Source organism: Paenibacillus phytohabitans (assembly GCF_013141775.1).
In the GTDB taxonomy this organism is placed as follows: domain Bacteria; phylum Bacillota; class Bacilli; order Paenibacillales; family Paenibacillaceae; genus Paenibacillus_AQ; species Paenibacillus_AQ phytohabitans.
In genome coordinates this window covers 461372-576714 of record NZ_WHOB01000016.1, presented here as the reverse complement: position 1 = coordinate 576714, position 115343 = coordinate 461372, and the positions used below count along the sequence as shown (strand labels likewise).

120 protein-coding genes and 2 pseudogenes (2 of these 122 running past the window's edge) are annotated in these 115343 nt (G+C 48.9%); 100 read left to right on the top strand and 22 right to left on the bottom strand.

The annotated features are described in order from the left end of the window. Positions 1-607 carry the final stretch of a DUF5050 domain-containing protein gene (locus tag GC101_RS04410; protein ID WP_171716231.1) on the top strand. The gene continues 659 nt to the left of window position 1, outside the view, so only the last 607 of its 1266 coding nucleotides appear in the window; its start codon lies beyond the left edge, outside the window; its stop codon occupies positions 605-607. 15 nt (positions 608-622) lie between these two features. Next, positions 623-1072, top strand: a complete 450-nt coding sequence (locus GC101_RS04405) for an SRPBCC family protein (RefSeq protein WP_246354147.1) — start codon at positions 623-625, stop codon at positions 1070-1072. Positions 1073-1140: 68 nt separating this feature from the next. Here GC101_RS04405 and GC101_RS04400 read toward each other — a convergent pair whose 3' ends face one another. From GC101_RS04400 to GC101_RS04390, 3 genes are all read right to left on the bottom strand, one after another. Continuing rightward, positions 1141-1914 carry an AraC family ligand binding domain-containing protein gene (locus GC101_RS04400; RefSeq protein WP_171716230.1) on the bottom strand — a complete coding sequence of 258 codons (774 nt, stop codon included), beginning with the start codon at positions 1912-1914 and terminating at the stop codon, positions 1141-1143. A gap of 15 nt (positions 1915-1929) precedes the next feature. Then, positions 1930-2511: a LysE family translocator gene (locus GC101_RS04395; RefSeq protein WP_171716229.1), complete on the bottom strand. Its 582-nt coding sequence runs from the start codon at positions 2509-2511 to the stop codon at positions 1930-1932. Positions 2512-2701: 190 nt separating this feature from the next. Beyond that, a complete protein-coding gene (locus tag GC101_RS04390) occupies positions 2702-3580 on the bottom strand; it encodes a stalk domain-containing protein (RefSeq protein ID WP_171716228.1) in 879 nt (292 codons plus the stop codon). Positions 3581-3884: 304 nt separating this feature from the next. Between GC101_RS04390 and GC101_RS04385 the strand changes: the two genes are divergently transcribed. Next, positions 3885-4334: an HIT family protein gene (locus GC101_RS04385; protein WP_171716227.1), complete on the top strand. Its 450-nt coding sequence runs from the start codon at positions 3885-3887 to the stop codon at positions 4332-4334. An 82-nt stretch (positions 4335-4416) separates the two neighbouring features. On the opposite strand, the gene GC101_RS04380 is transcribed toward GC101_RS04385, so the two are convergent. Further along, complete coding sequence (locus GC101_RS04380; RefSeq protein WP_171716226.1) at positions 4417-5001, bottom strand: TetR/AcrR family transcriptional regulator; 585 nt, start codon at positions 4999-5001, stop codon at positions 4417-4419. 160 nt (positions 5002-5161) lie between these two features. Here GC101_RS04380 and GC101_RS04375 point away from each other — a divergent pair, with 160 nt between their 5' ends. The 4 genes from GC101_RS04375 to GC101_RS04360 all read left to right on the top strand — a co-directional run bounded on the left by GC101_RS04375 (position 5162) and on the right by GC101_RS04360 (position 8870). Further along, positions 5162-5902 (top strand): SDR family NAD(P)-dependent oxidoreductase, encoded by a 741-nt coding sequence (locus tag GC101_RS04375; protein WP_171716225.1) that lies wholly within the window; start codon positions 5162-5164, stop codon positions 5900-5902. A 198-nt stretch (positions 5903-6100) separates the two neighbouring features. Then, on the top strand, positions 6101-6934 hold the full coding sequence (locus tag GC101_RS04370; protein ID WP_171716224.1) for an AraC family transcriptional regulator: 834 nt from the start codon (positions 6101-6103) through the stop codon (positions 6932-6934). A 103-nt stretch (positions 6935-7037) separates the two neighbouring features. Further along, positions 7038-8246 (top strand): multidrug efflux MFS transporter, encoded by a 1209-nt coding sequence (locus tag GC101_RS04365; RefSeq protein ID WP_171716223.1) that lies wholly within the window; start codon positions 7038-7040, stop codon positions 8244-8246. A 27-nt stretch (positions 8247-8273) separates the two neighbouring features. Further along, positions 8274-8870, top strand: coding sequence for a hydrolase (locus GC101_RS04360; RefSeq protein WP_171716222.1), 597 nt, complete (start codon positions 8274-8276; stop codon positions 8868-8870). Positions 8871-8944: 74 nt separating this feature from the next. Here the strand turns inward: GC101_RS04360 and GC101_RS04355 are convergent, their stop codons facing one another. Beyond that, on the bottom strand, positions 8945-9442 hold the full coding sequence (locus GC101_RS04355) for a hypothetical protein (RefSeq protein ID WP_171716221.1): 498 nt from the start codon (positions 9440-9442) through the stop codon (positions 8945-8947). A gap of 186 nt (positions 9443-9628) precedes the next feature. Here GC101_RS04355 and GC101_RS04350 point away from each other — a divergent pair, with 186 nt between their 5' ends. Beyond that, entirely contained in the window at positions 9629-10588 is a 960-nt protein-coding gene (locus GC101_RS04350) for a LacI family DNA-binding transcriptional regulator (RefSeq protein ID WP_171716220.1), read from the top strand. Positions 10589-10605: 17 nt separating this feature from the next. Here GC101_RS04350 and GC101_RS04345 read toward each other — a convergent pair whose 3' ends face one another. Then, positions 10606-11037: a flavodoxin domain-containing protein gene (locus GC101_RS04345; RefSeq protein ID WP_171716219.1), complete on the bottom strand. Its 432-nt coding sequence runs from the start codon at positions 11035-11037 to the stop codon at positions 10606-10608. A 150-nt stretch (positions 11038-11187) separates the two neighbouring features. On the opposite strand from GC101_RS04345, the gene GC101_RS04340 reads away from it, so the two are divergent. From GC101_RS04340 to GC101_RS04265, 16 genes are all read left to right on the top strand, one after another. After that, positions 11188-11886, top strand: a complete 699-nt coding sequence (locus GC101_RS04340) for a hypothetical protein (RefSeq protein WP_171716218.1) — start codon at positions 11188-11190, stop codon at positions 11884-11886. A 32-nt stretch (positions 11887-11918) separates the two neighbouring features. Continuing rightward, positions 11919-12608 (top strand): response regulator transcription factor, encoded by a 690-nt coding sequence (locus GC101_RS04335; protein ID WP_171716217.1) that lies wholly within the window; start codon positions 11919-11921, stop codon positions 12606-12608. Then, the gene (locus tag GC101_RS04330) at positions 12605-13609 is read left to right on the top strand and encodes a sensor histidine kinase (protein WP_171716216.1); all 1005 of its coding nucleotides are present in this window, start codon (positions 12605-12607) and stop codon (positions 13607-13609) included. Before GC101_RS04335 ends, GC101_RS04330 begins: the two co-directional genes overlap by 4 nt. A 100-nt stretch (positions 13610-13709) precedes the next feature. Next, positions 13710-14465 (top strand): ABC transporter ATP-binding protein, encoded by a 756-nt coding sequence (locus GC101_RS04325; RefSeq protein WP_171716215.1) that lies wholly within the window; start codon positions 13710-13712, stop codon positions 14463-14465. After that, on the top strand, positions 14462-16399 hold the full coding sequence (locus GC101_RS04320) for an FtsX-like permease family protein (RefSeq protein ID WP_171716214.1): 1938 nt from the start codon (positions 14462-14464) through the stop codon (positions 16397-16399). The genes GC101_RS04325 and GC101_RS04320 overlap by 4 nt, the downstream gene beginning before the upstream one ends. A 133-nt stretch (positions 16400-16532) precedes the next feature. Beyond that, positions 16533-17168, top strand: coding sequence for a hypothetical protein (locus tag GC101_RS04315; RefSeq protein ID WP_171716213.1), 636 nt, complete (start codon positions 16533-16535; stop codon positions 17166-17168). A gap of 20 nt (positions 17169-17188) precedes the next feature. Then, positions 17189-17929: an MOSC domain-containing protein gene (locus GC101_RS04310; RefSeq protein ID WP_171716212.1), complete on the top strand. Its 741-nt coding sequence runs from the start codon at positions 17189-17191 to the stop codon at positions 17927-17929. A gap of 261 nt (positions 17930-18190) precedes the next feature. After that, positions 18191-19108: an ArsR/SmtB family transcription factor gene (locus GC101_RS04305; protein WP_216626438.1), complete on the top strand. Its 918-nt coding sequence runs from the start codon at positions 18191-18193 to the stop codon at positions 19106-19108. Positions 19109-19321: 213 nt separating this feature from the next. Next, on the top strand, positions 19322-21091 hold the full coding sequence (locus tag GC101_RS04300) for a glycoside hydrolase family 2 protein (RefSeq protein WP_171716211.1): 1770 nt from the start codon (positions 19322-19324) through the stop codon (positions 21089-21091). 138 nt (positions 21092-21229) lie between these two features. Next, complete coding sequence (locus GC101_RS04295) at positions 21230-22873, top strand: 3-keto-alpha-glucoside-1,2-lyase-like domain-containing protein (protein WP_171716210.1); 1644 nt, start codon at positions 21230-21232, stop codon at positions 22871-22873. Between the two features lie 685 nt (positions 22874-23558). Continuing rightward, positions 23559-24872: an ABC transporter substrate-binding protein gene (locus tag GC101_RS04290; protein WP_171716209.1), complete on the top strand. Its 1314-nt coding sequence runs from the start codon at positions 23559-23561 to the stop codon at positions 24870-24872. Positions 24873-24976: 104 nt separating this feature from the next. Further along, the gene (locus tag GC101_RS04285) at positions 24977-25900 is read left to right on the top strand and encodes a carbohydrate ABC transporter permease (RefSeq protein WP_171716208.1); all 924 of its coding nucleotides are present in this window, start codon (positions 24977-24979) and stop codon (positions 25898-25900) included. 13 nt (positions 25901-25913) lie between these two features. Continuing rightward, positions 25914-26726, top strand: coding sequence for a carbohydrate ABC transporter permease (locus GC101_RS04280; protein ID WP_042138366.1), 813 nt, complete (start codon positions 25914-25916; stop codon positions 26724-26726). Between the two features lie 92 nt (positions 26727-26818). Beyond that, on the top strand, positions 26819-28618 hold the full coding sequence (locus tag GC101_RS04275) for a sensor histidine kinase (RefSeq protein ID WP_171716207.1): 1800 nt from the start codon (positions 26819-26821) through the stop codon (positions 28616-28618). A 1-nt stretch (position 28619) separates the two neighbouring features. Then, the gene (locus GC101_RS04270) at positions 28620-30221 is read left to right on the top strand and encodes a response regulator (RefSeq protein WP_171716206.1); all 1602 of its coding nucleotides are present in this window, start codon (positions 28620-28622) and stop codon (positions 30219-30221) included. A 78-nt stretch (positions 30222-30299) separates the two neighbouring features. Continuing rightward, a complete protein-coding gene (locus GC101_RS04265) occupies positions 30300-31571 on the top strand; it encodes an ABC transporter substrate-binding protein (protein WP_171716205.1) in 1272 nt (423 codons plus the stop codon). A gap of 29 nt (positions 31572-31600) precedes the next feature. Here GC101_RS04265 and GC101_RS04260 read toward each other — a convergent pair whose 3' ends face one another. Continuing rightward, on the bottom strand, positions 31601-32398 hold the full coding sequence (locus GC101_RS04260; RefSeq protein ID WP_171716204.1) for a lipase family protein: 798 nt from the start codon (positions 32396-32398) through the stop codon (positions 31601-31603). A gap of 65 nt (positions 32399-32463) precedes the next feature. After that, positions 32464-33405, bottom strand: a complete 942-nt coding sequence (locus tag GC101_RS04255; protein ID WP_171716203.1) for an SDR family oxidoreductase — start codon at positions 33403-33405, stop codon at positions 32464-32466. A 171-nt stretch (positions 33406-33576) separates the two neighbouring features. Here GC101_RS04255 and GC101_RS04250 point away from each other — a divergent pair, with 171 nt between their 5' ends. Together GC101_RS04250 and GC101_RS04245 are read left to right on the top strand one after the other, a co-directional pair. Then, on the top strand, positions 33577-33951 hold the full coding sequence (locus GC101_RS04250; RefSeq protein ID WP_039293820.1) for a MerR family transcriptional regulator: 375 nt from the start codon (positions 33577-33579) through the stop codon (positions 33949-33951). Positions 33952-34069: 118 nt separating this feature from the next. Next, positions 34070-34945, top strand: a complete 876-nt coding sequence (locus GC101_RS04245) for an alpha/beta fold hydrolase (protein ID WP_171716202.1) — start codon at positions 34070-34072, stop codon at positions 34943-34945. A gap of 64 nt (positions 34946-35009) precedes the next feature. Here the strand turns inward: GC101_RS04245 and GC101_RS04240 are convergent, their stop codons facing one another. Continuing rightward, complete coding sequence (locus tag GC101_RS04240) at positions 35010-36890, bottom strand: LTA synthase family protein (RefSeq protein WP_171716201.1); 1881 nt, start codon at positions 36888-36890, stop codon at positions 35010-35012. A gap of 181 nt (positions 36891-37071) precedes the next feature. Here GC101_RS04240 and GC101_RS04235 point away from each other — a divergent pair, with 181 nt between their 5' ends. The 7 genes from GC101_RS04235 (at position 37072) to GC101_RS04205 (ending at position 41954) form a co-directional block, all read left to right on the top strand. Continuing rightward, the gene (locus tag GC101_RS04235) at positions 37072-37326 is read left to right on the top strand and encodes a hypothetical protein (protein WP_171716200.1); all 255 of its coding nucleotides are present in this window, start codon (positions 37072-37074) and stop codon (positions 37324-37326) included. Continuing rightward, positions 37323-38453, top strand: coding sequence for an SGNH/GDSL hydrolase family protein (locus GC101_RS04230; RefSeq protein WP_171716199.1), 1131 nt, complete (start codon positions 37323-37325; stop codon positions 38451-38453). The genes GC101_RS04235 and GC101_RS04230 overlap by 4 nt, the downstream gene beginning before the upstream one ends. 787 nt (positions 38454-39240) lie before the next feature. Beyond that, positions 39241-39774 carry a TetR/AcrR family transcriptional regulator gene (locus GC101_RS04225; RefSeq protein WP_171716198.1) on the top strand — a complete coding sequence of 178 codons (534 nt, stop codon included), beginning with the start codon at positions 39241-39243 and terminating at the stop codon, positions 39772-39774. A gap of 12 nt (positions 39775-39786) precedes the next feature. After that, on the top strand, positions 39787-40110 hold the full coding sequence (locus GC101_RS04220; RefSeq protein WP_042138348.1) for a DMT family transporter: 324 nt from the start codon (positions 39787-39789) through the stop codon (positions 40108-40110). A gap of 3 nt (positions 40111-40113) precedes the next feature. After that, positions 40114-40467, top strand: coding sequence for an SMR family transporter (locus GC101_RS04215; protein ID WP_171716196.1), 354 nt, complete (start codon positions 40114-40116; stop codon positions 40465-40467). A 180-nt stretch (positions 40468-40647) separates the two neighbouring features. Next, positions 40648-41391: an N-acetylmuramoyl-L-alanine amidase family protein gene (locus tag GC101_RS04210; protein WP_246354145.1), complete on the top strand. Its 744-nt coding sequence runs from the start codon at positions 40648-40650 to the stop codon at positions 41389-41391. 38 nt (positions 41392-41429) lie between these two features. Continuing rightward, a complete protein-coding gene (locus tag GC101_RS04205) occupies positions 41430-41954 on the top strand; it encodes a DNA topology modulation protein (protein ID WP_171716194.1) in 525 nt (174 codons plus the stop codon). Between the two features lie 95 nt (positions 41955-42049). On the opposite strand, the gene GC101_RS04200 is transcribed toward GC101_RS04205, so the two are convergent. Next, entirely contained in the window at positions 42050-42583 is a 534-nt protein-coding gene (locus GC101_RS04200) for a CDP-alcohol phosphatidyltransferase family protein (protein WP_171716192.1), read from the bottom strand. A 217-nt stretch (positions 42584-42800) separates the two neighbouring features. Here GC101_RS04200 and GC101_RS04195 point away from each other — a divergent pair, with 217 nt between their 5' ends. Together GC101_RS04195 and GC101_RS04190 are read left to right on the top strand one after the other, a co-directional pair. Then, entirely contained in the window at positions 42801-43682 is an 882-nt protein-coding gene (locus tag GC101_RS04195; RefSeq protein WP_171716191.1) for an AraC family transcriptional regulator, read from the top strand. A 109-nt stretch (positions 43683-43791) separates the two neighbouring features. Next, the gene (locus GC101_RS04190; RefSeq protein ID WP_171716190.1) at positions 43792-44412 is read left to right on the top strand and encodes a DUF2185 domain-containing protein; all 621 of its coding nucleotides are present in this window, start codon (positions 43792-43794) and stop codon (positions 44410-44412) included. 192 nt (positions 44413-44604) lie between these two features. Here the strand turns inward: GC101_RS04190 and GC101_RS04185 are convergent, their stop codons facing one another. Further along, positions 44605-45009 (bottom strand): putative periplasmic lipoprotein, encoded by a 405-nt coding sequence (locus GC101_RS04185; RefSeq protein ID WP_171716189.1) that lies wholly within the window; start codon positions 45007-45009, stop codon positions 44605-44607. A gap of 106 nt (positions 45010-45115) precedes the next feature. On the opposite strand from GC101_RS04185, the gene GC101_RS04180 reads away from it, so the two are divergent. The 4 genes from GC101_RS04180 to GC101_RS04165 all read left to right on the top strand — a co-directional run bounded on the left by GC101_RS04180 (position 45116) and on the right by GC101_RS04165 (position 48871). Continuing rightward, a complete protein-coding gene (locus GC101_RS04180; RefSeq protein ID WP_246354144.1) occupies positions 45116-45640 on the top strand; it encodes a hypothetical protein in 525 nt (174 codons plus the stop codon). A gap of 181 nt (positions 45641-45821) precedes the next feature. Then, entirely contained in the window at positions 45822-46853 is a 1032-nt protein-coding gene (locus tag GC101_RS04175) for an ATP-binding cassette domain-containing protein (protein WP_171716187.1), read from the top strand. Continuing rightward, complete coding sequence (locus GC101_RS04170; RefSeq protein ID WP_171716186.1) at positions 46850-47662, top strand: ABC transporter permease; 813 nt, start codon at positions 46850-46852, stop codon at positions 47660-47662. The genes GC101_RS04175 and GC101_RS04170 overlap by 4 nt, the downstream gene beginning before the upstream one ends. 684 nt (positions 47663-48346) lie before the next feature. Further along, positions 48347-48871 carry a hypothetical protein gene (locus GC101_RS04165; RefSeq protein WP_171716185.1) on the top strand — a complete coding sequence of 175 codons (525 nt, stop codon included), beginning with the start codon at positions 48347-48349 and terminating at the stop codon, positions 48869-48871. A 12-nt stretch (positions 48872-48883) separates the two neighbouring features. Here GC101_RS04165 and GC101_RS04160 read toward each other — a convergent pair whose 3' ends face one another. Next, the gene (locus GC101_RS04160; protein WP_171716184.1) at positions 48884-49861 is read right to left on the bottom strand and encodes a biotin--[acetyl-CoA-carboxylase] ligase; all 978 of its coding nucleotides are present in this window, start codon (positions 49859-49861) and stop codon (positions 48884-48886) included. A 221-nt stretch (positions 49862-50082) separates the two neighbouring features. Here GC101_RS04160 and GC101_RS04155 point away from each other — a divergent pair, with 221 nt between their 5' ends. From GC101_RS04155 to GC101_RS04090, 15 genes are all read left to right on the top strand, one after another. Beyond that, positions 50083-50634 (top strand): biotin transporter BioY, encoded by a 552-nt coding sequence (locus GC101_RS04155; RefSeq protein ID WP_171716183.1) that lies wholly within the window; start codon positions 50083-50085, stop codon positions 50632-50634. Between the two features lie 8 nt (positions 50635-50642). Further along, the gene (locus GC101_RS04150) at positions 50643-52133 is read left to right on the top strand and encodes a class I adenylate-forming enzyme family protein (RefSeq protein ID WP_171716182.1); all 1491 of its coding nucleotides are present in this window, start codon (positions 50643-50645) and stop codon (positions 52131-52133) included. A 5-nt stretch (positions 52134-52138) separates the two neighbouring features. After that, on the top strand, positions 52139-53290 hold the full coding sequence (locus GC101_RS04145; RefSeq protein WP_343049585.1) for a thiolase family protein: 1152 nt from the start codon (positions 52139-52141) through the stop codon (positions 53288-53290). Continuing rightward, the gene (locus GC101_RS04140) at positions 53287-53661 is read left to right on the top strand and encodes an FAS1-like dehydratase domain-containing protein (RefSeq protein ID WP_171716180.1); all 375 of its coding nucleotides are present in this window, start codon (positions 53287-53289) and stop codon (positions 53659-53661) included. The genes GC101_RS04145 and GC101_RS04140 overlap by 4 nt, the downstream gene beginning before the upstream one ends. 1 nt (position 53662) lies before the next feature. Next, positions 53663-54016, top strand: a complete 354-nt coding sequence (locus tag GC101_RS04135; RefSeq protein ID WP_171716179.1) for a MaoC/PaaZ C-terminal domain-containing protein — start codon at positions 53663-53665, stop codon at positions 54014-54016. Next, positions 54013-54849, top strand: a complete 837-nt coding sequence (locus GC101_RS04130; RefSeq protein ID WP_171716178.1) for an SDR family NAD(P)-dependent oxidoreductase — start codon at positions 54013-54015, stop codon at positions 54847-54849. The genes GC101_RS04135 and GC101_RS04130 overlap by 4 nt, the downstream gene beginning before the upstream one ends. Continuing rightward, the gene (locus GC101_RS04125; RefSeq protein ID WP_171716177.1) at positions 54836-55636 is read left to right on the top strand and encodes an energy-coupling factor transporter ATPase; all 801 of its coding nucleotides are present in this window, start codon (positions 54836-54838) and stop codon (positions 55634-55636) included. Before GC101_RS04130 ends, GC101_RS04125 begins: the two co-directional genes overlap by 14 nt. Continuing rightward, positions 55621-56481 carry an ATP-binding cassette domain-containing protein gene (locus GC101_RS04120; RefSeq protein WP_171716176.1) on the top strand — a complete coding sequence of 287 codons (861 nt, stop codon included), beginning with the start codon at positions 55621-55623 and terminating at the stop codon, positions 56479-56481. Before GC101_RS04125 ends, GC101_RS04120 begins: the two co-directional genes overlap by 16 nt. Next, positions 56471-57286: an energy-coupling factor transporter transmembrane component T family protein gene (locus GC101_RS04115; protein ID WP_171716175.1), complete on the top strand. Its 816-nt coding sequence runs from the start codon at positions 56471-56473 to the stop codon at positions 57284-57286. Before GC101_RS04120 ends, GC101_RS04115 begins: the two co-directional genes overlap by 11 nt. 121 nt (positions 57287-57407) lie before the next feature. Continuing rightward, on the top strand, positions 57408-57650 hold the full coding sequence (locus tag GC101_RS35695; RefSeq protein WP_216626437.1) for a hypothetical protein: 243 nt from the start codon (positions 57408-57410) through the stop codon (positions 57648-57650). Further along, a complete protein-coding gene (locus GC101_RS36890; RefSeq protein ID WP_425497134.1) occupies positions 57628-57804 on the top strand; it encodes a GNAT family N-acetyltransferase in 177 nt (58 codons plus the stop codon). The genes GC101_RS35695 and GC101_RS36890 overlap by 23 nt, the downstream gene beginning before the upstream one ends. 16 nt (positions 57805-57820) lie before the next feature. Then, positions 57821-58732, top strand: coding sequence for an aminoglycoside phosphotransferase family protein (locus GC101_RS04105; protein WP_171716174.1), 912 nt, complete (start codon positions 57821-57823; stop codon positions 58730-58732). A gap of 161 nt (positions 58733-58893) precedes the next feature. After that, complete coding sequence (locus GC101_RS04100) at positions 58894-60450, top strand: ABC-F family ATP-binding cassette domain-containing protein (protein WP_042138297.1); 1557 nt, start codon at positions 58894-58896, stop codon at positions 60448-60450. Positions 60451-60565: 115 nt separating this feature from the next. Continuing rightward, entirely contained in the window at positions 60566-61687 is a 1122-nt protein-coding gene (locus tag GC101_RS04095; RefSeq protein WP_171716173.1) for a PTS transporter subunit EIIC, read from the top strand. 98 nt (positions 61688-61785) lie between these two features. Continuing rightward, a complete protein-coding gene (locus tag GC101_RS04090; RefSeq protein WP_171716172.1) occupies positions 61786-62283 on the top strand; it encodes a YcxB family protein in 498 nt (165 codons plus the stop codon). Between the two features lie 79 nt (positions 62284-62362). Here the strand turns inward: GC101_RS04090 and GC101_RS04085 are convergent, their stop codons facing one another. Then, positions 62363-62734, bottom strand: coding sequence for an iron chaperone (locus tag GC101_RS04085; protein WP_171716171.1), 372 nt, complete (start codon positions 62732-62734; stop codon positions 62363-62365). Between the two features lie 204 nt (positions 62735-62938). Between GC101_RS04085 and GC101_RS04080 the strand changes: the two genes are divergently transcribed. The 6 genes from GC101_RS04080 (at position 62939) to GC101_RS04055 (ending at position 66275) form a co-directional block, all read left to right on the top strand. Then, positions 62939-63403 (top strand): hypothetical protein, encoded by a 465-nt coding sequence (locus GC101_RS04080; RefSeq protein ID WP_171716170.1) that lies wholly within the window; start codon positions 62939-62941, stop codon positions 63401-63403. Next, positions 63394-63858, top strand: a complete 465-nt coding sequence (locus GC101_RS04075; protein WP_171716169.1) for a GNAT family N-acetyltransferase — start codon at positions 63394-63396, stop codon at positions 63856-63858. Before GC101_RS04080 ends, GC101_RS04075 begins: the two co-directional genes overlap by 10 nt. Before the next feature lie 46 nt (positions 63859-63904). Further along, a complete protein-coding gene (locus GC101_RS04070) occupies positions 63905-64297 on the top strand; it encodes a VOC family protein (protein ID WP_171716168.1) in 393 nt (130 codons plus the stop codon). 66 nt (positions 64298-64363) lie between these two features. Continuing rightward, the gene (locus tag GC101_RS04065) at positions 64364-64996 is read left to right on the top strand and encodes a pyridoxamine 5'-phosphate oxidase family protein (protein ID WP_171716167.1); all 633 of its coding nucleotides are present in this window, start codon (positions 64364-64366) and stop codon (positions 64994-64996) included. A 21-nt stretch (positions 64997-65017) separates the two neighbouring features. Continuing rightward, positions 65018-65641, top strand: coding sequence for a class I SAM-dependent methyltransferase (locus tag GC101_RS04060; protein WP_171716166.1), 624 nt, complete (start codon positions 65018-65020; stop codon positions 65639-65641). A gap of 10 nt (positions 65642-65651) precedes the next feature. Beyond that, positions 65652-66275, top strand: coding sequence for an HAD family hydrolase (locus GC101_RS04055; RefSeq protein WP_171716165.1), 624 nt, complete (start codon positions 65652-65654; stop codon positions 66273-66275). 318 nt (positions 66276-66593) lie between these two features. Here the strand turns inward: GC101_RS04055 and GC101_RS04050 are convergent, their stop codons facing one another. After that, positions 66594-68051, bottom strand: coding sequence for a transposase (locus GC101_RS04050; RefSeq protein WP_171716164.1), 1458 nt, complete (start codon positions 68049-68051; stop codon positions 66594-66596). Positions 68052-68400: 349 nt separating this feature from the next. Here GC101_RS04050 and GC101_RS04045 point away from each other — a divergent pair, with 349 nt between their 5' ends. After that, positions 68401-69036, top strand: a complete 636-nt coding sequence (locus tag GC101_RS04045; protein WP_246354143.1) for a hypothetical protein — start codon at positions 68401-68403, stop codon at positions 69034-69036. Between the two features lie 422 nt (positions 69037-69458). Further along, on the top strand, positions 69459-69827 hold the full coding sequence (locus GC101_RS04040) for a MerR family transcriptional regulator (RefSeq protein WP_171716163.1): 369 nt from the start codon (positions 69459-69461) through the stop codon (positions 69825-69827). 64 nt (positions 69828-69891) lie between these two features. On the opposite strand, the gene GC101_RS04035 is transcribed toward GC101_RS04040, so the two are convergent. Beyond that, positions 69892-70416 (bottom strand): GNAT family N-acetyltransferase, encoded by a 525-nt coding sequence (locus GC101_RS04035; RefSeq protein ID WP_171716162.1) that lies wholly within the window; start codon positions 70414-70416, stop codon positions 69892-69894. 93 nt (positions 70417-70509) lie between these two features. On the opposite strand from GC101_RS04035, the gene GC101_RS04030 reads away from it, so the two are divergent. From GC101_RS04030 to GC101_RS04015, 4 genes are all read left to right on the top strand, one after another. After that, complete coding sequence (locus tag GC101_RS04030; RefSeq protein WP_246354142.1) at positions 70510-70917, top strand: hypothetical protein; 408 nt, start codon at positions 70510-70512, stop codon at positions 70915-70917. Positions 70918-70941: 24 nt separating this feature from the next. Then, positions 70942-71955: a phosphotransferase enzyme family protein gene (locus tag GC101_RS04025; RefSeq protein ID WP_171716161.1), complete on the top strand. Its 1014-nt coding sequence runs from the start codon at positions 70942-70944 to the stop codon at positions 71953-71955. A 41-nt stretch (positions 71956-71996) separates the two neighbouring features. Next, complete coding sequence (locus GC101_RS04020) at positions 71997-72914, top strand: hypothetical protein (protein ID WP_171716160.1); 918 nt, start codon at positions 71997-71999, stop codon at positions 72912-72914. A gap of 229 nt (positions 72915-73143) precedes the next feature. Next, on the top strand, positions 73144-73503 hold the full coding sequence (locus GC101_RS04015; protein WP_042138272.1) for a hypothetical protein: 360 nt from the start codon (positions 73144-73146) through the stop codon (positions 73501-73503). Between the two features lie 88 nt (positions 73504-73591). Here GC101_RS04015 and GC101_RS04010 read toward each other — a convergent pair whose 3' ends face one another. Continuing rightward, complete coding sequence (locus GC101_RS04010) at positions 73592-73978, bottom strand: winged helix-turn-helix transcriptional regulator (RefSeq protein ID WP_171716159.1); 387 nt, start codon at positions 73976-73978, stop codon at positions 73592-73594. 128 nt (positions 73979-74106) lie between these two features. Between GC101_RS04010 and GC101_RS04005 the strand changes: the two genes are divergently transcribed. The 8 genes from GC101_RS04005 to GC101_RS03970 all read left to right on the top strand — a co-directional run bounded on the left by GC101_RS04005 (position 74107) and on the right by GC101_RS03970 (position 84357). Then, the gene (locus GC101_RS04005; RefSeq protein WP_171716158.1) at positions 74107-75216 is read left to right on the top strand and encodes a Gfo/Idh/MocA family protein; all 1110 of its coding nucleotides are present in this window, start codon (positions 74107-74109) and stop codon (positions 75214-75216) included. Positions 75217-75343: 127 nt separating this feature from the next. Continuing rightward, positions 75344-76501, top strand: coding sequence for a copper amine oxidase N-terminal domain-containing protein (locus GC101_RS04000; protein WP_171716157.1), 1158 nt, complete (start codon positions 75344-75346; stop codon positions 76499-76501). A gap of 375 nt (positions 76502-76876) precedes the next feature. After that, complete coding sequence (gene murQ, locus GC101_RS03995; RefSeq protein ID WP_171716156.1) at positions 76877-77764, top strand: N-acetylmuramic acid 6-phosphate etherase; 888 nt, start codon at positions 76877-76879, stop codon at positions 77762-77764. Between the two features lie 26 nt (positions 77765-77790). Then, on the top strand, positions 77791-79209 hold the full coding sequence (locus tag GC101_RS03990; protein ID WP_171716155.1) for a PTS transporter subunit EIIC: 1419 nt from the start codon (positions 77791-77793) through the stop codon (positions 79207-79209). Positions 79210-79236: 27 nt separating this feature from the next. Continuing rightward, a complete protein-coding gene (locus GC101_RS03985) occupies positions 79237-80289 on the top strand; it encodes a DUF871 domain-containing protein (RefSeq protein ID WP_171716154.1) in 1053 nt (350 codons plus the stop codon). Positions 80290-80350: 61 nt separating this feature from the next. Continuing rightward, a complete protein-coding gene (locus tag GC101_RS03980) occupies positions 80351-81202 on the top strand; it encodes a MurR/RpiR family transcriptional regulator (protein WP_083705411.1) in 852 nt (283 codons plus the stop codon). A gap of 198 nt (positions 81203-81400) precedes the next feature. Further along, positions 81401-83977, top strand: a complete 2577-nt coding sequence (locus GC101_RS03975; RefSeq protein WP_171716153.1) for a glycosyl hydrolase — start codon at positions 81401-81403, stop codon at positions 83975-83977. 176 nt (positions 83978-84153) lie between these two features. After that, the gene (locus GC101_RS03970) at positions 84154-84357 is read left to right on the top strand and encodes a hypothetical protein (RefSeq protein ID WP_171716152.1); all 204 of its coding nucleotides are present in this window, start codon (positions 84154-84156) and stop codon (positions 84355-84357) included. A 159-nt stretch (positions 84358-84516) separates the two neighbouring features. Here the strand turns inward: GC101_RS03970 and GC101_RS03965 are convergent, their stop codons facing one another. Next, positions 84517-84735 carry a helix-turn-helix domain-containing protein gene (locus tag GC101_RS03965; protein ID WP_171716151.1) on the bottom strand — a complete coding sequence of 73 codons (219 nt, stop codon included), beginning with the start codon at positions 84733-84735 and terminating at the stop codon, positions 84517-84519. Between the two features lie 75 nt (positions 84736-84810). On the opposite strand from GC101_RS03965, the gene GC101_RS36885 reads away from it, so the two are divergent. The 7 genes from GC101_RS36885 to GC101_RS03935 all read left to right on the top strand — a co-directional run bounded on the left by GC101_RS36885 (position 84811) and on the right by GC101_RS03935 (position 92234). Beyond that, positions 84811-84987, top strand: coding sequence for a DUF6809 family protein (locus GC101_RS36885; RefSeq protein ID WP_425497133.1), 177 nt, complete (start codon positions 84811-84813; stop codon positions 84985-84987). Positions 84988-85065: 78 nt separating this feature from the next. After that, positions 85066-85872: a hypothetical protein gene (locus tag GC101_RS03960; RefSeq protein ID WP_171716150.1), complete on the top strand. Its 807-nt coding sequence runs from the start codon at positions 85066-85068 to the stop codon at positions 85870-85872. A 127-nt stretch (positions 85873-85999) separates the two neighbouring features. Further along, on the top strand, positions 86000-86980 hold the full coding sequence (locus tag GC101_RS03955; RefSeq protein WP_343049580.1) for a MerR family transcriptional regulator: 981 nt from the start codon (positions 86000-86002) through the stop codon (positions 86978-86980). Positions 86981-86995: 15 nt separating this feature from the next. Then, complete coding sequence (locus tag GC101_RS03950; RefSeq protein ID WP_171716149.1) at positions 86996-87460, top strand: GNAT family N-acetyltransferase; 465 nt, start codon at positions 86996-86998, stop codon at positions 87458-87460. Positions 87461-87737: 277 nt separating this feature from the next. Then, a complete protein-coding gene (locus tag GC101_RS03945; protein ID WP_171716148.1) occupies positions 87738-88265 on the top strand; it encodes a hypothetical protein in 528 nt (175 codons plus the stop codon). Between the two features lie 257 nt (positions 88266-88522). After that, on the top strand, positions 88523-89740 hold the full coding sequence (locus tag GC101_RS03940) for a glycoside hydrolase family 5 protein (RefSeq protein ID WP_171716147.1): 1218 nt from the start codon (positions 88523-88525) through the stop codon (positions 89738-89740). Positions 89741-89990: 250 nt separating this feature from the next. Next, the gene (locus tag GC101_RS03935; protein ID WP_171716146.1) at positions 89991-92234 is read left to right on the top strand and encodes an AraC family transcriptional regulator; all 2244 of its coding nucleotides are present in this window, start codon (positions 89991-89993) and stop codon (positions 92232-92234) included. 182 nt (positions 92235-92416) lie between these two features. Here the strand turns inward: GC101_RS03935 and GC101_RS03930 are convergent. After that, a pseudogene (locus tag GC101_RS03930) lies at positions 92417-92593 on the bottom strand (transposase); the annotation flags it as partial. Between the two features lie 29 nt (positions 92594-92622). On the opposite strand from GC101_RS03930, the gene GC101_RS03925 reads away from it, so the two are divergent. After that, positions 92623-92967 carry a hypothetical protein gene (locus tag GC101_RS03925; protein WP_171716145.1) on the top strand — a complete coding sequence of 115 codons (345 nt, stop codon included), beginning with the start codon at positions 92623-92625 and terminating at the stop codon, positions 92965-92967. A 50-nt stretch (positions 92968-93017) separates the two neighbouring features. On the opposite strand, the gene GC101_RS03920 is transcribed toward GC101_RS03925, so the two are convergent. Then, positions 93018-93902, bottom strand: a complete 885-nt coding sequence (locus GC101_RS03920; RefSeq protein ID WP_171716144.1) for a carbohydrate ABC transporter permease — start codon at positions 93900-93902, stop codon at positions 93018-93020. Between the two features lie 280 nt (positions 93903-94182). Here GC101_RS03920 and GC101_RS03915 point away from each other — a divergent pair, with 280 nt between their 5' ends. The 8 genes from GC101_RS03915 (at position 94183) to GC101_RS03885 (ending at position 101564) form a co-directional block, all read left to right on the top strand. After that, positions 94183-95142: an ABC transporter permease gene (locus GC101_RS03915; RefSeq protein WP_343049579.1), complete on the top strand. Its 960-nt coding sequence runs from the start codon at positions 94183-94185 to the stop codon at positions 95140-95142. 35 nt (positions 95143-95177) lie between these two features. Beyond that, the gene (locus GC101_RS03910) at positions 95178-96680 is read left to right on the top strand and encodes an extracellular solute-binding protein (protein WP_171716143.1); all 1503 of its coding nucleotides are present in this window, start codon (positions 95178-95180) and stop codon (positions 96678-96680) included. 85 nt (positions 96681-96765) lie between these two features. Beyond that, positions 96766-97692 carry a pectinesterase family protein gene (locus GC101_RS03905; RefSeq protein WP_171716142.1) on the top strand — a complete coding sequence of 309 codons (927 nt, stop codon included), beginning with the start codon at positions 96766-96768 and terminating at the stop codon, positions 97690-97692. A gap of 54 nt (positions 97693-97746) precedes the next feature. Next, positions 97747-98880 carry a glycoside hydrolase family 88 protein gene (locus GC101_RS03900; RefSeq protein WP_171716291.1) on the top strand — a complete coding sequence of 378 codons (1134 nt, stop codon included), beginning with the start codon at positions 97747-97749 and terminating at the stop codon, positions 98878-98880. Beyond that, the gene (locus tag GC101_RS03895) at positions 98867-100204 is read left to right on the top strand and encodes a glycoside hydrolase family 28 protein (protein WP_171716290.1); all 1338 of its coding nucleotides are present in this window, start codon (positions 98867-98869) and stop codon (positions 100202-100204) included. Before GC101_RS03900 ends, GC101_RS03895 begins: the two co-directional genes overlap by 14 nt. A 142-nt stretch (positions 100205-100346) precedes the next feature. Next, positions 100347-100832: a hypothetical protein gene (locus tag GC101_RS35685; RefSeq protein ID WP_216626436.1), complete on the top strand. Its 486-nt coding sequence runs from the start codon at positions 100347-100349 to the stop codon at positions 100830-100832. Further along, the gene (locus GC101_RS35680; RefSeq protein WP_216626435.1) at positions 100801-101121 is read left to right on the top strand and encodes a DUF4085 family protein; all 321 of its coding nucleotides are present in this window, start codon (positions 100801-100803) and stop codon (positions 101119-101121) included. Before GC101_RS35685 ends, GC101_RS35680 begins: the two co-directional genes overlap by 32 nt. Before the next feature lie 143 nt (positions 101122-101264). Further along, positions 101265-101564 carry a hypothetical protein gene (locus GC101_RS03885; protein WP_171716141.1) on the top strand — a complete coding sequence of 100 codons (300 nt, stop codon included), beginning with the start codon at positions 101265-101267 and terminating at the stop codon, positions 101562-101564. 188 nt (positions 101565-101752) lie between these two features. On the opposite strand, the gene GC101_RS03880 is transcribed toward GC101_RS03885, so the two are convergent. Then, positions 101753-101971: a helix-turn-helix domain-containing protein gene (locus tag GC101_RS03880; protein ID WP_171716140.1), complete on the bottom strand. Its 219-nt coding sequence runs from the start codon at positions 101969-101971 to the stop codon at positions 101753-101755. 656 nt (positions 101972-102627) lie between these two features. Here GC101_RS03880 and GC101_RS03875 point away from each other — a divergent pair. After that, positions 102628-103320: a hypothetical protein gene (locus GC101_RS03875; protein ID WP_171716139.1), complete on the top strand. Its 693-nt coding sequence runs from the start codon at positions 102628-102630 to the stop codon at positions 103318-103320. Between the two features lie 33 nt (positions 103321-103353). Then, positions 103354-104262 (top strand): GIY-YIG nuclease family protein, encoded by a 909-nt coding sequence (locus GC101_RS03870; protein WP_343049578.1) that lies wholly within the window; start codon positions 103354-103356, stop codon positions 104260-104262. Between the two features lie 334 nt (positions 104263-104596). Here the strand turns inward: GC101_RS03870 and GC101_RS35975 are convergent. Further along, a pseudogene (locus GC101_RS35975) lies at positions 104597-105103 on the bottom strand (SDR family NAD(P)-dependent oxidoreductase). A gap of 1093 nt (positions 105104-106196) precedes the next feature. Here GC101_RS35975 and GC101_RS03855 point away from each other — a divergent pair. From GC101_RS03855 to GC101_RS03840, 4 genes are read left to right on the top strand one after another with little or no spacing between them, the layout of a single operon-like run. Continuing rightward, a complete protein-coding gene (locus GC101_RS03855; protein ID WP_171716137.1) occupies positions 106197-107189 on the top strand; it encodes a hypothetical protein in 993 nt (330 codons plus the stop codon). Between the two features lie 13 nt (positions 107190-107202). Next, a complete protein-coding gene (locus GC101_RS03850) occupies positions 107203-107463 on the top strand; it encodes a helix-turn-helix domain-containing protein (RefSeq protein WP_171716136.1) in 261 nt (86 codons plus the stop codon). Between the two features lie 29 nt (positions 107464-107492). Continuing rightward, a complete protein-coding gene (locus GC101_RS03845; RefSeq protein WP_171716135.1) occupies positions 107493-108179 on the top strand; it encodes a hypothetical protein in 687 nt (228 codons plus the stop codon). Between the two features lie 26 nt (positions 108180-108205). Then, entirely contained in the window at positions 108206-109267 is a 1062-nt protein-coding gene (locus GC101_RS03840) for a DUF5808 domain-containing protein (RefSeq protein ID WP_171716134.1), read from the top strand. 132 nt (positions 109268-109399) lie between these two features. Here the strand turns inward: GC101_RS03840 and GC101_RS03835 are convergent, their stop codons facing one another. Then, positions 109400-109618 carry a helix-turn-helix domain-containing protein gene (locus GC101_RS03835; RefSeq protein WP_171716133.1) on the bottom strand — a complete coding sequence of 73 codons (219 nt, stop codon included), beginning with the start codon at positions 109616-109618 and terminating at the stop codon, positions 109400-109402. Positions 109619-109722: 104 nt separating this feature from the next. On the opposite strand from GC101_RS03835, the gene GC101_RS03830 reads away from it, so the two are divergent. From GC101_RS03830 to GC101_RS03815, 4 genes are all read left to right on the top strand, one after another. Next, entirely contained in the window at positions 109723-110055 is a 333-nt protein-coding gene (locus tag GC101_RS03830; RefSeq protein ID WP_171716132.1) for a DUF6809 family protein, read from the top strand. Positions 110056-110579: 524 nt separating this feature from the next. Further along, positions 110580-112388 carry a cache domain-containing sensor histidine kinase gene (locus GC101_RS03825; protein ID WP_171716131.1) on the top strand — a complete coding sequence of 603 codons (1809 nt, stop codon included), beginning with the start codon at positions 110580-110582 and terminating at the stop codon, positions 112386-112388. Continuing rightward, positions 112389-114023, top strand: a complete 1635-nt coding sequence (locus GC101_RS03820; protein WP_246354141.1) for a response regulator — start codon at positions 112389-112391, stop codon at positions 114021-114023. Positions 114024-114224: 201 nt separating this feature from the next. After that, on the top strand, positions 114225-115343 hold the 5' portion of the coding sequence (locus GC101_RS03815) for an ABC transporter substrate-binding protein (RefSeq protein WP_042138230.1). The gene runs 270 nt beyond the window's last position; the window shows 1119 of its 1389 coding nt (coding positions 1-1119); the start codon lies at positions 114225-114227; its stop codon lies off the right edge, out of view.

The following is a 115343-nucleotide window of genomic DNA, read 5'->3' as shown; positions in this document are numbered from 1 at the left end:
GTTCAGCATGAATACGGACGGCTCGGACCGGACGATGCTTAGAGATTTTGCCATCGGGAAGAACCTGGTGACGGTTGCTGATGATTGGATCTACTTCACGCAGGGAAACTCTTCGATGAACAAGCCGCTCTACCGGATGAAGACCGACGGCAGCTCCAGAACGGTGCTTGAACAGTACGGGGTATCCAGCCTGGCGGTGTATGGCGGAAAGATCTACTATACGATTGACTTCAGTAAGCTGTTTGTTATGGATCTGAACGGCAGCCACAAAAAGAAGCTGCTGGATGGCGGATACATCACTAATATAGTGATGAAAGACGATATTATGTACTTCAATTTCAAAGAGAATTTATATACTATGAACTTGGATGGAACCGGATTAACCCGAATATCCGGTCTGAATGGCAAAGAGATTAATCTGAGCGGAAACTATCTGTACTTCAGCAATTACTCAGAGTACAGCAAGAAGCTGTACCGGCTCAATCTAACCGATTATACCAGTGAGAAGCTGGGTGATGACAAGACTTTATATATCCACATCGTGGATAATAAGCTGTATTATTTGAATGCCTTAACAAACCGTTTTGTAGAACTAGACATCGAATAGGGAGGGATGATTACAATGACCATGGCTGCAAATGCACCTGATCTTTCATCCAGGCCGTATAACCTGAGTGTGGAACGCCTGATGTCAGCCTCACCAGAACACCTGTACAAGGCTTGGACGAAGCAGTTTGACCGCTGGTTTGCAGCGCCGGAAACGGTGTCTATGGAGGGAAGCGTGAATACTCCGTTCTTCTTCGAGACACGTCATGAGGGCCAGCGTTATCCGCATTACGGGCGATTCCTGAGTCTGGAGCAGGACCGCCTGGTGGAAATGACCTGGGTTACCGGTGCAGGTGGGACGAAGGGGGCGGAAACCGTGGTACGGGTTGAATTAGAGACTCGGGGTTCTGATACCCTGCTTCGCTTGACGCATGCCGGTTTCCCGGATGAGGAGTCCAAGGACCAGCATGAGCAGGCGTGGCCGATGGTGCTGGAGCAGCTTGAGAAGGTGCTGGCGGCAGAGTAACATAGCGGATTCCGTAACATAAGAAGTGGACAAGGGTACAGTGCTATGCGGGCGCAGAAGAATATGGATTAAGCCAGCTGGGACATGTATTCATAGGCTGTAAGGCCGAAGACACTTTTGAAATGGCGGTTTAGGTGAGTCAGGTCTGTGAAGCCGCATTCCGCTACTGCCGAATAGACATCTTTGGTCTTTTCGATCGATTGTCTCGCATGCTCAACCTTGCAGTTCAGGAAGAATTGATAAGGCGAGATGCCTGTATGTGATTTGAACTCGCGGATGAACTGGTATTTGGACAGGCCTAACTCCTGTGAGATGTGATCAAGCTTAAGCACTTGGCCGAGGCTGTAGTACATCATTTCCTTGGCCTGCTGAACAAAGGCACTATCGGTCCGCATGGCGGCTTCGATTTCGGTGTGGGCGGCCAGATGGGCCAGCTGAAGCAGCAGTTCACTGCAAAGTGCGCTGTCAGCGCCATTCTGGACCGCTTGATTCAAGGAATAGATGGATTGCGCCAGCTCCTTGTCATAGACGATAGGCAAGGTGAACCGCAGTTCCTGCTTGCCCAGAATCTCTGCAAACATGGCCGGCTTGATATAGAGCATGACATAATCAATACCTTCTCTATCATAGGAATTGCCGTCGTGATACTGTTCGGGGTTAAACAACATGACACCGCCCGGATGGGAGGAGTGCAGGCTGCCAGCCAGATGATATTGCTGGATACCGCGCAGTGTTACGCCCAGGGCATATTCTTCGTGACAATGCTTTTTGTAAGTGAAATCCGTCATGCTGGCCGATAAGGCGAGAATCTCTGCAGACTTTCTATAATTGAATTGTTCCACCTTAATCACCGTCCTCTATAAAATTCCGGATACCATTACAGCAGAGTATACTAGAAAAAGTGCCATGATACTATTCATCACCCGCTGATGCTGCTGCAGAAAGCTCTTGAATACGGAACCGAATACGACCCAGGTAGTGAATGCGAGAAAACCTATTACAGTAATTACCATAACGAAGATGAAGGCTGCTGCGGGTGAACTATAATAAGGCATAACGTAACCCGGGATAACGGTCAGCGTGAACAGCAGCACCTTCGGATTGGCGAATTGCGTCACCAGACCGGAGACGAATCCGGAGGATTGCCGGGGATTCTCCTCGGTACGGCCCATAGTGTAGACCTGGTAAGCCAAGTAGAGCATGTACAGGCTGCCGATGATCTGCATAACGCCGAGAATATGCGGAATGATGTCCGCAAGCATGCGGTTCAGCAGGGCAGAGGCGGCAAGCAGCAGTCCGAATGCCACGGTGGCTCCGCCAACGTATCCCATTGTTTTTCTGGCCCCGTGATGCTGCACGGAGGATAGAATCACAATATTGGTAGGGCCGGGTGTGAAGGTTACCACAATACAATAGATGATGAAAGAAACGATATTCATGATGACCTCCAGGTGAAGTAGTCACATGAATATACACCCGGCAGGGAAATGGCTATAGTACATTATTGCAGCTGCCCGCGCGAGAGGCATCGTCCTCCAAACTTTTGAGAAGCATCTATTTCTTTTGGGTATATCCAAAAAAGGTGTGCAAGCCATCATGGGCCCGCACACCTTCTATTCATTTGGAAGTTTAGATATTGACTGCTACAAGATAATAAGTGTTCGTTTCTTTATCCATATCAAATTCAAAAAAGACACTGAATGAAGATATGAAGAAGCCTGGTAATTCTACTTTGTAGCACAATGTAGTAGAGGTTGAATATTTTTCAGACCAGGTTGTGTCTAATTTCACATCACTAAGTGTGGCACTCTTTAAAATACCCGCATATTTCGTAATAACTCCACTATCATTCAATTTTACTACCCCGGAAATCGATTTAGCTGCATTGTCCTTCGATGTTTTTTTGTAGCCCATGTCGTAGTCATTTAAATCGTCAATCACATATTTATCGATTAAAGTATTATAGCTTGAGTTGGATCCGGAAGTTAAGGCATTTCCGTAAGCTTGGATAAAAGCTAATGCTACCGATTTGTTATTTTCGCCTACTGCAGTGAGATCATGATTATAAGGCAGAGTGAGCAGTCCACTTGGAAGGCTGCTTGACTGAGAGGCAGGGGCGGTAGCTGCTGGAGCAGTTGTTACTGGTACGTTAGTGACTGGTGTAGTCGTAGCTGATGATGAATCATTATAAGGTTCTCCGGCGCTGGCACTTCCTGTAGTTGTAATGGCAACGGTTTTAGTACCGGCATTCCAAAGGACGGATGCATTCATTGCTTCACCGACTGCCTTGGCGGGAAGGTAGGTTGAACCATTGTATACTAGAGGGGAGAGTTTATTTCCACTAGCATCTTTAGGAGTCCACGAAACGCCATTCACAGTAAACTTAATAGTACTATTAAGGTAAGCTTGTACTAACGAAACCCCGTCTGCAGCGTAAACCCCTACAGCCCCGCATAACAATCCGGTAGCCAAAATGGAAGAGATAAATACTTTCTTTGTAATATTCATACTAAATAATTCCTCCTACTCACTATATGATATTTGACCTATGTATTAAAATCTCAATAATATATTTATTTTCCTTTCTAAGGAATTTATATTGCTTTAATATTATCGACATCTGTAATGTTATTATTTAGGGGTATTCTATAAATAATTATTGCTATATAGGGTCCACTTAAGAATCTGACTGGTTGCATGGACGAAACCCGCTCCGGTAGAGGTGTGTCTATCGGCTGGCCATCATTTTTAAGTTCAGCTTATATAAGTGGTGATAATGGACTGTTACTTATCTTATGGGAGGTTTCACAATATGGAAGATTGTTTGATTTGTAACCGCATTAATATGATTAAAGAGGGCACGAATAAGTGCTTTGTAGCCGAGCTCGAAACAGGGTATGTAGTACTTGGAGACCATCAATATTTCGAAGGCTACACTTTATTTTTGGGCAAGGAACATAAACGGGAGCTGCATGAACTGGACAGCGGCTACAAACAGAAATTTCTGGTTGAAATGAGCCTCGTGGCAGAAGCGGTGCATCATGCATTCAAGCCGCACAAGCTGAATTACGAGCTGCTGGGCAACGGCGACTCGCATATGCACTGGCATATTTTCCCGAGACAGCTAAGCGAACCGAATCCGACCCATCCCGTCTGGTGGACGCCCAGAGAAACAATGTACTCAGACAGCTGCAGACCAAGCGGGGAAAGACTGGCAGAACTGAAACAGGCATTATTGACCGAACTGAATAAGTTAATCTAATTCGGCGTACATATTGATTAACCCGGAAGCCCTGGTTTCCGGCTGCGAATCCCGCATCTTTCCCAAGTGGAAGGAGGCGGGATTATTGGTGTCCCCTATACATTGTGTTACCCTCAAACAAGCTCCGCACCTGCTGCGCCATCTCTTCCGGAGTATGCGGCATCCGGTTCTGAATCCACCATTCGACAGTGCCCACGAAGGCCGAAGCCATGAAATGGGCAATAAGCTGCTTATCCATTCCTTCAGGAACAGACTTCTCCATCTCCAGCTTACGAATTACATTCGCCGAGACAATCTCCAGCAGGCGTTCACGGAAGATTGTGGTTCTCTGGTTGGCAAGCATAGCGGAGAAGAACAGGAAGTTCTGTTCGAAATAGAGAAATACCGGCTTCATTTCACTGATTAGTCCAACATCTCCGTCCGGAGTGCGGGTCATATTGCAGGATAGGAACATTTTGCCCAGGTGGTCCTCAATGCATCTGTTGAGCAGGTCATATTTGTCGGTGTAGTGCAGATAGACGGTTCCCCGGTTTACATTCGCCCGTTCCGCGATATCGTTGATTGTGATTTGTTCCAGCTCCTTCTCCCCAAAAAGCTCCAGAAAAGCTCTGTTAATCGCCTCTCTTGTTCTCAGAATCCGTCTGTCTGTCTTGATTCCGGTACCCATGATGATGAACCTCCTTCAGTTAATGAACATATGGCCTGCGCCTGTTGTATATAGGACATTTCCGCTTACATTAGCGATTGAATTGCCTGACCTTCTCTATATAATAATAATCAACACCAGTTAGATAATCAACAAATGTTGAATAAAGGAGAGGTCACAAGTGGAAAATAAGTCATCCAAGGTAATCATCATTACAGGAGCTTCAAGCGGAATAGGTGAAGCTGCTGCCCGGCTGCTGGCTCAGAAAGGTGCAAAGCTAGTCCTGGCAGCCAGAAGAACAGACCGCCTGCAGATACTCGCCAGTGAGATCGTCCAGGAAGGCGGCGATGCCGTGTATCTGCAGACCGATGTAACTTCTGCGGAGGAGATGGAGAAGCTGGCAAGATTCGCCCTGCAGCAATTCGGACGTATTGATGTACTGGTGAATAACGCCGGGGTAATGCCCGCATCCATGCTGCAGGAGCTGAAGGTACATGAATGGGATCAGATGATCGATGTCAATATCAAAGGCGTGCTGTATGGCATCGCTGCTGTTCTGCCGGTTATGAGGGAGCAGCAGTCGGGGCATATCATCAACCTGTCCTCGGTAGCAGGTTATAGCGTAAGTCCTTCATCTGCAGTCTACAGCGCGACCAAATATGCTATCCGGGCCATCTCTGAAGGGCTGCGCCAGGAAGAATCAGCCGCCTCCCATATCCGTTCGACCATTATCTCGCCGGGGATGACGGACACAGAGCTGACCCACACGATCAGCAGTCCGGAAATCCGGGCAATGGCGGGCCAGATGAACAGCATGGCTATATCTCCTTACAGTATTGCCAGAGCAATTGCTTACGCGATTGATGAACCTGAGGATACCAGTGTGAATGAGATTGTGATCAGACCAACGATCCTGCCTTAAGGCTGCGCTGAGACAATCAGTAGAAGCCGGACAGCGGGGGAATGATACAAGCAGCGCAGCTCCTGTTAGGGGGAGGCGCTGCTTTTTGCTATATAACATACAAGGGGAGTACTATAAAGGAACTATTGCGAGTGAAGCGAATGGTTTGAGGGTAGCCATTACTTTCAACACATCTTGTACGGACATACGGAGGGAAACGTGAACATCAACAATCTTTTTTTCCATATCCATTACTGTAACTTCAGAAGATTCAAGGATACCCGGAAATATTCAACCCGAATCGCCCGTACTCTCGAGCATCATGAGCTGATCCTGGTCATTGGGGGACAAGGCAGTGTGACGGTGGATCATAAGAAATATCAGTTCAAGGCAGGGATGCTGTTCTATATCCGGCCCGGTGTATTTCATTCGATGGAGTTTGATCTTGAGGACCCGCTCTGCTTCCTGGCTGTACATTTCAGTTATGCGCAGGTGAATCTGATGGAGGGAAGGTGGACTCTGGGAGAAGAGCCGGAGATGCTCCCGCTGCACACTGCACAAGACTTGAAGGATTATTATCAGATTGAAGAGATCTTCAGTAAACTGGTGGAAGGCTGGAATGCCAAGCTGCCGGGTTATGAATTTACCGCGAAGACAGCACTACAGCTGCTCCTGATAGCGATTTACCAGAACCACAAGCGTCATAATCAGAATTTCTCCACCTCCCTGAAGGTTGAGAAGGTCATCGGGTATATGCAGGAGCATATCAGTACCAGAGTCACCTTGCCGGAATTGGCCGGTCTGGTACAGCTGTCACCTGCGTATTTGTCCAGGGCGTTCAAGGAGATTACCGGCTATTCGCCTATAGAGTTCTTCAGCAGAATCAAAATGGACAAGGCCAAGGAGCTGATCCTCGAAGGCAGCGGCAAAAAAGTGAAAGAGATCGCCGGGGAGCTCGGGTACGCGGATGAATTCTACTTCAGCCGGATCTTCAAACGGATTGAAGGCATCAGCCCTTCCGAATTCTACAGCAAAAATGTCCATGTAGTTTAAAATAATGCATGGTGTGGAGCCGTTCCGGCTGATAATATGAGGATGTTATTGTGAAGTGCGCACACACAATAGTGGATTCATAACAGAAGGAAGGCTTGTTGTCATGCCGGTATGGAAAAGAAATCTGATCGTATGCTGGTTCGGCATGTTCGTGACAGGTGTGGGAATGAGCCAGCTTGCGCCGGTCCTTCCGCTCTATATTCAGCAGCTGGGAGTAGATAATGCAGACTCTGTTGCACAGCTGTCAGGGTTAGCCTTTGGCATCACCTATATCATATCTGCCATCTTCTCACCCATCTGGGGAATGGCTGCCGACAAGGTAGGGCGCAAGCCGATGCTGCTGCGGGCGAGTCTCGGGATGGCGCTGATTATCGGGTGTATGGGGTTTGCGCAACATGTATATGTCTTAATCGGCCTGCGTCTATTACAGGGGGCTGTCACTGGTTACGGCACCGCCTGTACGACACTCATTGCCACGCAGACGGATAAGGAACATGCAGGATATGCGCTGGGCACCTTGTCCACGGCGAATATCGCCGGTTCCCTGCTGGGACCGACCATCGGAGGCTTTATTGCCGAGAATCTGGGTGTGCAGAATACGTTTTTTGTGACCGGTATTCTGATGCTGATTGCCTTTGCCTTGACGCTGGGCTTCGTGAAAGAATCGTTCACCCGTGAGCATAAAAAGACGCTGCGCATGAAGGAAATATGGGGCAGTGTCCCGCAGAAAAGCCTAACGCTTACCTTGTTCGTAACCTTCTTCATCTTATCGGTGGCCCTATACTCGATAGAGCCGATCATGACGGTCTATGTAACCCAGCTATCCCGGACGGCCAGTCATGTGGCGCTGATCGCCGGACTTACCTTCTCGGCTTCCGGGCTGGCCAATATTATGGCTGCGCCAAGACTCGGCAGGCTGTCGGACCGGATCGGTGCGCATAAGGTAATCCTGTTCGCCCTGATTGCGGCCGGACTGATTTTTATCCCGCAGGCTTTTGTCCGGAGTCCCTGGGAGCTGATGGGTCTGCGTTTCCTGCTGGGCCTGGCGGCCGGCGGACTGGTGCCTTCGGTATCCATTATGGTCAAAAAGATCACCCCGGCGGCGCTGACCGGCAGAGTGTTCGGTCTCAATATGTCGGCAGGTTATCTGGGCGTGTTCGGCGGTTCCGTGCTGGGCGGACAAGTGGCTGCGGCATTCGGCATGCGGTATGTATTTATAGTTACAAGCGGCTTGCTGCTGATTAATGCTGCCCTGGTGTACTTCAAAGTCTACCGGAAGCTGAATGCAATCAGTCTGGCAGCAGCTGAATAAATTCACAGAATAAGAGGAGTGGAGAACATGGAAGAGTTGCAAGAAACAGCAGGTTTTACCCTTGAAGCAGCCAGGGCGGCATTAGTGGTGATTGATCTGCAGAACGGCATCGCGGGAGGAGGCCGTCAGGCTGCTCCTTATACGGCTGCTCAGGTAATAGGGAATGCGGCGAAGCTGGTGGATGCTTTTACGCAGAAAGGGGCATTTGTGGTGCTGGTCAAGGTATCTACGCTCGACGGCAAGGATATGGTCAGACCTGTGACCGATTCCGTTTCGGCAGCGGCGGATTATCCTGAAGGCTGGGACCATATTGTTCCCGCTATTGCAGAATTCAAGAATACGTACACGATTACGAAACGGCAATGGGGGGCCTTCTTCGGCACGGATCTTGATCTCCAGCTGCGCCGCCGCGGAATTCAGACCATAGTGCTCTGCGGCATCTCCACCAGCATTGGCGTGGATACTACAGCCAGAGAAGCCTATCAGCACGGCTATCAGCAAGTGTTCGCAGAGGACGCGATGACAGCAAGCACCAAGGAAGAACATGATTATGTCTGCAGCACGATCTTCCCGAGAATAGGCCGGGTACGGACCAGTGAAGAAATTGCAGCAGGTTTGAACTAAGCGCAGGTACCGCTTCAACATTGAGCCGGGCTAGGCAGTATTCAGGATGAACTCTTGGGCTGCCTGCCCGGCTCTTAGCTATTCCGGCCGGTTTCCAGCATAAGGGATGTCAGCTTACAGGATTTCGCCAGCAGATCACCGGCTTCAAGCGGGCTGGAGCAGCCGGGAAGAGGGTGTTCAATGATTCGTAGCCACTCCTGCATATGGGTTTCATCTGCCATCAGCGGAATGTCGAAATCAAACGGCCGGGAAGCTGCGGAGGTGTCATCCAAATAGCGCATGGCCCTTTCTTCAGGCAGGAGCAGAATGAATTTCAAGGTAATCGTGTATTCAAGCATCAGGCGCAGTATACAATAAGCCTCATGGCAGAAGCCTGAATTCAGCAGCAGGCGTTCTGCCAGCAATGATGTATGAAATTTGGTCATCAGCTCAAGCGAAACAAGAGACCCCATCGTCTGCGGAAAAGGGTGCTCGATCAGCTGCGCACCCATGAATCCGGCCAGAGCCTCATACGTATCCCATAAGTCCCGGTGGTGATTCTTAGGATCAGCCCCGGCATCCTCGTTGTACATCTTCTACTCACCTCTTTTATAATACTTAGCCCTGATTTCGCCCTATTACAGAACCACTGTAATCTATGAAACGCCTTCCATGTCAAATGCTTTATTTGTGGTCTGAATGTAACGCATTCCGGCGGTTTGAGGTAAAATTAAGAGGAAGTACAGGCTGTGCACAATACGCTGGGGGAAGGTAGGACTATGGCGAACATCAAAGATATTGCGAAGCTGGCGGGAGTCTCGGTCACAACGGTGTCCCGTGTTCTTAACGGTCACCCTTATGTAACCAAGGCGAAGCGGGAAGCCGTTCTGCAGGCCATGGAGACGGCCGATTATGAACGTAATATAAACGCAGTACATCTAAGCAGGGGCCGGACGAATCTGATTGGGGTGGTCGTTCCCTATATCACGCGGCCGTATTTCGGGATGGTCGTTGAAGGAATAGCGGATGAGGCTATCAAGGATAATTACAAGCTGGTGCTGATTCAGTCCAACTATGAAGCGGAGCGGGAGCTGGATGCACTGATGATGCTGAAGCTGAAGCAGATTGATGCGCTGATTATCTGTTCGCGGACGTGCAGCTGGGAGACGGTGGAGGAGTATACGCAGTACGGCCCTATTATTGTGTTGGAGGACGGCAGGGGACATCAGGTTTCTTCTATATTTATGGATCATTATCAGAGCTTCACTCGTGCGCTTACCTATCTGAGAAGCAAAGGCCATCACAAAATCGGCTATTGCCTGGCCAGGCAGTCCAGTCCCAACAGCAATTTAAGGGAGGCGGCCTACCGGGACTTCTATATGAACCGGCATGAAGCCTATAACCATGACTATATGTTCTACGATTGTGTGCAGCTGGAAGACGGGGAATGGATTATGCAGCGGATTCTGAAGATGGACGACCCTCCAACTGCACTGCTGGTTACCAGTGATCAGGTGGCGGCGGGAATTCTGGCCTTTTGCCGGGAGAATGGGATTGAGGTGCCGGGACAGCTTGCCATTGTAGGGTTCGACAATCAGCCGATCGCCCGGATGATGCATATCACGACCTTCGAGATTCCGCTGGTGGAGATCGGCCGGAGGGCTTTCCTGCAGGCGGTGGACGGAGGCCGGGCCCATGAAGAGATTCATTTGAACATGATTGAGCGGCAGACAGTATGAGTGAGGGACATAGCGGGTTATTTGAAATGTTCTGAAAAAGTGCGGATTCTCTCCACGAAAATTCCTTTGAGCTGATCCGCATCCTTTGCGGGAGCGGCATAGGCTTTATATCCGCCAAAAGACTCAATACAGAGAGAGGCCTGCCTTAGATCCTCAGGAATATTATCTGTGATAATCTCTTCGGTTTTCTTGGGCTTCTCATTGCAGATATAGTAGCCCATCTGCTTGTCCAGCAGGGCGGGTTTGTTTTTTTTGATGAAATCCCGGACTGGCTTGTAGAGCTTACCGTCGCGTACACCCGCGCCCAGAATGATGTGGTCATACTTCTCAATGTCCGGCTTCTCTGACTCCAGATTGCATAACGTGCTCCCGGGAATATATTCTGCCAGCAGGAACGCGCATTGCTCTGAAGCTCCAGATTTGGTAGCGTATAAGATTAGTGATGCCATTCATGAGCCCTCCCGGTTCGAAAAATATCTTCGAATTCAATTATCTTGATCATCAAGATATATTTCATATTCTAAGACTTGCCCAAGCCTTTGTCAATTCATCAATGTGAAGTATAATTATCCAATAATTACAATTTCCGGCGGGGAGTAATGGGGATGAAGAGGCTTAAAATGATGACAAGTGTACTGGTGGTCATATGTGCTGCGGGTGTGCTGGCAGGCTGCAAGAATGAGGGGAGTACCGTTAATAATGCTGCTGGTGTGACTGCTGATATTACTGCGATTACTGCAGCGGGGGATACAACGGGTAAAGCAACAGATGATTTTACAAATAATACCGCGGGAGAAGCTGACGGTCATACAGTTGCCCTGACGCTGGACATGAGAGGTTTCTATACAGGGTTCACCGGATTGCCCGGGGATTATACAATGATGGATGCCGCAGCCCATGGATATGTGGTTAAGCACAATTTAGAGGTGGTTGCAGGCAGGGCAGTATGGGACCAGTTTGTTGCAGCGTCTGCGCAAGGGTTGAATACGGGGGTTCGGCTAGCCACTTTTCATGATAATGAAGAGGGCATTTCTTCTTCTTATTCTGACTTATTCTTTCAGGATGGCAAATATTATATATTTGAGAGTGCTGATGAGACCGGTGAACCAACACCCTTTTCTTATTTATTAACCTTGAGGGGCAAATCCGGAAATCCTTCAAGAGATACAACAGTTACTCTACTAACCAATGACAACAAGTTAACCTTCGACAAGTATATGACAGCGCTGTACTCCAGTAACACTGAGGTTATCAAAAGTGTTTTGCCGAATCAGCTTATCAGTTTCCAATTGGATTAATGAATAGCACTACTGCAGAAGGAGAGTCTCTATTGTTCAAAATTATGCTTATTGAAGACGACATCACCCTGTTCGGGGAGATCAAGGAAAGACTGTCCCAGTGGTCGTATGAGGTATACGGGATCACGAATTTCGGCAAGGTTCTGCAGGAATTTACGGAGGTGAAGCCGGATCTGGTGGTGATTGATATTCAGCTGCCGCAGTTCGACGGATTCCACTGGTGCCGGATTCTGCGGGCTCACTCCAATGTGCCGATTATCTTCCTCTCCTCCCGCGATCATCCAAGTGATATGGTCATGTCCATGCAGCTGGGAGCAGATGACTTCATTCAGAAGCCGTTTCACTTCGAAGTGCTGATTGCCAAAATCCAGGCCACACTCCGCCGGGTCTACAATTATAGCACCGAACGCACAGAGCTGAAGACCTGGTGCGGGGCAGCGATTGAATTCGTGAAGAATACGGTCACTAACAATCAGGGAGCAGCTCTGCTGACAAAGAATGAGATGCTGATCCTCAAAATATTAGTGGAGCGCAAGGACAGCATCGTTGACCGTGAAGAGATGATTAAGAGCTTATGGGACAATGAGCATTTCGTGAGTGACAATACCCTTACCGTAAATGTAAACCGGCTGCGCAAAAAACTGGAACCGCTGGGGCTTGAAGCCTTCATTGAAACGAAAGTTGGGCAGGGGTATATGGCGACCGAAGAGGCGGCAGAATGATAAGGAAATACATAACCGAGAAGCGGAGCTGGCTGCTGCTCTTTGCCGTCCTGCAGCTCATCATTATATTCGTGGCTTATGTTGATGCGGCTATCCCGTTGCTGCCGGTACTGTACATTGTGCTGCTGAATGTGCTGCTATGTCTCGCGTTCGTATTCCTGAGATATGCCAAAGAAACCAGATTCTACAGGAGCCTGGAAGCCTGGGATCAGATCTATGACCTTCATGCTGTGATTGAGCCCGGCAGTCCGCTGGAGCGGATCGTCCATGAGGCGGTTACCGCCCAGACTGACAGGTACAAACGCGAATCCTCCATGAACTACCAGCTGCTGGAGTCTGAGAAGGACGAGCTGTTGTCCTGGATTCATGAGGTCAAAACACCGCTCACCGCCATGCAGCTGATGATTGAGCGGCTGCCGGATGAAACCCTGCAAAGACAGCTCATGTACGAATGGCTGCGGATTCATCATCTGCTCGACCAGCAGCTACATCAGAAACGGATTCCTTTTATGCGCAATGATCTGTTCATAGAGAATATCAGTCTGGAGCCGGTTCTTAATAAGGAAATCCGGGCGCTGAAGTCATGGTGTATCTCCAAGGGAATCGGTTTTGATGTGGAGCTTGAGGTGGAAGAGGTGCTGACTGACGGCAAATGGCTGGCCTTCATGCTCAGACAGCTGCTCACGAATGCTGTGAAATACAGCGAAGTCTCCGATATCCTCATCAGGAGCGGTGGAAAGGACGGTCATACCGTGCTTACCATCGAAGACAGCGGACAGGGCATTGATCCCAGGGATCTTCCGCGGATCTATGACAAAGGCTTCACGTCATCGCGCGGGCGCCAGGATGGTGCAGCCACCGGAATGGGACTCTATCTGACCCGGCAGGTGGCAGAGCCGCTGCTGATCAGCATTCATGCGGCATCCGTACCCGGAGAAGGGAGTATATTTACGCTTACTTTTCCCCGGGAGAACGACTTTCAGAGAATTACAGGCGTGTGACAATAATGTCACATGCTTCTTCACATTGTTCGGCGATGCGCAGGATAATAAACCGGAGCCCGCTTATGATTGAGTTATAGAAAAGGAGTGGGTGAACAAAATGATTATCATGCAGGCTAACAAAATCTATAAAACCTATGGCAATAAATTTAACAAGCAGGAGGTCTTGAAGGGGATCGATCTTCAGGTGAATAAAGGGGAGTTCGTGGGAATCATGGGTCCTTCCGGTTCCGGTAAAACGACTCTGCTGAATGTCCTGTCCTCCATCGACCGGGTGAGCCAGGGGACCATTGAAATAGAGGGCAAGGAATTCACGGGAATGAAGGAGAAACAGCTGGCGGAATTCCGCAAGCAGCATCTCGGATTTATTTTTCAGGATTATAATCTGCTGGATACGCTGACTGTTAAAGAAAATGTGCTGCTGCCGCTCTCAATCACCGGGATCCCGAAGAAGGAGGCTCACCAGAAGTTCGAGCAGGTGGCGGGCGAACTGGGAATAAATGAGCTGAAGGACAAATATCCGGCCGAAATCTCGGGCGGGCAGAAGCAGCGTACCTCGGCGGCACGGGCGTTTGTGCATGATCCGAGTATTATTTTTGCCGATGAGCCTACAGGGGCTCTGGATTCCAAGTCGGCTTCCGATCTGCTGAACAAGCTCGCCGATATGAACCAGAAACGCCAGGCCACTATTGTCATGGTCACCCATGATGCTGTTGCCGCGAGCTATTGCAGCCGGGTAGTATTCATCCGCGACGGGCAAATCTACACGCAGCTGAACAAAGGCGATGAATCACGGCAGTCCTTCTTCAACGATATTATCAATACCCAGGGCGTGCTTGGCGGTGCTGCGCAATGAGTCTGAACTATATTATCTTCCGTAATTTGAAAAAGAATATCAAAAACTATTATCTGTATGTCTTCGCTCTTGTATTCAGTGTTGCCCTCTATTTCTCATTCGTGACGCTGCAATTCGATCCGGCTATGGATGCCGTCAGCGGTTCAATCAAAGGCGGTGCAGCCATTGGCGCTTCCTCCATACTGCTGATTGCCATTGTCGCGATCTTCCTGCTGTATGCCAATACGATCTTCATCAAGCGGCGCAGCAAGGAGATCGGGCTGTTCCAGCTGATCGGGCTGACGAAGGGGAAGATCTTCCGGCTGCTGAGTGCGGAGAACCTGATTCTGTATTTCGGGTCTATGATTCTAGGCATGGGTGCGGGCTTTGTGATGTCACGGCTGATTCTGATGATCCTGTACAAAATTCTTGCCGTAGAAGCCCAGGCGAAGCTCCGCTTCTCTCCGGAGGCGCTTGTGCGGACGATTCTGGTCTTTGCTGCCGTGTACGTGCTGATTATGATCATGAACTACACCTTCATCAAAGCGCAAAGCATCCTGTCCCTCTTCAAGGCGACATCCACCACCCAGCAGCGTATCCGTAAAATGCCGGTGTGGGAGATTATTCTCGGACTGCTCGGCATCGGATTCATTACTGGCGGTTATTATGTATCCACACAGCTGTTCAGCGGCAAATTTGTCACTATGACTGGTCTGATGGCCGCTATGATTGTCATCCTCGCTCTGGTGATTGCCGGCACTTATCTGTTCTATAAGGGCTCAGTCAGCTTCATATTTAATACGATCCGCAATAGCAAAAAAGGCTACTTATCCATCAACGAGGTCTTGTCGCTCTCGTCCATTATGTTCCGGATGAAGTCGAATTCGCTGCTGCTGACAATCATCACAACGGTCTCTGCGCTTGCCATCGGTTTGCTGTCCCTCAGCTATATTTCGTACTATTCGGCGGAGGCCACAGCCAAGCAGAGCTCCCCGGATGATTTTGGCTTCGCCAGAGCGGCCGTGAAGGAGCGGTTTGTCCAGGCCCTGGATGAGCAGCACATTAAGTACACAGAGATTGAAATGCATCCGCTTCAGATCGAAGTGGACGCACAGCATATCATGAGCAAAAATAATTTCGACAATCCCGATGACCGCATCCTCAGCACCTCTGTTGTCAGCGACAGCAGTGTGGAAGGTATCGACGTATTACCCGGGGAAGTCCGGATTATGGGTTATGACAGCACGCTGGACAAATTCATGGGCCTTGATCCCGGAGAAGTTGGGCTAATAACTGCTAACGGCAACATTAAGCAGCAGTTAATCAGCTTATCTGCGGATGCGATCCTTCCCTTTTATTATAGCGGCGGCGCCGGTGTGTTTGTAGTCGATGAGTCCGTGTATCAGGAATTGGCTAAGTCGCTGGACCCGAAGCTGCAGATGAAGAAAGAAGCGGACAACTATTACGGCATTGAACTGCTTGACCGCTCGCAGAAAGAGAAAGCATATCAAATCTATGTGGACCAGCAGCCGGAAGCACCAAGCTTCGCCCAATATGAATATGAATTGAACCAGCGTACGAATATGGGCCTCATTATGTTCATCGTCGGTTTCCTGGGCTTGACCTTCCTCATCACCTCCGGCTGCATTCTCTACTTCAAGCAGATGGATGAAGGCGAGGAGGAGAAAGGCGGATACACGATTCTGCGGAAGCTGGGCTTCACTCAGGGAGACCTGCTGCGCGGTATCCAGTTCAAGCAGCTGTTCAATTTCGGCATTCCGCTGGTCATCGGCCTGTGCCACAGCTACTTCGCGGTGAAGTCCGGCTGGTTCTTCTTCGGCACCGAAATGCTTACTCCGATGTTCGTGGTAATGGCGGTTTACACTGTGCTGTATTCGATCTTCGGCCTGCTCTCCGTACTGTATTACAAGCGTGTGATCCGGGAATCACTATAAATCATCACCCGAAGCCAAGGCCCCACTTTGTGGGGCTATTTTGCGAAACTTTGTGTAGTGGAAGGAACTGGACAGGTGTTTGCCGAAACGGTAAAGTGTATGGTCTATACTGTTTATATTGCAGGAGGCATCTATGAGTTATAGTGAAGCATTAACAGCAGTATGTGAGCGTTACGCCAAATCAGGCGCAGACTGCAAATGGATCATCGTAGGCTCAGTCGCTTCGGTACTGCAAGGAGCGGAGATGACCCCGGGGGATCTCGATTTGTATGCACAGAACGCAGGGGATGCGGCGGTTATCGCTTCTGTCCTTGAACCCTTTAGCTTAAAGGTTAAACCTCTCTTGTCCTGGGAACAACCGGGCTGGTTATCGTCAATCGAGGAACCGTTGTTCACGCAGTCGTTTGCTTCAGGGTTCACCTGGACCAAAGGGAAATGGATCATTGAAGGTTTTGATGTGGAAGCAGTACATATTTCTGATTCAGCGGGCATTCCTGATTCCGAAGATGGGGCGGGAATCTGGGAAGGCGGGCAGTCGATTTGGAGCTATGCTAAGCAGATGCCTTTTGACGGATATACCGTTCCTGTAGTCCCGCTTGAGATTCAGCTGGAGTCGAATATCCGGAGAAACAGGATGGACCGGGCAGAAGCGATACTTCGTGTGTTCAAGGATCGGGGCTACAATGAAGCCTTACTGCAGAAGGCATTGTCGGATAAGAGCAGAAGGATGATTGAAGATTCAGGGAATGGATGGAACATTACATTATAGACAGAAGAGGTGCAGAAATAGTGTCCATTACAGTTGGTGAAATTACGGCGATTAACCGCTATCCGGTAAAATCCTTTGCGGGAGAAGAGCTGGAAGCGTGTCAGATAGAATCTTACGGGGTGCAGGGGGACCGGTACTGCTCTTTCTATGACATGACGAAGAAGGATTGGTGGCAGTATGTTACGGCCAGAAAGATCCCCAATATGCTTACTTATCAAGCGGAATATATCGGAGGGGATATCCGTGTGACGGCGGCAGACGGCAGAGTCTTCGGCTGGGACACGGAGCTGCTGAATGAAATCCAGAGTCTGACCTCCACGCAAATTACGATGTCAGAGTTCAAAGCGCCTCACCCGGAAGAGAAACATCCGCAGCTGTTATCTGTGGACGGGGCCAGTATTCTGCTTGTGACCGATAAGAGCCTGAAGAAGCTGGAGGCGTTATGGGGCAAGCCTGTTGATCAGCGCCGCTTCCGGGGGAACTTTGTCGTGGAAGTGAGTGAGGATTCCCTTGGGGAAGAGGAATGGCTCGGCCGGCGTTTGTCGATAGGCGGTGCGGAGCTGCAGGTGGACAGCTATTGTGACCGCTGCGTTATGATTACGATGAACCCGGAGACCCTGGAGCGCGACAGCTCGCTGCTCAAACAAGTGAATAAGGAGTTCAATCTGAACTTTGGCGTATATGCTTCCGTAATCCGGACCGGGGAGGTCCGGCTGGGGGACCAGGTGGTTCTGCTGCCGGAAGCGTCCACAGGAGAGTGAGTGCCTTAAGTTACTGCGGAATAGGCAGGAATGTTGTAGATAATACAACTCTGACTCCTGAATACCCGGGCATTCGGGAGGATTGTTGTACGAAATATAGGAATTTTCCCGCTAAGCTGCTTGAAGGCGGGGGAATGCTGCCTTTTATACAACAATTTTCAATTTGGGCTGATTTAATGAGGGAAATGTTGTATTTTGTGCAGGAATAGGAATAGATCTTAAATAGACAGCAAAGCGGTGATCGATATTCTGGAATTATCCATGGAACATCCTGATGAACTGGTGAAAGTGACGCATGCGCTGTCTACGGAGCTTAGACTAAGAATGCTGGAGCTGCTCAACAGCCGGAGAATGAATGTAGTGGAGCTGGCGGAGGCGCTGGAGATACCGGTATCCACCTCCGCCTCCAATGTGAAGGTACTGGAGCAGGCGGGGCTGATTGAGACCGAGCTGCTGCCGGCTTCGCGCGGCTCCATGAAGGTCTGCAGCCGCATCTATGATGATATCAAGATCATCATTAATGTGCCGGAACGCCGCGCGAATGCGGAGCAAGGGGACTATTGCTACGAGATTGCAATGCCGATCGGCAATTTCACGGCCTGTGAAGTGGCGCCCACCTGCGGCATGGTCAGTGAGGCTGGGCCGATTATTGTGGAGGACTCACCGGCGGGCTTTTTCCATCCGGACCGTGTTCATGCCCAGCTGCTCTGGCTGCGAAAGGGGTATCTCGAATACCGCTATCCGCTGGAAATTCCGCAGGGGGCAGCGGTCCGCCTGATCCAGTTCTCGATGGAGATCTGCTCCGAGGCGCCGAATTATGAGAACGACTGGCCTTCGGATATTACGCTGTGGATCAACAATGTGGAGGTTGGCACCTGGACCTCGCCCGGCGACTTCGGCGGCAGACGCGGGAAGCTGAATCCTTCCTGGTGGATCGATACGGGTACCCAGTTCGGCTCGCTCAAGACCTGGAGCGTAGACAATACCCGCAGCACGATCGACCACAAAGAGATATCCGCCGTCAATCTGAGCCAGCTGAAGCTTACAGAGCAGAACCATGTGGATCTGCGGCTGGGTGTGAAGGAGAATGCGGTCTTCAAGGGCGGAATGAATCTGTTCGGGCGGAAGTTCGGCGATTATGAGCAGGATCTGGTGATGAAGATCTTCTATACAGTATAAGAAACCGGAGTCACGGAATTTCAACGACAAGCGATGGACAGATGTAGCACTTACGATGAACATACGATATTTATGCAGAGAACCTGACGCCTTAGGCGCAGGTTCTTCATGCTGTACAATCGGTGATTGACATTTCAGCAGATTCTGCAATAATTAATACATATTTATTGTAATAAAACAAAAATATTGTTCTTAAGGAGCGTGTGCAATACTATGGCAACCGAGCATTATATTAAGGATTATCCGCGTCCGCAGTTCGTCCGCAAGGAATGGCAGAACTTAAACGGAGAATGGAGCTTCCGGTTTGATGATGGCAACGTTGGAGAACGGGAGCGTTGGAATGAGCAGCTGCACGGGGATCTGAAGATACAGGTTCCCTTTACTTATGAGACGGAGGCCAGCGGGATCGGCGAGACGACCTTCCATCCTTATGTATGGTATGAGCGGGAACTGCAGCTACCTGCGGACTTGAACGGTAAGCGGGTGATGCTGAATTTCCAGGCGGTGGATTATACAGCCAAGGTGTGGGTTAACGGCAGCTATGCAGGAGGGCATCAAGGCGGTTATGCGGCCTTTTCGCTGGATATTACGGATTATGTTAACACGGATGCGGGAGCGGCTAACCGGGTGGTGGTCAAAGCAGAAGACAGCCAGAGCTGTACTCAGCCGCGGGGCAAGCAGCGCTGGGTGGATGAGAATTTCGAGTGCTTCTATGTGCAGACAACGGGAATCTGGCAAAGTGTGTGGGTAGAGTATGTGTCGCCCTCCTATCTCAAAGCTGTCAAAATCACTCCGGATCTCGATAACCGCTCTGTCCGTTTCGAATATCAGACACAGGCAGCGGACGACAATCTCCGCCTGGAGACTAAGATCAGCACGGGGCAGAAGACGTTCAAGCAGGTCTCGCTCCATGTAGACCGGGCCTGGCTGCAGCTGGATGTGGAGCTGACTCACGAAGCAAACGGCCCGTGGAAGCTGCAGTCATGGTCACCTGCTGCGCCGACATTGTACGAAGTGGAATTTATTCTCTATAAAGATAATCTGGTCATTGACCGGGTATATTCCTATTTCGGACTGCGCAAAATTTCGGTCGAACAAGGCAAGGTGCTGCTTAACAATACACCTGTGTATCAGCGCCTTATTCTGGATCAGGGCTACTGGCCGGAGAGCCATCTGACCCCGCCGTCCGAAGAAGCACTGATTGCCGATATCGACGCAATTCTGGCGATGGGCTACAACGGCGTGCGCAAGCATATGAAGATTGAGGATGCCAGGTTCCTGTACTGGTGCGATGTAAAGGGCCTGCTGGTCTGGTCGGAGATGGCGGCGACCTTTGAGTTCAATGATGAAGCTGTGGAGAACTTCACGAACGAATGGACGGAGATTGTCCGGCAGCAGTATAATCATCCTTCGATTATCACCTGGGTGCCTTTTAACGAATCCTGGGGGATTCCGCAGGTCTACACGAGCAAGTTGCAGCAGAAATTCACCGAGGGGATCTATCATCTGACCAAATCCATCGATCCGAACCGTCCGGTCATTGTGAATGACGGCTGGGAGCATACCATCAGCGATATCATCACCCTGCATGATTATGAAGAGAGCGGAGATGTCTTGCTTGAGCGTTATGCAGACTCCGGCAGCATACTTGGCAGGGCAACCTCATTCAACAACTGGAAATATGCCATGGCTCAGGGCTATGAATACCGCGGCCAGCCGGTGATCGTTAGCGAATTCGGGGGCATTGCCTTTGATTCCGGCGACGGCTGGGGGTATGGAGAGCAGGTAAGCAGCACCGATGCCTTCATTGAACGGTTCAGCAGGATTACGCAGGCTATCAAGGACACCCCTTATATTTGCGGCTACTGCTATACGCAGATTACAGATGTCCAGCAGGAAGTGAACGGGCTGCTCACTGCGGACCGGACGCCGAAGATACCGCTGGAAGTGATCCGGAAGGCCAATTTGCAGATGAAGGAATAATCGTAACATTGGTACCCAAAAAACGGTGAATTATCGGTTCAATGACAAGAAGAAGCCCTTTAGAATCTTCAGTGAAAGCACTTACATGTAGGTGCGGTCAACAGGTTTCATAATTGAAGATGAAGAGGAGGGGCTTATTTGTTAAAAAAACTATTCACCTCGCTGTCGGCTTCCCTGTGTCTGCTTCTGGTCCTGACCGCCATTCCGGCATTTGCCGCGAATGGCCCGGTGGTGTGGGGTACCTCATCCACGATTACCGATATTAACACCTTCACAGATGCGGGGACTGATGCCCGCGGGCTCAGACCCGGAACGTTCGGGGCGGAATATGCCCGGATGATCAAGCTGGCGAACGGGGACTGGCTGGCCGTCACTGCTATTTACGACAACAACGGCTATACCAAGGTCTCCTGGGGTGGCACCCGGCTGCAGGTCTTCCGCAGCACCGACAACTGCCGCACCTGGTCACTGGTGTCCACCCTGTGGGAAGACGGGCGTGACCTGGACAACGGGCAGTTCGTGCAGCTGGCCAATGGCGATATTCTGCTGGCCATGCGCTCGGTCCGCTGGCAGGAGTCGTACCAGCTCAGAGTGTATAAGAGTGTGAATGGCGGCGCGAATTGGAGCTTCCTGAGCACAATCGATGAGAACAACGGCACCGCCGGTTCCCTGGGGAACCCGGATAAAGGGGTATATGAGCCGCATATGCAGCTGCTGAACGACGGCTCGGTGGCAGTCATGTATGCGAGTGAGAAGCATGTGACCGAGAACCCTTCCTACAGCCAGATCATCTCCGAGAAAATTTCTACCAACGGCGGAGCCAGCTGGGGAAATGAGATTTATGTGGCCTGGGACCCGTCTAACGCCGGGGCTCGTCCAGGCATGCCGGTCTGGAGCAAGATGGCGAACGGACAGTATATTGTCGCCTTTGAGGTGTGCGGAACGCAGAACTGCCGGATTTTAACCAAAAAAAGTACGGATGGCAAGACCTGGTCCAGCGGCATCGGCACCCAGGTATCGACCAATCAGCAGGGCGGACCTTATCTCCTCTCCTTAACCGACGGGCGTCTGCTGCTCAGCTCCAACTCCAATGTGCTCTCGTTAAGTAATGATTACGGGACCACATGGGTGGATAATGATGTTCCGGCGTTCGGGAATTCGTGGTGGACAGCGATGTACCAGACCGGGGCGAATGAGATTGCTTTTGTGGATTCGGTCGAGCGGAGTGTTGGCGGGCATAATGTCCAGGTCCGGTTCGGCAACCTCAGCGGTGCGTACACCAATGATTTTGCTGCGAATGACAACGGATGGGCACGTTATGGGGGAACCTGGGCCGTGAGCGGCGGTACCTATAACCTCAGTTCGGTCAATGCGGACAAATCCGTGCTTACCCCGTTCCCATCTAAAATGAACTATACGCTCGAAGGAGACATCAGGCTGAATAATGCCGGCCAGGGCAGTCTGGTCTTCAATCTGACGGGTCCGGGTACCGGTGCCGATTCTCAGAAGGGCTACGCCGCAGGCATTGACTCTGCCGGTCAGGTATGGCTCGGTCGTTTCAACAATAACTGGACCCCGCTCCAGACCGTGGCCACACCCATTGCGGTAAATACCTGGTATCATATGAAGATTGTCGTGAACAGCGGTAACATCAAGGTATATGCTGGTGATATGGCTGTGCCTAAGATTAACCTGAATGATGCGGTGTTTACCTCGGGCACCATCGGGGTACGCGGCGGCTTCAATAACAGCGTAAGCTTCGATAATATAACAGTGAACTAATCTGCAATTTCTTTCTGGAGCCCTTCGGGGCTTCTTTTTTATTGGTACAAGTACCAATCTATATAGCAGTTGGATTTTCTCCACTTGCTTATGAACGGAGGCGCCCTTGCTGGGCAACAGTTGGAAAAACAGCACTTAATATTCCGGGAATAATCCAAAGTAGGGTGTATTCATGTAATTAAATGACGTTTATCCATCTAATCACCTCAAAACCTCCAAAACCTCCAAATTAAGATACATTTATCCAACTAATATTTGCTGAGCTAGAACCAGAGCTAGAACCAGAGCTAGAACTAGAACCAGAGCCAGAGCTAGAACCAGAGCTAGAACTAGAACCAGAGCCAGAGCCAGAGCCAGAGCCAGAGCCAGAGCCAGAGCCAGAGCCAGAGCCAGAGCCAGAGAGATGCGGCAGATGCGAGAATGACCGCCATTTCCAGCAGTTGCTAATTTCAATGGGGAACTGGAAGCCCCGTTTCCGCACCTTTCGATTCTCCACCCTCCTTAAGATCGTCTACCTTCACGGCGGCTCCGTGCCATTAACACCTGTCATTTGTTCACCAAGGAGCGGCGGTTTGTCGGTTCAACCGTTGCCGCATCCCCTGTAGAGTAAGTGATAAGAAAGCCCTTACATGAATGGTTGAGAGGGCTCTCGCACACAAACTTTTTTGACGAGAGGGTTGTTCAAATGAGGATGAATAAGAAGTACACAGGTTTGGTATCGGCCGGGCTGGCGTTAGCCCTGATTCTGCCGGGGTGCTCATCCGGAAACCAAGAGAACGGAGAAGCCGTCAAGGCATCGGATGCACCGGCAAAGACAGAGAGTGCAGGCGGCAGTCCGGTAGAGATCTCGTTCTGGAACATGTTCGGCGGCGGGGAAGGGGAATTCGTAGACCAGATTATCAAGGACTTCAATGACTCGCAGAAAGAGGTAACTGTGAAGCAGCTCCGCCTCGAATCCAATGAATATTACGCGAAGCTCAGTACGGCGCTGTCTTCCTCCAAAGGACCGGATATTGCCATTGCCCATGTGGACCGGATCTCCCCGTTCGTGAAGGCGCAGCAGATTGTACCTGTAGATGAGCTGGCCTCCAAGGTCGGATTTGACCTTAAGGAAATCTCTGATTCCAACATGCACAGTGTGTCCTACGAGGGTAAGCCTTACGCTGTTCCGCTGGATACCCACTTCCATATGTTCTACTACAACAAGGACATCCTGCAGAAGGCTGGTCTGCTGAATGAAGACGGCACCCCTAAGCTTGGAGACCTGACACCGGCAGGCTTCGAGAAGACACTGGCGGATATTCAGGCCAAAGTGCCGGATGTGCAGGCGATGGCTGTGAACACCCCCTACTTCCAGGAGCCGTTCCTTAATCTCTATTATGAAGCCGGCGGGGATATCCTGAATTCCGATATGACCAAAGCCAGTATCAACAATCCGCAGGCGCTGGATGTCCTGAAATTCTATCTGGACGTCTTCAACAATAAGTATGCCGATCTCAATGATAAAACGCCTTGGGATACCTTCCATAACGGCAAAGCTGCCTTCTGGTTCGGCGGTGTATGGGAAGCGGGGCTGCTCCTCGGGGATGAATCCCTGCATATCGGTGCGATGCCGCTTCCTCCGATCTTTGGCAGCCAGACGCACTGGGCCAGCTCCCATACGCTTGTAATTCCGTCCTACGTCACTCCTGAGAAGCAGGAGGCGGCAGCCAAGTTCATGAAGTATTTCTCTGAAATCGGCGGAGAAACCTGGGGACAGGCGGGTCATGTGCCTGCGAACAGCAAAGTAACCACCAGCGATGCCTACAAGAGTCTGCCTTACCGCAGCGAATTCATCGAGGCTCAGAAGACCGTGAAATTTGCTCCGCCGACAGATAAGTATACAACCATCATTACAACGATCTCCGAAGAGCTGCAGAACATCATCTTCGGCAGTGAGAGTCCGGAAGACGGGCTGGCGAAGCTGGAGAAACAGATTAACGAAGTGCTGGAGAACTAGCTCCCTCTGCAGGAAAGGTACGGCCCCCCCGCCGACTTAAATAAAGGGCGGGTGGCCTGTCCTTCCAGCCCATGTGCAAACTTAATTGAAGGAGAGAATGACCGATGGAGCGGAGTGTAATAGAGAATAAAGCGGCAACGCCTCTTCGCAGGAGAGAGCCCATACACCTACTGAAGGAACTGAAAGCTATTTTTTATCTGGTCCCCTTTCTGGTACCGTTTACGGTGTTCTACCTGTGGCCGGTAATCAATGGAGCCTGGATGAGCCTGCATGTCTGGGGCATTCAGGGGATGCAGAAGTATGTTGCATTGGCTAACTATAAGAAAATTTTAGAGAATCCGGATTTTTATTCGTATTTGTGGAACTCCTTTTATTTCGTACTGCTGTGCGCGCCAACCGTATTGGTGCTTGGACTGGTACTGGCGCTGATCATCAATCAGAGAATTTGGGTACGGACCCTGATCCGTTCCGTGTTCTTCCTGCCCTATGTCCTGTCCGTCTCAGTGGTCAGCTTCATCTGGCTGAAGCTGTTCGACGCAAAGAACGGCCCGGTGAACGCTGTACTGCATGCGCTTGGCATGAACACGGATATCAACTGGCTCACCGATCACAGGTTCGTGTGGTGGGCGATTACGATAGCGACAGACTGGTGGAGCGTCGGGTTTGTGATGGTGCTGTTTCTGGCCGGACTGCAGGAAATCCCTACAGATCATTATGAAGCGGCGAAGATCGACGGCGCGAATGCCTGGCAGCGCTTCTGGAGCATCACCCTGCCGGGGCTGTCCAGTGTGATGAAGATCCAGATCTTTTATCAGATTATCAATTGCCTCAAGCTGTTCGGACAGGTGCAGATAATGACCGGCGGCGGGCCGGGAGATTCCACCAATACCATGATCCGCTATATCTATGTCACGGGGTTCAAAAAGGATATGTTCGGCCTGGCCGCAGCACAATCAATGATCTTCTGCTTCATCATGCTGCTGATCGCCGTGGTTCAATTCAAAATCACAGACCGCAAAGACGGATAGGAGGGAGACGTTCATGAAGAAGCTTGCTTTAAATATTGCTGCTGTACTGCTTGCACTGCTGTTTGTTTTTCCGCTGATCTGGATGTTCCTCACCTCCCTGAAGCCTGACGGTGTGAACGTATATACGCTGGCTGATTGGGTGAATTGGTCAGATCTGAATACCGACAACTATGTCAAAGTCATCCGGGATTCGCAAATTCTGCACTGGACCTGGAACAGTCTGGTCATTGGTGTCCTCACCACCGTCATATCCATTCTGCTCAGCTCGCTGGCGGCATTCTCCTTCTCGAAGCTGCCTTTCCGGACGCGGGGGATATTCTATGTGCTGATCGTTTCAGGTCTGCTGATTCCGACAGAAGCTATACTGATTCCGCTCTATGAAACTGCGCTGCATCTGCAGCTGATTGATAACATCTGGGCGATTATCCTGCCCGGGCTGACCAACCCGATCGGCATTCTGCTGCTGAAGCAATTCATGGACGGGGTACCCAGGGATTATATTGAAGCCGCGCAGATTGACGGCAGCCGCAGCTTCCGGTTATGGTGGAGCATCTGTCTGCCGCTTACGCGCTCAGCCATGGTCTCTGTAGGGATCTTCTTCTTTATCCTCTCCTGGAATAACTTCCTGTGGCCTTATCTGGCGATTACCTCAGAAGAGAATATGATTCTTTCGGCAGGGCTGCCCACCTTTTTGTCGAATAATAACATGTCGCTCAATCTGATTATGACGGCAAGTGCCATTGCGGCGATACCGACGATTCTGGTGTTCATTCTTCTTCAGCGGCATATTGTCCAGGGTGTGGCGATGTCCGGTGTCAAAGGTTAATTCTTAAACGCGAAAGGATAGTGGGCATGCTTACATCTCCTGAGAGTTCTGCCAGGCCCATGCGGCTCCGCCTGATATCCTGGATCAAAATTATGAAGAGCAGCATGCGCTATAAGTGGATGCTGCTTCTTGTTCTCTTCTCCTTGACACCGCTGGTGGTCATGGGGATTATTTCATTTTCGATCTCCAAATCAACGATTAACCACAAAGTAACCGAATATTCCGAGCATCTGCTGTACCAGACCGCTGATAATCTGGATACGCGGCTGGGTGTGTACAAGGACATGATGATGCAGGTGCTGAACAATAACGAGATCGTGGGCATGCTGCGGACCCTTGATCGGACAGACACGGCCAGCTATGATGTGGATAGTCTGTCGCTAACGACGAAGCTGTCCACGATTGTGGCGATCAATCAGGATGTGCAGTCGATTTCTTTTGTATCGGATAGGCATTATATCAAAGGAATCTACCGCTGGAACAAGCGCACGCCCGCCGAGGTAGAGCCGTTCCTGCAGACGCTTGAGGGCGGCAGCAACTTCCGCTGGTATCCGACCCGCTACGGGACCTATGTAGACAGTCTGAATTCGCAGAGCACCCACGTCTTCTCGGTAGCCAAGCAGTTGTACAAAATATCCGATGACAGTCCGCTGGGGATTGTGGCAGTTCTGGATATCCGGGAGGATGTCATTAAGGAGCTGGTCTCGAAGGCGGTGAGCAACAACCGGGATCTGCAAAGCTTCGTGATGGACGGACGTGGCATGCTGGTCTCCTACCCGGACAGTGGTCTGATTGGCAGAAGTGTGACTGAGGTGCTGGGTGAGGCGGGTTACGAGAAGCTCATAGACTCCGGACCGGAGGAGACGAGATTTCCGCTCACGTACAAGGGCGACAGCCTGATTGTGAATGCCAAGAAGCTGCACACCAATGACTGGGTGGTGGTGAATGTCATTTCCAAGGCGGCGCTGTACCAGGATTCGAACCGTCTGCTGCAGATTTTCATCTTCGTCGGGCTGCTCTGCATTGTCTTCTCGGTCATTGCTGCACTGGTGCTGGCGAATTCTATTACGAATCCGATTCTGAAGATGATCCGTCTGATGCGGCAGGTGATGTCCGGCGAGCTCAGCGTCCGCTACAAAGCCAAAAGCCGGCATGACGAAATCGATATTCTCGGAGATAATTTCAACTACATGGTTGTGCGGATCGACGAGCTTTTGAAAGCGGTATATCTGGAGCAGGATCAGAAACGGATGGCGGAGCTCAAGGCGCTGCAGGCGCAGATCAACCCGCATTTTCTCTACAACACCCTGGATATTATTAAATGGACGGCCTTGATTCAAAAAGCCAACAACGCGGCAGAGATGGTCAGCTTATTGTCGCGGCTGCTGCGGATCAGTCTGGGCAAAGGGGAAGAGACCGTTACGGTGGAGGAGGAAATCGAGCATGTGCAGTGTTATCTGGGCATTCAGAAGTTCCGTTTCAACTTCAATATTGAGACCGTTGTTGAGATGGACGATGATGTCCGTCACCTGCGGACGCCCAAGCTGATTCTGCAGCCGATTGTGGAGAACGCGATTATCCATGCTTTTGGAGATATGGAGTCCGGCGGCTGCATCCGCATATCGTGCAGCAAAGCGCCGGGCAATCTGGTATGGTTCGAAGTGGCGGACAACGGGAAGGGGATAGACCCGGCGCTTGCGCGCAGTCTGCTGGCCGGGCAAGCGGCGGAGGAGGAGAAGCCGGGAGGCATTGGACTGGCCAATGTGGATGAACGGATTAAGCTGATTTGCGGGAAAATGTACGGCATCGAGATTCACAGTGAGCCGGGTACAGGAACGTCCATACGAATCAAGCTGCCACTCATGACAGAGGATATAAGGGGGAACCGCTGAGATGCACCGGGTCATTATCGTAGAAGATGAATTTATCGTAAGATATGGAATCCGGTCGATGATTAATTGGGAGTCCATCGGGATGGAGGTCATAGGCGAAGCGTCGAACGGCAGGGAGGCATTGGAGGTGATGGAATCCGGGCTGCCTGATATCCTGATTACCGATATCAAAATGCCCGTGATGGACGGCATCGAGCTCATTGCCGAGGTACGGAAGCTCTCACCGGATATCAGGATTATTATCCTCAGCAACCTCGAAGATTTCCAGTATGCCAAGGAAGCGATCAGACATAGTGTATCCGAGTATATGATCAAATCGGATATGATGCCGCGTGACTTTGAGCTGGTGCTGCTTAAATTGAAGGAAAGCCTGGAGGCGGTGCAGAAGAATATGCCCGTCTCTTCCCAGGCTGCTCCCCCGGAGCCGGTGCATAAGGAGAATTTCCTGCTGGAGCTCATGGAGCGGGGGGCGGCTCAGGGGCAGATAGACAGAAGTAGACTCGCACAGGCGGGACTTGCGGATTCACGGCCGCTATATTTGCTGCATATTAGCCTGGGCAGCAGTGCTGAGCCGGGGTATGGGCAAGGACAGAGCGCGATCCGCAGGCTGCTGGAGCAGATGTGGGATGAGCGAACCCTCGGCTATGAGATGTTCCCGGACAGACAGGGGGAGCTTAATATTGTAGTGACCACAGCCGTAAACGCAGAGCCCGCAGGATTAGCCTGGTTAGACTTCGTGCACAGCTGTAGTGAAGAGCTTATCGGCCGCTTATCGGCCCAATACGGCTGGACTGCAACGATTGGTCTAAGCGGAGTGAACGGGCAGTGGGCAGAGCTGAAGAATGCTTATGTCCAGGCCGTGGAAGCTGCCAGGCAGAAGCTGTTTATGGGGAGCGGTCGTGTTCTGGTTCACGGCAGCGAAGAATTGAAGGCGCAAGTACCTCCGCTTGAGGCACTTCAGATCAGCAGCCGCCAGATCCAGTCTATGGTGTACGCCTTCCAGTCCAGAGAGCTGGAGGAGTATCTGAATCAGCTGTTCGGGCAGCTGGCTGTACGCCGGGATGCGGATCTCGTGCAGATTATCTCACTTGAGCTGCTGATGATCCTAACAACCTTGTGGCCTGATGTATCCAGGGATGCTGAACAGGTTCTGGAGCTCAAGAAGCAGTACTTTGACGAGCTGTCGATGCTGGAAACGCTTGAACAGAGCCGGCTATGGTTCATGCAGGCCTTCGAAGCGCTGGTAGAGCATATGATAGAGATGTATAACAGCGACCGGAACAGCATTATCAAGGCAACCCAGTATATTCAGCAGTACTATGATCAGGAAATCACACTGCAGTCGATTAGCCGGCTTGTACATTTAAGCAAGAATTATTTCGCCAACCTGTTCAGGAAGGAAGTAGGCGAGAGCTTCCTGGAGTATCTGACCCGGATCAGAATTGAGAAGGCCAAGACCCTGCTAACCGGAGAACTGAAGGCTGGAGATGTCGGTACCCTGGTCGGGATTCAGGACCCGAAATATTTCTCCAAGGTGTTCAAGAAAATCACTGGCGTGTCTCCTTCGGAATATCGCGGGCTGGTTCGTAAGAGCGGCCAATGAGGGCTGTGAGGGTGGGATTTTGTGCAAACGCTTACAGAATATGACTGGAGTGAACCTGTTCCGGAAAGGGGGAGTGAGATGAAAACCATGGGCCGTATGCTGCCCGTTCTGCTGCTGTATCTGTTCCTGCTGCCGGGCTGTGCAGAGCTCTCTTCCGGGAATCAGAGTCCCCAGGAGAGTACAGTGCCTGTCGAGGTATCCTTCTGGAATCCGTTCGGAGGCGGCGAAGGCGAATTCGTAGAGAGAATTATCAAAGATTATAATGCTTCCCAGAGTGAAGTGTTTGTGAAGCAGCTCAGACTTGAATCTAACGAATATTACGCCAGGCTGAGCACTGCTCTGTCCTTCGGCAAAGGGCCTGATGTAGCCGTTGTCCATGCGGACCGGTTGTCGCCGTTCATTAAAGCGGGGCAAATTGTTCCGCTGAATGCTCTGGCTGAGCAGGACGGATTCCAGTGGAGTCAAATCGGTGAACAGAACCTGCAGAGCGTCAGCTACAGCGGACAATATTATGCAGTCCCGCTCGATACCCATTTTCACATGCTCTATTACAACAAGGATATACTGGCCAGGGCCGGATTGCTTACTCCAGATGGAACGCCGAAGCTTGAAGAGAACACTCCCGCAGGGTTCATCCGTATGCTGCGGCAGATCGCTGAGCGGGTTCCGGGGGTAGAGCCGATGGCGGTCAACACCCCTTATTTTCAGGAATCGTTCCTGGATCTGTATTATGAGGCAGGCGGAGAGCTGTTCAGTCCCGATATGAAGCATGCAGCGGTCGATAATGAGAAGTCGGTGAAGGTCCTGACCTTCTACCAGCAGCTGTTCGAAGAGGGATTAAGTGATCTGAATGATAATACACCTTGGGACTCCTTCTATAACGGCCAGGCTGGACTGTGGTTCGGCGGAGTATGGGAAGCGGGGCATCATCTGGGCAATGAGGATACCGAAATCGGTATTATGCCTCTCCCGCCCATCTTCGGCAGCGCCGCCCACTGGGGAAGCTCACATACGCTGGTTATTCCGGCTTACGTAAGCTTGGAGGAGCAGGAGGGAGCGATGGACTTCATGAAGTATTTCTCAGAGGTGGGCGGACATATCTGGGGGGAGGCGGGTCATGTCCCGGCCAATCTTGATATCGCAGAGAGCCGGGCTTACCGGGAGCTGCCTTACCGCGAGCTGTTTATCCAGTCGAGGGATCAGGTGAAGTTCGCCCCGCAAACCGATAAATATGCGGCACTATTCACTGCAATGTCAGAGGAGCTGCAGAATATTATCCGTAACCGGATTCAGCCGGAAGCAGGATTGAAAGTGCTGGAGAAGAGCCTGAATCAAATTTTGGCGAATTAATTAACAATATGCAGGGGCTCCCCCGGTGATCAGGTAATCAATTCAAGCACCGGACAGAAGCCGGGATTCGTGGAACATAACATTGCTGTGTATTCTGGCCGTTGCTTCGACAGTACTGCGAAATAGCTTCTAAGCACATGATTGAGCTCAACCGTCCCGTTCTGGAAAGATAATGAGTACAGCGTCTGCACATGGGTGTAATAATATTTTTTCTCATGCCGGGGCAGCTTGTAGATGGTAGGCGGAACGTAGGTGGCGACGTCAAAAAGATTGGCATAACGGAAGCTGCTGCGGACATAGCTGCTGAAAGCTTTGGCAAATGCAGGATCACCTGCACGCGGAGATCCGTACGTATACAGGCGGGGAGACCTGTAGGCTGAATTAGCAGCGATATCTATAGCACATAAGGTTGCTAGTGCCCCGCCGAGGCTGTGGCCTGTAACGTATAGCGTTTTCTCCGGTGACAAGGTCCCGAGTATGGAGAGGATTTCCTCTCTTGCTGACGAATAAATATCTGTGAAGCCTCTGTGCGTCAGGCAATCTTCCTTGATATATTTGAACTTCTTTTGCGCAGCATTCATGTTGGAGAGCCAATTGGTGGTTGAGCTGCTTCCGCGCCAGGCAACAATGATCTCTTGCGGTGATTCCAGAATGAAACCAAACGGCTCGGAGATTCCGCCCATGGATTTCGCCCGGAAATTATGCACGACCGAGAAGTCCGCCGGAACCACGAACGAACCGTCCGCATGTTCAAATTGTACATAGGTCTGCCCGCAGACGGCAGCCAGAAAGATGGCCCAGTCCTGTTCATTCCGCATGTTACCCATCCCGCATCCCGCCCTTCTTTCTATCTGTGTATGATCAGCAGGCGGGATTGGTGCCTATGGAACCTTTATGAATTCGCTATTGCGTCGAAATCCACATGCGTCAATTGTATGGATACTTCCCACAGTCTGGCCGCCACAGCAGCATCCAGCCCCTGCGGAGCGATCTTGCCCGGCTTTGGCAAGCCCCTTGTTTCTGAGAGTCTGCCGGGACCATAATAAGTTCCGGACTTCGCGTCCGGCGATGTCGCGGCGAAGAGCGTCGGAAGCGCGCCTTGCGCGGCTGGCTGGAAGAAGACCGGACCCAATAGCCTGCGCAACATTCCCGCGGAGCTATTCGGTCCGGACCCGTTGAGAATCAGCTCCGTGCGTGAAACACCCGGATGAGCAGGAAGGCTCAATAGGCCCCAGCCCGACGCGTCACTGCGCCGCTGCAGCTCCAGTGCGAACATGATCATGGCAATTTTTGATTGCGCATAAGCTTTCATGGCATGATAACGGCGTTCAAATTGCAGGTCGTCAAAATGTATTGAGCCGCTCCGGTGGGCAACACTGCCCAGGCTTATCACACGCGGTTTGTTTCCTTTGCGCAGTAAAGGCATCAGATGCGCAGTCAACGCGAAATGTCCAAGGTAATTCGTACCGAATTGAAGCTCAAAGCCATCTTTCGTGATTTTGCGGGTAGGAGGTGTCATTACTCCTGCATTATTGATTAGCAGATCCAGACTGTGCCGCTCCTTATTCATCCTTGCGCCGAACGCCTGTACCGACTCTAGGCTGGCAAGATCCAGCTCTTCAAAACGGATGTTGGCTGAGGGAACACTACTGCGGATTTTTTTCACCGACTCTGCTCCCTTTGCGGCATTGCGGCCAGCGAGTATGACTTCTGCCCCATTTTTGGCCAGCTCCAGCGCCGTTTCGTAGCCGATGCCTCCTGTACCGGTAACGATGGCCGAGCGGCCCTGCTGTGAGGGAATATTTGAAGCTGTCCATTTTGGGAATTTCTCCATCTTTTCTTTCTCTCCTTTGCCCTGTTTGACTGTATCTATGGCTCATACCAGAATGTTTAACATCCGGCCTGAATTGTAAGTTGGCGAGCCGTTCGATATACTTAATGCTAATACTTAGAGGGTTATCGAAGTCAAGCAGTCATTACAATACCCATTTCGAGGTGAAAGAGGATGTACAGTATCAATGAAGTAGCTGCGATTTGTGAGGTGACGGCGCATACACTCCGCTTTTACGATAAGGAGGGATTGTTGCCCTTTGTGGGACGCAATGGAGCGGGAAACCGCATATTTTCTGATGGTGATTTATCACTTGTCAAAGTGATTTGCTGCCTGAAAAACACCGGAATGCCGATTAAAGATATCAAAAAATACATCGAATTGATTATGGAAGGCGATTCGACCAAGGAGACACGGCGAAGTATTATGATCGAGCACCGTAAGGAAGTACTGCGGCAGATGGATGAATTGAAGAAAAATCTGAACATTATTGATTTGAAGGTTGCTCTCTACGACACCAATAATTACGATTTGCTACGGGAGATATAACTGCTGGCAGTTAGAGTTATCTCTAAGTGTTGATAGCCAACAGAATACATACATAAGATGAACATAAGAAGATTCAGCCGCTAACAGTTCGATTATACATAACATGGAGGTTTGAATTTTGATCGAGGAACGTATTTCATTAGGGCAGCTAGCGATAAACGTGAGGCATTCATTAAACAGCAAGCCTGCTATTCTGTTTCTTCATTTCAGCGGCGGGAACCTCAACATGTGGGAGGGGATTCTCCCGCAGTTTGCACAGGACTACAGCATCATTGCTCCCGATATCCGGGGACATGGTCAATCGGACAAACCGGAAACCGGCTATCATATCGATCAGATGGCTGAGGATATGTATTTGCTGCTGCAGCATTTGCAGGTAGACAAGTGCCATATCGTCGGCAGCTCGATGGGAGCAGAGGTTGGCCTGAGTCTGGCGGCGGCGCATCCGGAGAGAGTGTTATCCCTGGTCTGCGAAGGCGCACTTAATAATGAATTCGGCGAATACGGAATATTCCAAGGTACAGCAGAAGAAATTGTGCAGAGAAAAGAACAGCTGCGTGCAGAATTGGGTGAGCGGGAAGAACGGATCTTCAACAGTATAGAGGAGTATGTTGCCGAACAACGGGCGGAGCTGACAGCGGAGGGGCTGTGGAATGAATATTTCTCGGCCTTTTATGAACATAGTCTGCAGCAGCTTCCGGACGGCAAGTACACCTACTGTTATCTGAACCGTGTGAGGACCGAATATATCGTGAAGTTCTGGGATCTGTCATTTGAGCAGTATTATCAGAAAATAGAGTGTCCGGTACTATTCCTCCCCAGCGAAGAAGAGTGGGCTGACGAGTCCATCCGCCGCAATCTGGACGCTTTCGCAGGGCTGCTGGACAGCTATGAAATCACACGCATTCCAGATTCCCTTCATGCTTATGTCTGGATGCAGCTGCCGCTTCCTGCAGGCCAGGCTGTGAAGAACTTCCTGAATAAGCAGCTATAATCACAGATAAAGAGCCCGGTCCTGGAGACGCTTCTCCGGGTCCGGGCTCTATTCGTGCTAGCTTTTAATCAGAGCTACTCTCATCCTTAACTTCACGGTCCGGCAGCTGTGTAACATAACTGTCCGACATCCGCAGAAGCTCAAGTGCGCGGGTGAACTCATCCTCTGTCGATTGCAGGAGCTCCGTCCCGTCACCGGATAATGTATAATGCTGTCCGTCTTCGAACCCGCTGCCGGATAAGAAGAGCTCTTCGTTATTAACGAAGGAGCCCGTAGGCAGATAATAGCGCTGCGGGAGCAGGTTATAATGGGTCTGATTCAATAAATCCTGTCCGAAATGAATATGATAGTCCAGCGGCACACCGAGCAGATTCGCTACAGTAGGGAGAATGTCAACCTGTCCGCCCAGCTGCTCCTTCACGCTTGGAGACGTAATGCCGGTAGCTGATATGATGAGCGGGATATTAATCAGATCGCGTTCATTATATTCATGCCCCAGAATTTCCTCCATTAAGACTTTATCATCATCCTTGAGCGAGAAAATAGGAAGTCCCCGGTGATCACCATAAAGCACAACCACACTGTTATCCCATACCCCGCTGCTTTTGAGTTCATCCATAAATTGACCCAGCGCATAATCGGCATAGTTCTCGGCACGGATATAGTCTCCCACAAGCGTACCTTCGTAACGTTCCGGCAGTGTCATCTTATATTTGCTCTCTGGAATGGTGAACGGGTTATGCGATGACATCGAGATTACGTGTGAATAGAAGGGCTGTTCGTTCTGGTCCATCCGGGCCAGCTCTGACGATGTTTTGTTATACAGGACCTCATCCGATGAACCATAGAAGACAGTATCGTCTTCACCGAAGTAGGCTTTGTCATAATAACGGTTAAACCCAAGCGCATCGTAGAGTTCTCCGCGGTTCCAGAAGTCGACTTCATTCGTATGGAAGGTTGCCGTGTCGTAGCCTTGGGCCTGCAGGAGCTTCGGCAGACTCGGCAGGTCTTTAGGTGCATACATTTCTGTAGCCGGACCATCCGGCGGAACATAGAAGGAAGTATTTACGATAAACTCGGCATCCGATGTGTTACCTTGACCCACCTGCTGAAAGAACCGGGGGAAGTAATAACTCTCGGCGGCAAGCTTATTCAGGTTAGGTGTAATTTCTGTTCCGTCAACCGACAGATTGATCAGGAAGTTCTGGAAAGACTCCATTTGCAGGATGATCAGATTCTTACCCTTGGCGGCCCCGTACATGACCGGATTGGCTAGGGTCTGAATGCCTTTGGTCTTATCAATGCCTGCCTGTGAGATTTCCGCTTGATTAATCGGCTCTTCCTCCGGCTCACCCAGCAGGGCATAAGCTTCATAATTGAGGATCCCCATTTGTTCGGCTTTGACATTCTCGTTCATACTGGCCTTATTCGGAAAAATATTCATCATACACATGACAAGTGAAACACAGAACAAGGCAGCGACCGCCTTGCGGTTACTGGGGCGTGACATTGAGTGCTTCCAAGCCAGCGCCTTCTTGCGTCTGAGCATAACCAGGCTGATAATGATAATGTCTACGAAAATAAGCATATATTGAGGGTGCACGACGGCGAATATACTTTTCTTGACGGCTCCCACCTGCTTGACCTGGCCGAAGACCTGAGAAGTAGCAATAATGCCAAAATGATTATGATAGACAATCAGAGAGAAGAATAAAACGGTAATAAGCAGATTGACGAGCATATAGATGGCAATTTTCCGCTTTGTGGCGAACCATTCGATGAGGCAGAACAGCAGCAGCACAAAAGGAATCTCTTTCAGCCATGTGGTCCAGGTCGGCCCGTCTTCGAACAGGTAATACCAGGCGAAATAGCTTTTAACTAGCATAATTAGGGAGAAGAATAGAATCGATCTTTTACTGAGCGAGCGTGATTCCTTAAACGGCATTGCGTATGCGCATCCTTTTCTATTTAATCTTTTCATTTTATTACATGGGAGAGTTCAAAATCAACTAGATTTAAGGCAGCGGGATTTAAAATAAAGATGTAAATCCGCAGCTTTTACGTTATCCTCATATAAGCGATCCGAAAAAACACTAAAGAACTTAATTAGCGCAGGAGGAACATAGATGTCAAAAGAATTCTCACGGCAATATACCGAAAGTGTGAAGCTGGAATTATTGAACAGACTCGGACTGAAGCAGGTGTACTTCAAAGGGCAGCAAGGTGATGATCTGCTGTATGAGGCAACGGGCTTTGACCGCGGGACGGCGCATAAATTCTGTGTCCGGACGAAGAAGGGAACCATCGACGAGTGGGTCGGCGGCAAATGGATGAAGGTCCGCAGCTTCACGATTGCCACAAGGCGGGAGGGATCAGAATGAGTGGGGACGCGTATTTACAGGTACATCGGCTGGCTGAAATCGAGCATTTGAAGATTCACGGCAGAACGACCGGCGGCTTGGACCCGGTTACGTTATTCTGGACGGGCAGTGCCATCGAGCTGAATGTCCAGGCTTCCGGGCTGTGGATTGAAGTGGAATCCGGTTATGACCAATACGAATCCTGGATCAGTATCTTGATCAACTCCGTTCCGGTCAGCAGACAGATGCTGAATGCCGGAAGGCACTGGATCTGTGTATTCCGCGGAATGAACCTTGACACCGTGAAGAATATCCGGATTGTAAAAGAGGTTCAGGCGATGAGCGGCGACCCGGGCTGCTATCTGCAGTTCCATGCGGTCCGGACAGACGGAGCGTTCCTGCCGGTTGAAGCGAAGCCCTACCGGCTGGAGTTCATCGGCGACAGCATCACTTCAGGTGAAGGCGTTATCGGAGCCCGGGAGGAGCTGGACTGGATACCGGCCTGGTTCAGCGGAGTACATAATTATACGGCTATGACTGCAGACGCAGTACAGGCAGAATACCGGGTGATCTCGCAGAGCGGATGGGGTGTGCTCACCAGCTGGGATAACAATCCGAAGGGTAATCTTCCAGATATCTACGAGCAAGTCTGCGGTCTGCTCACCGGAGAGCGTAATGAAGCGCTCGGAGCGCATAAGGAGAACGACTTCGAATCCTGGCAGCCGGATGTCGTGGTCGTTAATCTTGGTACTAATGATAACGGTGCATTTCATTCCCCGGAATGGGTGGATGAAGGTACCGGGCAGAGATATAAGCAGCGGCTGAAGGAAGACGGCAGTTATCATGAAGACGATCTGGCAGCGTTTGAGGCGGCCGTGGTGAAATTTCTGGGCAAGCTGAGACGTTATAACAACACTGCCCATATTCTCTGGGCGTATGGCATGCTGGGCATTCCGCTGATGCCGGCGATATATCGTGCTGTGGATGCTTATATCCAGTCAACTGGCGACAAGAAAGTGTCAGTGTTTCAATTGCCGGATATGACGGACGAAACGGCGGGAGCAAGAACCCATCCTGGGTTACTGGCCCATCAGCAGACGGCGCGAGAGTTAAGCGGCTATATTAAGGGATTGTTATCAGGATCATAAGCAGGCCGATAATCAAGTTCTTATTAATAGTGCGGGAATAATGGTTGCGTGACGCTCATCAGCGGATGAGCGTTTTTTGCTGTGTAAGGGGTGCCCGGAAATTATGATATTCGTCTGTTGGGGATAAGTTTCATTGGAATTTGGGGCAGATCCTTCTCCGTCTGAAGAAAGAAGGTGATTTTGTCGGAGTCCCTCTGATCCCGCCGAAAGCGGGCGGTATGAGAAAAACAAAGGGATAAATCCCTCTAATTTCGCCGAAAGTGGGCGGCATGGGAAAATTAAAGGGATAAATCCCTCTGATTTCGCCGAAATTGGGCGGCACGGGAAAATTAAAGGGATAAATCCCTCTGATTTCACCGAAAGTGGCTGGCATGGGAAAATCAAAGGGATAAATCCCTCTGATTAGCAGGATGAGGGGCCCTGAATTCGCCGAAAGTGGGCGGGAAGCTGGGATGAGGGGCAGAAGTGCCCCTGAATCCACCGAAAGTGGGCGGGAGGCGGAAATGAGGGGCAGAAGTGCCCCTGAATTCGCCGAAAGTGGGCGGGAAGCGGGGATGAGGAGTAGTATTGCGCTTAATTTCCCCGGGGGAACTGTACAGAGGGAGCTGTCCCAGAAGAAGTCTGAGGGGAGCATGTGGTGGCCTACAATCTCCAAAGTTGCTAAAGGCCGGATAAGCCGCATAATGCATAAACTCCAGTTGGATTCTTTTGCCGGGCGACGTTACTCCTGTCCTTCATTTGACAAACAAACCGTCCAGACGGTATAGTAAATACAGGGGTGATTCACATGAACAGTAATTCCAAACGCAATTCGATTCTGGCAGCCGCTTCAACCGTCGTGAAGCATCAAGGAATTGAGAAGCTGACACTTGAGGCGGTGGCCGCCGAAGCAGGGGTGAGCAAAGGCGGTCTGCTGCATCATTTTCCGAATAAGGACGCCTTAATTCATAGCATGGTGTCAGGAATAACGAATGAATTCATAACCGATGTTCAGAATAGGGCAGCCCGGGATACACGGGATCAAGGGAAATGGAGCCGGGCCTATTTGCAGTCCACCGTCGAAGCAGATAAGGAAGCGCAGGGCATGAACGTAGCGCTTAACGCAGCGCTTTTTAGCAACGGGGATCTGCTGGATGACCTTCGGAAACAGTACTCCGTCTGGCAGGAGAACATTGAGAACGATGGACTTGATCCGGTGATCTCCTCGATGGTCCGGCTGGCTGTAGACGGCTTGTGGTTATCGGAGGTTTTTGGAATCGGCGATCTCAGCAGCGAAATGCGTGACAAGGTCGTCCGCAAATTGCTGGAGATGATTAATTAGGAGGTAACCCAAGTGAATTCTTATGTATTATTGTCGTTGGCTATAGTGAGTGAAGTCTTCGGCAGCTCCATGCTCAAGGCATCGAACGGGTTCAAAAGACTGCTTCCATCCATTGCGGTGGTCGCCGGCATGGGGCTGGCGTTCTTCAATCTGTCGCTGGCGCTGAAAGAGATTCCCCTCGGGACGGCTTATGCCATCTGGTCAGGTGTAGGAACGGCGTTAACCGCATTGGTCGGCGTACTGGTCTATAAAGAAAGTCTGAATGTCAAAAAAGTAGCAGGACTGCTCCTCATCATTGGCGGTGTGGTGCTCCTGAAGCTTTCAACGGAGGGTTGAACTGTGAAAAGTTATCTTGCACTAAGTATTGCCATCATCTCGGAAATCTTCGGCACAACGATGCTCAAGCTCTCCGACGGATTCAGCACTGTGCTGCCGTCTATCGGAGTGGTGATTGGAATGGGTGTGGCTTTTTACAGCTTATCCATTAGTCTCAGAACCATACCGTTAAGCCTGGCTTATGCCATCTGGTCCGGGGCAGGGACGGCGCTGACTGCACTCATCGGCATCCTGATCTGGAATGATCCCTTCAACCTGCTCACCGGTATCAGTCTGCTTATCATTATCGGGGGGCTCGTCTTGCTGAATTCCTCCAGTCATGCCGGGCAGGCAGCAGAGCATACACCCGCCAAATAGCATAGAAATAACAAAAGACTGATTGGAGCCATGACAAAGGCCTCCATCAGTTTTTTTGCAAGGATAAGAATCTATAGGTGTCCGTGTATCGTTACAGAATTAGGTCTTGCCTATCCAGCCTCCGGTATGCTGAAATGGAAGGGGAGACGAATATGAAGTAGGCGATAAGGAGAGACCGGAATGAGGAAGATGTACATTATAGCTGCCGCATGGCTCAGTCTGCTACTGCTTGCGGCATGCAGTGATGGCGTCAGTAACGGTTCAGGCGGGAACAGCGCAGATTCAAGTCTGGCTGCGGCTCCGGCGGCGGGTAATCGGGCAATTCATGAACCAGATCGTACAAGCGGGCCTGGAAGCAGTGATCCGGTGTATTCCGGACCTGTATACAAGGTCGTAATCGATCCGGGGCATGGCGGTGAAGACCCGGGTGCGACTTCTGTGAGCGGACGGTTTGAGAAGGAGTTCAACCTCAGCGTATCACAGGCAATAGCAGAGAAGCTGGCGGATGATCCGCAGCTTCAGATTGAGCTTACCCGGACCGGGGATGCTTTCATTTCTACGCATGAGCTGTACCGGCCGGAGTTCGCGAATGACCTTCCGGCAGATTTATTTATCTCCATCCATGGTAATACCTATGAGGATGCATCGGCATCGGGCACGGAGTCCTTTTATTATCATGACGAATCACTGGTTTTTGCCGAGACTATACATAAGCATGTTATTCTGGCTACCGGGCTCAAAGACCGCGGAGTCAAGGCTGCGAACTTCTTTGTGCTGCGGGAGACGGAGATGCCGTCCGTGCTGCTGGAACTGGGGTATTTGACCAACCCGGGCGATGAAGCGAAGATGTGGACCAATGAGTTCCAGGAAGCAGTGGCCTCATCCATCGCGGATGGAATCAAGGAATACTTGCAGCTGGATTGAAGGGATAGTAGTTACGTCATATTGGACAGGGAGAACTTATGAACCGGATTCTAATTCTCGGATCAGGAGGCTCGGGCAAATCCACCTTGGCACGGCAGCTCGGCGGTCTGCTCCATCTTCCGGTTGTGCATCTGGATTCCCATTTCTGGAACCCGGGCTGGATTCCCAAGCCGGATGAGGAATGGGACGGGCTGGTCCGGCAATATACGGAGCAAGAGCAGTGGATTATGGATGGCAATTACTCAAGGACGATGGATATCAGGCTCAAGCGGGCGGATGTCATCATTTTTCTGGATCTGCCTAGGCTCTTATGTATGTACCGGATTGTGAAGCGGCGTCTGATGTATCATAACCAAACCAGACCCGATATGAACGAAGGCTGTCCGGAGAAGCTCGACTGGGCGTTCGTGAAGTGGGTCTGGAACTACAAGACACGAAGCCGCGACAACACCATTGCAAGACTCCGGCAGGCCGGCGCTCATCAGCAAGTCATCACCGTTACCTCCAGACGACAGGTCAAGGCGTTAATCAGAAGCTTTGCGGATGCCGGACCTTTTGGCTAAGTATTCGTGGTGTGCGGGATTATAGAAGAATAGGCAGTGTTACCGGAGAACCCGTTGTGTGTGTTATGGGTTCTTTGGGGTGTATGAACAGAAGATTAGCGCCGCCGATACAGCCCCTTCCGGTCCAGCTGCAGCTGACTTGAGCTCAGAAGGATGATGAATTCCTCCACAGCGGATATAGTAGCTACGGTGCATACAACAGCAGTCCAGACACCTTGATGAATATACGGAAGCAGCAGAGGTGTGATAAATAACAGGATTCCGGCGAGCTTGTTGCCATAGGTATGAATGCTGCCGTAGGTCCGGAATCTGCGCAGTGCGGTCAGCATGGAGGCACCCCGGATTAAGGCGATCAGCATGATCCAGAGGAGAACCCCGGGTGTAAGTCCAAGGAACGGATACAATGTATATAATGCGGCGCCTACCAGCGTCATGTCAGCCAGGGAGTCAAGCTTGGCGCCGAGACTGCTGGTTGTTCCGGTTTTTCTGGCAATCGGCCCGTCCAGCATATCTGTGATTCCGCACAGGATATAGACAGCGGTGAAGCCCGCGCCCAGCGGCTCAAGACATAACAGCAGGAGTGCCAGCAAGGTCCGGCTGAGCGTTATGCAGTTGGGTATAAGCTTCATTTCAACCCTCCGTCTTCCCGCTGGGGAAAATTGCTTTTTATATAGTATCTATGCTTCATTATCATTAAAATAGAGCGGATTGTCTTCATATATATCAACTATATTATGGCAGAATTATTGCTGCTCCAGGGGCAGTACCCGTCAATCTGGTGCAGGAACTGTCGGACCCGGTCTTGGGATAGCTGTTAATCTGATGGTGAGGAAAGGGTGATAAACGATGAACCTGCTCGAAAATATGAACGCGGCACTCTCCTATATTGAAGAGCAGCTGGAGGGTGAGGTGGATGTCAGGGAGGCAGCGAGGCGGGCGTTATGCTCGGAGTATCATTTCACGCGGATGTTCTCCTTTCTGGCAGGTATTCCGCTGTCGGAATATATCCGCCGCAGACGTCTCACATTGGCCGCATTCAAACTGCAGGGCAGCCAGCAGCGGATTATTGATCTGGCCCTGGAATTTGGTTATAGTTCACCGGATGCCTTCACCAAGGCCTTCCAGCTGGTTCACGGCGTGACGCCGTCGGAAGCAAGAAGTGCAGGGACACCGCTGAAGGCCTTTCCCCGGATGACTTTTCAATTAACGATCAGAGGAGGCAGTGAAATGAATTACCGTATGGAAGAGAAAGCGGCCTTTAGCATCGTCGGACTGAAGAAAAGGGTGCCTATCCAGTTCAACGGAGTGAATCCGGAAATCGCAGCGATGTGGCAGAGTCTCAATATGGAGATCATTACAGAATTGAAGCAGCTGTCCAACATCGTTCCTGCCGGGATGATCAGCGCATCGGTGAATTTCTCCGAAGGGCGGATGGAGGAACGGGGGGAGCTCGATCATTATATTGGTGTAGCTACCACACTGGACTGTCCTCCGTCCTATGCCAAGCTTGAAGTCCCTGCGTCTACATGGGCTGTATTTGAAGCGGTGGGGCCGTTTCCGGATACGCTCCAGAATATCTGGGGCCGGATTTATTCCGAATGGTTCCCCTCTTCCAATTACGAGCAGGTCGAAGGGCCGGAGATCCTCTGGAATGAGAGCAAGGATACAACCTCGCCAGCGTACAAAAGTGAAATATGGATACCTGTACAGGAATCGAAACTCCTTTAATTGTCCCTGTGCCTGAGCTTAAGATGGGTGGATTTTCCTGTCCAAATGAATCGTGTCTCCCGCAATGGGGTAATGGTAGTCTAGCACTACAGACTAGGAGGCACACGTCATGGAATGGACTTTGGAAGATGTGGAAGAAGTGAGCCGGCAGCATCCTAATTCTTTCTTTATTCCCTCCCGGCAAGAACGGATGACCCAGAACCCAGGAAGAATGGTTAGGCTGCATTTCATCCTGACGAACCCGAAAGAAGGAGAACCCCGCGCTGAACGGATGTGGGTGGAGATTACCGGGCAAGATCCGGTTACCGGACGTTATACGGGGCTGCTGACGAATGTGCCGGGAGTGATACAGACGCTGCAACCTGGAGCTACCGTGGAATTCGAGCCCAGACATATTGCCCGGACAATTCTGCGAGAAGGCGACCCGGCGTGGGTCGAGGCAGGCGAGAAGGCGGCGCTGGTGACCAAGAAATGCATGCTGCCCGGAAGCGGGGTTCGCTGGATGTACCGTGAAGCAGCCACACGGGAGCAGGATAGCGGATGGAGGCTATTCACCGGGGATGAGGATGGAGCATACCTGAGTGATCCCAAGAATACCGCGATCATGAATGTGTACGATCTGATTGACCGCGACCCGGGCTTACTGGAGCCTTTTAGAGGAGCTGTAGGTACGGCATTTGAACGGAGCGGCCCGGATGCAGCATGGGTAGAAGTTAAGAATTGGCGGTAAGCATAATATGCGGGGCTGGCGGTGTGCAGAAATCTGTGGCCGGCAGCCTTTTTGCGGTCAGAATCGAACATATACCTAACGGGCGTATTACTGAGAGGAAAAAGAAATTATAGATCGAACCGGATATCATCACGCAACAGCATTACCGGAATCAGGAGTTGGTGTTCACTTATTCAACCTATTTAGATCACCCTAATTGGTAATCATCCCGTCAAATAGCCAGATATCATTCTCTCTGGTAAATTGAAAGTAGATCTCTACAGCGCCTTCATCGACCTTGGCTACACCGATCTCCGCCGAATTGTCTGCAGATTTGTTGAAAAAGCGGTATTGCAGATTACGGAACGTTACTGAATCCAGCAGCCGGTTCTCATGATCGCTGGCTTTAAAGGTATCCGGAGTAACGGCCTCCTTAGTCTGAGGTTGCGAAGGCGGTTCTGACAGCAGATTTTTCAGCGCTTCATTCTCTTTTTGGAGGAAATCGAGTTTCTGGGCATCCAGCTGAACCTGAGTTTCATTCACTGTCCCGCCTGCTGAATTCTCTTCACAGGCTGCCAGTAAGAAGACACAAGCTAATAGTATGATAGTTTTTTTCAAAAAAGATATCCTCCCTCTAGTGATTGAAATGTTATTATTGGTATTATTATCCTATTATAACAGGCTCATATCAAGCTTAAGACGTTTCCCTATGGAGGTGAGTTCATTGAGGCGGGTATACTTATTGCTGCTCGCAGTACTGCTCCTAAATGGCTGTAGTACGGATAAGGAGGCAGAGCGCGCTGCTGGGCAGAACGTTATGCCGCAAGAAATGCCCGGAGATTTCGACTTTCTGGTCCGGTATGGCTATGGAGAAGCTACCAAGAATGAGATCAATACGTATCAGGATATAGTGGTAAAGGATCTGATCATGAACGGGACAGCGAGTGCGAATGTTACTCTGACCGGGGATGAGATGCGCAGCATCTATGACCAGATGAAGGAAATCAACATTATGGGGACGCTGGAGCTTGTGCCCGCCAGGCAGAGTTGTGCCGTCACCCCTTACCAGGAAGACAGCTGGCAGATAACTGTAGACGGAGTTACACGTGATTTGAGCTGGTCCGGTGAGACTTGTGAGCTTACAGATGATGCCGGGCAGCTGCTGGAGCTGCGGAACTTCATCGCGGACATCGTAGCCGGTAAGGAGGCGTACAAAGAATTGCCGGAAGCCGAGGGCGGTTATAATTAATAATATTGTATTTAAAGTGTACGTCTGCAAGCGTACTTCTTCAGTCCGATCCCAAGGGATCGGATTTTTGTTTTAATAAGACGTGGGAAAAGCAATCCGGCGGATGAGAGGCAAGTTTATATTCAGTTTAAAAAAGTCGGTTACCATCCTAATACATTCAGTTGTCTAGGAGGAATAAGGGATGAAACAAGTACAACAATCAGGAAGAGCGCAGGAGACTGGCAGCTATGCCATCGAAGCGCAGGGGCTTGTCAAAACGTACGGCAGCAACCGCGCGGTCGATGGTGTGGATCTCAAGGTCGGCACGGGCATGATCTATGGGGTGCTGGGTCCGAACGGGGCAGGGAAAACGACAGTAATCCGCATGCTGGCCACCTTACTGCGGCCTGACGCAGGTTCGGCGCGTATCTTCGGACATGATGTGGTTAAAGAACCGCAGATCGTGCGTCAGTTAATCGGAGTAACGGGTCAATATGCATCGGTGGATGAGTCACTCAGTGCGACAGAGAATCTGATTATCTTCTCCAGACTGCTCGGACTGGGACGCGCCGAATCGAGAAATAAGGCTGAAGAGCTGCTGGAGGAGTTCGGTCTGACGGAAGCGGCCAAGCGTCCGCTGAAGAATTTCTCCGGCGGGATGCGCCGGCGGCTGGATCTGGCTGCCAGTCTGATTGCGCAGCCGCCGCTCATTTTTCTGGATGAACCAACGACCGGACTTGATCCGCGGACGCGCAATCAAATGTGGGACACCATCCGGCGGCTTGTATCGACCGGGTCAACCGTATTGTTAACCACGCAGTATCTGGAAGAAGCGGATCAGCTGGCTGACCGGATTGCCGTGATCGACACCGGAAAGGTGGTTGCAGAGGGCACCGTAGATGAATTGAAGGCTTCCGTCGGCAACTCCTCGCTGCATCTGAAGGTCTTGAACCCGCAGGATATGGGGAATGCCCGTCTAATCGTCGAGCGGGTGCTTCAGGTGCGGTCCAATGTATCGTCAGAATCCGCAAAAATCATGGCGCCGATGGGCGATGTTGACCGGGTAACCGACCTGCTGATCGCGCTTCGCGGGGCGGGAATTCCGCTGCTGGAGATGAGTGTGCAGAAGCCGACGCTCGATGAAGTATTCCTCACCTTAACCGGTGATGGAGTGAAGGAAGAGGCCGGATATGCATCCGGATCAGCCAAGAACAAACAGGGGGTAATGGCATGAGTACATTCATCAAGCCGGGGACAGAACGGCGTCTGAAGAATCATACAGGCTTCGGCCAGGCGGTACGCAATTCTTTAACGATGGCCTACAGGGGGCTGCTCAAGATCCGGCGGACACCGGAACAATTATTTGACGTCACGTTCCAGCCGATCATCTTCACGCTAATGTTCACCTATATCTTTGGCGGGGCAATTGCCGGTGATGTAGCAAGCTATTTGCCGGTGATTATACCTGGTATTCTAGTGCAGACCGTAATTACGACCTCTGTCGTCACAGGTGTCCAGCTGCGGGAGGATATGGAGAAAGGTGTGTTTGACCGCTTCAAATCACTGCCGATCGCACGGATTGCTCCTCTGGCTGGCGCGCTGCTCGCAGATACTATCCGTTATACCATTGCTACTGTTCTTACCTTCGTTATGGGTTACATCATGGGCTTGCGCCCAGAAGGCGGCATCGGAAATGTTGCGCTTGCAGCGGTACTTGTAATCGGATGCTCATGGGCGATCAGCTGGATCTTCGCTTTCTTCGGTGTAATCGCCCGGACAGCTTCCAGCGTGCAAGGGATCTCGATGATCGTACTGTTCCCGTTAACCTTCCTCTCGAATGCGTTCGTGCCGGTTGATACGATGCCGAAATGGCTGCAGTGGTTTGTAAACATCAATCCAATTTCACATCTGGTCACTGCCGTCCGTAATCTGGTCAACAATGGAACGGTAGGCAGCGATCTGGTCTATTCCCTCGTCGGAGCGGCAGTCATTGTTGCCATCTTCGCTCCGATCACGGTGCGTGCGTATATGCGCCGTACGTAATCCGCTTTACTGAGAGACGTTAACGGATGTAGAAATACATCGGGTTAGCGTCTTTTGTGCTTTTGGCAGGAAATGATGGATCAAATGTTGAAGTTTATTCTATATTTAACTATTTAGCTTGAACTGGAGAACTTCCGGATTCGCAGCACGTCTTGCCCGAATTGCAGGTTATGGGTTATCTCCTACGGGACTACCGCTCATGTTATAACTGTAATTTGTACAACTATAATGCTTCATTCCTGCGCAGGAACAGTTTTAATTGCACTTTGTACACTTATAAATGGCTTCTTTGCTGTAAAAGAACAATTTCCCTATTTTTAATTGTACAGAATGCAGTTATTCCTAGACATGCGGTTTTTCGCCGCCTTTTAATTGCACAAAATACAACTATTATCCGCTATTCACTCCACGCTGCTCCTAAAGATTAATCTGCGCATACTATTTAAGGGGGAAGAACTCAAATGATATATCTGCTTGATCATAGCGGTAAGGAAAGATGGTATTTCGAAGTGGATGAGGAAGGCTGGGCGTTCAGACAAACTATAAGAACCGGAACATACATAAAGGTCTAAATGTAACAGCTGATATTATAGGGTACGACGAAGTGAATTATTGGTTTATTTTAGGGAATCCGAGAATTATAGATATGCAGTAAAAGTTACGATCGCAAGAAAGGGCGTAATCATGAACAAATTTGCGGGAATAGGAACCAGCACAATCAAATACGCAATCCTGAATTTCATTCTGGTCATTACTAATCTGCTCTTATACGCTTCAGGGCCGGATGGCGGCGGAACCGGGGACCGGGAAGAAGGGTTATATTTCTATCAGCTGTACTTGGTCTGTCTTGCCGTAGTGTTCGTTGTATATGGTGTATGGTCAGTGACTTCGGGAAGACACAAGAAGAGCATCAGAGGCTTGACTGCTATCCCTGTGTTGTTGTCTTCGGTTTGTATCAGTGGTCTCTTGATCTATACAATCAGCAAGAACAAGAGCCTGTACGACGAAATCTGGCTAAATAATTCAGGTTCGGAAGTCTTGGCGCTTAACGCAGACTTTCTAATCTATCTAGTATACTTCTTCCTGCTGTTCGCCATTTGCATCAGTGTGCTGGGGATTTTCTCTAGAAACAAATTGTCTATACTTGGACTGCTGCTGAATCTGTCTTTGTTCTATCTGCACTTTTACGCTTTTGCGGTATGGATTTGATACAGCCAGCGGCTAGATGGTAATGCTGACTTCTCCGCTTGAAAGATACTCCTCGTCACCATTCTCATATCTGACCTTCAGACGGCAGTCGTTATCAATGTCAATAGCTGTCGCCCCGCGTTGTTTGTTATCCTTCATCACCGTTACAGGCTTACCAAGGGAAAGGATTCGTTGTCTATATTCGGAGAGAAACGGTCTGTCCGTTAAATGCGCATAGTATTCCATGAAATGATTCAGCACTTCTGCCGCGAGCCGGCAGCGGAGATCATCATAATGATTGCTTTCGGAAAATACAGACGTTGCAATCCCGCCAAGCCCGTCAGGAAAGCCGGCCGCCGGTAGGGTTACATTGATGCCAATGCCGAGAACGGCGTAATCCAGCAAGCCATTCTCCAATGATAAGGAAGCTTCGGTGAGAATTCCGCACACCTTTTTGCCGTCCATGAATACGTCATTGACCCACTTAATCTGCGTGTCTTTACCGGATACGCTCTCGATGGCCAGGGCAACGGCGGCGGCTGCGGAGGTCGTCAGAAGAATGGATTCTGCCGCAGATAGCTTGGGGCGCAGCAGGATGCTCATGTAGATGCCCGTTCCCCGCGGTGAAAAGAAGGGCCGGCCATTTCTTCCGCGGCCGGCAGTCTGCTCTTCCGAGAGGATCACTTTCCCTTCAGCCTCTCCAGTTGCGGCCAGGATTTTTACTGCTTCGTTCGTTGAAGGTATAGTCTTGTAAACCTCAAGGCGCAGCTGTTGACCCTGTGGTTTCAGGTGTTTCGAAATGGCACCGGCAGATAAAATATCCGTTAGTGGGGATAAGGAATACCCTTTATTGGTTACAGCCTGTATGGAGTAACCGTCTGTCTGCAGCGACTTGATGGCTTTCCAGACTGCGCTGCGTGTTACGGATAACTGCCCTGCGATCTCCTCGCCGGATATATAACCGCCTTTGTTGCTGCCCAGCAAGGATAGAATTTGTTCTTTAACTGTCATGAAAATAACCCTCCAGAAATATTACGATCCGATCAATCCTATTCGATTATATTAACATGCTTAGATAACAATAGGAAAACGAAGGTGTTATTTTCGCTATATTGTGAACCAAATAAATTAAATTGGTTTACAATAGAGAGGGTCTCCATTATAATTCAGCGTACTGGCTGTATTCTTTAACCAGAGCACAACCTTTATTTTATCCAATGGAGGTCAATATCTTGAAGACAAAAGAACTTGTATATGCCGCATTATTCGCTGCACTCATCGCGGTGCTCGGTATGATTCCGCCCCTGCCCCTTGGCTTCATTCCTGTTCCGGTCACTGCTCAGACGCTTGGGGTCATGCTGGCCGGCTGTTTTCTGGGCAGGCGGATGGGTACCCTCAGCCTGGTTGTTTTTATCATTCTCATAGCCCTCGGATTGCCGGTACTGACCGGCGGGCGCGGCGGACTGGCGTTGCTCGTTGGACCGTCTTCCGGATACATATTCAGCTGGCTGGTCGCGGCAGGCTTCATCGGCTGGTGCTCCGAGAAAATCTGGCGCAGGGTCCGCATCTGGAAACTGATAGCCGTCAACCTGATCTTTGGCGTATTGCTGGTGAATCTGATTGGCGCACCCGTCATGGCCTTAATTACAGATACACCGGTCTGGACCGGACTGATTGGGGCTTTGGCCTTTCTTCCCGGAGACATGATCAAAGCGGTTATTGCGGCCGTCATAACGATGCAGCTGAAAGAAATCAGCCCCATTGAAGATCAAGCGGGGGTGTGAGCATACCCATGAACCTTGTACAGCACATTTTAGAACGTGGACAGGCTGCCCCTTCCCGCATTGCGATCTCAGACGGCCGGGAAGAACGCTCCTACGCCCAGCTGATGAGGCTGGTACAACAGGTTGCAAACGGTTTGCGGCATGGCGGACACATCAAGCGGAATATTGCTATTGTATCCGGTAACCGTATGGAGTTCGCCGAGTTTGTTCTCGGCGCCATCTATGCGGGATGTGTTCCCGTGCTGCTGGACCCCAAATGGCATCCGGAGGAGATGGATAAGGTTATCCGGCAGTGTGAGCCCGGACTGATTGTTGGTGAAGCGCGTTTTGCGGCTGATTTCACAGCACGTTATAAAGAAATTCCGCAGCTATACTTCGGCGGGGAGCAGAGCATCGGCAGCTATAGCTCTTGGCTGTCTGCCTTCGCGCCGGATGCCGCTGCAGAGGAGAACCCGGAATTGCTGTTCATCGGGTATACATCAGGCACAACCGGTCTCCCCAAAGGGTACATGCGGACTCACATGTCCTGGTTAACAAGCTTTGAGGCGACGGAGAAAGCATTCAGGCTGAATAGTATGAAGCACGTACTTGCACCCGGGCCGTTCGTGCATTCCCTGTCGCTGTTTGCCATGATGCAATCCCTGTATAGTCTGGCGACTTTTCATCTGCTGCCCGTATTCGATGCTGTGAGCGTATTGAATCTCTGCTCCCATGAACCTGATATGGTCCTGTTTGTTGTGCCTGCGATGATTGACGCATTGGTCCGGCAGGCCGCTGCAACCACGGCCCCGGTATCAATACAGGCCATAATCAGCTCTGGGGGCAAGTGGCCAGTGACGTTGAAACAAAGATGCCATGAGTTATTCCAGGAGACGAAGCTTTATGAGTACTACGGCTCCTCGGAGGCCAGCTACATCAGCTATCTTGAAATAACCGGGGAGGAGGAGGCAGATTCCTTAGGTAAACCGTTCGACGGCGTGCATATTTCCATCCGCGATGCGCAGTTTCGTGAGCTGCCCCCGGGTGCGATTGGTGAGCTGTATATCCGGAGCGAAATGATGTTCACCGGGTATCACCTGCTGCCGGAAGAGACGGCACGCGTATTTCGCGGGGGCTGGCTGCGTACGGGGGATTACGTGCTCCTGGATGATGAAGGGGATCTGCACCTGGCCGGCCGCGCCGGCAGCATGATCAAGAGCGGGGGACTCAAGGTGTTTCCCGAAGAAGTGGAGACTGTGCTGCGACGTATTCCGGCGGTCCGCGAGGTTATGGTATTCGGCAAGCCGGATGAGCGGTGGGGAGAGCAGATAACGGCATTGATTGAGTGGAGCGGAGAACAGCAGCTCAGTCTGGAGCAGATCAGGGATTACTGCCGTCCATATCTTGCAGGCTATAAGGTGCCCAGGCAGCTCGTTCCTGTGGAACAGTTCATCTATACCAGCAGCGGAAAAATCGCACGCCAGCGGATGATGGACAATGTGAGAGAAGGGTTGAGATGAGAGAAATCAAAGAGGCCGTGCTGGTTATGGCCAGGCGTACACCTGTCGGCAAAATCGGTGGACAGCTAAGCTCGCTTGAACCGGAGCAGCTGCTTGCCCCGCTGATTCGCCTCCTCGTTACTGAAGCACAGCTGCCGCCGGAATGGATTGATGATGTCATCATCGGCAATGTAGTGGGACCTGGCGGGAATATTGCCCGTAAGTCTGTGCTTGAAGCAGGATTGCCTGTTACGGTACCGGGAGTCACAGTCGACCGTCAATGCGGTTCAGGGCTTGAAGCCATCATCATGGCGGCCCGCCTCGTTCAGAGCGGTGCCGGAGAGATATTCCTGGCAGGCGGAGCCGAAAGTGTAAGCCGGGCGCCTTGGCGAATGTTCAGACCCGGCACGCTGGCGGGGACGCCAACCTTATATACACGCGCACCGTTTACACCCATTGCTTACGGAGATCCTGACATGGGGCTTGCTGCAGAGAATGTGGCGTCCAAATACGGGATTACCCGTGAAGCGCAGGATCTGTATACGCTGGAGAGCCACCTTAAAGCCGTCCGGGCTCAAAGTACAGGCAGATATGTACCGGAGCTTGTACCGTTGCAAGTCAACGGATTACGGATTGCAGAGGATGAATGTCCGAGACCGGATACAAGCCTGGGGAAGCTGCGCAGCCTGCCGCCTGTATTTGCGGAGAATGGCACTGTGACTGCCGGGAATGCCTGTCCTATTAATGACGGTGCCGCTCTGGCGCTCATCATGTCGCGTGACAAGTGTGAACAGCTTAACCTGACGCCCATCCTCCGTTTTGTTGACTCTCAGGCTGCCGGAGTGGACCCCCGTTATCCGGGGATCGGACCGGTTCCGGCAGTCCGGAAACTGTTATGCCGCCAGGGTCTGACCATCGGGGATGTGGATATCGTTGAATTTAATGAAGCTTTTGCCGCTCAGGTATTGGCATCACTGCAGGAGCTTCAGCTTCCAGCGGATAAGGTTAATCCCGGTGGAGGCGCATTAGCTCTGGGTCATCCTTACGGCGCATCCGGTGCGATCCTTATGACGCGTCTATATTCGGAGATGCTGCAAACCCCCTACAAACGGGGGATAGCTACACTTGGCATTGGCGGCGGGATGGGGCTGGCCGTTCTGGTGGAGGCGGTTATATGAACAAGATCCGCTTTCAGGTTCAGCTCACGACGGATAATATCGTGCAGTATGCACACAGCATAGCTTCGCCCCTACAGAGAATAGGAGGAGCAGCCGTTGCTCCTTCGACTATGCCGGTCACATTCTGGAAGACAGCAGATGTCCCCTGGCTTCCCATGAAAGCGGCAATGATTCACGGAACGCAGCAGTTTACTTATCATGCTCCGCTGATGGCGGGTATGAATCTGAATTGCGAACTAACCTTACTTGCTGTAGAGCACAAAAACGGCCGGAGCGGCGTGCTGACTTTCTATACCCATTCTCTATTCTGCTGTCACCGGGGCAGCCCCATCGCTGTAGCAGAAACCGTCTTGATCGGGAGAGGTGAATGATATGAGAATCAGGATCTCTGAGGGTGATATCCGGCAATATGCTGCTGTCACCAAGGATGAGGCAGCGATTCATCTGAATGCCGCAGCCGCAAGAGAAGCGGGTTACGAGGCTCCCATTGCCCATGGAATGTATATCATGGGGCTGGCGCAGTCTTTATATATGAAAGAACACCTCTCCCATTGGATTCAGTCCATTACTATGCGGTTTGAGAAGCCGTGTGTTCAAGGCTCAGCCGTATGCTTCCGGTATAACGATTTGAAGCATGATCAGATCCAGGTAACGGTAGTGACAGATCAAGGGGAAATCATCGCTAAAGGCTCTTTTGGCGTTGTAAAGGGGATCATGGATATATGAAGACGGTATTGATTACAGGGGCAACCAGAGGGATTGGACGAAGCATGGCTATTGAACTGGGACGCTGCGGATATCAGGTCGCCGTTAATGGTTTAAATGGCAAGAGTGTTAAGCAAGTAGTCGAGGACATCCGGGGGACAGGCGGCTTCGCGGAGGGATTCTGTGCCAATGTTGCCGATCCCGCTGCCGTTACGGCAATGATGGACGAAGTGGCCGGGAAGATGGGTTCCCTGGATATTTTAATTCATAACGCCGGCATTCTTCATGACCGCAGATGTGAGTTCATGACGGATCTGGAGTGGCAGGCTGTCCTCGGCGTTCATTTGAATGGGGCTTTCTACTGCATCCGGCGTGCAATTGCCCATCTGAGCCGGGACGGAGGCGATATTCTGCTGATGACCTCAACCGCGGGGTTAGCCGGATCGGCAGGACAGGTCAATTACAGTGCGGCCAAGGCCGGACTTCTCGGGATGCTGTGGACGCTTGCTGATGAACTGAAGGCCAAGCGGATCAGGGTTAACGGCATTGCTCCTGCTGCCTTAACCGATATGACCCGGCCGGTGATTCAACATTTGACAGAAAAATATGCAGAGCGTAATGAGCCGCTTCCTGAGGCATGGAGCTTGGGTGAAGCGGAAGATGTGGCCCGGTTCGTGCGTGCGCTTCTGGATCACAAGGACCCGGAGCTGACGGGGCAAGTGTTCGGCATTAACGGACAGCAGATTACACCTTGGGAGAAGCCGCGGGCGCTTGCTACAGTTACTTTTGCGCCGGAAGATTTTTTTGAATTAAGGAAACAGCGGAGGGAGCGCGGGGCAGATGCTTGTATTTGATCAGGTCGATTATTATTACCGGAGCAGGAATCCGGTTCTTCGCCAGCTAAGCTTTGAAATCCGCCAAGGTGAATTCCTCTCCATCATTGGAGGGAACGGAAGCGGAAAGTCCACGCTCGCCAAGTTAATGAACGGGCTCCTGCAGCCAAGAGAAGGACAAGTAATGCTGGACCATTTGAATACACGGACTCCTGATGACCTTGGGAAGATTCGGGAGCAGGCCGGACTGGTATTTCAAAATCCCGACAATCAGTTCATCACAACCTCTGTTCTGGATGAAGTGATATTCGGACTGGAGAATCTGCGCGTGCCGAGAGCTGATATGGCCGGGCGGGCGAATATGGCTCTGCAAGCAGTTCACATGGAAGATTATGCGGAAGCCATGCCGCATCAACTGTCAGGCGGCCAGAAACAGCGGGTTGCTGTTGCTGCCGTTGTGGCAATGGAACCTTCGATAATCATCTTTGATGAAGCGACCTCCATGCTCGATCCGCAGGGAAGAAGAGACATCCTCGAGCTGATGAACTCCCTTCACCGGCAGGGTAAGACCATTATTCAGATCACGCATCATATGGATGAGATTCTTTCCTCTGACCGTGTTCTGCTTCTGAGCAGAGGAGAAATTGCTTTTGACGGATCACCCTCCGCCTTGTTTAGCAGCGTATCCATTACAGAGCATCAGCTCTCTCCCCCTTTTGCGGTAAGACTACATCAAGCGCTCGGATTGAAAGCCCCCCTGCGTGCGGATTGGAAGGAGACGGTGTCTGCCTTATGGGCTACGAGTTAAATGACGTAAGTGTAAAGTTGAACGGGGTAGAGATCCTTCAATCCGTAAGCTGCACGCTTCAGGAGGGGAAATGGATTTCGGTAATTGGCCATACCGGGGCAGGAAAATCCACCTTTGCCAAAGTAATGAAGGGGCTGGTTCCTTTCTACAGAGGCGAATATACGCATGACCGCCAACCTCTGCCCAGGGACAGTAAAGGGAATATGAAGGCCGTCCCGCAGATCGGTTATGTATTTCAATATCCGGAGCAGCAGCTTTTCGCAACGACGGTTTATAGGGAGCTGGCCTTTGCTCTTACTGTGAAGGGGGAATCACCAGGGAAAGTGGAAGCAGCGGTCAAGACGGTTATGGAGCAGCTGGGACTCCCGGCGGATCTTCTCCAGGAGAAGCCGTTCCAGCTTAGCGGGGGGCTTAAGCGGCTTGTCGCTGTCGCTTCCGTGCTGATTACGGAGCCGGAGCTCCTTATTCTGGATGAGCCCACCGCCGGACTTGATTCCGTGCACAGGACAGCGCTGCTGAAGCAGCTCCAGGTATGGCAGAGGGAGAAGAACCGGACAGTACTGCTCATCTCTCATCAGCTTGAGGAGGTTGCCGACTATTCGGACGAGGTGATGGTCTTCCAGAAGGGACACTTATTAGCCCATTTGGAGGCAAATGAGTTATTTCTGAAGTGTGCAGATTTGTTGGAGCAAGCCGGGTTGCCTTTGCCGGAGCCCGTACAGCTCTTAAGACTCATTGAGGGGATTTCCGGACGGACTCTTACACCGGCGAGTTGCAGGGAAGAAGATATTATGCAGCTTGTGAGGAACGTCTGGCAGTCCAGAGGTCTTCATCATGAAGGATAACATCATGCTGGGCCAGTATATCCCTTCAGATTCAGTACTCCACCGGCTAGACCCCCGTACCAAGCTGTTAAGCATGCTAACCTTTACAATTTGCTCTCTTTTACTCAATAATTATGGCGGATATGCTATAGCGTCTGTCTTTGTGGGAAGCCAGCTGCTGTTGTCCAGAGTTCCGCTGCGGAATTTACTTAGAGGATTAAAGCCGGTTGTGCTTATCCTGTCCTTTACTTTTGTATACCATCTCTTCTTTACCCCGGGAACGCCACTCTGGCCGGGTTCGGCCTTTAAAGTGACAGAAGCAGGAATAGAGAAGGGCCTCTTCGTTGTCTGGCGTATTCTCTTGCTCGTGTCGCTTGCATCGCTGCTGACCTTGACGACCAAGCCGCTGGATCTGGCAAAAGCCCTGGAACAACTGCTTAAGCCGTTATCCCGCTGGGGAGTCCCGGTGGAGGCTATCGCATTGATGCTCGTGATTGCAGTCCGCTTCATCCCGGCAATTATTCAAGAGGTGGACCGCATTATGCTGGCGCAAAGAGCCAGAGGGTATGACATTATAGCGATCAAAGGACATAAGCGGGTATTTGCATATTTGTCATTGGTGGTTCCCCTGCTAATAACAACGGTTCAACGGGCGGAGCAGCTGGCAATGACAATCGATGCAAGAGCCTATGGGACTGGAAGGGGCCGCACTTCTTATAGAGAGCTAAGATTATCGCGGATGGATTATACCGCCGGGGGAGTCACGCTTGCTTACGTGCTGCTGCTTCTGTATCTGTATCTGAACATGACCATAGCGCTTGATTAGAGCTTAGTGAACTTCAACTCCGTATAGTTTATGTATAACGAAAACCTCCCTTAATCTGGAAATGGTTGCATGATATAATGAGCTTGCGATTATTCAGACCGAAGGAACAGAGGGGGAAGATATGTATCTGTACAAAGGGAACCTGGTCATCCGGGATGCGGCTATAGGCGATGCAAAGCTGTTATGCAGCTGGTGGAACGACGGGAGGATTATGGCGCACGCTGGTTTTCCCCATGGAATAGGCACTACTGAACAAGAGGTACGAAGCAAACTGCAGAGCGGGGCGGACCCGGAACGGCAAGGCCGTTTGATCCTGGAGATCAGCGGCGTTATATCACACAATCATCCTCGATACCAATCTTAAGAACACCAGAGCACAGCATGTATATGAGAAACTCGGCTTCCGTAAAATTGCGGTACGAACGGATGCGTGGACAGATCAGCTTGGAGAATGGCAGAGTTTTATCGATTATGAGTTGACCCAAGCGGAATGGAGAGCAGACTGGCTACATGACTGAAAGGAGCCGTTGCGGCATGATTGTAATACCTGAACCTTTTACCAAAAGAATGCACGAACTCTACGGTAAGCAGGGCGAAGCATGGGCGGAGGCGCTGCCTGATCTGATTACCGACTGTGCAGACCGCTTCGGCATTAGTCCGGAAGCTCCATTTTCCAATCTATCGTATAATTATGTACTCCGTGCAAAGTCCGGTAACGGGAAGCCGGCAGTCCTAAAATTATCCTTCATGAAGGAGGAGCTTTCTAAGGAAGTTAGTATACTTCGTGCCTATGAGGGCCGGGGGGCGATTCGTGTACTGGAAGCAGACGAAGATTGGGGGATTGCTCTGCTGGAGGGAGCTGACCCGGGCACGCCGTTGTCTGCGATTGAGGATGATGCGAAGGCGACGAATATCTTTTGTGAAGTATTTCAGCGTCTTCAGCTTCCTGCACCAGCCGGCAGCCGGTACCCGTCTATGAAGCAGCACTTCGCGGCCATAGAGCGATACCGTGAGCGATTCGACGATGGGAACGCTGCAGCGCCACTGCCTGAGAGTTGGGTGGAAAATGCCGAAGAATGTCTGGTATATCTCATTAACACCACGGAAGAGAATTATCTGCTGCACGGTGATCTGCATCATGACAACATCCTCCGCCAAGGAGAAGAGCAATGGGTTGTTATTGATCCCAAGGGCATCATCGGTGACGTTCATTTTGATACTGTCCAGTATCTGCTTAACTATATGGATCGGGGTGGTGATTGCGAGCAGGCACTTCGGGGCCGGATTGCGATTATGGCCGGCCGTCTTGGCCTGGACCCTCGCCGAATCGCGATGTGGGGTGTGGTACGAGGCGTGCTTGAGGCATGCTGGACGATCGAAGATGGAGGGACAGATTGGCACAGAGGCATCCAGTTAACAGAGCTTTTCGCCCAATGCCTGGATTGAGCCAAGAACTATGCTTATGTTCCAGGGGAAGTCAAAGCGTAAGCAGACACTAACCTCATGTTAGTGTTTTTTCGCCTTTTTTTGCAAACCGTCTGGAGTTGTGGCGCTTTAGCCTTTATAATATGACGAGAATATAGAATAAAGGAAAAGGTGTTAATTTCATGAGCATATTAAATGTAGAAAAGCTGAGTCACGGGTTCGGAGACCGGGCCATATTCACTGATGTATCCTTCCGCCTGCTGAAGGGCGAGCATATCGGTCTGATTGGTGCCAACGGTGAAGGTAAATCGACCTTCATGAATATCATTACCGGCAAGCTGCAGCCGGACGAAGGCAAGGTGGAATGGGCGAAACGCATGCGCGCCGGTTATCTGGATCAGCATGCTGTACTTCAGCAGGGACAATCCATCCGTGATGTTCTGCGCGGAGCCTTCCAATATCTGTTCGATATGGAACAAGAGATGAACGATATGTACGGCAAGATGGGTGAGGTCACCCCGGAGGAGCTGGAGCAGCTGCTGGAGGACGTTGGAACGATTCAGGACATGCTGACCAGCCAGGATTTCTATATGATCGATGCCAAAATCGATGAAACGGCCCGCGGGCTGGGTCTTACCGACATCGGTCTGGACAAAGACGTTAACGATCTCAGCGGCGGTCAACGGACCAAGGTTCTGCTGGCTAAGCTGCTGCTGGAGAAGCCGGACATCCTGCTGCTCGATGAGCCTACGAACTATCTGGATGAACAGCATATCAACTGGCTGAAGCGTTACTTGCTGGATTACGAGAATGCCTTCATTCTGATTTCGCATGACATTCCGTTCCTGAACAGCGTAATCAACCTGATCTATCATATGGAGAATCAGTCGTTGTCGCGTTACGTGGGCGATTATGAGTATTTCCAGCAGGTGTATGAAGCGAAGAAATCGCAGCTGGAATCGGCCTTCAAACGCCAGCAGCAGGAAATCGCCGATCTGAAGGACTTCGTTGCGCGCAATAAGGCCAGCGTAGCTACCCGGAATATGGCAATGTCCCGGCAGAAGAAGCTGGATAAGATGGATGTCATCGAGATTGCCAAGGAGAAGCCGAAGCCGCAATTTAACTTCAAGCAGGGCCGGACCTCCGGCAAGGTGATTTTTGAAGCGAAGGATCTGGTAATCGGCTACGATTCCCCATTGTCCAGACCGCTTGATCTGAGCATGGAGCGGGGACAGAAGATTGCCCTTGTAGGTGCGAACGGGATCGGTAAAACTACGCTGCTGCGCAGCATTCTCGGCCAGATTCAAGCCATTTCAGGCTCGGTCAGACTCGGTGATCTGCTGGAGATCGGCTATTTCGAACAGGAAATGAAGGAATCGAATTACAACACCTGTATTGAAGAGATCTGGAACGAGTTCCCGTCCTACTCCCAATTTGAAATCCGGGCGGCACTGGCCAAATGCGGCCTGACGACCAAGCATATCGAGAGCAAGATTGCGGTCTTAAGCGGCGGCGAGAAAGCCAAAGTACGTTTGTGCAAGCTGATCAACCGTGATAGCAACCTGCTTGTACTGGATGAGCCTACCAACCATCTCGATGTAGATGCCAAGGAAGAGCTGCAGCGTGCGCTCAAAGCTTATAAAGGCAGCATCCTGCTGATTTCCCATGAACCTGAATTTTACCGCGATATCGTGACGGATATCTGGAACTGCGAATCGTGGACGACAAAAGTATTCTAAAAAGCCGGCAATAACGCCGGTCTGACGGTGACCCGTAAGAGGACAGCTTTGAACAAAGTGCCCCTTCTTACGGGTCATTTATGTCAAGATGTAAGTATAGGTTCAGGAGGAACATATGGAAGAGAAGCATGAGGAGATACCTGTGAAGCAAGTCAGGAGAAGTATAGTCAATGTCATCATTGACGGCATTTCCGGAATCTTTCTTCCAATCGTTAATATTCTTAGTGCGGCAGGCATTATGAAGGGTTTACTCGCCGGCGCGGTTGCACTGGAGATCATCAGCAAGACAGAAGGCACATATACGGTGCTGAATGCGATGGCGGACAGTCTGTTCTACTATCTTCCGCTGCTGCTTGCGTTTACAGCCGCCCGCAAATTCGGGGCTAACCCCTTTACTGCTGTTGTGATTGCCGGGGTGCTGTTGTACCCGAGCCTGACCACGCTGTTTGACAACCAGGAAATCATACAATTTCTCGGGATGAGTATTACTCCCGTTAACTATCCTGCGAGCGCCATTCCGATCATCCTTGCGGTAGGCCTCTTAGTGTATGTAGAACGATTCTGCGTTAAAATATTGCCTGAGGTGATCCGGGAGTTTTTTACCCCGCTGATCTCGATTGTGACGGTGTCCGCCGTGACACTGCTGGTGTTCGGTCCAATTGGCTCACTTGCCGGAGACGTGCTTGCTGAAGGATACCACTCTGTATACAACCTCAGTTCGGTAGGGGCGGGAATGGTGCTTGGCGCGATTATTCAGCCGATGGTTATCTTCGGATTGCACTGGAGTCTGGTACCGCTGGCAATCAACAATATCAGCGTACATGGCTCGGATACCATCCTCGCGCTGATGGGACCGGCCTCCTTCGCACAGGCAGGAGCGGCACTCGCCGTGTTCATCAAAGCCAAGGACAAGAAGTTCAAAACCTTATGCTTGTCCGCGTCTATCTCAGCCTTGTTCGGAGTGACCGAGCCCGCGATGTTCGGTGTGAACCTGCCCTTGCGCAAGCCGATGGTCATTGTCTGCTGTGCGGGAGCGATCGGAGGCGGAATGGTCGGTTTATCCGGCTCGTCGGCGATTTCTTTCGCTTTTCCGGGCTTGGCGACTTTACCCGCTTATCTGGGGGACGGATTCGTCGGCTTCCTGATCGCCTGTACGACCGGATTTCTGATCGCGTTGATTGCTACGCTGTTCGTGAAGCTGGGACCGGTGCCGGCGGTGGAGCCTAGCTCCAAGTAGATTGCAGAAGGCGGCAAGCTATTTAATCCGCTATGGGTTTCGTGTAATGAATGCTATACTACTAGAGGTTATTAAGTGAACAGATAAAGGGTGACAAGATGGAGAAAATCAGCTTTCATTACGGGAAACATATTCAAAAGGTTGCGCGGGCACTATATTTCCATTCGTGGAAATCTATACTCTCCATTGGGGTTCAAGCGGTGTTTATAGCCGTTTGTATGATTCTATATGTTAAGAACGAATCCATTATACTCCTCGGGATATCGATAACGCTTGTGCTTACGATCGCTATGTCGATGGTTATGCGTACCTTGCTGCTGCCAAAGATCCTGTCGGCAGATACAAGGTACAACAAGGAATTCGAATATCTGTTCGATGCAGAAGGGATCAACTTCAGCCCGGAAGTAGATCAGTCCATCATGAAATGGGGCTCCTTCACCCGGGTATGGGAGAATAAAAGCTATTACTTACTGTTCCACGGTCAACAGGAATACTGGTTCATCGCTAAGCAATCGTTCGAGGATGCAGCGCAGGAGAATAAATTCAGAGCTTATGTATCGGATCACCGTAAGATTGTCACTGGAGTTATCCTGTAAAATGATATGTCATACTTGGACGTGCTATCCTGCACGTCCTTTTTTTTCTTGGCTGATCCCCGTGTTTCATCGCTGGCTTCTATGCCCGCCAGAAAGTTGTACAGTCAGCCTTATCCGCAATGTTGTACTCGATCATTTGTCGGAGTATGGTGTAATCAACCGGGCTCGTCCATTTCATCCGCACCAGCAGCTTGGTATGATCTAGGCCAGCCTGCTTAATGGCATCGGCAAAATGATCCATACCCGCCTTCTCGGGAGCAACAGCCAGATGCGCTTTGGATACACTAAAGCCGATAATATAAGTTCCGTGATCGGTGAACATCGGCTGGTTCCAGGCAATTTTCGGCGTTAATTGGGGGAATTCCTGTATCACCCAGGCCAGTACCTCTTCCGTCGCAGCGCGGTGTACCGGATTATCAATTTTAGCTAAATACTCTGCAAACTCTTCCATGGCTTTCCCTCCTGATCTGAAATCACTCTCATGCCATATATCTTATAGTTTCGTACCCGGTTAGTCAAAAAAATGAATACACAAATTAAGGGATTCGCCTATTCCGTCAAAGAATGTTACGACAGATTGCTGCATTCCATCTTTTTCCTGTATTATAATAAGAATCCAAGTGGTTGTTATTATCGCCAAAGCGGGGGGATATGAATGGAAACGATGATTGGATATAAAGGCAAACGTCCTGCTGAAATTATGGCTACGATAGGTACGAGTATTCTGATGTTATGCTGGATATGGTTCATGCTGCAAGCCAATAAATCTACCCTATTAGAGCTAATCATGGCTTTCCTCGTCATTGGGGTAGCAGTAACCATCATGGGGATATTAATTTATCGCTTGTTGACATGTCGCAGAGTGTTCGTCATTGAGATTAAGCCTGAAGCCCTTCAGATCAAGAATATTGAGATACAAGCGGGAAAGGTTAAGAAGATTTTTATCAAAGGATACTTTAAGCCCGTAATAGCGGTTAAGCCCAAAGCTAATTTGCTGGTGCCATACAAATACTGTTTCTGTTTCTCAGCCAAAGAGGATCAAGGGATAAAGGACCTGAAGGAATGGGCAGATCAGCATCAGATTGAAGTGTTGCACAAACGGTTTACGCGATGGCTGTAGTTATTAGACCATTAACACAGCTTCAAGCTGAAGATATTGCATACCATTGGCATTATACAGGTGAATATTCTTTTTATGATATGGATGCAGACGAGGAAGATTTAAATGAATTTCTGGACCCGGCCGGACGTGGGGATCATACATACGCTGTCTCGCAAGACGATGAACTTATAGGCTTTTTTACCATACTTCAAATTGAGGGTAATACCTCTGAGATAGGTTTAGGCATGAGACCCGATCTAACCGGGCGAGGCGCAGGGCAAGCTTTCCTGAAGTCGGTGCTGCATTATGTTACTGTGAATTTCCATCCTGAACGGATAACGCTGGCTGTAGCAACCTTTAATACCAGGGCTATCAAAGTGTATTTAAAAGCCGGATTTACCGCAGCAGATACCTACATGCAGGATACAAACGGAAGCACTTACGAGTTTATGAACATGGCATACAAGTGCTAAAATAATCTGAAAAGTTAAACCTTTAAACCACAAAGGAGGCACCGCAATGAAAGTCACCGGATTTAGTCATATTACAATCAATGTTCGCAACCTGCAGACGTCCCTGGATTTCTATCATGGCATTCTCGGTATGACCTTAAGACACCGAGGCAGAACGGATGCTTATCTGGAGTGGGGAAGTGCCTGGGTCTGCCTGGTCGAACGCATGGATGCCGGAGAACACGCAGACGGATTCGCCGGGATGGATCATGTGGCTTTTTATATCGCAGAGAACGATTTCAATGATGCTGTGGGCATCCTGAAGCAAAGTAATGTACATATTGTAAGAGGCCCGATACAGCGTGGAGTAGGCTGGTCCGTTAATTTCTTGGATCCGGATGGAATCCAGCTAGAACTGCATACTTCTACCCTCGATGAGCGGATGAAGATCTGGCGCTGAGAAACGTTTCGGGTATATGATTATAGAATATATTTATAGAAGCCAAACAAGAATCGAGGACGCTAGATGAATAATCCTTTTACAGAAATTCTGACTTCAGAAGCGGAGCTTAGAGAACTCCTGGGCTATCCCAGTGAGGTGGTGAAGCGTAAATCGATCCATCATCTGGATCATAATTGCCGCAATTTTATCGCTATGTCACCGCTGTTATTCCTGTCCACCGCAGATGAACACGGCTCTTGCGATGTCTCTCCACGCGGGGATGCACCCGGATCGGTAGTGGTGCTGGATGACGGTCATTTGGTGATTCCGGAGCGGCCGGGCAACCGCAGATTTGATTCCTTGCTAAATATCCTCGCTAACCCCAATGTAGGACTGATTTTTATCATCCCGGGGCTTGAAGAGACCCTGCGGATTAACGGGCAAGCTTACGTGATCAGAGATGAGGCTATTCTGGATAGGATGAGGGTCCGGGATAAACGGCCAACCTTGGGAATTGGTGTGAAGGTGGAGGAATGCTATATGCATTGTGCCAAGGCTTTTAAAAGATCGCAGCTCTGGGACAGCGGCTCCTGGCCCGCAGAAGCCTCGCTTCCGTCTGCTCCGGCGATTATCGCGGATCATGTGAATTCTGCCGAGTTTACTGTGGAAGTAGTCCGGCAAGGCATACAGGAGAGCTACGAGAAACGACTCTATTAATGAATGGGGTGACCGGCGCAGATGGATAAGCAGAAGCTGATCCGTATTTTTGATAAACAGGCCACAGACTATGCCCGCAAAAGAGAAGATCCCAAACAGCAGCGCTGGCGCCGGAATCTTATAGGCCAGGCACAAGGAGATGTGCTTGAGCTGGCAGTGGGGGCGGGGGCTAACTTCCCTTACTATCCCAGGGAGGTCAGGATTACTGCAGCGGATTTCAGCAGCGCAATGCTTGAGAAAGCGCGGCAGGCAGCAGGACATTACCACGTGAACGCCAATTTTGTATGTGCAGATATGGAAGAAATGAGCTTCCCCTGGCAATCCTTCGATACTATTGTTTCTACGTTATCTTGTTGCAGCTATCAGAATCCCCTGGAGATGCTGAAGAAGATGAACCGCTGGTGTAAGCCGGACGGAACTATCCTGCTGATGGAGCATGGGATCAGTTCTAACTTCCTGGTGTCAACGCTGCAACGGGCACTGAATCCGCTGCTGTACCGTGTCTATGGATGCTATCACACCCGGGATATTATTGGACTGGTCCGGGAGTCCGGGATGCAGATTAGTAAGGTAGAGAGCTACTCGCTGAATATGATTCATTTGATTTGGGCCTGGCCGCAGCAGCAACTACGAACTGAACGTTAGGAGAAGTGGAATGGACAGCATTATTTTTGATCTGGATGGCACGTTATGGGATTCTTCGGATGTAGTAGTGGTGGGATGGAATAGTGTGCTCAGCAATTACCAAGGCGTTGTGAACGGAGTAACCAAGGAAGATTTACAGGGAATCATGGGTCTGCAGGTAGATGAGGCTGGCCGGAAGCTGTTCCCGAATATCGATGAGGACACCCAGCAGAGAATCCTCAGAGAATGCTGTGAAGTAGAGTGTCTTAGTCTGGCGAAGCAAGGCGGAAGGCTGTATGAAGGGCTGGAAGAAGTGCTCAAGGCGTTGTCGGCAAAATATAAGCTGTTCATCGTGAGCAACTGCCAGGCGGGGTATATTGAGGCTTTTTATGAATACCATCAGCTGCAGAAGTACTTCATAGACTACGAGAATCCGGGGAGAACGGGACTATCCAAGGGCGAGAACATCAAGCTGGTGATGGAGCGGAATCACTTAAGCAGTCCTGTCTATGTGGGCGATACGGAGGGAGATATGAGGGCGGCGTGTTTTGCCGGGATTCCTTTTGTGTACGCGAGTTACGGATTTGGCGAAGTGAGCAGCTATGATCATGTGATTGATGGTCTGGATGGGTTATTGGGGTTGTTTGATGAATAGTATAGGCTGGGCGAAAACACATCGGCAGTAGGATACATTTTAGTAAGCACTATAGACAAATTAAGCGCTATAGACAAAATTGTTGTACGTTTTGCAACTTTGATGCGTAGATACCCGGGTACTAGGGAAGATTGTTGTACGAAATACAACAACAATTCTGTTAAGCCGCTTGTAGAAGGAGAAATCCTGCCTTTTGTACAACAATTTTCGATTTGGGCCGATTAAATCAGGATAATGTTGTATTATGGAGTCAATTTCATAATTCAATTTGCTGAATAGCAAGACTCGGCCAAAATCCAAGGTCATTTTTTAAAAAAATCAGGCCACTTGTTGGGAGTTTCTCAACTGCTGGTTCAACTTGTCTAACGCAAACTTACTCAGATTGTAGGCTAGCGTACTGAGCTGGAAATCGACACTTGCCCGGACGCCGCGGTGACGTGTGCGTTTCATGCCAAAATACTCTTTGAGATAGGCAAAAACACGCTCCACTGCCGTACGCTTTTTGTACAGCTCTGTAAAGCCTTCGCTCCCTCTTGCGGGATAGGTATGCTTACGCAAATCCGTTTGGATGCGGATTTTAAACACCTTTTGGCATCCGGAACTGAGCAGCGGGCAACCTTTGCACTCGCTCGGCTGGGTATACTTCAGTGTTTCGTACTTGGCATCAAAACTGTCGTAGCGGTAGGCATGTCCTTGGGAGCATACCGGCGTGTAGTCCACATTCATTCCCTCGGGCGGATCTTTGCGGTGAATCATGGGAATCGCCGGATAGGCACCTAACGAATGAATTAACTGGTAGATGGCCGCGCAGTCGTACCCTTTGTCGCCCAAGATATGCTTTACCTTCAGTGTGGGAAACTTCAGGAGCAGGCCTTTGAGCAGGACAACCGCCATACGCTGGTCATTCAGATTCGCCGAACTCCATACGCCGCTAACAATATATTGACAGTCCGTATCGACCAGCACATTCGCCTTAAAACCGTAGTAACTGGTGAGTCTGCCCTCTGTATTCTTCTTGTCACAACGTGCGGCATGCCGGGGCAGCGCGGCTAGCAGTTCGTCATACGTGTAAGGCAACATCGCTTCAATGGTTTTCTGAAACGGTCCGAGACTTTGTTCATAGGCTTCTTGTTCTGGACGCCGGCGTTCCTTTTCCGCATTGGAGGGACGTCCACGCTTGGTGTAGACAGGTTTCTTCGGCGGCTCGTTCACAACCTCAGGCTCAGGCTCGGTGAGTTCGAACTGGAGCTGCTGAGCTACCGGAGCCTCGCTTGGCTTTGGGGCACGGCGGGCCGCGCGGCGTTTCGCCGCAGCTTCGCTGAATCGGCAATCCCAAGCCTCCACAATGGAGGAATCTACGGCGAGATGTGTACCGCTGACAAAGCCTTCCTCTATAGCAGAAAGGACCAAGGAATCCTGCAGTTTCTCGAGCATTCCGGTTTGCTCTAGCGCATGAATCAAACGGGAATACGAAGATTCGCTCGGGATATTGTCGGAGCCGGTAAATCGGCACTGCGCCCGAAACTCTTCACTGTGGGTAAGACGCCAGACCAGGGAAGAAACAAACTCGATGTTCTCCATTTTAGCGATGAGCAATGAATAAATCATGGCAGGTACATTCAGTTCTTCGGGCCGGCCCCGGTTGTTCTTTTTCCGAAGAACGTGCAGAACCTTGGCGAGATCTAAGTGTTCAAAGATTTGGCTGTATTTATCTTCTGGGCGCATCAGGAACAATTCCTTAAAGGAAAACAGTTCTTCTTGTCGAATAGAATACATAGGGATTACCTCTTTTCATTCTCGGGTGTCGGTTTGGTCACCTATAACTTCGAGAATTTGGGGAGGTACTCCTTTTTCTATGCTCAAAAAAACCAGTCGCAGCAAGGGTTTGGAATTATGAAATTGACTCTTATGTGCAGGATTTCAATAGGTGATCTTACGTTCAGCCTACATAAATTCATGGAGTGGGGAACAAGCTATGGATGAGGTGGTCCATATGCCATTATTAAGCAAAGGTCCGGCAATAATCTTATCCCTGTTACTCGCGTTTACTACATCCCCCATAACTATTTATGCTCAAAATTCACCAACGTCTGGGGTCGGTAATCCCGAAGAGACCGCTAAACAAATGGAACAGCTGAAATTTCGCCTGAAGCAGCTGGAGCCGCCCGAACCCATTACCATTATGAACTCGCCAGAGGAAGCGGCGGCTGCGGCTCACCAGCCTACAGATACAATATCCATTTCCGGAGTAATTAAGGAAGGTACAAGAATACCTTTCTTTATTATAAAGAATGACCCTCTCTATCAGAGGCCTATGTACGAAAAGCACTGGCATAGCACCTATAGTGGAGGAAGATGGAGTTACATGCCTACGCGGATACAATACGCACTCCACCGGTTATTTACAACCTACGACATTGGTCTATCCAGCCAATACGATTTCCAGCAGAATGTAGGCATTCAATTCCCGCTGTTCCAGAACAAAACGGATCTGGATCTGTATATCATTGCTTTTCAAACGGAGATTACAGCTGTGTATACCAAAGGCAATCAGGTCGTTATCACAGGTACCCCTAAACATGCTGGCGTTCAAGTCGCGACTATCAAAACAGGGAATCTGCATCCCTCTGACCTCAAAAAGGTATTGCTCATTCAATTAGCCACTCCGCAGGGTGATGAACTGGATTATTCCTATGTCAGTTATGTTGCGCCAGATTTCTGGTCACAGCAAATACGGAAGCGAAAAGAGCGGGAAGAGTAAGTGGAGTGTAACATAGCAAGCGCCGGGAAGCGGGAGTATCCGCAGGTACCGGCGCTTGATATTTTATAGGAGGGGAGAACTGAAATATAAACATAGCGAGAGTACACAGCGGACAAGCACATGAAGCAGATGGATATGCCCCTGAAGCACGTATCCGTTGCGAAGTGCGCAGCAAAGTAACACGATCAGCCCAAACGGTAGAAAAAGCGAATGAAACGGTGTACAGAGCAGCGCTAATGAACCAAGAAGGTTAGCCGCTGTCAGTGATAGTTGAAGGTTCCGGCGGTTGATGATAGCGGCGGCACCCATGAGTAGTGCGTACAATACAATTAGGAGATAGATCATTCTTGTTCCTCCTTGCAGTGGGATATAATACGAGTTAATCACATGGGGTTAACCCCATGGCAAGGGGGCGGAGGAAAATGCAGATTGGAGCGTTTGTCAGAGAGATGGGGACAACGGCAGATACCGTGCGCTACTACATGGAGCTGTCTTTGCTGGCACCGGAGCTGAAGGGGAAGCGTTATTCTTTTGGAGAGAAGGAAGTCCGGGATTTCCAGGCCATCGCACAGCTGAAGCAGTGGGGCTTTGCGGTGAAGGAGATTCAATGTCTGTTCGGACATAAGGCGCAATCCGGCTGCGGGACAGCAGAGGTGCTCCGCTTCGCCCGTGACATGCTGCAGGAACGTGTGCATGCCATTGACAGCAGTATTGCGGAGCTGGGCAGGCAGCGGGAAGGGGTTCTGGTGAATCTGGCTGAGGTGGAGGCGGTGCTGGGGCGGGTGGAATAATAGTGCAACTCATGCTCATAGCTTGCGGATTGCCGGGAGAGATTTAGAAGATATCCGCTCCTCATTAATCACTCCACTTCCCTCGCATCAAACTCATACACACCTGCGGCTCCTCCTCAACGTCTCTGCAGGGTTCACATGCTTCAAATCCAAACTTGCGTACACTTGCCATGGATGCAGCATTGTGTGGATGGGTCAGGATATAAATGCAATCCACGTTAAGATGCTCGAAGCAGAGCTTGATGAGTACAGGCAAGGCTTCGGACATATACCCCTGCCTCCAATACTCTTTCCAGATATCATAGCCGATCTCTACTTGCTTCAGCTCACGATCCCAGTAATGATAGCCGCAGGTCCCGATAAATGCATCCGTTTCAATATCAAACATGCCGTAACGGAGATAGCCTTTTCCCTCTGGACTGGCGTAATGTTCAATGATTTCTATGGCTTCTTCATAGCTGCATGGCGGTTCGCTGAAAAGTTTGCACATCTCCGGGTCTGAGAATTGTCTATACACTACATCAACATCCTCTACATTCAGCAAGCGGAAGTGCAGCCGCTCCGTCTTAAACGCTTCTGATAATTTCATAATTGCTCTCCTGTTCATAAAAAACCATTAATATACAATCATTATGGTTTTTTGCCTCTATATTGTCTATGATAATTCACAAGACGCTACTTAATGGAAGTGAGGAAAGAGATCATGCTCTTATCCAGCTCAGCAGTAATTTTTTCCGCGTTGGTTTCTATCGTGATTCTTTTTCAGGCAGCGTTGGCGTTTGGTATGCCGTGGGGAGAGTTCGCGATGGGCGGAAAGTTTCCCGGGAAGCTTCCAGCGCCAATGCGTGCCGCTTGCCTAGTCCAGATTGCAGTCTTGGCTTTCCTGGCGCTGATTGTGCTGAGCAAGGCGGGGATTATACTTCCGGGTTGGCTTGAATTTGCAGCTGTGGGCATTTGGTTTGTAGTAGGTTTTTCAGTACTTTCATCCATCTTGAATATCATGACACGGAGTGTCCGGGAGAGGAGAATTTGGGCGCCGGTCAGTGTGATGATGCTTATTACTAGTTTTATAGTCGCTATTGCAATCTAACTAAGTCACCGGAGGCCTACTCAAATGGAAAATGCTATAAAGGACATTTTTGATCGAAAAGATATTATGCGTATTGCCGCAAGCCGTTATGGAATCAACCCTGAGGAGTTAACTTACATAGGCGGGTTTCAGAACTTCGTATATGAATATCAGCGGAGCGGTGGGGTGTATATTCTAAGAATTACGCCAGGGTTGCACCGGACTGCAGAGCAGGTTAGAGCTGAGCTGGACTGGATTATGTATTTGACCCGCAACGGAATTTCAGCATCGGGTCCGGTTCTTTCTGCGGATGGCAACTGGACTGAAGTTATAGTAACGCCGGAGATGTGTTTTATTGCCGCCAGCTTTGACAAAGCCCATGGCAACAGGATCGGCTATCCCGAATGCCTGAACGATAACGCAACCTATGAGAAGCTGGGCCGGATTACAGGGAAGATGCATGCGCTTGCCAAGCGGTATGACCATCTGGATGCCACTGTGCGGCGGCATGAATGGAATCTCAATTATTATCTGCAAAATATAGATATCCTGCCCCCCTCACACCATCGTGTAAAAGAGACTTATTACAGCATCATCGAGACTATCCATAAATTTCCCAAGGATAGAGATGATTACGGACTGATTCATGGGGATATGGGGTTCGGTAATTTCCATGTGAGCGAGCAAGGTGAAATAACGTTATTCGATTTCGATGAGGCACAATACAGCTGGTTTGTAGAAGATATCGCCATTCAGCTGTATTATTTGGTCTATGTATACGGCGGGGAAGAGGGTCGGGACGACCGTGAGGAACAGGCACTTCGGTTTATGGATCATTTCATGAAGGGGTACAGCCGGGAGAACACCCTGGAGCAGTATTGGCTGAAGCAAATCCCTGTATTCCTGAAGCTCAGAGAGCTGATTGTTTACATCGGGGCATACCGAAATTTCGATGGTGACGAGACATTCAGTTCATCAGATAATGAATGGTTCAAGGATTGGATTAGCGAAAGCAGAGAGAGGCTTGAGCATAACGAACCTATTGTTAATGTATGGTAAAATGAGAGCTATATCCGAGGATCTCTGAAAGGTGTGTGTTCATGAGACAAACCAGGTTTACGAAAAGTGTAGCAGCGGCGCTCGGCTCAGCAATGCTTTTGACGGGTGCCGGGATTACCGTCCTTGGTGCCTTCCCTCAATATACAGAGGCAGCGGCGGTGAAGCCTACGGAAGCCTTCAGCTTATTTGAGCAAAGAGTGAAGAAGCCTTCCACGCTCAGTCTGGCCCAGGCGACCTTAGTTAACCGTATTAGTCAAATGACGCAGGCAGAGGCCAATCTGGCCGTTTTGCATCTGGAAAATGCTTTGAAAGCTTATCTGCCCACAGCCACCAAACGCATGAATACACCTGCCATTCAAAAGGATATCAAAAGCATATACACCTCCGGCATGACCATGGTGCTGGCGCGCTTCAAGGTGAAGCAGTACGATTCCCGCGTGGTACTGCAGGACTTGACGGCCATGGACTATAAGCTGGGGACGGACGGCGGCCAGTTTGTACCGGTTATCCATTACAAGAGCTTCAAAGTATTCAAGCCGTACATCAGCCAAGATCTGCAGGCTTACATTGATCTGATGGCAGCAGAGTCGGAGCAGCCGTCTGTGATCAACGGAACTTTACAGATTGACTGGTACCAAGTTGTGGAACGGGCGGTGCAATATGAGGCTTTTGTACAGACATACAAGACCTCTAACCGAACTGCGGCGGTGAAAAAAGCTTTTGAAGTGTCCAGAAGGTATGTATTCTACGGAACCCCGAACACACCGTTGTTCGACCAGAAGACACAGGTCATCAAGGAAGAAGCAGTTATCGCTTATGAGAATACCCTTTCCGAAGCCGGTCCTGAGCAGACCGATAACAGCAGGCTGCTGACACAGCTTGGTGATTTCCTGTTGCTGCTCGAGAAGAACGGCGATAAGAGAACACAGGCTGTGAATGATTTTCTGATAGCTATGTAAGTTGAGCGGTAAAATAATCATGATCTATGTATAGATTTGTAGAGAGACCGGGCTGTTACCGTCACAGCTCGGTTTTTGTGTGTGCAATATTTGGCTGATAAGACCCATAATGCATAGTATCCTATAGGCCGGAAGCGTCATTAATCACAGAAAAGGAAAACGATTACAATTATAATGTAAGCGTTATCTTAATGCTGTGTACATTATTACGCAAAGGGAGGAAGAAGACTTGAGTTTACACAAGGTTTCCTTTAACATGCTTGTAATTATGGGGTTTAGCATTCAGTACGCATTAATGCATCTTTTTTCTGCAGGCGAGGTCATTGCGATATCATCGGCTGAGCTTATTATTTATATGGTGTTCACTTTTGCCGGGCTGGGCCGGTTCTTTCAACGCAGAAGACAGGTGCTGAATGAGCATGGCTGCGGGTCAGCCGGACTCTTTTTCAGCGTGTTATGGACGGTTTCGCTCTGCTCACAGTTCCGGAAAGAGAACTACCCGGACGCGCTGACAATCATTAATTCACTGGGCGTGTCTGCTGCCGGGCTGATCCTGATTACCGAAATTGTTATTTTATTTAAGGCTTAAGATACATAAAGTTATTTGTACTGGAGGCAGAGAGGTCTGCCGGATGAAGGAGCTTTTGTCATTTTAGATGACAGAGGCTTTTTTTGATTTATTCTTTCCCGGTGCTTGTGTCCTGGTTTACTGTATTAACAAACCGTTTGCCCCATTCACAAAGCGGATCAAGGACCATCCCGAGAGACCGTCCGCTGTCCGTCAGCTCATATACCACTTTAGGAGGCACTTCCGAGAACACGGTCCGGAGAATAAGCCCGTCTGCTTCAAGCTCTTTGAGCTGCTGGGTGAGCATTTTTTGGGTGACCGGCGACAGCGTGCGCAGCATCTCTCCGTTACGCATGGTTCCTTGCTCGGCCAGCAGGCAGAGAATGGCTGTCTTCCACTTGCCGCCGATCCGCTCCAGTGTGGCTTCGGTCGGATTGTGGTACTTTGTATTGCCGGGTATAGCGTTAGCATTCCCCTCGTTAGGCTCATATGTCATGATTATCGATCTCCTTCAACGTACCCAAATGGTAACTATATTACGAAAAAGTGCGTACTTTTTTGTTTTGATTATAACGGTTATATTCAATCGTGTCAGTACAACGCTAAATGTGGAGGTAACAATATATGGCTATGTTAAAAAAAGCATCATGGGGAGCGGGAATCGTTGGAGCAGGCGGATGGGGTGGACTGGCTCACATTCCCGCACTCGCAGCGCTTGAGAATTATGAGGTGAGAGCAGTAACCGGCACACGGGTAGAGAGCGCACAGGCGGCGGCTGAGCTCCACGGCATCGGCTCTTATTATACAAGTACTTCAGAGATGGCAGGGCAGAGCGGAATTGACATAGTAGTGGTAACTGTAAAAGTACCCGAACATGACCGACTGATCCGGGAAGCCTTGGATGGCGGCAAACATGTGTACAGTGAATGGCCGCTTGCCAGGAACACTGCGGAGGCGGAAGCGCTGCTTGAACTCGCGGAAGAACGGGGAGTGAAGCATATAGTGGGTCTTCAGACACGGGGGAATCCAACTGTCCGCTACATCAGGGACTTGGTCACAGAAGGTGTTGTTGGCCGAATATTGGCTGTGAATACAATAGTTACCCTGCCTGTATTTCCTACCGCGAACGGAACAGTGGACCAGGCACATGTCTATCTGTTGGATGAAGCTAACGGGGCAGATCAACTGACAATCGGGGCAGCGCATATACTTGATGCGATTGAATATATGGTAGCGCCGTTTGTAGAGGTGTCCGGTAGGCTGGATACGCAATACCCTGAAGTTCACGTACTGGAGACTGGTGCATCAGTGACCGCAAATGCACCGGATCACGTGCTCGTTAACGGGAAGCTGGCACAGAATGCACTAGTTTCGGCCCAGTTTGTTAATGGCGGTGCCCCTGGATTTACGCTGAGGATCATCGGAACCGGTGGTGAACTGGTCATCACTCCGCAGGATCAGCTAATGTTTCAGATGGACCGGCTGAAGCTTCAGCTCGTCCGAACTTCCGGTGAGACAGAGATACTGGAAACACCAGAAGTGTATACTTCACTGGTACGGCATCTGCCTGCCGGTCCCGGGTACAATGTGGCTCATCTCTATGCCCGACTGGCGCAGCGGCTTGACGGGGAAGAGGTGGAATTGCCCGATTTCAACCAGGCGGTCCGCGTGCATCGTCTGATGGATGCGATCCGTAAGGCAAGCGCTTCGGGTGTCCGTCAAGAAGTGAGATAACTAATACTTACTGCCCGTCCCGCTTTCCTGACTTTTCTCAGTCTACCATTTAATTTTTGTATTCTATCTGCTGTATGCTATGATTTGAGATATGGTATTTTCTGAGAAAGGAAGGGGCGGGCTCTTTATGATTACTTTCAAAAAAATTCTGCAGATCATTGGTCTTAGTGTTCTTGTCACGGGTGTTGTTCATCCCCCCGCTATGGAAGCAGCAGCTACTAGTACAGCACAGACCGCGAAATTACCGGCTATCCGTATCTATTTGAACAACTCGCAGATCACCTCCTCAGCAGGAGGAGCCACCCTAATGAATGGAATGGTAATGCTCTCGCTGGACATGCTCTATGTCAGGGGGGCAACGGTCAGTTATGATGAACATTCCAAAATGATCAACATCGGGAATCTGTTCACGAAGGGCAGCATGAAGATCGGGAGCCGCATTGCAACGGTAAACGGGAAGCAAATCACTTATTCCGCAGCCTTCCAGCAGGTGAATAAGCAGCTCTACATCCCACTGCGGTTCGTGAATGATGCTATTGGGGGCTCACTGCAATGGAATGCGGACAGCCGGGAGGCGCTCATCAGCTATCCTGAATTTGTCGGTGACGGCCAGACCAGCAAAGACGCGTATTTCTTAAACGGGGTGGACGGCACTTTATATAAGCGGGATGCAGCCGGAGTGGTTCACTCTATGGGCGCCTCTACAGCCAAGCTTGAACCTTATTATATTGCGGGAACACAGCTGACATCGGTGAAGATTTCAGAAGATGCGGATTTGGTGACCATTCAGAATTCCAGCGGTGAACCTTCGATCAACCTGACGGTATTCAACCTTTTTGTCAAAAAAGGGGCCATCCTGCGCCAATCGACTGCCCATTACTGGCAGTTCTCTCCTGAGGACTTGAAGACGTATGCCGGGAACGCCGTTATGAACGACGGCCACACGGTCCGGTTGATTGCGCCGGATGCTTCCGTCCTGCAAGCCTGGAACGTTTCGAAGCTGGCAGGTACCCCGGAGCAAACCTACGCTATTGAAGCCATAGGAGAGGGTTATCTAATTGCCCGATCCTCGCAAGAAGGTCTGCTGACGCTGATTGACACCGGAGCCAAGCAGGCAATCCTCCTCTACAAAGAGTTCGGAATTAACCCTACGGATATGCCGGGATTCAAATATGATGGGATCAAGTTCGCAGGCAGCGGCGCTGATAAGTCAGAACTGCAGTTTGAATTCACGGACAGCAAGAAAGACAGCAAGACTTATACGTACCGGTTGGGTGGTTTGTAATTGGGTTGGTCCATGGTTTGTTGAATGTACAAAAGTAAGAAGCTTCTCCTTTGATTTGAAATGGTTGGGTTGTACTTCCATTTTACACAGGAGCGGTTTCTTTTTTTGTGCTTTTATAAGATTGAAGATTCGCTTTCCGCTTAAACAGTCCGTTCGCGGAGCGTCCACTCAAGTGCACACGTTGTTCTTACTTAAGAATTGAAGGTGTCCCAGATGCCAATAGTAGCTTTTGGGGCAGGCTCTTTTTTTGCGTACCCAACCTCTTGTTGATATTAAATTTTAATTAAAAAAAATTAATGTTGAAATAATATTTCAGTGATGTTATTCTTCACTTAGAGAGCGATTTCATAAACAGAAAAGGATGATGAGGAAATCATGTTAGAGCATTTGACAACAGAGACCCGCAATAAGAAAACAATGAACCTGGATGAATTAACTCCTCTTGAACTTCTGGAAGTGATGAATGAAGAAGATCATAAGGTCGCACAAGCGGTTAAACAAGAGATTCCGCAAATTGCCAAAGCAGTAGAAGTGATTACCATGGCGATCAAACAAGGCGGACGCTTAATTTATATGGGGGCTGGAACAAGCGGACGTATCGGCTTACTGGATGCTGTTGAATGTCCGCCGACCTTTGGAACAACACCAGAGGAGGTCATCGGGCTAATTGCCGGGGGAGAAAGGGCGTTTATCAAGGCGGTCGAAGGTGCAGAGGACAACGAACAATTAGGGGTGCAGGATTTACAGGACATTAAGCTGACAGCCCAAGATGTAGTCGTCGGAATTGCCGCCAGCGGACGCACACCATATGTTATCGGCGGATTAGAATATGCCAATTCTATAGGTACACCAACTGTAGCCGTAAGCTGCAACAAGGATTCAGCGATTGGTAAAATAGCCAGGATTGCGATAGAAGTTGTAAATGGACCGGAAGTATTAACAGGGTCAACACGTTTAAAAGCCGGTAGTTCGCAGAAATTAATCTGCAATATGCTGTCTACAGCTTCGATGATCGGTACGGGCAAAGTGTATGGAAATCTAATGGTGGATGTACAGCTAACGAATGAAAAGCTTGTTGAACGTGCCAAACGGATTGTTATGGATGCGACAGAGTGTGACGCTGAAACGGCAGAGGATTATCTGCAGCAGGCCGATCAGAAGCCGAAGATTGCCATTGTAATGATTCTGGCGGGACTATCTAAAGAAGAAGCTGTGCAACGGCTCGAAGAATCACAAGGCTTCGTACGTCAGGCGATTCAATAAAGCGATAAGAAGAAAGGGGCACAAACATGAGTAAATATCATGATTTAGCGGTCAAAATACTAGGGGCTATCGGTGGCCGAGCGAATGTATCCTCGTATACCCATTGTATGACCCGTCTTCGTGTAACGGTTGTGGACCGCAGCCGGATCGCCGAAGCAGAGCTGAAGCAAATCGACGGGGTTCTGGGTGTGGTGGATGATGATACGTATCAAGTCATTCTCGGACCCGGGGTCGTGACCAAGGTGGCTGAAGAGTTCGGTATCGTGCTTGAAGAGAGTGCTACAGCGGGCGAAAGTACTATTTCGGCTGAACAATTACAGGCCAAAGGCGCACAAATGAAAGCGCAGCTTAAAAAGAAGAATGATACGCCGTTCAAAAACTTTTTACGGAAGATCGGGAATATTTTCATACCGCTTATCCCTGCATTCGTTGGAGCCGGATTAATTGCGGGTATTGGCTCAATTCTAGCTAACAATATTACAGCGGGCAACTTAGACACTGCAACCTGGCAGCAGTATGTAACGATCTTAAATGTTATCAAAAACGCGATTTTCAGTTACCTGGTGATTTACGTCGGTATTAATGCAGCTAAAGAATTTGGAGCTACTCCTGCGCTTGGTGGTGTAATCGGCGGGGTAACGCTCTTAACAGGGGTTACAGCTGACCTGCCCATTTTTAATATATTTACGGGGGCACCTTTAACGGCAGGGCAAGGTGGGGTTATCGGCGTTCTAATCGCCGTATGGATTCTATCCATCGTGGAGAAATATTTGCGTAAAGTGATTCCGGATGCGGTTGATATTATCGTTACACCTACAATCGCCTTGCTGGCCGTAGGGCTGATTACAATCTTCTTCATCATGCCATTCGCCGGATTTATTTCCACCAATTTAATCGGAGCTATCAACTGGACGCTAGAGGTTGGCGGTGCATTCTCAGGCTTCGTATTAGGAGCAGCGTTCCTTCCACTTGTTATGTTAGGACTGCATCAGGTATTGACGCCGATTCATATTGAGATGATCAATGATTCAGGGATGACGCTGTTGCTTCCGATGCTGGCTATGGCTGGTGCGGGGCAGGTTGGGGCTTCCATTGCATTATGGATTCGCTGCAAGAAGAATAAATCATTAACCAACATGATTAAAGGCGCACTTCCGGTGGGTATTCTGGGAATCGGCGAGCCCTTAATTTACGGGGTTACCTTACCGCTGGGCCGGCCGTTTATTACAGCTTGTATTGGCGGAGGGATCGGCGGTGCGGTCATTGGTTTATTCGGCAACGTTGGAGCGATTGCCATTGGTCCTTCCGGGGTTGCGTTAATTCCCTTGATTGCGAATGGATTATGGCTGAAATACGTCATAGGATTAATTGCGGCTTACGCTGGCGGATTTATTGCCACTTATCTCTTCGGCACACCCAAAGAGGCTATGGCAGAACAGGATTAACTGATTCGAACTATTGAGGTGATTCCATTGCTCGGAATTTCAATTTTTGTGGCGGACCGCACGTTAGAAGACAACGTCAAGTATATGGAACAAATGAAGGCTGCAGGCTGTACGGAGATATTCACCTCTCTTCATATGCCGGAAGATGATATCGGACAACTGAAGGAGAAATTGCTGGAGATCGCAAACGCTGCCCGGCGGTTAGGAATGGACTTGATGGCGGATATTTCCGGAAAAGCATTGGAGAAATTTTCATTTCCCTTTCTATTGGATGCTGGTGTTACAGGTTTGCGGATGGATTTTGGTTTTAGCGCCGATGAAATCGCTGCCTACTCACAACAAATGAAAATCGCCTTAAACGCCAGCACCTTAACACCAGAGTTCTTAACTGCATTACAAGAGCATCATATTTGTCTTGAGAATACCCAGGCCTGGCATAATTATTATCCCCGCCCGGAGACAGGTCTGGATAAAGAAGCATTTATAGCGAAGAACAGATGGCTGCAGGCGGAAGGCATTATGACTATGGCCTTTATTCCGGGAGACGGGCTGAAGAGAAAACCGTTATTTCATAGCTTGCCTACCTTAGAGAAGCACCGGAATCAATCTTCTTTTCTAGCTTATCTGGAATTAGAGAAGGATTGTGCGGTAGACAAAATTTTCGTTGGCGATTTAACCCTTTCCGAAGGGTCTCAGATTCAATTTCAGCGGTATAAAGATGGGATTATTCCTTTGCGGGTAACCCAAGAACTGCCTTATGCCCTTTGGGATACGGTTCACCGGAACCGCCTGGATGCTGCCCGTGATGTGGTCCGGTCGGAAACTGCGAGGACAGATCAGGAACGTTTTGTAATGACCCGAAGTATTGCGCCAATGCATACGAACAAGCGGCCTAGAGGAACGATTACCGTCGATAATTATTTGTATGGCCGGTATGAACATGAGCTGCAGATCACATTAAGAGATCTGCCGGCACATGAAGCTGTTAATGTGATTGGTCATGTGATAGAAGAGGACCTTCCTCTATTGGACTACGTCAGACAAGGCGGAAGGCGCTTTAGCTTCACAGCTGCTACTTAATGATTACTCCCATCTATTTTGTTACAATAAGGAGAATAGACTGAGGAGAGGAGCTAAGAACTTGGCAGCAGGAAGCATGATTTCCCAAATTGAACTGGTATTAAATGAACTGCCGGAATCAGAAAAAAAAGTAGCTGAGTTCATTCTTGCCAATGCAAAAGAAGTGATGCATATGACCATACATGAGTTAGCAGCCAAAGCGGAGGCAAGCAGTGCGGCGGTTGTCCGTTTTTGCCGGTCAGTGGGCATCGAGGGTTTCCCCGCTCTGAAGATCCGTTTATCCGCTGAAGTAGAGAACACGAATTATGTGGGCTACTTTGATGTTGAATCGAATGAAACGGTGCATTCTATCATTGATAAAATGCTGTCGAATACCATATTGACCTTTCAGAATACGGCCAGCCAACTGGACGCGCAATCGATCGAGCAGGCTGTGCGCCTGTTACAACAGGCAGAGGTTATTTATGTGTATGGGATTGGCGCCTCTTTTATCATTGCAGAGGATGCAGCACAGAAATGGCTTCGGCTCGGCAAAAATGTATATGCGATTTCAGACCGTCATTTATTGGCAGCAGCCATGGCTACGAAATCAGAAAACGCCGTCTTCTGGGGGATTTCGTATAGCGGTGAGACGAGAGAGGTCATTCAATTAACGAAACGGGCAAAGGAGCAGGGGATCAAAACGATCAGTCTCACCCGCCCCGGAAATAACAAGCTTGCCCAGCTTGCGGATGTCTCTTTATTTACATCACGCGCGCCGGAAGCTAAGCTTCGCAGTGCGGCAACTAGCTCGAGATTCGCCCAGTTATTTGTACTCGATATTGTCTTTAGCGTATATGCCTCTGCCCAGCATGATTTAACGGTGGAGCAGCTGGCGAAGACAAGGCAGATGATTGAAGTCTTGTATGATTAATGTTGAACCTCTCGATAGAAACTCCTGCTAATCGGATTAGCGGGAGTTTTTTTAGTGCGCCTGCATCAGGGTACATTATTTTCAATATTCAACGATTTACAAAATATGGAATGTATGTTATCTTTGCTATGAAAGCGCATCCAAGACTTGATAGATTGATCAAGTATTTACCATTTTATCATGGGAGGAAAGGTGGAAATGAAAAATTTGCTCAAGAAGGCAAGCACAATGATCCTGGCATTTACTCTGCTGCTTGGAGTGATGACAGCGCCGCCCGTTCATGCAGACAACGCACTTTTCACAATTGAAAGCGAAAATGCTCAGCTCACCTCCGATCTTCAAGTGACGACCCAAATTTACGGACAACCTAAGCCCGGCTATACCGGGAGCGGTTTTGTCTGGATGCAGAATTCAGGCACCATTACCTTCAATGTGACGGTCCCGGAAACAGGCATGTACACGATCTCTACCCGTTATATGCAGGAGCTTAGCGAAGACGGCCGGCTTCAATCGTTGAACGTTAACGGCGTTACGAAGGGTTCGTATATGCTGCCTTACACGACCACTTGGTCGGATTTCGATTTTGGCTATCACAAGCTGAATCAGGGCAGTAATACCATCCAGCTGAAGGCGGGCTGGGGCTTCGCTTATTTTGACAGCTTCAGTGTGGATGTTGCCGATCTGGATCCCCTGGATGTGCAGCCTGTTCTCAGTGATGCTCAAGCTACACCGGAAACTCAGCTGCTGATGAATTATCTGACAGAGGTCTACGGCAACCATATGATCTCCGGCCAGCAGGAGATTTACGGGGGAGGCAATGACGGGAATTCCGAGCTGGAGTTCGACTGGATTCACAATTTAACCGGCAAGTATCCGGCCATCCGCGGGTTCGATCTGATGAACTATAATCCGCTATACGGCTGGGAGGACGGTACAACCGCGCGGATGATCGACTGGGTGAACAACCGGGGCGGGATTGCGACTAACAGCTGGCATCTCACAGTTCCCCGGGATTTCACTGCCTATCAGCTGGGGGAATTTGTGGATTGGAAGGAAGCTACCTACAAGCCGACGGAAACTAATTTTAATACAGCGAATGCAGTCATTCCCGGGACGAAAGAGTACCAATACGTACAGCTGGCCATAGCCGATTTGGCGGAGCAGCTGCAGATTCTGCAGGATAACAACGTGCCGGTTATCTTCAGACCCTATCACGAGGCCGAAGGTAACGGCGGGTTGAACGGGCAAGGCGCGTGGTTCTGGTGGGCATCAGCAGGCGCAGAGGTATATAAGCAGCTGTGGGATCAGCTCTATACTGAGCTTACAGAAACCTATGACCTGCACAACCTGATCTGGACGTATAACAGCTATGTGTACAGCACTTCTCCCGCCTGGTATCCCGGTGACGATCAGGTGGATATTGTCGGGTACGATAAATACAATACCGTCTACAACCGCTATGACGGTTTGTCGGGTGTGCCCAATGAGGATGCCATTACCTCGATATTCTATCAGCTGGTGGATCTAACCGGCGGCACCAAAATGGTAGCCATGACCGAGAACGATACTGTCCCAAGCGTACAGAATCTGACCGAGGAGAAGTCGGGCTGGCTCTATTTCCTGCCGTGGTATGGCGAGCATCTCATGAGTTCTGCCTTTAATTATCCGGCTACACTGACCACGCTGTATCAGAGCAATTATGTCATTACGCTGGATGAGCTGCCTGATTTGAGTGTCAATAATCCAAACCCTAGCGCGTCCATTACACCTGCAAGTATCGAATTTAACAAGTATGCAGCGGCTCAGAGCGACAAAGCCATAACCGTGAATGCTAACGGCAATACGTTAACTGCCCTCCGGACTGGGGGCAATGCCTTGACCGCGACGCAGGATTATACTGTAAGCGGAAATACGCTGCTGCTGAAAAAGTCATTCCTGGCAACGCTCTCCGTTGGCGAGCATTCGATTGTCTTGGATTTCAATCAGGGACAAGATCCCGTATTGAAAGTTACAATTGTCGATACAACGCCAAGTGCATCTATTGCACCTGTGAGCGCGGCATTTGATAAAGCACCGGCCCAAGCGCAGGATATTTCCGTAGCCCTTACCTTAAACGGACATCAGCTTGCAAACCTGACGAATGGAAGCTACACGCTTGTATCGGGCCAGGATTATACGGCATCAGGCGCAACGATTGTCTTGAAGAAATCTTATCTCTCCACGCTGCCGCTCGGTCAGAATCCGATCACCTTCCATTTCAATGGAGGAAATAACGCTGTGCTTACGGTAAATGTAGCAGATAGCAGTGTTCCGCTACCAACTGGCGGCTTGACGATCCAGGCTTTTAATGGCAACACCAGTGCCTCTACTAACGGAATATCGGCCAAATTCAAAGTCGTCAATAGCGGCAATTCGGCAGTTCAGCTCAGTGATGTGAAGCTCCGGTATTACTACACGATCGACGGCGAGAAAGATCAGAGCTTCTGGATCGACTGGTCCAGTGCCGGAAGCGCGAACGTAACCAGCAAGTTCGTGAAGCTGGCAACCCCGGTTACCGGTGCCGATTATGCGCTGGAAATTGGCTTCACAAGCTCGGCTGGAACACTGAATCCCGGCCAGAGCGCGGAGATCCAGACCCGCTTCTCCAAAACCGACTGGTCCAATTACAACCAGGCTAACGATTATTCGTTCAAGGCCTCCGCCAGTCAATTTGTTAACAATGAGCAGGTCACCGGATATATGAATGGCCAGCTGGTGTGGGGGATTGAGCCTTAACACAGCAACCATTCAAATTACCGGTCAGTAACAGTGGGCCTTGCGGAATATGTTAAGCCTTACGCTAGATTCTTTAGCGGCAATGTGGAGACTTCTTAGGAAGCAATGCAGGCATAAATGTTGTACGTTTTGCAACTTTGATTCATGGATAACCGGGTGATCGGGAGAATTGTTGTATGAAATACAAGAATAATCCAGCTGAGTCGCTTGGTGAAGATGAAATGCTGCCTTTTGTACAACAATTCTGGATTTGGGCCGAAATGAGGAGGGAAATGTTGTATTATGGGCAGGATTTTATAAAAATTACCGGATCTATGCCACAGAAAGCGGATGATCTTGGAATTCCTGCACCAATCACCTTACAACTCAAATACAAGTAATCCGCCTGAAAGAGAACCGGAATGACTATTAAATGTGAGTCGTTTAGAGGATAACTTGGCCCGGGAATTCATCCGGAATATCCAGATCTACTTTATAGGGCTACAAATGAAAGAAGCTCTTGTGATCATCACAGGAGCCTCTTTTTGTTGATTACTATTTTATTTTTGCGTATAGCGCTTGGGATTATCGGTCTGCCCTAAAATGTAGTCGATGCTTACTTTGTGGAAATTCGCCAGTGTAATTAAAACGGCACTCGGAACATCCAAATTCCCGCTCTCGTAGCGGGAGTAGGTGGCTTGTGTGATATGTAAAAGCTCAGCCATTTGTTGCTGCGTCAGATCTTTGTCTTCGCGTAGATCGCGGATTCTTGTGTACAATGCTCATCACCCAAGCCAAGTTTATTTTATGCGAAAAATGCATATTGTTATTTATGCAGTTTTCGCATATTGCAAATGCTCAAAGCGAGGTTATCCGAAGAAGATTTTGACCAAGTCGAAAAGCTCTATGATTTACAGAGTGACTCAAGCTCGTTGCATTCAGCATTATCATTTATCCAAGGCTATAAAATAGGAGCTTTAATGATGATCGATGTATTTAGTGACCAAGATTCTGTTTACGAAGGTCTATAGTACGTTAGTAATGAAAACCGGAGTGAAAATAAAGCTTCGGTTTTTTTGTTGGAAAAAAATCACATGGGGGAAGTTCTTTTGGAAGGGCAGAAGGGGATATTGTCGAATATTAAAAAGAAAATTGGGAAGGGAATTGGTCAAGTAGGCAGTTATCGAACAGATATCTTCAGGTCAAGGAGTGTGGTAACAATGAACAAAAAGTTAATGGCATCAAGTTTTCTTATTATGTTGTCAGTGGTATGTCTATCCATTACGGTCTATGCAGCCACTGCAGCATACTCTTTAAGGGTAAACGGGGCTGCCATTAAAGGGGAAGCTAAAGTCATTGATGGAGTGACCTATGTACCTTTGCGTACAGTTATTGAAGGGATGGGAGGGTCATATCATGTCATGCCAGAGTCGAATACAATTAGTATTTTGAGAAGAGATATAAGTATGTACGGCGGGTACAATGAGTCAAATCCTTTAATTTTTGGTTCAAAAGCATATTTCGAAATGAATGAAAATTTTGATAAATTCGTTGGTTCAGTCTCTATAGAAGAAGCGAGCACAGGAAAGGATGTTGTGAAAAACCTTCAGGAGATAAAAGGAACTGCTCCAAGCGGTTATACCTATATTTTTGTAAAAGTGAACCTTGAAGTCTTAGCATCTGAAAAACCTGGGGCATCGATATCAATAAATAATTATAGGTTTGAATATATTGACGCGGTAACTTTAAAGAGAATTCCTTCTTTTATGTTCTCCAAAAATTCTCCCAGTGTATCCGAAGGAAATCCCTTCAACGGTTGGGTTGGATTCTTAGTTCCTGATGGTCATCAATCTGGGATGATAGTTTTATCAAGTCCAGATGACCGGCAGAATGCTCTATGGATGAAGGTAGAGTAACGTAGTAATACTTAAGGATAATTACATAAGCTTCCGGTACCAGGTCTCTTGACTCTAACGTCGCGTAAACCTGTATATTTACTCTCATGAAGGAGGGATAGTCATCGAACTGCAAACCATCAGTCAGGTGTCAAAGCACTTTTCAGTATCTACCCGTACCCTTAGGTATTACGAGCAAATCGGATTGATTACGCCTGCGAAAAAGGAAGATTCCGCTTACCGCGCTTATGATGCCGAAGCCATCACACGTCTGCGTCAGATTATCGTTCTGCGTAAACTGCGGATTCCGCTCAAACAGATTGCCGAAATTCTGCAAAGCGCGGAAGCGCGTGTTGCGATCGAAGCTTTTGAGCGTAACCTTGCGGATATTGAGGACGAGATCACCGCGCTCTCCACCATTCGCAGTGTCATCAAAGCCTTTGTCGAATATCTGAATCTCAGAGGTGTGAAATTCGCGCTGCCTGACGATGCAAGTTTACTGGAGGTTGTGGATTCCTTGACTGTCTCGAAAATCAACTTCAAGGAGGAAAAGTCAATGGAAGAATTAAACAAGGCAAATGAAAATTTAAACAAACTGGCGGACAAAGATGTGCGGATTGTCTATCTGCCGCCCATGACTGTGGCTGCTGCTTATGCAACGGGAGAAGGCTGCGAAGGCAAAGCGCTGGATATGATCACGCAATTTGTAACAGAGAGCGGACTGCTAACAATTAAACCGGATGCCCGGAGTTTTGGTTTTGACTGCTCTAAGGGGGCAGCAGGAATCGGAGAACCCTCCCATGTATATGAGGTGTGGGTAGCCATTCCTGGCGACACTGAGGTACCCGCGCCTTTAGTCAAACGAACGTTCGATGGCGGATTATATGCTGCACACGTGTTGAGAACGTGGGACTTTGAGGACTGGCGTTTTTTGAGGGAATGGGTTAACGCAAGCAATAAATATGATAATGATTGGGATTCTCCGCGCTGGACATCGCTGGAGACGGTTGCGGGGCAAGGATTTGAAGAAACGTTGAATTTTTATAATTACGTACAAAAAGGCGGTAAAATGGACGATTTACAGCTTGATTTATTGTTTCCGATTAAGGAGATATCATTGGGCTGTTAACCAAGGAGGGTGAAAGTGAAGGTCTTTGTCGAAAAAGCTAATATCGATGATGCTGAACTATTAGCTGAAATTCAGAGAGACAGTTTTGATGATGAGTCGAGAACGTATAACAATAATGAGCCAGGGGGTCCTGAGGGATACGATTCTATAGATTCGCAAATTGAATTTATGAAACAGGCTCATTACTATAAAATTTTAAAGGCTAATGAAATTGTTGGTGGTGTGATAGTTTATGTGAATGATAGCTTAGTATACAATTTGGGCAGGATTTATATTAATCCAATTCATCAAAACCAGGGAATTGGTCACCAAGTTATGAAGCTTATAGAAGCTAATTACCCTGAGGTGCAGAAGTGGTGGTTGGATACGCCAAACTGGAGTATAAGTAATCATTATTTTTATGAAAAAAATGGTTATGTCAAAATCAAAGAAGAACATGGTTTATTCATTTACGAGAAGTGTAGGTCTGTTAATTGTTAAAATTGAAAGCGTATTATATCGGCGGTTATAATTGGGTGTACTTAACATACAAAACTATACAGCTGTGATTATAACCGCAGATAGTATAGAGCAACGCGCCAGTGAATTCCACCCGGTATTTCCTCTTACGTACGGTAAACCTCCCAATCCCTGAGTACCTACTCCATATATATCTGCGTACGTGTAACAAAAGTCGATTTCGTTTCGTTAAATTCAATAAGTGGTTTTTCCCAATAATAGAGAAGATTGCGAAGAAATCAATGGAGGAGGGGACGATTTGGTCAGAATTGTCTTAACATTAATGACGCTGCTATTCAGTTTAACGGGCTGTTTTGCTCCGCAAAGCCCCACAACATTAGACCAAGATGCTAATGCGGCAAAAGATTATTTGGAATCTAAGGGTTACAAGGTCTCTTCGTATGAAGGCTCCAGTGAAGTCTACACTTTAACAAAAGAAAAGTTAATGAATTTACCGTATTCCAATTACTGGGGACTGCAAAGCGAAGATCCCGGTATTTATCTGGACAAAGAGGTTAACGTACAGAAGTTCATAGTAACAAACCATCCATTGGATAACTGGAAATCTACAAGCGCCAAACCAGAGAATATTGTTAAATCTAAAGGGAGAACCGCAATTTGGATCTATATCGTGGATAACCAGGCAGTAGGCGGACATTCTTATCCAGTAATCGATCAGGCCATGGATGGCGGCGTATGGTCATTAGATGGAAGAACGTTAGAAGAAGTGCATTCTATGAGTTATAAAGCCTGGTTAGAGCAATGGGAAGCAAAGTTTGGCAGCTGATGAGTTACAGAAGTTTATCAAAATTGCCCATAGCGGAAAACGCTTATTTTTTATTTTAAATGGACATAGAATTCTCGAAATATATTATACTTAATTTTCCAAATATATGTTATTCTGAAAGAAACATCAGTTTATTTCCTTTGTCTAAGTCAGATAATTCAGAAAGGGGGCATTCGGATCTTCGTATAGTCCATATAGTCTGGTAATTTGTGAACGTTTGCATGATGCACAACCACAAAATAAACGGAGGTTTTGACATGCTGGCCAAAATGAAAAAATACGGGGGGTATTGTTTAGCTCTTATGCTGCTGGCTTCAGTTTCCTTGACCGGATGGAGTACCCGGGCATCTGCGGCAACCCCTATTACATCCGATTTCAGATCACTTTCGGCTTCGCAAATTGTCAGTGAGATGGGCGCCGGATGGAATCTGGGGAATCAGCTTGAGGCAGCTAACAATGGTACGCCGAGCGAGACGGCCTGGGGCAATCCCGTTGTTACTCAGGAGCTGATCAAAAAGGTAAAAGCTGCAGGCTTCAAAACCATTCGTATTCCCGTTTCTTACTTGAATTATATTGGAAACGCTTCCTCGTATACGATTAATACTGCATGGCTGGACCGTGTGAAAACGGTTGTAGACTATGCCTACAACGAGGGCTTGTATGTGGTCATTAATGTTCACGGGGATGGGTACAATACCGTTCAAGGTGGGTGGCTTCTGGTGAATGGCGGCAATCAGACTGCCATCAAAGAGAAGTATAAGCTTGTGTGGCAGCAAATTGCTAACAAGTTTGTAGGCTATGACGAGCGGCTTATCTTTGAGTCCATGAACGAAGTTTTTGACGGTTCTTATAGTAATCCGAATTCAGCCTACTACGCCAACCTTAATGCTTACAATCAGATCTTCGTGGATACGGTCAGACAAACCAGCGGCAACAATAGTGCAAGATGGCTGCTGATTCCGGGCTGGAATACGAATATCGACTATACTGCCGGCAATTACGGCTTTGTTCTGCCAACGGATACGTATCGCTCCTCCACAATCCCTAGTTCAGAAAAAAGAATTATGATCTCCGCACATTACTATTCACCGTGGGATTTTGCAGGTGAGGAGTCGGGGACGATTACGCAATGGGGGGCATCAGCCACGAACCCATCCAAAAAATCGACTTGGGGACAAGAGGATTACCTCAACTCGCAGTTCCAATCGATGTATAATAAGTTTGTTGCCCAGGGTTACCCTGTAGTCATTGGTGAGTTCGGTTCCATTGACAAAACTGCATATGATTCCAGCAATAACGTGTATCGAGCGGCCTTTGCCAAAGCGGTAACAGCGACAGCTAAAAAATACGGCGCAGTGCCGATCTATTGGGACAATGGCTATAACGGCCAGCATGGCTTCGGACTGTTCAACCGTACGAACAACACCGTAACACAGCAAGGCATTATTAATGCTATCATGCAAGGCATGCAATAATCCCTAGAACGATAATTATATCAATACGGCGTAGACCTGCCAGCGGGCAACTGCGCCGTTTTTTCTTTTTAACTGGGCATCTTTTGTGGGGGATGGAAGAGCATTGTATAAGGTAGAATCGCTGGAAGCTGGAGGTGTAGTTCTGAACGAAGCGGGTACCTGTTGTTATAAGTAATGTTTATCATGGAATCCCCTTGATGAAAGCGCTATACTTAATAAAGTAGTGAACAGAAATTAAAGGGGCAGCGCAATGAAAAAAGGTAGAATGTTTTACGGGATTTTCATTCCCATACTCATTCTGGGGGTAGGGCTGGTAGCTAGCTTCGGCAGTTACATATATATCAGCACGATACGGTCAGTGGTCGGACAGTTCTCAAGCAACAAACAAAGTTATATTGAGCAGATTAAGAACAACCTGGAACATAAGATTCAGAGTATTGAGTATGCATTTAATACTTACAGCACAACCAGTTCTTTTCAGGAGGTAGTCACCAATCCGATCACTATTCGGGATTTTGCGGCCTACCGTAATGTCAATTCCCAACTGAATTACATCGCCTCCATGACGGCGGAGGGTACGACATATTCCCTGATCAGTCTGGACCAGAATTGGCAGATCAATAATGAGCGGCTGACAAGTCTTAGTGATAGTGAAGCAGAGCAGCTGCGTGCGCAGTATATAAACGATCAGAATCGGAGCCTCTTCTGGGTCAAGACGGACAAGGGGATCCGGTTCGTCAATACACTGCCGGTCTTCTCCAGCAAGAAGCAGGCTATTGCTTTATCTGATATTTCGCAGTATACGCTTGATTCTATTATTAAGACTGACGAAGATGCGCATGTCTATATCCTTAATAAGTCCGGAGAGCTTCTGTATGATTCCGGTCAGGAAGGCTCTGCTCTCACCGAAGCACAGCTGCATGAGTTAAACGGAACTACTACCTCAGGTGAAGAGAATGGCAAAGTTGAGCTGGAAGCAGGGGGACGGAGGCCTCTCCAGCTGTTATATTCGAAGTCTTCCTACAATAACTGGACTTATCTTACTGTGCTAGATGAGGATGAAATTGCCGACACGCTGAAAATGACTAAATTCGGGCTTTATGCGCTGGGGCTGCTGAGTGTTCTGCTGATATTGGTTGTGGCTTATATGGTCGCTAACTATTTTACGAAGCCTATCCAGCGGATCAAACGGAGCTTATCACTTGTTCCGACGGTCAATTCCAAGAATGAATTCGAGTATATTATAGATTCTATTGACACCATTCTATCGGAAAAGCAGTCGCTGGAGAGCCTGATTGAAGCGGAGATGCCGCAGCTGGAAACCCAGCTTGTGCTGAACCTCTTCAGAAGCCGTGTCCAGCCTGAGGAGCTGGAGAAGAATCTTCAGCGCTTCGGCTATGCTCCTAATGGGCAGCTAAGGTATGCCGCTATGCTGATTCAATTGGACAGTTTGGGTAATCAAGGGACTACGAATAAGGATGTCCTGCTGCTGGCGGTCAATAAGCTGGTTGAAGAGGTCATTCCGAAGCAGCAGCGGATGCTGCCGATTGTCCTGAGCGATGACACCTTGGCTACGATCCTGACTCTTCAAGTACAGAGTGAATCAGAGCTAAACAAAGAATTGCTGGAGTATTCAAGAACGGTGATGAAGGCAGTGCGGAATTATCTGAACGTCCCGATCAGTATCGGAATCAGCAAGACCTATGGCAATCTGCTGGAGAGCAAGGAAGCCTGTGAGATGGGCAAGCAGGCATTGCATCAGCGCCTCAATCTAGGCAAGGAATCTATTATCTTTTATGAGGATATCTCAACGGTCGTCTCCGGCCCTGTCCTGCTGCACTATCCGGTTGAGCTGGAATCCGAGCTGTTCAATGCCATCCGGCTGGGGGACAGGGAACAGGTTACTGAAGCAATATATCCATTCCTGGCCCAGTTAATCGGCAAGAACAAGAGTACACTCAACTTTGAAGTCATGCTGGTACGGCTGGTAAACAATCTGATTCAGCTGGAGCAGCAGCTTGGTATTCAGGTCCTGCTGACTCAGGACAACAACAAGCTGTATCACCGTGTACTGGACATCCGCAATCCTGAAGAGATTGAGCATCTGCTGGTGCATGAGGTCATCTATCCGATGACCACTGTCATGAAGGAGAAGACGAACAAGCAATTTCGTTGCCTGTCTGAAAAGATTACTGCCATCGTCGATGCAGAGTACGATCGGGAATTGACGCTGGAGAGCATTGGAGAGAGGCTTCATTACAATCCGAATTATCTCAGCAATATCTTCAAGAAGGAATATGGTACGGCATTCAGTGAATACTTAATGAATTACCGGCTGGAGATGGCCAAGAAGTGGCTGTCGGAGACGGATATGACGATCAGAGTGATTGCTGAGCGGCTGCAGTACCATAATCCGCAGAACTTTATCCGTTCCTTCCGCAAGAAGGAGCAGGTAACCCCGGGCACTTACCGTAAGCTGCAGCAGGGGGAGTGAGATAATCCTGATATAACAATAGTAATCATCACATTTCTTTTATAGTACAGACGGTTATAAAGAAGGGACTGTCCCAAAAGTAGGTTTTCTACGGTGGAAGACAGTTCTCTTCATTCTTAATGCTACAAAAAGTGAGCAGAGCAGCGATTCTCGCGTTATTGGAGGATCGCTGCTCTGCGTTTTTGGTCATTGGTGGCTTGCTTCAGCAGATTATGAGCAAGGGAAAGGACACTCCTCATTCGCTGGGAACGGAAGCGATTCAGCGTACGAAAGTCGGAGCGTTGCCGTCCGGCCAGCCACATGAAAGGGATGATCTCGCGTACGGCCTTAGCGATTTGACGAGACGAATAGATCCATTGGCAAGCAAAGTTGCTCCATGGACTATTGAATGTACAAAGAAATCGCTCCTTTTGAAATGGTTGGGTGGTACCTCCATTTTACCAAAAAGGCGATTTCTTTTTTTGTGTTTGTTGAAAAAAGTGTTTTCGTATCCCGCTTAAACAGCGGAGAGGACGGAACGACCCGCGGAAAAGCGGCAGCGGTCGCCTTTGTCCCCGGATTTTCACCGCTAAGGGAAATCAATAAAATCTGGGGACAACAGCGATTGGAACAACGGTCCGTTCGCGCAGCGTCCACCCCAGTGCTCACGTTGATCCTACTCCAAAACAAAGAGCTGTTCCAAGCAGCCATTTCATGGCTTTTAGGAAAGCTCCTTCTTTTTACAAATATATGAAAGTTTATGTTTAAGCTATATTACGATACATAGTATAGCTGAGGCAAGGATTAACCCTTTACGGCTCCCATCAGGGCACCTTTGGTGAAGTGCTTTTGTACAAAAGGATAAGCGATTAGCATTGGCACAGTGGCTACTACAATGACTGCCATCTTGATTGTCTGGGCCGGCGGGATAATATCGACTGAGGTTCCTTCAGCCTGCATGCCGCTGGAGACAATAACGATCTGGCGCAGAAGCACCTGAATCGGCCATTTGACCGAGTCATTAATGTACAGAATTGCGTTCATATAGGTGTTCCAGTAAGCAACGCCATAGAACAGGGAGATGGTTGCAATGGACGGCAGCGCGAGCGGCAGCATGATTTTCAGGAAGATACCAAAGTCATTACTTCCATCAATTCTGGCCGACTCTTCAAGGCTGTCCGGCAGTGCCTGGAAGAAGTTACGCATAATAATCATATTGAAGGCATTGACTGCCACCGGGAAGACAAGGGACCAGTAGGAGTTAATGAGGCCGACTGATTTTACAACCAGAAAGGTAGGGATCATACCACCGCTGAAGAGCATGGAGAACACTACAATGAAGTTAATGGTGTTTCTAAGAGGCAGATATCTTCTGGATAGGCCGTAGGCCATCAGTGCAGTTAGAATCATACTTACAATAGTACCTACAATCGTGACACCAACGGATACGCCCAGACCCCGGAAGATTGTGGGTGTGGACAGAATGTAGCGGTACGCATCTAGTGAAAAGGTAGTCGGGAACAGGATGAACTTTTTCGCAATCACTTCCTGGGTAGTTGCGAAGGAGCTGGCGATAATGTTTACAAAAGGTAATAGACAGGCAAGTGCGAGCAGAATCAGAATGCCGGCATTTACAATAGTAAATATCTGGCCGCTGAGCGATTCTTTTCTTCGTGGGCTGTGGTTCATTTCATATCCTCCTCGTATTCGGTTACCTTTCAACTTTAACAAGAGGAACAGATTACGTATATAATCCGGGCATGAGGTATTGGCTTGGCAGCCGGAGTATGCACCTGAACCAGCATATAATCATTATCTTATACTGTAATCATTACACGAGGTTAAGAAAGCGCAAACACTACAGCGGACAGGCCTGAGCGTACGCAATCACATAATGATTATATACGTAACGCCGGAGATTCCTTAGTCTAGAGAGCGTAATCCCCGAATCACCAAAGGAGGCTGACAAGTGAAAGTTTCAAGTATCACCGCACCATCAAATTTGAATTTGGATAAGAGGAGAGGCAACGCGTTCTTGACTGCAGTAAAGAAATACAAGCTCTTATATCTGATGATATTGCCCGGACTGGTATACTTCATCATATTTAAGTACATGCCAATGGGCGGGCTTGTCATTGCATTTCAGGATTATCAGCCGTTTCTTGGAATCACGGGCAGCCCATGGGTAGGGTTCAAGCATTTCATCCGGCTGTTCACTGAACCTACCTTTATAATGCTGCTTCGCAATACACTTGTACTGTTTGCGCTCAACATTGTGATTTTCTTTCCATTGCCGATTATCGTAGCTCTTATGTTAAATGAACTTAAACATCGTCATCTGAAAAACTGGATTCAAACCATTATTTACATCCCCCACTTCATGTCATGGGTTATCATCGTATCGATTACCTATGTATTCATGACACTGGACGGCGGATTAATCAATGAATTGATCGCCAGCATGGGATTCGAAAAAATCAGCTTCCTGACCTCGCCGGAATGGCTGCGCACGATTTATATCGGCCAGATCATCTGGAAAGAGATCGGCTGGTCTACGATTATTTATCTGGCAGCAATTACTGTAGTAGACCCTCAGCTGTATGAAGCTGCGGAAATGGACGGTGCTGCCCGTCTTCGCAAGACATGGCATGTGACACTGCCAGCCATCCGTCCAGTTATTATTACCTTGCTGATTCTCAAAATCGGCAGTACGCTGGATCTTGGCTTTGAACATATGTATTTGCTGCTCAACTCGCTCAACCGCGAAGTGGCCGAAATTTTTGACACCTATATCTATACAGCGGGCTTGAAGAATGGTCAGCTCAGCTTCAGTACCACAGTAGGCTTATTCAAAGGTGTAGTCGGTCTCATCCTCGTAATGGCCTCCAACAAGCTGGCCAAGAAAATGGGCGAAGACGGCGTATATTAAGGCAGTGATAAAAACTATTCTAGAGGAGAAGTGTTATGAGAAAAAGATGGGTCAGTATGCTAGCGGGCGTTACCTTAATTACCACGGTTTTGTCTGCTTGCGGAGGAGACAAAGAAACAGTTAAAAATGCTGCCATAGCTGATGAAAATGCGCCACTGGAGGTCACATGGCTGAATGTCCTGCATACAGCTTCACCACCGACCAATACGATCAAATCCAAGCTTGAAGAATATACGAATACTAAGCTTACCTTCAACTGGGTACCTGATGCATCCAAGGAGGAGCGGATTACAACAGCGCTGGCTTCCGGCGAGCTTGCCGATATCGTGACTCTGACTATGATGACCAACTCATCGGTCAGAAGCTCCCTGAAATCGGGTTTATTCTGGGATGTCGGCCCGTACATTGATGATTATGACAATCTATCCAAGATTGCTCCAGAAATTCGGGCTGCAGCTTCTATTGAAGGCGTACTGTATGGTGTTCCGTTCCAGAAGAACCTGGCCCGCTCCGGGCTAATCTTCCGTAAGGACTGGCTGGACAAGCTGGGTCTGCCGGTTCCGACTACACTGGATGAAGTCTACGAAGTTGCCAGAGCCTTCACTGAGGACGACCCGGATGGTAACGGTATTGCTGATACAACAGGCTTCGGGGACAGAAATGATTTGCGCTATAGCAGTTTCAAGACACTTAGCTCTTACTTTGGTACACCTAACGGCTGGAAAGTGGATGACAGCGGCAAGTTCACACCGGAATTCGATACTCAGGAATATCTCGATACCTTGAACTTCTCCAGAAAGCTATATGAGAACGGTTACTTGGCCCAGGATTTCGCAGTTACCGCCAAAACCGACCAGCAGCAGCAGTTTGCTCAGGGTAAAACAGGGATCTATACCGGTATGGTTGATATCTCGAGTCTGAGAACATTAGCGCAGGATCTTCAGGAAGGTCTTGAGCTTGTACCGGTGAATAAGATTTCGAACGGCGACGGACAGTACCATATCTGGTCTGAAGGCAGTGGTGTCGGCGGTCTGATGGCATTCCCGAAATCAGAGGTTAAAACCGAAGCCCAGCTGAAGAGACTGCTGCAGTTCGTTAATGATCTGATTGATGAAGAAGCATTCATGCTGATGACTGGTGGTATCGAAGGCACTCATTACGAATATGACGAGAGTGGTGCTTACAAAGTTCTTAATAAAGATCTGTGGCAGGCAGATGTACAGCCTTTCTCCTCTAGCAGACCAAGTGAGATTGCTTATTCACTTAAGGATGCCAATCCTGAGAAGCAGCTGGCGAATGATCTAATCCGTGAAAATGACAAGTTCGCCGTTCTTGATCCGACAGTTCCGCTGGATTCGGCAACAAACAATGAACAGGGTACAGAGCTTGCGAAGATCATCACGGATGCTACGTTCAAGTACATCATGGGACAATCGACGGAAGCAGATTTCACAAAAGCGGTACAGACCTGGAAGGATTCAGGCGGCAGCAAGATTACCGAAGAATATGAAGCAGCGTATAAGCTGACTCAGAACTAAGCACAGCGCGTCACAGGCAAGCTCACCCTATAGGGTGAGCTTGGTTTGACGATAGCTGCGCCGGAATGATGCGGAGGCGTTAACAATGGAAACCATACGGGTCAGCAAGAGCGGCAGTGGCGATTATACCTCTGTTCAAGCTGCAATTAACAGCATACCTGTGGGCAGGACGGAAGAGACACACCTGATCATCGAGGCAGGGGTTTATAAGGAGAAGCTGCAGATTCATAAACCGCATTTGCGGTTATACGGCAAAGGCGAGGTCAGATTAGTCTATGATGATTATGCGCTGAAGCTAGGTAGCGACGGTACCCCTATGGGCACGAATGCCTCATGCAGCACACACATTACTGGTGATGACATCCGGGTAGAGCATATTATCTTCGAGAATACAGCGGGTCCGGGCAGTATAGTAGGCCAGGCTGTAGCACTTTATCTGGATGCCGATCAGGCTGTATTTCGAAATTGCACCTTCCTTGCAGCTCAGGATACACTGTATCTGGCTAAGCCAAAGGAGGAGAAGCTTAATACAAGCGGACGCAATTATTTTGAACATTGCCGGATTGCCGGGGATGTGGACTTTATATTTGGGTCAGCCACGGCTTATTTTGAAGAATGTGAAATTATTAGTCTCGACCGGAATATGGAGATTAATGGATTCATATCTGCTGCTGCAACACCTGAGGATAAGAAAGCGGGTTTTATTTTTCATAAATGCCGCTTGATCAGCGATGCCGCTGCAGATAGCGTGTACCTGGGAAGACCTTGGCGCGACTATGCCCGGACTGTCTTCATCGATTGCTGGATGGGCGGACATATCCGCCGGGAAGGCTGGAATGACTGGGGCAAATCCAGTGTGAATGATACCGTGCAATATGCCGAGTATGGCTCGGTTGGACCGGGAGCGGCTCCCGGCGAGCGAATCAGCTGGTCTAAGCAACTGGAGCAGAATATGAAAGATAACTTCTCGCTTGAGGCGGTCTTTGGCGGAGACATTGCCTGGACGCGCTGAAGAATCCATAACATAAGGAAGGTGAAGGCTGTGGGAGAGAATTGGGCTGTGAGAATGGCGGAATCGCTGATGGAGCGGCTGCCCAGGCTGTATGAGGATTTGGGATATCACGGAAAATGGTCTTACGATTACGGAGTGGTGCTGAAGGGTTTTGAACTACTGTGGAAGCAGACCGGTGAACGCAGGTATCTCGATTATATCGCGGTCAATCTGGATTATTTCATTCAGGAGGACGGCACTGTCCGCGGATACCGGCAGGATGAATACAATATCGACCATATTAATAATGGCAAACTGCTGTTCACGCTCTATGCGGAGACGGGCTTAGATAAATATAGGCTCGCAGCGGAATCCTTCCGGGAGCAGCTGCGGACCCATCCCCGGACATCCGAGGGCGCCTTCTGGCATAAGAACATCTATCCATATCAGATTTGGCTGGATGGCTTGTATATGGGTGCACCGTTCTACCTCCAGTATCTGCTGACCTTTGAAGAGGGGCAGGGGCTAGAGGATGTGACGAAGCAGTTTATGGTGTGCGAGCAGCATACCAAAGATCCCAATACGGGGCTGCTGTTCCATGCCTGGGACGAGAAGCGGGTACAGCCGTGGTGTGATTCGGAAACCGGTCTGTCCCCTAATTTCTGGGGCAGGTCAATGGGCTGGTATCTGATGGCGCTTGCCGATGTGCTGGAGTTACTGCCGGAGGATCATGCAGATTACGCTGAACTGGTGCGCATTCTGCGGGATACGTTAACCGCCCTGGCGAAATTCCAGGATTCCGAAACAGGCGTTTGGTATCAGGTAGTCGATCTATCTGACCGTAAGGGCAACTATCTGGAAGCATCGGCTTCAAGCATGATTACGTACACCATTGCTAAGGGAATCCGGTTAGGGGTATTAGACGACAGCTGGAATGCTGTGCTTGATCGTGCCTATGCTGGCATCATTGACGAATTTGTGCTTGTGACTAAGGAAGGCTGGGTGAATCTGAACAAAAACTGTCAGGTCGCCGGTCTCGGTGGTGCCGGTCAGCGTGACGGAACCTATGCCTATTATATTAGCGAGCCGATCATTACCAATGACCAGAAGGGTGTGGGTGCCTTTCTGCAGGCTTGTGCGGAATATGAACATTTAAGAGTAAAGCAACATTCTGTGAAAACGGGAGGATCATATGCTGCAGGGTTATAGTATTACAGACTTTGGGGCGCAGCGGGACAGCGGAATTCCTGCGACCTCAGCGATCAGCAAGGCCATTTCGGCAGCGAATCAGGCCGGAGGAGGAACCGTATATATTCCGGCAGGGCGGTTTCTGAGCGGAGCCATTCTTCTGAAGAGTAATGTGGAGCTGCACTTAAGTCCCGGCGCAGTTCTTTCCTTCAGTACAGACCCGGCAGATTATCCGGTTGTAGCCTCCAGATGGGAAGGCGTCCGGCAGCAGGTCTATGCTTCCTGTATTTATGGTAGTGATCTGATCAACATCTCCATTACAGGCAGCGGAACCCTTGAAGGGAATGGCGCTGCCTGGTGGGATATGTTCCGGGACAACCGGGAGGGACTGAAATATCCCCGGCCGAAGCTAATCAGCTTTGACCGCTCTTCGCGGATAACGATTAAAGATATCACACTGCTCAACTCACCAAGCTGGACAATTCATCCGATTGAATGCAGCAATATCACCGTGGATAATGTATCAATCATCAATCCGGCAGATTCCCCGAATACAGATGGTATCAATCCGGAGTCCTGCTCCGGTGTGCGGATCAGCAATTGTAGCATTGATGTAGGGGATGATTGTATTGCTATCAAGGCCGGGACCGAGGATACCGACGAGCGGATTCCTTGTGAGAATATTACGATTACGAATTGTGTCATGGCTCATGGACATGGTGCAGTGGTGCTCGGCAGTGAGATGAGCGGAGATATCCGAAATGTCGTGATTAGCAACTGTATCTTTAAGGAGACTGACCGCGGCATCCGCATGAAGTCACGGCGCGGCCGGGGCGGAACGATTGAAGATATTCGCATTACCAATATTGTCATGGACCAGGTGCTGTGTCCATTTACGATGAATCTGTATTATTTCTGCGGCCCGCGCGGCAAGGAGAAATCTGTCTGGGACAAGAATCCGTACCCGGTGACAGCAGAGACGCCTTGCTTCCGGCGCATACATTTTTCCAATATTACTGCCCGGAATGTACATGCTTCCGCAGGATTCCTGTATGGGCTGGCAGAGCAGTATGTTTCGGAGGTTACCTTCAGTAATGTGGATATCTCTATGGCGAAGGATGCGGTGCCTGGACACCCGGACATGATGACCGGTATGGAGAGTATGAATAACCGCGGCTTCTATCTTAGCAACGTGCGGGATGTAAAGTTTCAGCAGGTGACTGTGGAGAATCACGAAGGCCCGGCCTTTTATATCGAGAACGGGGAAGAAGTTGAACTTATTCACTGCCATTCCAGGAATACACGTAAGCCTGAACAGCTGGTTGAACGGGCTGGCATAGACTAACGGGGAATTAAACTTAAGCATGCGGGAGTATAGGATGTGTTTGAATAGAAGGATTTACTAAGAATAGGCTTGTTACCGTGGTTGCGGTGGCAGGCCTGATTTGTCTATGATTAGGAAATAGTGGAAAGGGGAGTAAGCAGCGGTGAGGTATTTGACACAAGAGTGGTATGAGCTGTGCCAGCGGAGAGGGCTTCATTTCGGCAAGAGTGTACATAGCGGGGCAGCTACAAGTGACGAAGCACTGTATACAAGGCTGTATGCGAAAAAAGAAAAAGAATATGAAAAGCAAGAGCGCGATTTCTACGTTGTAGATCCGCTATTTATGCTGGAGCAAGATGGGGCAGAGCTTGTACCCGCAAGGAAGTTATTTGGCGGTGAGGAGATCAAAGAAGAAGATATCCTGATCTATCAGATGCCGCCCGAAGAGAGGCTGTGGATTAAGAAATTAATTGCAGACTATGATGTCCGGCCAGCTTTTGACGTCATAAGCAGCAAGCAAAAGTTCAAGGAGATTCACGACTGGAGCTGTATTGAGGAGGCCGCACGGCTGCCGGAAGAATTAGTTGAGCAGGTTGCCGATATTCGGATATTCACGCTTGGATACTGTACGAAGGAAGTTCTCCGATGATATCAAAGACCAATTTCTTTTCCACGACTGTACAGTCACCGGGATTAATGCTTCAGAAGATATGGTTATCCGGCTGGATACGCAGGGAGGATTCACCAATCTGAATCAGATTACACTCATTAAACCTGAGATTGTACGGCAGGACGAACACATTGTGGGCAGCAGCTGGCTGTATGAAGAGCTGTATCGGGTTAATGATGGATATGAGGTACATGTATTTTTGTCAGGAGCAGCGGGGATGCAGGAGCTTATTGTGCGGTGTGGGGATATTGTGGTGGAGGAGAGGTGAGGTGAAATGGATCTTTAATCCAGGTGTGTTGAAGTTGAAATTACAGGAATTTGGTCAGTAGATTGTATGTATGGACCTGGAGCGCAAAGTGACGAAATAGTTATATTTCAATTCAAGAAAATGGATTCGGCTGGATTGAACTAATGAACTGGGACTCTATTTCTATAGAGACATTTCATTGGACGGTTGCAAATGCTAAATTGAATATTAAAGGTGAACTATGCTCAAGCAATTATGAAGAACCCGAATCCTCAGATCTTAATCTGGAGGACATAGAATTTTCCGTAGCCTATGAGTTAACACCATCGGGTAAAACAATGCAAGTCATCGATTTTTCGAAACCGATTTTTCTGAATAATACGAAATTTGGATTGCTGGAGAAACAGGTGCAGGATGACCATTTTATTCAACGGCAGAAGTTGTTGGAAGATAGATTGGATTAGATATGTAGAGACTGTTTCTATTGTTCAAGTGCATTCCCATTCTAAACCGTTTCACAAAAGATGTTTTTCTTTATGTAAATAAAATAAGGTCCTGTTCTCATCACACGAGCTTGTTTTGCTGCGAATTATTTTATATTGGTGAGATAGAGCTAAGTGTTATTGGTCTGCCCCAGGCTGTAGTCGATGTTTTAACTCTTAGGATAAGGAGCCTTCTGATTCGTCCTATTTAATAAATAATCCGTACTCGTCTGATGAAAATCCGCCAAATTAATCAGAATTGCCGTAGGGATATCTACATCACCGCGTTCATAATTACTGTAAATTCGCTGGCTACATTGCAAATATTCGCCCATTTGTGTTTGCGTCATATCTTTGTCTTCACGCAGATTACGGATACGTTGATACATCGATTGCACCTCCAAAGCAAGCATATCTTAGCGAATTATTCGTTAATATGATGAAATAGAGTACTCAGTATGTACAAGTTGGAGCATTCAAAACAGCAGTGCTAATAATCAAGTATCTGAACACAGGAAGAACTTATACATAATTGAAATTAACATTTTTGAAAATAAGGCTGGAAAGGAGAGGACTATGAAGAAGCATGAAGCGGGTAAAGGAGAAAAGAAAATCAATGAGATTCCGACTAAATCGCATCACTTGATAGACGAACTACTTGCGGCTGAGAATTTGGGGGATGCTCAGGGGAAATAGGTTCCTGCAATAAAACAAGCTTTAGCAATGGGGGAAGTTGAGAAACTATTGAAGCTCCGGGTGAAGTTTCCCTATTCTTTTGAGTATTCATTGAATTTTTTGCGGAAGGAGGAGCGGGAGGTTATAAGGCAGAGGTGCCAGCTTGAATGGGGGTGAACGCGAGGATTCAACAAACAAGGATTAAGCGAAGGCAATCGACATATAGAAAAAAATTAATGTATGAAGAGCCGGATGTGATGTTAGCACTCCGATTTTTTCTATTTTGCAGGAAAAAAATAGATTTTTGTAGAAATAATGAAAATGATGGTAGTGGGTATACCGTTTGAAAATAATATCCGAGGTGATTAAAGTGTTTGTTGAAATCGAGAATTCGAATCAGAGGATTAAAGTTGATTTATATCCAACGGTTGAATATGAAGCAGGTGCAACGTTTCATGATTTTCCGGAAATGGAGTTCAATGCTGATACCGGGCCAATTTATCATACAATTAAAGTTACTTCATCTCTTGAAATGATACTGGAAGAGTGTAAAGGAGACGAAACACTAGAAAAACAAATTTCCGAAAGATATTGGATTGATAAAGAGGAAGACAAAATCATAATGGCTAAAATGGTCATTACTGAGTTTCCAAATGATTGGAAGGAAAGAATTGATGAAAGCTGGGCTTATTGGCTTGATGCTCTAGATGGCGATCATGCGGTGATTGGTAATAGAGCAGATGAAATACTGGAACGTGACCTTTATGATGATCCTTTTGATTGTGGTAGTTTGTTTTATGTTCAAGATTTAGAGATTCATCCTGAATATAGTAGTAGTGGGTTTACTATTGATTTGCTTAAATATACATTTGAATATTTGATAAGAGATAGAAATGGAATGCTTTTTGTTATTCCACAAGAACGGATTACCGAAGAGGCTGAGAAAGATAGAAAAAATAAAACCAAGAGATTGATTGAGTTTTATGAGAAGTCTGGTTTTGCCAGAGCCTTTAATTCAGCCAATGAAGATGTAGTAATGGAAATTGATTTGAGACTATTATAGTGGAACGCTATATCAGAGGACTAATACTAAGGAGTGAGTACTATTCAGACGCGTGGTAAAAGCATTAACCTATTTCTTATGGATGGAACTATTAGCGGACGTATCAAATGTACTCTAGCAAATTGGACTGGCATTGCCTATAAAATTCCCCGTATTGAACTCGACAAATGTAGAGGACTTGAAGTTCTTAAGCAAAGCGGAGTTTATTTTTTGTTTGGATTATCTGATGATACCGGCGAATCGGTTGTGTATGTAGGGCAAGCAGGTGTGAGGAAAAACGGAGAGGGAATCTTGTTCAGGCTGCAAGAGCACAAGCACAATCCTGTCAAAGACTATTGGACTGAGGCCATCGTATTTACAACATCTAACGATTCGTTCGGCCCAACCGAAATCAGCTATCTTGAGCATCGCTTTTGTAATCAGGCAATTGAAGCAAAACGTTATGTGGTTAAAAATGGTAATAGCCCTACACAAGGCCATGTAACTGAAGAAAAGGAGAGTGAACTTGAAGAGTTCATTGAATATTCTAAGATTGTCATGGGAGCGATGGGGCATAAGGTCTTCGAGCCGTTAATTTTAAATAAGATTACAGCACCTACACTATTGGAGGAAGTGCAAGTTGTAGAATTATTACTATATTTAAAGCGAAAGAGCAAGAAGAGCGGACAAATTATTGAAGCGCAATGTAAACGTACTAGTGAAGGGTTTGTTGTGCTCGCAGGAAGTCACATTGAAATGATTGATTCTGAATCCATCCCACCAGGAGTTAAAGAGAAACGAAATAGTGCTGTAATTGACGACAATGGTGTACTTACAAGAGACATATTGTTTGGAAGTCCCTCTTACGCTGCAGCATTTGTTGTAGGTGGGCATGCAAACGGGCTAACTGAATGGAAAACATCAGATGGACGAAAGCTCAAGGATGTTGAAGATAAAGAGTAGCTGTTAACTTGAGAGTAGCTCATATTTATTGAGTAATTCAGAATGCATCAACACTTCGGAGATGGCTTCAAAATATATTTGGAAACTCTCCGGTATAAGATTTTTTTCAATATAAATTTAGGAATTAGTGAGATAAGCTTCATTGTACTTGGGAAAATAAGCGGTTTATTGTTGGAGTGACCCTTCACAGCTGACCTTGCAACCAAATTGGGCGGCATCAACGCATTCTTTTTATTTGTGTTGCCCGCATGCTGGAAGAAGCTCGTATCCGTATCGCCAGGGCATACGCAGCTAATTGTAAGTTGTGTATGTCTCATTTCATACTTTAAAGCCTCTATGAAAGTTTAGACAAAAGCCTTAGTGCACCATACACGCAATAATAAGGCAAGGGATAAAGGGCAGCTACGCTTGCTACATTTAGAATGGAACCTTTAGAAAGTTCTAAAAGATCGGGAAGAAAATAATGGGTGATTTTCACCAAAGCATGAATGTTAAGCTCTATCATTCTTATTTGCTCGTCGACATCCAGCCGTTCGAACTCTCCAAACATACCTGCACCAGCGTTGTTTACAACTGTGTCGATTAGGATATTCCTTTCCTTACACCATTCATATATAAGAGGGGGATCCTATTTCTCGGTCAAATCAATGGAGAGCCACAATACCTGAATTGGATAACACTCCATCAATCTTAATGTGGTTGCTTTTAATGCGTCTGCCCTTCTTGCAATGCACACTAAATTAGCTTTTTTCTTAGCGAATTCTTCAGCTAGCTTTTGCCCGATACCACCACTTGCCCCTGTAATTAATGTGTAAGCTTTGCTGCTCTGAATTGAATCCATAGGTATTCTCCTATCGCTGATTTTTATCAAATCATACTACAAGAAGCAGGATATTTCTTTTGCATTTGTTAAATGTTTCTGAGTTTACCTCTAATAGGAGAAAGTAACCTTGGACAAAATAATTAAATATATAAAAACTTGTCCCTTTCCTGCTATTAAGACTATTGAAGGTAAGAGTGTGAGGGGAAGGTTGTCAATGAGTATGTACAGATCGATACATTTGGTCTTCTCGTCGCTGAGATTTATGAAGAAAACGGAGACATCCGAAAGAGTGATCCTATTGACCTCGGCGTAAAGACTGCTCATTCTCGCCATGTCAGATCGTTTATTAATGTACTGTGCAGAACCCCTATCAAGAATAAAGAATATCAATGTAATTCGTGATGCAAATGACGAGGAGGCTGCGTCAGATACCTGGTGTGCTGGCTGGCCCGCTGCACTTGTTAGTGCAGCGAGCACGCAACTGCGAAGGAATTTATCCGCTTCCAATATACCTCCAATAAATGAGCACGGGAGCAAGAATCGGGATAAGCTGCTTAAGAAGCTGGAGCAGATCCACGATCTTCCAATCGATCACCACAAAGGAGGTTTCGATGTTTAAAGGCTCTAGTGCGTACTTAAAATGTGTTCGATCATTTATTCATACTAATCGAGAAGAGGTCAAGTCATTAGTGTCTTATAGCCTTTCAATGAAATACTAACTAAGTTATCAGAGCAAGATATCAACGTAAAAGCTTTCAACCCTTGGTGGCGTTGAGTAACCTATCAAACAAAAAAACTTAGCCGTTCGAAAGCAGGTCCGCTTATTCATTCTTGAAACCAATGACGCTTGTCGGCTGAAGCAATTGATTATGTTCTCCTGATTGACCCTGTGGGATTTTCCATGGGGCATTTGTTGTATTTACCTACTTTTTCGGTTGAATGAGGCGTGGAGTCATCCTTGACAATATTTTGCAAATGGCGTACTGTAAGTAGTAAGTGATAAGTGATAAGTAGTAAGTAGTAAGTAGTAAGTGATACGAATTCAAAAAAGTTCTTCATACACACGAATCACGAACCGGCTTATCTAAATCATGGGTAGGGGTGGATAGCTATGATGGATTTGAAATTAGCACAAAGCTTTGCGTTGGTCGCATTAAATGCACAGAGTAGTCTTTACATGACTAATGCGAAGAAAGTGTCTTTGCGTTCTATGGCTGCGGCGGTTATTTTGGAGGCCTACTTAGAGGGATGTTCTACACAAGCTGATAACGGGCTAACTTTCCGCCAAGAAGTTCTTGAAAAGTCCAGTTCAACGCTATACAGGGAAACTGTTCTATTACCCTTGCTCCATAATCATGCTGTGGTACAAGGTGATCTGGAATGGTGGCTGAAAAAAGCTTCCATGCTGTCTAACAAAAAATTAAAGAAGTTTGAAATCGCGATATCAGATTATCTCAAGGCAATGAATGTGTTGGAAGAAATCCCGAGTCTGTTAGGGAGCGACATGTATTTCGATTCAGCGGGTGTTGAAATGAAAGCCTATCGCAGCCATAATGGGGTTTATACAAGCATTACAGAGAACCTTCGGGCAGAAATTCTGGAAGAGGGAACGGTAACAGATGAGATCATTTGCATGCTGTGGCTGCTTCGCGAAAGCGGATGTATGCATGATTTCTTCTCACGGAATGAACTGGAGAAGATCAATACCAGAATGCACGATCTATACCGTAGTAACTTATGGGCAAAGTCATTGTTTCGGATCCAAATCCATCATGGAATTGAGTTAGGAATCAAGCAGTTCCTGCAAATGAAGTCCTTGTTTGTGAAGACATATGCGGGCAGTAGTATTAATTTTTTCTTCCCTTTCCTTGAGCGGTCACAGGCTGTCTTTGTAGAGACAGAGGCTTGGTTCGATAATTCTAATAAAAGGCTAAACACCGTCCTTACAAGACTAGAGTCCTATGGACATGAGGTTAAGGTGATTGAGAGAGGTTCAATTGCGACTATCCAGATTGATAATTTGTTATACGATGCGATGCCGCATTATGTGATGATGAGAGTACCGATTCAAGGTGTGCGTCTTGTTCCGAAGCGCCCACTGTAAAGGAGTTGTATCCATGTCTAGGCAACGTTCCATGGAGGCGATTCTGGCCTCTGAGCATGTGTCAATAGGTGAATTGGTAAGAATCACAGGTTCCCGTTATAGCACGCTGAAACATTACACCGAAGAAGGTATGCTGCCCTTTGAACAGGCTGAAGAGAATTTAACCCGCAGATATAGAAGAGAGGAAACCGTCGCACGCATTATTTGGATAAAAGAGCTGAAAGCGAACGGTTTATCTATCCCGCAAATTAAAGAAGCTATAGATGCTTTATAATGATAAGAAAGTTGAAGGTGGCTTATATAATGAAGGTTAAGATTCTATTTGTATTATTGACAATTTCATTAGCAATAAATGCTGTGATATTTTATGGATTATCTAAATATGATTTAGTTGAGAAAGGAAGTACTCAATTACCTAAAACAAGTATGACAGAAGATTCATTGAAATTACTAGATAAAGATGTCATAGAAGCGAAAATAAAATCTGGTTACGGATATATCTATAGCCTAACGGATGATCAAATCATGAAGGCGATCAATGAAGGGAAAAAAGATGGTGCATATTTTGGAGAAGACTTCAAATTACCCTTATTATCATCGACCAGCAACGATAGTACATTTGAATACAGGGACGTATTTATTAATACACCTTACAGATTTGTGGCAATACATTCAAGTAATCAATACGCAAAATATGATAGGACGTCATCTATAGAAGAAGTGTGGAAATTTATCAGCTATGATCATATTTCATTCTCTGCTTATGTGATGCGTGGATGGGCTAAAATGTTAGCCATTGAAATGATACAGGAAGGTAGAATAATACAACCATACAAGACTGAAAATAATGCGAATGGAGATATGAAGAGTGTCAGTTTTTCAGTCAATGATATAGATTTTCGGGAACCTGCTTCTTTGAAAATATTTGAAAAAAGTAATCCTGAAAAATATGCAGAGTATAAGATCGCTTTCGAGGATTATGTGAAATAATATCCATGTAGAATGAGGTGAATGATATGACGATACTGCCTGTTATAATATTTATCCTAGTATTTGTACCTTCCATTGTACTCATCGTGAGTATGCCGTATTTAACAAAAAAGACGATTAGTTTCGGAGTCACCGTCAGCGCTGTACAATTCCTCAGTGAGCCGCTGCGCCAGATGCGGAGGTCATATGCCAGGATTAGTGCTATTCTACATACCATCCTATTCATTGTTGGCATCCTATGGCTAATCTACAGTGATGAACATTCCAAGCAAATCAGTTGGATTATTATTACCTATGCACTCGCCATGCTCGTAATCTCCCTTGTCATTAATATTAGCTATCATTTTAAAATGAAAAGTGTACTGCCCACGCTGCCTATTGCTCCAGGACCATCAATCATGAAAGTGGACACTGGATTGCAAAAAAGAAACATTGGCTTGTCTAATTATTGGTTCTTCATTCATGTTGTCATTGTGGTTGTTAATATTGTATTTGTGCTCCGCAACTACGATCTGATTCCTGATCAGCTTCCAATTCATTATAACAGCAGTTTGAGCATAGACCGCTATGCAGCTAAATCGTATACCTCTGTGTTTATGACTACGCTAATTCAAGGGCTCGTAATACTGTTGTTCCTATTTGAGAATTGGAGTATTCGCAGAGAGAAACAGCAGGTTAGAGAAGACGTAACTTACCGCCGGGCTTGGTCGTGTTTTATGATTACAGCCAGCTTCCTAATAGTGATCCTGTTAGCCGTCGGGCAGCTCAATATGATATCTCTGCTTAACATCAATTTCGCTATCCCCGTTATCCTAATCATAATAGCCTTTATCATCCTATACGCCCTCGCCTTATCGTTCTGGGCGGGTCAGGTCGAAAGCCGCTTGGAGCGATCTGCCGATAGCGCCAATGTCAGACCTGTCCATGATGAAGATAAATGGAAATTAGGTATGATTTATTTCAATCGCAAAGATCCAAACCTAATTGTCGAGAAAAGGTTCGGAGTCGGCTGGGGATTAAATTTCGGTCACCCAGTTGTCTGGCTGATTTTGCTCGGAGTTATTGTAGTGTTAGTTGTGGTGCGCTAAGAAAGCTTTAAGTGATGGTACTAACGTAAAACAAGCTCATGTGGTTCGTCACTGGGCTTGTTTTTGTGCTGCTTAAGATCTTTGTCTCCGTCTAAACTGCGGATTTTTGTATGCAATGATCATTATTCTAATTTAACCTTTGGGGTAGGGTTTCTTTTGGTTTGTTTGGTTAAGCAAATAGTCCGTACTCGTCATATGAAAATCTGCCAGCTTAATCAGAATCGCGGTGGGAATATCGACATCACCACGTTCATAATTACTATAAATCCGCTGGCTGCATTGCAAATATTCAGCCATTTGAGTTTGCGTCAAATCTTTATCTTCACGTAAATCACGGATACGTTGATACATCTGGAACACCTCCAACGCGAGCATATCCTAGCGAATTATTCGCTATTGATTTTTAGCGAGAAATTCGCTAAGATAATTAAAAGATGATTGGGGAGGGATGACAGGTGAGCCTTTTGGAGGATTTATATTACCGGAAAATCTGTTCAAGTGAACGAATATGTTCCGGTGATCCTGAATATGCACAGAACAATAAGGTATTCTTGGAACATATGTACATCCTACAAGCAAGGCTATCTCCAGAAGACTTTACTATGATCGAAGAAGCCATGGAATTGACCGACTTGCAGATCTTTATCTCATCCGCTTCTGCCTATACGCTCGGATTTAAAATGGGAGCTGCGATGATAATAGAAGTATTAGAAGATAAGGAAGAACTTATACAGACTAAGGAGAAGTTAGTCCTAGAACAAATAAAGTTGGATAGGAGAGAGTTATGATACTTTTAATTCCAAACAGCATATGTTGATAGACGAGCTTCTTCAGGCAGAAAGTTGGGGCATTGTTCAAGAGAAGTGGGTTCCTGCTATTAAGGAAGCTATTTCCATGGGAGAGGTTGAAAAGCTGATTAAACTTAGGGCCAAGTTTCCATATTCTTTTGAAAATTCATTAAAGCATTTGAAAAAAGCGGAGCGGGAAATTATTCGGAATAGTCTGAGGTAAACAAGCCATGCGTATAAATACTTACGCATTGGCTTGTTTTTATTTTGTTAAGGTTTGGGTTTGTCTTGTGTAACTGGTCATAGTTAAAAGTTTCATGCTTCATAGAATCGCCCTGGAAACCGTCAGTTTGGCTAATTGTATTATAATTACTCAATCGCGCAGCTTCCCGTCAACCTGAGCCATGATTAGTGAATCCGCTAAATAATCATGCCCTGTCTTGACGCCGGGCTGGAGCAGCCGTATGGTACAAGTGACAAGAACATACAAACATAGGGAGGTACATGCTCAAGAAGGGGGAACTATGAATACATTCACAGCCTATGCAAGGCAGATCCGGCGGCAGATCGCCAGCAGGTATTACCGGATATCCATCAAGCAGCGGATTCTGTTCTCGTTCATCGTGCTGATCACGCTGTCCATCAGTGCGATGGGCAGCTTCTCGTATTGGATCGCCGCGCAGGAGATTGAGGATAATGCTTACGCCAGCAGCCAGGAAACGGTCAGCAAAACTACCCAGCTGCTGGATTCCCGCCTGAATGATGTGGCACTGTCCGTGCAGTCCCTGATGCTGAGCGATGCGTACCGGAAGATGATGATGGATGTGCTCAGCCATGATGTGTCGAATTATTATGTGCATCTGTCGGATCTGCAATATGTGCTCTCACAGGCGACGTTTAATCAACCGATTATCGAGAATGTGCTGATCGTCACGCCGATAGGCGACTTCTACTCCACCACGCAAATCCGCGCGCAGGATAACTCGTTTTACGGCTCGGAATTATATGATCTCAGCAAGGAGCAGCCGGGCGGCTACTGGGCCAAAGGGCATTATGACCGGCTGTTCACGGGCAGCCAGCGGGTCGTCTCCTTCGTGGTCCGGGGAATCTATGAATACCCGTATACGCCGGTCAGCAATGTGTTTATCGTCGTCAATATCCGGGAGAGCCGGATTGACGAACTGCTGAATCAGGGCGGGCAGCAGCCCGGCCGTAATTATTACCTGATGAGCGGGGAGGGGGATGCGGTGGTGGAGTCGCGCTGGCCGTTCCGCGGCAGATTTCCCTGGAAGCCGGTGCTTGCGGAAGGCGGCGCAGCAGCCGAACCGCAGGAGCATACCTACAGCTATGGCGGCAAGGAGTATCTGGTCAATTATAAAAGCTCTGCAGCATCTCCTGACTGGATCATCTCCGGCATGCAGTCGCGCGACCAGCTGCTGGGCAAGCTGGAGAGGGTGCAGCGCATCACCCTGTATGTAATCGGTGTCTTTCTGCTGACTACCTGGCTGATCTCTAATCAGCTGACGTCTGTGCTGCTGAGGCCGCTGTTCAAGCTGCGGCGGCTGATGCGCAGGGTCGAAGAGAACCAGCTTAGTGTAGTTTATGAGAGCCGCTATGAGGATGAGGTCGCCCAGGTCGGCTTTCAGTTCAACCGGATGATGTCGGAGATTAAGGCACTGATTGAGGATGTGAAGTCGAAGGAGGAGGACAAGCGGCATGCGGAGATCCGGGCCCTTACCGCGCAGATGGAGCCGCACTTCCTGTACAATACGCTGAATACGATTTATTGCAAATCGGTATTGGGCGTGAATGAGGATGTGAATGAGATGATCCTGTCATTATCGCAGATGTTCCAGATCGGGCTTAGCGGAGGCAAGGATCTGATTACCCTTGAGGATGAGCTGTCCCATGTGCGGCAGTATTTCTCCATTCAGCAGAAATGCTATGAAGGACTGTTTGAATACAGCATTACGGTTGAGGATGAAGAGCTGCTGTCCTGCCCGCTTCCCAAAATCATCCTGCAGCCGGTTGTGGAGAACAGCATCCAGCACGGGTTCAGTGACCGGTCCGGGGGAGGCCGGATTGACATCACGGTCAGCCGGGAGCTGGAGATGCTGCATATTACTATTACCGACAACGGGCGAGGGCTCGATGCCGGGAAGGTTAGGCAGGGAATGAGCAACGCCCCGCAGTCCAAGAAGGGCTACGCCCTGTTCAACATCAGACATCGCCTGGCGCTCTACTACGGAGAGGAAGCCCTCATGGAAGTGGACGGAGAACCGGGCAAGGGGTCGCAGACGGAGCTGTGGATTCCGTTAAGAGAGGAGCGATAGATGATGGACCAGAAGCTGGAGCCGGGAAGGTTCAAGTTATGTATCATCGACGATATTAAAAGTGTGGTGGAGATGATCTCTCGCAAGCCGGCGTGGCAGGAGCACGGTATTGAGGTCGCCGGCACGGCGCTCGACGGTGAAGAGGGGCTGCGGATCATCCGCGAGACCCGGCCCGATATTGTGCTGACCGATATCCGGATGCCGAGAATGGACGGGCTGAAGATGACCCGGGCGATACTGGAAGATCTGCCGGACTGCAAGATTATTATCCTTAGCGCCTACTCGGAATTCGCTTACGCTCAGGAAGCCATCCGGCTGGGGGCGCTCGATTTCGTGAAGAAGCCTTTTTCGCTGGATGAGATTGTGAATGTGGTGCTGAAGGCCAAGGAGCTGTGCCGGGAAGAACGGCAGGAGACTGCGAGACTGGCGGTGATGGAGTCCAAAATCAGGGAGAGCCTGCCCATCCTCCGCCAGGAGTATCTGACCTTCCTGCTGCATCACCAGACGACAGAGGCGGATGCCCGGTCCAGGTGGGCATATCTCGATATCCCGCTTGCGCAGCATGACTTCTTCGTGTTTGTCGCAGAGATCGATCATTTCGCCGAGAAGCTTCAGGGCCAGCCTGTGCAGGAGGTGGAGCTGCTGCGGTTCAGCCTGCACAATATTCTCGAAGAGACGATTTCCGCCTGGACCCGCGGTGTGATTATCCGCGAGGCCACAGACCGGTATGTCTGCATCATGAACGGCTCGGCCCCGGATACCGCTGCGCTGATAACGGAGGCCTGCTGCACGAATGTAAGCCAGTTCTCCCGTAATACACTCTCTATTGGCGTGGGGCCTGGTGTATCAGCGATTCATGAGCTGGCTACAGCCTACAGGCAGGCGCTGAGCGCTCTGGGTTATCATTTCTATACCGGAGGCAACGGTGTATATCATTACGGCAATATTGAGAATAAGCCGCTCTCGCTTCACAGCTATTCCGCCGCCGCCGAGCAGGAGCTGCTGTTTGCCCTGCGTTCCGGCAATTCCGGCAAAAGCCTGCAGGTGCTGGACCAGCTGTTCTCGGAGCTGCTGGACAGCGAGCTTTTGCCTGAGCCAAGGTATGTCGAAAGCGTCGGCTATGAGCTGAGCTCCAAGATCTGCCGGGTTCTGCTCGAGCAGTTTCCCTATGAGCAGGTGGAGCCGCTGGAGCGCGGAATTGAGGCAATGAAGAACCGGGTGCATCCTTCCCTTCAGGATATCCGGAGCCTGCTGTCCGGGCTGTGCCGGGAGGCCTGCGCGCTGGTGGAGGAAGCCCGTTCCCTGGAATCCACGCGGATTATCCATCAGGCGATCGCTTATATCCGGAGTCATCTGGATACGGGGCTGTCACTGGAGCAGGTCGCGAAGCAGATTAACCTCAGCCCAGGATATTTCTCCAACCTGTTTAAGAAGGTGCAGGGGGGTTCCTTTCAGCAATACGTGATGCATGAGAAGATGGAGAAGGCCAAGTCGATGCTGATCGGCGGCCTGCAGGTACAGGAGATTGCCCAAGATCTCGGCTACGAGCACAGGCGCTATTTCAGCGAGGTGTTCAAGAAGTATACAGGAATGACCCCGTCGGAGTTTAAGCTGCATTACCTTGGAAAAGAATAAAGAAGGACAAGGGAGGGGCTTCCGCCAAGCGGAGAGTCACTCCCTTTTGTATGATGGGCAGCTTCCGCCCGGCAGTGTGCCGGCAACTCCACCAGAAATCTGCCCTCAATGTGGGCTTACCCGCCTTATGTGAAAGCGTTACCCATTCTATAATCAGGTTGTAAGTTAAATTCAGCAGCGATAAATAAGGGGGCACTACCAATGATGAAGCGTACGCTAATGACATCTATGAGCCTGGTTCTGGCACTTGGCCTGGCAGCCTGCGGCAACGGTAACAGTGGCGGCGGCAATGCAGCAGAAGGCTCAGGAGATGCAGCGACAGGCGGTTCAGGGGAAAAAACCAAAATCAGCTACTGGACGGGCGACCGCCATGACGCCGATTTCGTGAAAGAGAAGGTGGCCGAGTTCAACAGGGCCAATACGGACGGTATTGAGGTGGAGCTGGTCGTCAAGGGCGATGACTTCGATACCGCACTGGATCTGTCCTTCCAGACCTCGGATGCCCCGGATGTGATCCGGGTGAAGGAGAACACCATCCAGACGTTCTACAAGAAGGGCTTTCTCGCGCCCATTGATGAATTCCTCACCGATGAGCTGAAGGCGAAGTTCCCGGCCATGCCGGATCTGAATGAATTTGACGGCAAACGTTACAGCCTGCCGAACTACGGAACGACGATGCGCCTGGTGTACAACAAGGACCTGTTCGCCAAAGCGGGCGTCGAGAATCCGCCAACCACGTTGCAGGAGCTGGTGGATACAGCCAAAAAGCTGACCGAAGCGGGTAAGGCTGACGGCGCTTACGGCTTTGCACTGAATTTCAAGAGTCCCTCCAGTGCATTCGCACGTTCGGCACGGGTCATTGCGGAAATGAGCGGTTATGGCGGCTTCGGGTATGACTTCAAGACTGCCCGCTACGATTTCAGCGGCCTCGAGCCGATTATTAATGCCTTCAAGCAGATCAAGGATGACGGCAGCATGCTTCCGGGTGTGGAATCGTTGGATATCGATCCGCTGCGGGCCCAATTTGCCGAAGGCAAGATCGGAATGTATATCTCCTACTCCTCTGAGCCTGGTGTGTACAAGAACCAGTTCCCGGCCAAGATCGACTGGGCTGCGGCTCCGGCACCTACAATTGACGGCATGGTGAAGGGCGCTTCCGGCTTCCTCGGCGGCCAATGGCTGAGTCTCAGCTCGAAATCGGAGAATAAGGAAGCGGCCTGGAAGTTCATGCAGTTCATGTACGGGGATCAGGTGCTGACGGATTATCAGGAGAAAGGCTTCGGCATCTCCATGGTTCCATCCATCAGTGCGGTTGCCGCA

What these genes read in the sequence shown, in the direction of transcription:
- GC101_RS04405 (WP_246354147.1), top strand. Translation starts at nt 623, where the DNA reads ATGACCATGGCTGCAAATGCACCTGATCTTTCATCCAGGCCGTATAAC.
- GC101_RS04395 (WP_171716229.1), bottom strand. Translation starts at nt 2,511, where the DNA reads ATGAATATCGTTTCTTTCATCATCTATTGTATTGTGGTAACCTTCACA.
- GC101_RS04390 (WP_171716228.1), bottom strand. Translation starts at nt 3,580, where the DNA reads ATGAATATTACAAAGAAAGTATTTATCTCTTCCATTTTGGCTACCGGA.
- GC101_RS04385 (WP_171716227.1), top strand. Translation starts at nt 3,885, where the DNA reads ATGGAAGATTGTTTGATTTGTAACCGCATTAATATGATTAAAGAGGGC.
- GC101_RS04380 (WP_171716226.1), bottom strand. Translation starts at nt 5,001, where the DNA reads ATGGGTACCGGAATCAAGACAGACAGACGGATTCTGAGAACAAGAGAG.
- GC101_RS04365 (WP_171716223.1), top strand. Translation starts at nt 7,038, where the DNA reads ATGCCGGTATGGAAAAGAAATCTGATCGTATGCTGGTTCGGCATGTTC.
- GC101_RS04360 (WP_171716222.1), top strand. Translation starts at nt 8,274, where the DNA reads ATGGAAGAGTTGCAAGAAACAGCAGGTTTTACCCTTGAAGCAGCCAGG.
- GC101_RS04355 (WP_171716221.1), bottom strand. Translation starts at nt 9,442, where the DNA reads ATGTACAACGAGGATGCCGGGGCTGATCCTAAGAATCACCACCGGGAC.
- GC101_RS04350 (WP_171716220.1), top strand. Translation starts at nt 9,629, where the DNA reads ATGGCGAACATCAAAGATATTGCGAAGCTGGCGGGAGTCTCGGTCACA.
- GC101_RS04345 (WP_171716219.1), bottom strand. Translation starts at nt 11,037, where the DNA reads ATGGCATCACTAATCTTATACGCTACCAAATCTGGAGCTTCAGAGCAA.
- GC101_RS04340 (WP_171716218.1), top strand. Translation starts at nt 11,188, where the DNA reads ATGGGGATGAAGAGGCTTAAAATGATGACAAGTGTACTGGTGGTCATA.
- GC101_RS04330 (WP_171716216.1), top strand. Translation starts at nt 12,605, where the DNA reads ATGATAAGGAAATACATAACCGAGAAGCGGAGCTGGCTGCTGCTCTTT.
- GC101_RS04325 (WP_171716215.1), top strand. Translation starts at nt 13,710, where the DNA reads ATGATTATCATGCAGGCTAACAAAATCTATAAAACCTATGGCAATAAA.
- GC101_RS04320 (WP_171716214.1), top strand. Translation starts at nt 14,462, where the DNA reads ATGAGTCTGAACTATATTATCTTCCGTAATTTGAAAAAGAATATCAAA.
- GC101_RS04315 (WP_171716213.1), top strand. Translation starts at nt 16,533, where the DNA reads ATGAGTTATAGTGAAGCATTAACAGCAGTATGTGAGCGTTACGCCAAA.
- GC101_RS04305 (WP_216626438.1), top strand. Translation starts at nt 18,191, where the DNA reads ATGGAACATCCTGATGAACTGGTGAAAGTGACGCATGCGCTGTCTACG.
- GC101_RS04300 (WP_171716211.1), top strand. Translation starts at nt 19,322, where the DNA reads ATGGCAACCGAGCATTATATTAAGGATTATCCGCGTCCGCAGTTCGTC.
- GC101_RS04290 (WP_171716209.1), top strand. Translation starts at nt 23,559, where the DNA reads ATGAGGATGAATAAGAAGTACACAGGTTTGGTATCGGCCGGGCTGGCG.
- GC101_RS04285 (WP_171716208.1), top strand. Translation starts at nt 24,977, where the DNA reads ATGGAGCGGAGTGTAATAGAGAATAAAGCGGCAACGCCTCTTCGCAGG.
- GC101_RS04280 (WP_042138366.1), top strand. Translation starts at nt 25,914, where the DNA reads ATGAAGAAGCTTGCTTTAAATATTGCTGCTGTACTGCTTGCACTGCTG.
- GC101_RS04275 (WP_171716207.1), top strand. Translation starts at nt 26,819, where the DNA reads ATGAAGAGCAGCATGCGCTATAAGTGGATGCTGCTTCTTGTTCTCTTC.
- GC101_RS04270 (WP_171716206.1), top strand. Translation starts at nt 28,620, where the DNA reads ATGCACCGGGTCATTATCGTAGAAGATGAATTTATCGTAAGATATGGA.
- GC101_RS04265 (WP_171716205.1), top strand. Translation starts at nt 30,300, where the DNA reads ATGAAAACCATGGGCCGTATGCTGCCCGTTCTGCTGCTGTATCTGTTC.
- GC101_RS04260 (WP_171716204.1), bottom strand. Translation starts at nt 32,398, where the DNA reads ATGGGTAACATGCGGAATGAACAGGACTGGGCCATCTTTCTGGCTGCC.
- GC101_RS04255 (WP_171716203.1), bottom strand. Translation starts at nt 33,405, where the DNA reads ATGGAGAAATTCCCAAAATGGACAGCTTCAAATATTCCCTCACAGCAG.
- GC101_RS04250 (WP_039293820.1), top strand. Translation starts at nt 33,577, where the DNA reads ATGTACAGTATCAATGAAGTAGCTGCGATTTGTGAGGTGACGGCGCAT.
- GC101_RS04240 (WP_171716201.1), bottom strand. Translation starts at nt 36,890, where the DNA reads ATGCCGTTTAAGGAATCACGCTCGCTCAGTAAAAGATCGATTCTATTC.
- GC101_RS04235 (WP_171716200.1), top strand. Translation starts at nt 37,072, where the DNA reads ATGTCAAAAGAATTCTCACGGCAATATACCGAAAGTGTGAAGCTGGAA.
- GC101_RS04230 (WP_171716199.1), top strand. Translation starts at nt 37,323, where the DNA reads ATGAGTGGGGACGCGTATTTACAGGTACATCGGCTGGCTGAAATCGAG.
- GC101_RS04225 (WP_171716198.1), top strand. Translation starts at nt 39,241, where the DNA reads ATGAACAGTAATTCCAAACGCAATTCGATTCTGGCAGCCGCTTCAACC.
- GC101_RS04210 (WP_246354145.1), top strand. Translation starts at nt 40,648, where the DNA reads ATGAGGAAGATGTACATTATAGCTGCCGCATGGCTCAGTCTGCTACTG.
- GC101_RS04205 (WP_171716194.1), top strand. Translation starts at nt 41,430, where the DNA reads ATGAACCGGATTCTAATTCTCGGATCAGGAGGCTCGGGCAAATCCACC.
- GC101_RS04200 (WP_171716192.1), bottom strand. Translation starts at nt 42,583, where the DNA reads ATGAAGCTTATACCCAACTGCATAACGCTCAGCCGGACCTTGCTGGCA.
- GC101_RS04195 (WP_171716191.1), top strand. Translation starts at nt 42,801, where the DNA reads ATGAACCTGCTCGAAAATATGAACGCGGCACTCTCCTATATTGAAGAG.
- GC101_RS04190 (WP_171716190.1), top strand. Translation starts at nt 43,792, where the DNA reads ATGGAATGGACTTTGGAAGATGTGGAAGAAGTGAGCCGGCAGCATCCT.
- GC101_RS04175 (WP_171716187.1), top strand. Translation starts at nt 45,822, where the DNA reads ATGAAACAAGTACAACAATCAGGAAGAGCGCAGGAGACTGGCAGCTAT.
- GC101_RS04170 (WP_171716186.1), top strand. Translation starts at nt 46,850, where the DNA reads ATGAGTACATTCATCAAGCCGGGGACAGAACGGCGTCTGAAGAATCAT.
- GC101_RS04165 (WP_171716185.1), top strand. Translation starts at nt 48,347, where the DNA reads ATGAACAAATTTGCGGGAATAGGAACCAGCACAATCAAATACGCAATC.
- GC101_RS04160 (WP_171716184.1), bottom strand. Translation starts at nt 49,861, where the DNA reads ATGACAGTTAAAGAACAAATTCTATCCTTGCTGGGCAGCAACAAAGGC.
- GC101_RS04150 (WP_171716182.1), top strand. Translation starts at nt 50,643, where the DNA reads ATGAACCTTGTACAGCACATTTTAGAACGTGGACAGGCTGCCCCTTCC.
- GC101_RS04140 (WP_171716180.1), top strand. Translation starts at nt 53,287, where the DNA reads ATGAACAAGATCCGCTTTCAGGTTCAGCTCACGACGGATAATATCGTG.
- GC101_RS04135 (WP_171716179.1), top strand. Translation starts at nt 53,663, where the DNA reads ATGAGAATCAGGATCTCTGAGGGTGATATCCGGCAATATGCTGCTGTC.
- GC101_RS04130 (WP_171716178.1), top strand. Translation starts at nt 54,013, where the DNA reads ATGAAGACGGTATTGATTACAGGGGCAACCAGAGGGATTGGACGAAGC.
- GC101_RS04125 (WP_171716177.1), top strand. Translation starts at nt 54,836, where the DNA reads ATGCTTGTATTTGATCAGGTCGATTATTATTACCGGAGCAGGAATCCG.
- GC101_RS04120 (WP_171716176.1), top strand. Translation starts at nt 55,621, where the DNA reads ATGGGCTACGAGTTAAATGACGTAAGTGTAAAGTTGAACGGGGTAGAG.
- GC101_RS04115 (WP_171716175.1), top strand. Translation starts at nt 56,471, where the DNA reads ATGAAGGATAACATCATGCTGGGCCAGTATATCCCTTCAGATTCAGTA.
- GC101_RS35695 (WP_216626437.1), top strand. Translation starts at nt 57,408, where the DNA reads ATGTATCTGTACAAAGGGAACCTGGTCATCCGGGATGCGGCTATAGGC.
- GC101_RS04105 (WP_171716174.1), top strand. Translation starts at nt 57,821, where the DNA reads ATGATTGTAATACCTGAACCTTTTACCAAAAGAATGCACGAACTCTAC.
- GC101_RS04100 (WP_042138297.1), top strand. Translation starts at nt 58,894, where the DNA reads ATGAGCATATTAAATGTAGAAAAGCTGAGTCACGGGTTCGGAGACCGG.
- GC101_RS04095 (WP_171716173.1), top strand. Translation starts at nt 60,566, where the DNA reads ATGGAAGAGAAGCATGAGGAGATACCTGTGAAGCAAGTCAGGAGAAGT.
- GC101_RS04090 (WP_171716172.1), top strand. Translation starts at nt 61,786, where the DNA reads ATGGAGAAAATCAGCTTTCATTACGGGAAACATATTCAAAAGGTTGCG.
- GC101_RS04085 (WP_171716171.1), bottom strand. Translation starts at nt 62,734, where the DNA reads ATGGAAGAGTTTGCAGAGTATTTAGCTAAAATTGATAATCCGGTACAC.
- GC101_RS04080 (WP_171716170.1), top strand. Translation starts at nt 62,939, where the DNA reads ATGGAAACGATGATTGGATATAAAGGCAAACGTCCTGCTGAAATTATG.
- GC101_RS04075 (WP_171716169.1), top strand. Translation starts at nt 63,394, where the DNA reads ATGGCTGTAGTTATTAGACCATTAACACAGCTTCAAGCTGAAGATATT.
- GC101_RS04070 (WP_171716168.1), top strand. Translation starts at nt 63,905, where the DNA reads ATGAAAGTCACCGGATTTAGTCATATTACAATCAATGTTCGCAACCTG.
- GC101_RS04065 (WP_171716167.1), top strand. Translation starts at nt 64,364, where the DNA reads ATGAATAATCCTTTTACAGAAATTCTGACTTCAGAAGCGGAGCTTAGA.
- GC101_RS04060 (WP_171716166.1), top strand. Translation starts at nt 65,018, where the DNA reads ATGGATAAGCAGAAGCTGATCCGTATTTTTGATAAACAGGCCACAGAC.
- GC101_RS04055 (WP_171716165.1), top strand. Translation starts at nt 65,652, where the DNA reads ATGGACAGCATTATTTTTGATCTGGATGGCACGTTATGGGATTCTTCG.
- GC101_RS04050 (WP_171716164.1), bottom strand. Translation starts at nt 68,051, where the DNA reads ATGTATTCTATTCGACAAGAAGAACTGTTTTCCTTTAAGGAATTGTTC.
- GC101_RS04045 (WP_246354143.1), top strand. Translation starts at nt 68,401, where the DNA reads ATGGAACAGCTGAAATTTCGCCTGAAGCAGCTGGAGCCGCCCGAACCC.
- GC101_RS04040 (WP_171716163.1), top strand. Translation starts at nt 69,459, where the DNA reads ATGCAGATTGGAGCGTTTGTCAGAGAGATGGGGACAACGGCAGATACC.
- GC101_RS04035 (WP_171716162.1), bottom strand. Translation starts at nt 70,416, where the DNA reads ATGAAATTATCAGAAGCGTTTAAGACGGAGCGGCTGCACTTCCGCTTG.
- GC101_RS04030 (WP_246354142.1), top strand. Translation starts at nt 70,510, where the DNA reads ATGGAAGTGAGGAAAGAGATCATGCTCTTATCCAGCTCAGCAGTAATT.
- GC101_RS04025 (WP_171716161.1), top strand. Translation starts at nt 70,942, where the DNA reads ATGGAAAATGCTATAAAGGACATTTTTGATCGAAAAGATATTATGCGT.
- GC101_RS04020 (WP_171716160.1), top strand. Translation starts at nt 71,997, where the DNA reads ATGAGACAAACCAGGTTTACGAAAAGTGTAGCAGCGGCGCTCGGCTCA.
- GC101_RS04010 (WP_171716159.1), bottom strand. Translation starts at nt 73,978, where the DNA reads ATGACATATGAGCCTAACGAGGGGAATGCTAACGCTATACCCGGCAAT.
- GC101_RS04005 (WP_171716158.1), top strand. Translation starts at nt 74,107, where the DNA reads ATGGCTATGTTAAAAAAAGCATCATGGGGAGCGGGAATCGTTGGAGCA.
- GC101_RS04000 (WP_171716157.1), top strand. Translation starts at nt 75,344, where the DNA reads ATGATTACTTTCAAAAAAATTCTGCAGATCATTGGTCTTAGTGTTCTT.
- murQ (WP_171716156.1), top strand. Translation starts at nt 76,877, where the DNA reads ATGTTAGAGCATTTGACAACAGAGACCCGCAATAAGAAAACAATGAAC.
- GC101_RS03990 (WP_171716155.1), top strand. Translation starts at nt 77,791, where the DNA reads ATGAGTAAATATCATGATTTAGCGGTCAAAATACTAGGGGCTATCGGT.
- GC101_RS03975 (WP_171716153.1), top strand. Translation starts at nt 81,401, where the DNA reads ATGAAAAATTTGCTCAAGAAGGCAAGCACAATGATCCTGGCATTTACT.
- GC101_RS03970 (WP_171716152.1), top strand. Translation starts at nt 84,154, where the DNA reads ATGAAATACAAGAATAATCCAGCTGAGTCGCTTGGTGAAGATGAAATG.
- GC101_RS36885 (WP_425497133.1), top strand. Translation starts at nt 84,811, where the DNA reads ATGCTCAAAGCGAGGTTATCCGAAGAAGATTTTGACCAAGTCGAAAAG.
- GC101_RS03940 (WP_171716147.1), top strand. Translation starts at nt 88,523, where the DNA reads ATGCTGGCCAAAATGAAAAAATACGGGGGGTATTGTTTAGCTCTTATG.
- GC101_RS03935 (WP_171716146.1), top strand. Translation starts at nt 89,991, where the DNA reads ATGAAAAAAGGTAGAATGTTTTACGGGATTTTCATTCCCATACTCATT.
- GC101_RS03925 (WP_171716145.1), top strand. Translation starts at nt 92,623, where the DNA reads ATGTACAAAGAAATCGCTCCTTTTGAAATGGTTGGGTGGTACCTCCAT.
- GC101_RS03920 (WP_171716144.1), bottom strand. Translation starts at nt 93,902, where the DNA reads ATGAACCACAGCCCACGAAGAAAAGAATCGCTCAGCGGCCAGATATTT.
- GC101_RS03910 (WP_171716143.1), top strand. Translation starts at nt 95,178, where the DNA reads ATGAGAAAAAGATGGGTCAGTATGCTAGCGGGCGTTACCTTAATTACC.
- GC101_RS03905 (WP_171716142.1), top strand. Translation starts at nt 96,766, where the DNA reads ATGGAAACCATACGGGTCAGCAAGAGCGGCAGTGGCGATTATACCTCT.
- GC101_RS03900 (WP_171716291.1), top strand. Translation starts at nt 97,747, where the DNA reads ATGGCGGAATCGCTGATGGAGCGGCTGCCCAGGCTGTATGAGGATTTG.
- GC101_RS03885 (WP_171716141.1), top strand. Translation starts at nt 101,265, where the DNA reads ATGAACTGGGACTCTATTTCTATAGAGACATTTCATTGGACGGTTGCA.
- GC101_RS03880 (WP_171716140.1), bottom strand. Translation starts at nt 101,971, where the DNA reads ATGTATCAACGTATCCGTAATCTGCGTGAAGACAAAGATATGACGCAA.
- GC101_RS03855 (WP_171716137.1), top strand. Translation starts at nt 106,197, where the DNA reads ATGATGGATTTGAAATTAGCACAAAGCTTTGCGTTGGTCGCATTAAAT.
- GC101_RS03850 (WP_171716136.1), top strand. Translation starts at nt 107,203, where the DNA reads ATGTCTAGGCAACGTTCCATGGAGGCGATTCTGGCCTCTGAGCATGTG.
- GC101_RS03845 (WP_171716135.1), top strand. Translation starts at nt 107,493, where the DNA reads ATGAAGGTTAAGATTCTATTTGTATTATTGACAATTTCATTAGCAATA.
- GC101_RS03840 (WP_171716134.1), top strand. Translation starts at nt 108,206, where the DNA reads ATGACGATACTGCCTGTTATAATATTTATCCTAGTATTTGTACCTTCC.
- GC101_RS03835 (WP_171716133.1), bottom strand. Translation starts at nt 109,618, where the DNA reads ATGTATCAACGTATCCGTGATTTACGTGAAGATAAAGATTTGACGCAA.
- GC101_RS03825 (WP_171716131.1), top strand. Translation starts at nt 110,580, where the DNA reads ATGAATACATTCACAGCCTATGCAAGGCAGATCCGGCGGCAGATCGCC.
- GC101_RS03820 (WP_246354141.1), top strand. Translation starts at nt 112,389, where the DNA reads ATGATGGACCAGAAGCTGGAGCCGGGAAGGTTCAAGTTATGTATCATC.